This window comes from Paenibacillus sp. J22R3, from assembly GCF_056269305.1.
The window spans coordinates 2,501-117,843 of sequence record NZ_JBWDNS010000003.1 but is presented as its reverse complement, the minus strand read 5'-3'; the positions used below and the strand labels follow the sequence as shown (position 1 = coordinate 117,843).

Here is a 115,343-nt window from a genome sequence, read left to right as displayed (position 1 = left end):
CAGCGGGACTGGCGCTGTACTCGAAGGGGCTCTATGAGATGGCGATGAAAGAAGACGAGGCAAGTACAGCCGCGCTTACGTTATATCGCAGTACGGATAAGGAAGTATTAAGCGACGGCGGAGATGGCGGTCAGCTCCTGTGCGAGATGACCTTCGAATATGCCATCAGACCGTTCGAGGTACAGACAGTATCGCTGCCAATTCTATGGGCAGAACGCGAGCAGTTCGCCGCCGGCTTGCAGTCGCTAACGGTGCGAAGAGATGACATTCGTTATGAATCGCTGCAGCAGCGGGAGAGAAGCTTGCCGGCAGTCCATTCCTACGTCCAAGTGGACAATGGCTCAATCCGGATAAGTGCGCTTCAGCAGGCGGAGCGGCTGGAGAATGGCGTTAACATTCGATTATTTAATGCGTCGGAGAATGCGGAAGCAGCCGTTGTCCGGTTCGATCGTCCAATCGAATCGGCAGAAGCCGTCTCGCTCGATGAGCAGCCGATTGCAGACTTCACGGATCTGCAGCTGAAGGACGGGGCCGTCACGATTTCGCTTGGCGCCAAACGGATTCAGACGATCCGACTGACATTCGGCTCGTAGGACTGGCATATAGTTGTGATAGTACGTGCGAATATTCCATTTCTAACTTTACAGAAGGAGCGATAGCTCAATGTTAAATCCGGTAGTGTCACCAGGCGAACTAACAGAAACCGATCGTTTTATTTTTGAATCATGGGGATATTTTGTCATTCCTGATGTGCTGAACGCAGAAGAGGTGAAGCAATGCCTGGAAGCTTCGGAGCGAGTGCATAGAGCTGCGGGCACGGAAGGTTTCGGTCAGGTAGGACGGGGCTATGAGACAGAGCCGGCTCTCGAGCGGCTGATGGACCACCCTGCTGTACTTCCTAAGATCAGAGGACTGTACGGCGACCGATTCATCATGCAATCCGGCTGGAATACGAAACAGCCGGCCTTTGGCGGAATGGGCGGATGGCATCAAGACGGCTCGGGCGCTTATGATTTCAAGAAGCTGAGCTTCCCGCAAATCCCGTTGCTGCAGCTGCGGGCTTCGTATCTTCTTACCGATCAAACGCTTCCTCGGATGGGGAATATGGAGCTGATTCCGGGTAGTCACCGCAGTCTGGTTCCAATGCCTGAGGCGCTGCGCAAGGAGAAAGGCGATGTATCGATCGGCCATGTTATCTGTGCACCGGCTGGATCGGTTCTTGTATTCCATAATGCGGTATGGCATCGCACCTATGCGCATGACGGTGATTATGATCGGTACACGATGCACTACATCTATAGTCCGCCATGGTTAAGAGCGTCCGACAGGCTGCAAAACTCGAAGGCGTTCCTAGAACAAACAACTCCGCTTCGCCGCGCGTTGATGGGCGAATTTCATCGCCCTGACGCACCGTTTGGAAGCGGGTATGAGGTTCCGCCGTTCAAGGGTTAAGATGACGACATAGAGGAAGAGCCGCGTTGATCGCGCTCTTCCTCTTTGTTTTTACCTGTATTTAGCCGCCCATTGCAAGACCGATCAGGAATAGACCGATAAACCCGATTGGGAGCAATCCGTTTGTGACGATCCCAATAATAGAGAAGGCTTTGCGTTTATTCTTCGCGCAGGCGCCGACGATTCCCAGGATCAGACCTACAATGCTGGCTCCCATCGAGCCGATAATCAGCAAGCCGGCTCCGATAATCGGCGCGTACGCTTCAATATCTGCCATATTCGCCTCAATTTCCTGCTGAAGAGTGTTGCTGTCTGCAAAGTTGTGGTTCATAATAAATGATGTTGCAAGAATAATGGCGATGATAAAGCCGATAATGCTGATGAGACCAATGATAAATGAAGCTATGCCAAGCTTGGATTGCGTTTGTGGCGGCTGCTCCTCATAAGCTGCCGGTATTGGAGTAAAACCGTCTTGCGGGAACTGGTTCTCGCTGCCGTTTTCATTCATGGATTAAATCTCCTTTATCAATCATTTGCTATCGTACAGTTTAACGTATTTTACAGCCATTGGAAAGGATGGAGAATGAGATGTTTAACAAATATGGCGCTTACGGAGCGATCCACGCGTTGATTGCCGTGGTGCTTGGCGCATTCGGAGCTCATGCCTTGAAAGACCGACTTACAGATGACATGCTGAATGTGTTTGAGACCGGCGTCCGCTATCATATGTACCACGCCATCGGGCTATTCCTGCTCGCGCTGGCTGCGGAACGAATCGGACAGGGAAAGGGCATACGCTGGGCGGCTCGCTTGATGCATATCGGTATTTTCCTGTTCTCCGGCAGCTTGTATGCGCTCAGTCTGTCGGATATCAAGCTCCTGGGTATCATCACGCCGTTTGGCGGACTTGCCTTTATCGTAGCTTGGGCTGTTGCCGCTTATTCCATCTGGAAGGCAAAAAGCAACTAGATTCGGTTTGATAGGTTCTCATTCAAGGCGACTTCACGTTTGGTGCTATAACGGCATCCCGCGCTTGAGGTCGTCTTTTCTTATGTCGAATGCCGTCATGCCGGGAAAAACAGTATCCAGTCTAGAACAAAATCGTTTATAATAAACAAAATGTGACGGTTCATGCCGAATGGAAGGAAGATGAAGTGTGCTCGTAAAGGCGGAGACAACTCCGATTCGGCCCAAATCATCAAGACGACTTGAAAGCGTTCGCAATCCGTTGTGGTTGGCATGCCTATGCACGTTTGTTGGCATACTGATCGGCGGCGTGTGGCGCGATGATTGGGCGATTGGACTGCAAATTGCAGCGGCAGCGGGCGTGCTTATTATCGCGATCCGCTTTATGCAAGTGAGATTGACGCGCAAGCATGTTGTCCAAGCTGAATCGATCCATACACCCATTGTAGAATCATTGCTTGCTTATAGTCCGATTCCTCTGGCTGTCATCGACTTGCAGGGAAATGTTGTGGAAATAAATGCTGCATCAAGCAGGCTGGTTGGTTATGAAGAGCATGAGCTGCTTGGCAAATCCTTTTTCCCGCTGATTGACTCGACTAATGAGGAAGCCATCTTAGCTGCTTTTGGGCAGATGCTCGAAGGCGATCTTAAGGATATGACGATCAATATTAAGCATGCTTCCGGCTACTCATTCAAAATAAATATTATTACTGCGCCCGTAATTCGCAATGGAAGCTGTATCGGTTTGTTGATTATTAGCCAGGATGTGAGCGACAGCAACCGCGTCCAGGAACGAATCCGCTATATGGCGAACTACGACGACATGACGGGATTGCCGAACCGCCATTCTTTCATGAGACTATTGGATGACCGCTTGACGGATGCGAGGGTTCGAGGTGATGTTGGACATCTGGCTATTTTTCAGTTGGATGTCGATCGCTTCAAGCTGATCAATGCTTCCTTCGGCCGCGAGTTTGGCGACATGCTGCTGCTTCAGGTGGCCGAGCGGCTGACCCGCGGACTGTCGGAGATGGATGCGGCAGCACGCATGGAAGGCGATGAATTCGCGATTCTATACGCCTATGCCGGAGACGAGCAGGAGCTGGATCGCAAAGCAAAAGAGCTCAAGCTGCTGCTGGATGAGCCGTTCGAGCTGCAAGGGTTTCCGCTTCATATCACGGCAAGCATCGGCATTGCCGTTAACCAGGTCATAGGCGATGATGCCAGCCTGCTGGTGAAGAAGGCTGATCTGGCTCTGACCAAAGTAAAGGATAGCGGCAAGAACGATTACCTCTGTTATTCCGAGGAATGGGATGACAGCTCACGAGAGCGCTTGGCACTTGAGCATGATTTGAAGATCGCGCTTCAGAAGGAGCAGTTTGTTCTCCATTATCAGCCGCAGTACCATCTCGGTACCGGTGAAATGGTCGGGGTAGAAGCACTCGTACGATGGGAGCATCCGGAGCGCGGACTTGTACCGCCGGGACAATTTATTCCGCTGGCCGAGGAGAACGGCTTGATCGTACAGATCGGAGATTGGGTGCTGAGAGAGGCCTGTCGGCAAAATAAAACGTGGCAGGATGCCGGACTTCGCCAAATTCCCGTATCCGTCAATTTATCGATTCGCCAATTCATGCAGCAAAATCTGCATCAGAAGGTTGCGGACATTTTGCAGGAGACAGGTCTTGATGCCAGCTATCTGGATCTGGAAATTACGGAAACGATGACGATGGATGTCACGCATGCTTCATCATGCTTGCTTGAGCTCACGAAGCTTGGTGTGACGATCAGCATCGATGATTTCGGGACGGGGTACAGCTCCTTCCATTATCTCAAGAACCTGCCGATCGGAAGGCTGAAGATCGATCGGTCGTTCGTCAGGGATATCCAGCAAGATCCGAGCGATGCCGCAATCGTGGCGGCTATTATCGCCATGGCGCATAACCTGAACTTGCAAGTCATTGCCGAGGGAGTAGAGACCGAGGAGCAGAAGCGGTTTCTGCAGGAGCATAGCTGCGATGAAATGCAGGGCTTCTTATGGAGTCCGCCGGTACGCGGCGCGGCGATCATGGATCTATTGAAACTAGCTGTTTAAAGTAAAAGGAGCTCTCCGCAGAGGGCTCCTTTTTCTTATATAAACTCGTCAATTTCGTAGAGTTTAAACGAATAGACCTGCTTCTCATCGACGTGATAAACCGTCAGCATCTGGGACGATTCATCCAGGTTAATGATTCGGCAAGGGATGTTCAGCTTTACGCCAAAGCCCTTGTTCACCATTAATCGAATCAAGCGATTCTCAGCAATGCAAGCTTTAATACGATCCGTTACGAAAGTTAAATCGAGTGCTGCGGCTGGCTTCGGTGCTGCAGGAGGAATGACCGGGGCAGCTGCCGGATCTGCTTTGGCCGTGTTTCTTGGAGCCTTCGCGTCCTTGTCCTTCTGCTTGCTGGCAGGACCGGCTTCCAGAGCTTCAATGAGACGTCCCAATTCAATACCGGATTTAATTCGAAAGTCAGCGTAACCGGATTGATTGAGCGCATGAAGCAGTCTCTCCATTGCAATTGCGTTGTTATCGCCTTCTACGAGAATGTCGACATTAAACAGGTGGGAGGACTGTTTCGCTGTTAGTTTATCTGTTAGGTTCATTATGCCACTCCATGTCGTCATAAAGTACCTATAACTATATCACTAAAGTGTTCATAAATGTAGTATTTGCCGAATCGTTTTTGACCGAAAAAGGAGAATGCCCACTAGGCATTCTGATAACACTTCACACCGACTGAAAGCATATAGTGAAGAAGTAATTTGTGCTTGAGGTTGTCTGCGATCTGCGAGGGTGGAAGGAGGTGGTTCGGATGATGCGAATGGTTCCCATTACGCTCGAAGGGGGCGCAACGGCGCTTGGAGTTGAGGTGCTTCTGCCTAAAACAACACTGCTTGCTGTGACGACGGATAAAGGCTATATCATGTGTGGAGCTCTTGATGTCGGACTTCTGAACGAACGGTTAAAAGATAGAGGCATCATTGCAGGCCGTGCGGTAGGTGTGAAGACATTGGAAGAACTGATGGCTGCGCCGCTGGAGTCTATAACGGAAGGTGCGGAGGCGCTCGGGATAACGGTTGGCATGAAAGGCGCGGATGCTCTTCTCTTGATGGTATAGATGAACAAAGACGAAAGAAAGGTTGCCTCGGGCAGCGTGCTTACGCTACCTTTAGGCAACCTTTTTCGTCGTTAAAAAAGATTATTCAGCTTGAAACAGCTTCTTAAGGTTGACGTTATACGGAGGTTTAATGATGCCTTTCTCCGTAATAATCGCCGTTACATAGTCGTTTGGCGTAATGTCGAATGCCGGATTGTAGACTTTCACGCCGACCGGGGCTGTGCGCTTGCCGAAGCCTTCGGTAATCTCATTCTCATGGCGCTCTTCGATTGGAATTTCATCGCCGGATGGCGTATTCAAATCGATTGTGGACAACGGGCAAGCCACATAGAACGGAATGCCATGTGCTTTAGCGAGAACAGCAACGCTGTATGTGCCGATTTTGTTCGCGACGTCGCCGTTCGCTGCAACACGATCCGTACCGACGATGACGGCATCGATCCAGCCTTTGCTCATCACCATACCAGCCATGTTATCGCAGATAAGGGTAACGTCTACGCCTGCTTGCTGAAGCTCGAATGCGGTAAGGCGAGCGCCTTGAAGAACGGGGCGTGTCTCATCCGCGAATACACGAAGCTTGATGCCTTGCTCCAGAGCCAGGTAGAAAGGAGCTAGTGCAGTACCGTATTTGGCCGTAGCGAGTCCGCCGGCATTACAGTGCGTCAGTACGCCCATTCCATCTTGGAACAGCGTTAACGCGTGTTCGCCGATAAGGCGGTTCGTTTCTTCATCCTCGCTTTGAATCGTGATCGCTTCTTGCACCAGCGATTCCTTGCAGGAGGATAGGTCTGCGCCGCTTGCAGCAAGTGCTTCTGCACGTGCTGTCATGCGATCGAGCGCCCAGAACAAGTTCACTGCCGTTGGACGAGATGTTGCCAGATGAGCAGCGGAGGATTTCACCACTTGCAGCCATTCAGCGACTCCGTCCGTAACATCACGGCTGCCGAGGACAACACCGTATGCGGCAGCGATGCCGATTGCCGGAGCTCCGCGAACCTTAAGATGACGAATGGCTTCCCAGACATCTTCCGTTGTAACGAGCGGCAGATAGACGATTTCTTCGGGCAGCAGCCGTTGATCGAGCAGGTCAAGCTGAGTGCCGACCCAAATAACGGATTGCAATGCTTGATTGGTTGTAGATTCCATAATGATGATCGTTCCTTTCGTTATGCCTTAACAGCAGCTTTCTCTGCAGTTTGAACGGCATCTATGAGCTGATTAATAGAAGTGAAGCTGCGGTTCGACGTGATAAGCGTTTTGCCGATGCGAAGCGCCAGGCGCTGTGCACGTTCCCGAACGGCGGCATCTTGGATTTTATCGATATCCGCTACATGGGCAAGGCCCACAATACGACGGACCATTTTGCAGCCGGCGAATCCAATTGTATCTTGGAGCAAGCGCTGCATGTAGTTTTCCTTGTAGCCCGGAGCAGAGCCTGCCAGACGGTCAACGCCTTGCTCGTTCCATAAGGCCAGGAATTTCGCTTCAAATTTCTCCAAAACATCCGTAACGGTTTGCAGTAGGTAAGCCTGATATTCCTCACGCTCTGCAGTTGTCTTATCCCAACCTTCACGGGAAGCGTAATTTAGGAGCAGGTTGCCGATTACAGCGCCGATATCGAAACCCATTGGTCCGTAATAAGCGAATTCAGGGTCGATGACTTTCGTCGATTCCGGTGTAATGAAGATGCTGCCCGTGTGCAAATCGCCATGCAGCAGCGCTTGCGAATGCGTGAGAAACTTCTCGCGAAGCAGCGCTACTTCGAGGTTAAGCGCGCCATCGCTCCACAGTGACTCAGCTTCATCTCGGATAGCCGGATCGAAGTTATTCGTATCTGCGTCCGTATAAGGATGATCGAAGATGAGATCCTCTGTTATTTTGCAGAGCTCGGGATTAATAAACCTGCTGGTGCGCAGCTTCTTCTCTTGCTGATTGTGCCCAAGATCGGATGTGAAGAATAACGTTTGTGCAAGGAAAGTGGAGATATGCTCAGCGAACAAGGGATAACGACCGCTATTCATGAGCCCCTGACGCATAATAACATGATCACTTAGGTCCTCCATAATCGTAAGTGCCAGATCTTTGTCATACAGATAAACATTCGGTACCAGCCCGGGAGCGAGCTGACCTTCAAGAATGAGCGCTTCGCTCTCGATACGTGCGCGATCAAGCGTAAGCGGCCAAGATTCACCGACGACCTTAGCGTATGGCAGGGCTTGTTTCAATATGATGCTGCGACCTGCAGCGGGATCCGAGATATGAAAGACTAAGTTCAAATTGCCATCGCCGATTTCACGGCTAACCAGCTCCGCGCCCGGTTCAAACACACCTTCAATTGTTCGCGCTATTTCAATAGCTTCTGCTTCACTCAATGGATGATATGTAGACATCTATAGCCCACCTCCGGAATGTAGTTGATGTTTCCCATGGCCCAAATAAATATAGTATAGCGAAATTTTTTTCGCGTTGGAATACCTTGCTTTGCTATAATACATGTAATTGTTAAGGAACGAGGGTGATAATAATGGTGATTAAGACCGATCAATTGCAGCCGATCGCGCTCAAAGAATGGGCGGTTGCGGTAAAAGCATTGACCGAAGGCAAACAAATTATGGTGCTGCGCAAAGGCGGAATTGCGGAGGAAACGAGAGATTTTCAGCTGAAGGCGCCTCGTTTTTATTTCATGCCTGCTTTCGAGCACCAAAGACCGGAGCTCTTGAAGGAGCCTTTCCAGGACGACGTTCGCCAAATTATGGGAGAATGGAAACCCGGCGCGACCACAATCGAGATCAATGCTGTGGCAGAAGCAGTCGAAGATATTGAGATCTTCGATCAGGAAACGTTGAACAAATTAGAGGATTTCCATATTTGGACCGAAACATTTGCCGAAGATAGGTTGAAGTGGAAACGAAGCAAGCCGCTTCATCTATTGCTGCTTCGTGTAAGTAAGCTTAAGAATCCGCTTACACTGCCTATGCAGGATCAATACACGGGTTGCAAATCTTGGGTGAATCTTCCGGATGATCTGGCCGTCATCGACGCGCAGCCGGTATTGTCGGACGATGAATTTAATCAGAGAATAAGTCAAATTCATGACGCACTTGGCCAAACGAGTACAAGCTAGGCTACGTTATAGGCGCAGTAACATTGATTTACTGTGAAAACTATAATAAAATATAATTGAGAATCACTGAGAATCAATTTAGAATAATTCTAAAAGAGGAATTGTTTCAATAAGCATAAAACAGTTTAGCCGTCCTAGAGCAGAAAAACTCGTTTTGTGCAGAAACGTCCGAACCATCTGGAGGGAGCAGTTTACCATGGCAACACAATTCAAAATCGATGGTCTTAAAGCAGCCATCGAAGGCAAAGAGATATTGAAAGGCATCAACCTTGAAATAAAAGGTGGAGAAGTTCATGCCATCATGGGTCCGAACGGTACAGGTAAAAGTACGCTGGCTTCGGCACTCATGGGTCATCCTAAATATGAAGTGACAGAAGGCGCGGTCGAATTGAACGGTGAAGACCTTCTGGAGATGGGCGTAGATGAGCGCGCACGCGCAGGTCTGTTCCTTGCCATGCAATACCCAAGCGAGATCAGCGGTGTAACGAACTCCGACTTCCTGCGCAGTGCGATTAACGCGCGCCGTGAAGAAGGCAAAGAAATCTCTCTGATCAAATTCATCCGCCAAATGGAAGGCAAGATGAAAGAGCTTGAAATGAATCCGGAATTCATGCACCGTTACCTGAACGAAGGCTTCTCCGGCGGCGAGAAGAAGCGGAACGAAATTTTGCAAATGATGATGCTGGATCCGAAAATCGTCGTTCTTGACGAAATCGATTCCGGACTTGATATCGATGCTCTCAAAATCGTAGCTAACGGCGTGAACGCTATGCGTTCCGAAGAGCGCGGTTTCTTGATCATCACGCATTACCAACGTCTTCTCAACTACATTACGCCTGACTTCGTACACGTTATGATGCAAGGCCGAATCGTTAAATCCGGTGGTCCTGAGCTAGCAGAGCGTCTGGAAAACGAAGGCTATGACTGGGTTAAAGAAGAACTTGGCATCGTAGACGAAACCGTCGGACAGGTTTAATCGGAGGAGGAGCAATAGAAATGAGTACACAATTAGGGGCTCCGGTTAACCGCCAGACAGTTTCTGCTTTATCCCAGAGCAAAGGCGAGCCGGCATGGCTTGAGGAATCAAGAATTAAAGGTGTTGAACTGGCGGAAACGCTGGAATGGCCCACTCCGGAAAAAGTCCGTATCAGCCGTTGGAATCTAGCGGCAATCGGTAACCATAAATCGCAAGCTGTCATCACTTCCGTAAGCGAGCTTCCGGGCTCCATTGGAGAATTGGTCGCAGGTGCACAAGCGGGTCTGGTTGTTCAGCGCAACAGCACAAGCGTGCTTCAACAGCTGTCGGCAGAGCTTGCTGCTAAAGGCGTTATTTTCACAGATCTGGAAACAGCGGCACGTGAACATAGCAGCTTGGTTCAACAGTATTTGTACAGCGTTGTACCACAGGATGAGAATAAGCTGACGGCTCTTCAATCGGCCATTTGGAACGGCGGCGTTTTCCTATACGTTCCGAAGAATGTTGAAGTCGAGCTTCCTTTACAGGCATTGTTCTTCAGTGAAGATGCAGGGGCGACTTTTGCTCCTCGTGTCCTAGTAGTAGCTGACAGCCATAGCCGTGTAACCTATGTAGATAACGTAGTGAGTGCATACGGTGAAAGTGCTGAAGCTATTGCAAAGCAATCCATCATTGAAGTCATCGTGAAGCCCGGTGCGCATGTTCGATACGCAACGGTTCATCATATGTCCGCGAATGTAATCGACTTGACGATTCGCCGTGCTGTTGTTGAGAACGACGGCAATATCGAATGGGTCATCGGCGATCTGCATGATGGCCACACGCTTTCGGACACGCAATCGCTGCTTAAAGGCAATGGTTCGAACTCCGACGCTAAAGTAATCAGCATTGGAACAAACTCGCAACAGATGAGCCTAACAACCGGAGCGGTGCATTTCGGTCGCAATACGGAGAGTAACATGGTTACTCGCGCCGTGATGAAGGATTCAGCGACAGCCATCATCAACGGCATTACGAAGATCGAGAAGGGCGCAACAAAGTCTAACGGCGTACAGCAAGAGAAAGTACTGATGCTAAGCCCCAAAGCACGCGGCGATGCGAACCCGATTCTGCTGATTGACGAAGACGATGTTAAAGCCGGACATGCGGCTAGCGTCGGACAAGTAAATCCGGAGCAGGTGTACTACTTGATGTCCCGCGGTATTTCGAAAAAAGATGCGGAGCGTTTGATCATTCATGGTTTCTTGGCCCCTGTCGTTTCGGAAATTCCGATTGATGCGGTCAGAGAACAGCTCCAGCGTCTGCTGGAAAGGAAGCTGGAAGGATGAATATCCAAGCGATCAGAGAGCAATTTCCGATCCTTCATCAACAAATAAACGGCCATCCGCTCGTTTATTTGGACAGCGCGGCGACTTCACAGAAGCCGCGTTCTGTCATTGATGCTGTAAGCCGGTATTATGAGATGGACAACGCCAACGTACACCGCGGCGTTCATACACTCGGCTCCCGGGCTACAGACGCATACGAAGGCGCGCGCGAGAAGGTTGCGGCGTTTCTGAATGCGGCAAGTACGCAGGAAATTATTTTCACCCGCGGAACGACTACGGCATTGAATTTAGTAGCATCGAGCTATGCCAGAGCAGTTTGCGGCGAAGGCGACGAAATTGTCATTACGCAAATGGAGCATCACTCCAATCTGATTCCTTGGCAGCAGGTAGCGAAAGCAACCGGCGCGACGCTCAAATATATTCCGCTTGAGAAAGACGGATCCATCACGCTCGAGAATGCAGAAGCAACGATCACGGATCGGACCAAAATCGTCTCGATCATGTATGTGTCGAACGTACTCGGCGTCATTAATCCAATCAAAGAAATCACTGCTATCGCTCATCGTCATGGCGCTAAGATGGTCGTCGACGGCGCGCAAAGCACGCCTCATATGAAGGTGGATGTACGTGATTTGGATTGCGACTTCTACGCGTTCTCCGGTCATAAGATGTGTGCTCCGACAGGTATTGGTGCACTCTATGGCAAGAAGGCGCTGCTTGAAGAGATGGAGCCGATCGAATTCGGCGGAGAAATGATCGATCATGTGGATCTGCATGATTCCACGTGGAAGGAGCTGCCTTGGAAGTTTGAAGGCGGCACACCGATTATTGCCGGTGCGGTCGGACTTGGCGCGGCGATTGATTTCCTGACTGAAATCGGTCTGGATGAAATCGAGAAGCACGAGCATAAGCTTGCTGCTTACGCGTACGAGCGTCTTAGTACCATCGATGGCATATCGATATTCGGACCTGTCGATAATCGTGCGGGTCTAGTCACATTTAATTTAAATGATGTCCATCCTCATGACGTAGCAACTGTGCTTGATACGAAGGGGATTGCGGTTCGTGCAGGCCACCACTGTTGCCAGCCGTTGATGCGATATCTGAATGTTTCTTCTACAGCCAGAGCAAGCTTTTATTTATACAATACCGAAGAGGACGTTGACAGGCTTGTTGACGGCCTCCAACAGACAAAGGAGTTCTTCGGTTATGGAATTGGATGATTTATACCGCCGTGTCATTATGGATCATTACAAAAACCCGCGTAACCGCGGCACCTTGGACGAAGATTCGCTTACGATTAACCTGAACAATCCAACGTGCGGCGACCGCATCACTTTACAGCTTCAAGTGGAAGACGGCATTGTGAAACAAGCGAAGTTTACCGGAGAAGGCTGCTCGATCAGCATGTCCTCGGCATCGATGATGACCGAAGCTGTGACGGGCAGAACAACGGAAGAAGCACTTGCACTTGCGGAACGATTCTCCACCTTTATCAAAGGCGGAGAAGCTGAGTTTGAAGAACTGGAAGATATCGAAGCATTGTCAGGCGTCAGCAAATTCCCTGCTCGCATTAAATGCGCAACACTCTCATGGAATGCACTGCGCAAAGGAATTGAACATCAGAAACAATAAAGCGCGGTTACCGCGTATGGTAGGAGGCTATTACGATGGCTAAAGAAATGCCTGATTTAGAAGATTATAAATATGGTTTTCGCGATGAACATAAAGCGATTTTCTCATCCGGTAAAGGGCTGACTCCTGAGATCGTTCGTACGATTTCGGAGATCAAGAACGAGCCGGAATGGATGCTTGAGTTCCGTTTGAAGGCGCTGGAGCAGTTTTACAAAATGCCTATGCCTAAGTGGGGCGGCAACATGGATGATCTGGATTTCGACGATATCCAGTACTATGTTCGTCCTTCCGAGAAGCAAGGCAAAACGTGGGAAGAAGTTCCTACGGAAATTAAAGAAACCTTCGATAAGCTTGGTATTCCAGAAGCGGAGCAGAAGTTCCTTGCAGGCGTATCCGCTCAGTACGAATCCGAGGTTGTATATCACAGCATGCAAGAAGATCTGGAGAAGCAAGGTGTTATCTTCACGGATACAGACACCGCCCTTCGCGAATATCCTGAGATCTTCAAGCAATATTTCGGTACGATCATTCCTCCGGCAGATAACAAATTTGCAGCACTGAACAGTGCGGTATGGTCCGGCGGCAGCTTCATCTATGTTCCAAAAGGCGTGAAATGCGAAATTCCGCTTCAAGCATACTTCCGTATCAACTCCGAGAACATGGGTCAATTCGAGCGTACGCTGATCGTAGCGGACGAAGACAGCTTCGTACACTACGTTGAAGGCTGTACAGCACCGATCTACAGCACGAACTCGCTGCATAGCGCAGTAGTAGAAATTCTTGTTCTCAAGAATGCGCGTTGCCGTTATACAACGATTCAGAACTGGGCTCCGAATATCTACAACCTTGTTACTAAACGCGCCGTTGCCGAAGAAAATGCAACAATGGAATGGGTTGACGGTAATATCGGCTCCAAGCTGACAATGAAATACCCTGCAGTCGTTCTGAAAGGCCGTGGCGCTAAAGGCATGGTACTTTCGATCGCAGTAGCAGGTAAAGGCCAGCATCAAGATGCAGGCGCAAAAATGACTCACCTGGCACCGGATACGACTTCGACGATCGTTTCCAAGTCGATCAGTAAACACGGCGGTAAAGTCACGTATCGCGGCTTGGCTTCCTTTGGCCGTAACTCCGAAGGCTCCAAGGCTAATATCAAATGCGATACGCTTATTCTTGATAACGAGTCGACATCGGATACGATTCCGTACAACGAAATCATGAACGACAACATTACGCTTGAGCATGAAGCGACGGTATCTAAAGTTTCCGAGGATCAGCTGTTCTACCTTATGAGCCGCGGACTTACCGAAGCAGAAGCTACACAAATGATCGTTATGGGCTTCATCGAGCCGTTCACGAAAGAGCTGCCGATGGAATACGCGGTCGAGATGAACCGTCTCATCAAGTTTGAGATGGAAGGCTCGATCGGTTAATCCGATTCGATACGATACAATTGCACGCCAAACAAAAACTCCGAACCCTCTTGAAGAGGTTCGGAGTTTTTGTTGATGGTAGGAGAATTACATGAATACTTGTTTAACTTCAAGATTGCGAGTGACGGTAAGATCGACGAAGCGATCTTCAATGCGAACCAATGGGCGGAAAAATTCGGAGGGATGCGTCATAATGATGGTTCCTGTTTCGCCGGATACGAGCTCTACTTGCTTGCCGATAAAATTAGGAATCATATGTTTGATAAAGGTATGTGTTGTAAAGGCGTCCAGCTCGGTGAAGCTCATCCGATACAGCTCCTTCAGAACGAAGAGCAGATCACGCTTCTTCTGATACACACGTGAGGAAATCATCGCGCTGTACACATCAGCAACTGCCACGATTTTGGAGACGGGATGGAGATCATCGCCCTTTAAACGGTTTGGATATCCGGTACCGTCAATGCGCTCGTGATGCTGTAGGGCTACTGTTGCGGCAAGTGATTCGCCGAAGGATTCGCTAATGATCTGATGCCCGTAGATCGTATGTTTCTTAATCGATTCGAACTCGTCATCAGAGAGTTTGCCGGGCTTATTAAGAATTCCGTCCGTGATCTGGCATTTGCCGATATCATGGAGGAATCCGGCTTGTCCGATCTTAACGGCTTCCTTCTCGGAATAGCCGAGCCAAGAGGATAAGTAGTAAGAAAGCATTCCCACCTGAACGGAATGTTGATACGTGTAATCATCTTTGGTGTTAAGCAGAAGCAGCATGGAGACGACATCGCGTTCCATTCTGAAATTGTCTACAAGCGGCTGAAACGTATGTACGACGTCATCTTCGATAATTTTACCGTTCTGCATCGCTTCAAGAAACAATTGTTCGTACCCGTTCACAGCATCTTGGTAGATGGGTTGAACTGTAGGTATCCATTTGGGGTTGATTCCTGATTCTATCGTTCGAGCCGATTCCTCTTGTTTCCTTGAGATAATATCGACATATTCAATTTGATGTTGAAATAGCTTCGAAATTTCTCTGGCATATAGCTCCGTACCTTTAGAAAGTACATGTAAGCCGTAGCCGTTGAAAGTATCGTTACTTAATTTATCTCCATCTCTAAGCTCCGTCACATGGATCCGCATAATTCACCTCGAATGACTTATCAATTAGGCTAAACAGTGATAAGACCATGGTAGCAATAAAATGCAGAATTGACAATGAGAGCGTAAAAAAAACAGTACTATATACCCTATTTTGACTCGCTAAAATATGGAAAAAAGCAACAAAAAACCTTTTATAGCGGCGAAACGGGGTTCCATGGACCCAATTGATGTCCTTTCCACTCGGAACCGTCTTCCCAAATCTCTCTTTTCCATATCGGAACGATTTGTTTCAGACGTTCGATCGCGTAACGGCTTGACTCATAACAGTCACCGCGATGCGGAGCAGAGACGGCGATGACGACACTGATTTCGGCGATTTCAACAACACCGATTCGATGGGCGATAGCAACCTTGGCCCCGGGCCAGCGAGATTCGATTTCATCGCCGATTTGCTGCAGGGTCTTAACGGCCATAGGGACGTATGCTTCATACTCCAGCCGTACAGTACGCGCGCCGTGCGTCCATTCCCGGGTAGTGCCGGTGAAAGTAAGGACAGCCCCGTTGTTAGGCACAATGACCATTGCGGTAATCGCTTCTACCGAAAGTGGTTGTTCCGTCACTACAAAGAGGTCGACAGGAGCTGCTTCGGTCTTGATTACTGCTTGTCCTGCTTCTTCCCCGCCTGATACAGGTGGGAGCAGGGCAAGCTCATCACTTGCCTGCAGAAGCTGCTCATCTGAGGCATAAGTCTGGTTGCAGGCCATGAAAGATATCGAAATCAAGGAGGCATCGACAGGGTAGCGAGTGATCAGCTCCTGCTTCAGTTGATACACGGTAAGCTTGGTCTGATCCAGTTCAAGCGTGATGACAGCTCCTCCGAAACGCTCGGCAAGACCAGCAAAAAGGTGGATATTCCATTTTACAGACATGTGTTTAACCTCTCGCATTCATAATGTTAATGGTCTCCATAGCATACCATAATGTGTCCAAAAATGTTATGCTAGAGGCAGAGACTGGGGAACCGAGGAGGTGAGCGGAAAATGACCGCATTAACAGATCGATTTGGACGCGTTCATGATTATTTGCGAATTTCCGTTACGGATCGTTGCAATTTACGTTGCCTGTACTGCATGCCTGAGGAAGGTGTACAATTCGAACCTGCGGAGAATCTGCTTAGTTATGATCAAATTACCGAGGTCGTGCGCGCCGGCGCAAGCTTGGGGATTTCCAAACTGCGCATTACCGGCGGAGAGCCGCTCGTCCGACCGGGCCTGGCAGGTTTGGTCCGTCAGCTTGCCGCCATTCCGGGCATCAAAGACATTTCAATGACGACGAATGGCGTTCTCCTCGCCGATCAAGCGCAGGCGCTTCGTGAGGCTGGCGTAAACCGTGTTAATATCAGTTTGGATACGCTCGATCCCGCACGTTTTCAATTTATTGCAAGGCGCGGTGATTTGAAGCGTGTTTTGAAAGGCATAGAGGTTGCGGCTCAAGTCGGTTTTGCCCCGATCAAACTCAATTGCGTGCTGCTTAAAGGCGTCAACGAGGATGAGATCGCTGCTTTTCTGCGTATGGCTCACGATCAACCGCTGCATGTGCGTTTTATCGAATACATGCCTATCGGACATGCCGATGACAATTGGAGAAATCATTATTTGCCTCTTACGAGAGTTCTTGAAATCGCGGAGGAGAATGGCCTGAATATTAAACAGATTCACGATGTGCAGGGGAATGGGCCTTCCGATGACTACAGGATTGAAGGCGGCAAAGGCTCCTTCGGACTGATCCATCCCGTGAGTGACCATTTTTGCACAAGGTGCAATCGGCTTCGCTTGACCGCAGACGGTCATATTCATCCTTGCTTGTACTGGGTAGATGAATTGAATGTGAAGCCTGCACTTGGCGATGAGAAGAAGATGCTTGAGCTGTTTAGCAAAGCAATGGCAATTAAACCGCTTAATCATGAGATGGCGGCGAAGCTTTCCGATGAGGCGCAAAGCCATGAGCCTACCGGAAGACGGATGTCACAGATCGGCGGCTAAACCTATTTCGGTGAAAAGAGAGGGATTCGCATGACCGTTCAATCAGGGAATACTTCAATTACGATCGCATACACAGGACAAGAGCCTGTTCGAATGACAGCTGATGATATGGCCAAACTGGCAGGAGCCAGCTTTCCGTTATCGAGTCGAATCGCCGGTGTTGCCGGAGAAGCGTTCGATTTCGGCGCATGGTTCAAAGAATGGCGCGACAGGCAAGGAATCGCTGCTGATGAGCCGTTGCCTACTCATCTAAAGATAGAGGCAGTCGATACGTTCGAGGCGCTTATTCCTTGGGAGCAATTAAAGGACGCTGCTGTACAGTATGCCATCGATGGAGAGGCGCTGCCTAAAGGCGGACCGATTCGACTGTATGTGCCCCATGGTTCAAGCGAATGCTTAAATGTAAAAAGCGTTGTCGTATGCAAGTTCATCCATGACGAAGAGAAACGCGGGGAAGTATCCTACGGCTTCAAGCAAACCTTCTCAGCAGAAGAGATGCGATTAAAGAAGTAGTCCTTGCAACCGGGAGGCCAGCATGAAAGATAAGGCAGCGGATGCGCCAAATGTCGTTTTGTTACATAGCAATGACATTCACAGTCGTTTGGAGCAAGCAGCCAAAATGGCTGCATACATCGAGGAGACACGGCGTATATACGGGGCTGAGCGTGTGCTCACCCTGGATATCGGCGATCACATGGACCGCATGCGTGTAGAAACGGAAGCAAGCGACGGCCTGGCTAACATCGATATGATGAATGCGGCCGGTTATGAGGTTGTAACGATTGGTAACAATGAAGGGCTGACGTTTACACCGGATCAGCTCACGGAAGCTTACGGAACGCGAGCAGCCTTCAAGACGACCTGCGCCAATTTCTATCAGCTCGAGGATGGCAAACGTCCATCCTGGCTGCTTCCTAACACGATTATTCATAAAGGGAAACTGCGTATCGGCCTCATTGGCGTGACGGCAGCTTTTGCTGATTTCTATAAGCTTCTTGGCTGGAATGCTACAGATCCGTTGCAAGCCGTGGCTGAGCAAGTTGCCGTACTGCGATCGCAAGTGGATGTGTTAGTGGTGATGTCGCATGTCGGCATCACGCTGGATCGCAAGATGGCTGTTGAAATTCCAGGTATCGACCTCATCCTGGGCGGTCATACGCATCATTTATTCGAAGAGCCTGAAGTAATTGGGGAGACTTCTCTCTGTGCGGCAGGTAAATTCGGAGAATTTCTGGGGCATGTGGAGATTAGGATGGAGGCCGCAACGAATCGGCCTATCATCCGTGCGAAAGTCGTCTCGATGGAACCGCGGGAGCAGCAACCTCAAGCAACCGCACTCATCAGCGGATTTCAAGCGGATAGCAGCCAACGTCTAAGCCGGGTTATCACGGTGCTGGACGAACCTATGCCTGCAAGCAGCGAGCATGAAACATCGCTCGCCAATCTGCTTGCCGCAGGACTGCGGCGCAAAGCCGACGCCGAGATCGGCATCGTCAACACGGGGCAGCTGCTCAGAGGCCTCGCCGAAGGAGAGGTGACGGCAGGCGATTTGCATGCCCTCTGCCCGTCTCCGATCAATCCGTGCCGAATGAAACTGACCGGCACTGAAATCCGCTTGTCGCTTGAAGAAGCACTCCAACGCGAATATGTGGATAAACCGATCCGCGGGTTTGGTTTCCGCGGTCTTGTCCTTGGCACGCTTGCCGTAGACGGACTCGAGATTCACTATTCGCCGGAACGGACGAACTACAACCGAATCTCCTCCATTGTAGTAAATGGTCACCTTTTACAGGATGACAGGGTCTACATTGTTGGGACGATCGATATGTTTACCTTTGGTGTCGGTTATGAGAAAATCAAATACGGCACAGACGTTACTTATTATTTGCCTGAGTTTCTACGTGATGTGCTGGAGCAAGAGCTGCTCGATAAAGACGCGATCGCCGAGAGTTATCGGCATCGTTGGATTGTAGAATAATTGAATAGCAGAACGCCTTAGGAGGATCAAATGGGAGACATTATTCACGCGATTATTTTAGGTATTGTAGAAGGATTAACCGAGTTTCTGCCTGTTTCATCGTCGGGCCATATGATATTGACGAATAAGCTGCTTGGGATTGCATCGGACGATCAAGCGATTGTTACATTTGAAATCGTCATTCAGCTTGGCGCTATATTAGCGATGGCTATTGTTTACTGGGATCGCATTCTCGATTTATTTGGTTTGTCGCGCAAATCACAATCTCTCGGAACGCTTTCTTCCGGAAGACGCAAAGCACGAAAATTGAATTTGATCCATGTTGCGCTTGGTATCGTGCCTGCCATGCTGCTTGCATTCCTGCTCAAGGATATTATTAAAGGCGAAGGGTTCAATCAGACACCGGTCTTGATTTCACTTGTGGTAGGCGGGATCTACATGATCGCTGCTGAGCGGCTGCAGAAGTCTCGTCGGATCAAGGTCGTATCTGAAACGATGGACGATATTTCGTACAAACAGGCTCTCGGTATCGGCTTGCTGCAATGCTTGTCGCTTTGGCCTGGTTTCTCCCGTTCGGGTTCTACGATCGCCGGCGGTATGCTGACAGGAACAAGTTATAAAGCAGCTGCGGACTTCTCGTTTCTGATGGCCATTCCGATCATGGTGGCGGCTACCGGCTACGAAATGCTCGATAATTACAAGTTTATTGAAGGCGACAATTTGATGTTCTTTATTGTAGGGTTCCTCGTATCCTTCGTTGTTGCGTGGCTTGTCATCGTCTTGTTCCTACGCTTCATTCAGAAGGTGAGACTGACGCATTTCGCTATTTACCGTTTTGTAGTGGCGGCATTGTTTTGGCTGTTTGTGATGAGCTAATAAAAATAACGCGAATATGTCGATATTTGGCGAATCGGTTATTGCTCTTTTTTCGGAAATCCCTTACAGTAACATTACGAGGCTTTTATTGCTACTAGAAAGTATTGGATTGCTATCTATGCTTGACTGGTATCCTCAGAGGAGAAACTTACAACGCCGACACTGTACGGCATAGCATTTCTTCTTACCTAGCCTACAAATTTAGGAAAATAGATGCAAGGCAGGGGTCGATACGATGCGATTATTGCCCACACAGATGTGCCGGCCGGGCATGAGACTAGCTAAAAAGATATACTCCGAGGATGGACTGGTCTTACTCGCCGAGAATGTCGAATTAACGGCAAAACTGATAACTCGCCTTTATGAATGCGGCGTGCATTTTGTCTATATTCAAGATCCGCGAACGGCTGATCTGATTATTCCCGATATAATAAGCGAAGAAACAAGGCATAGGGCACTAAGCGAGATTCGAACGAATTTCCGAGATTTAATGGATCGTCCCAATCGGAAGAGCGGCGTTACTTATCCATATATAGCGAAATCGTTCAAACAAATAATGACGATGGTTATCGATGATTTGACGGATCAGAAGGATGCTATGATTATGCTCATGAACATGGGCATTGTGGATGATTATTTGTTCCAACATTCACTGAACGTATCGGTATATACGACTTTGCTGGGTATTGCGAACGGTTATTCTCGGGACGAGCTGATGACGCTTGGCCTTGGCGCCATGCTGCATGACATTGGCAAGACGCAAATCAGTATGAACATTCTCAAGAAGCAGGGTTCGCTGTCGAGAGATGAATACGAAGAAATGAAGCGGCACGCGGAACGAGGTTACTATCTGCTCAAGGATGAGCCGAATATTCCGTTGCTCGCTGCTCACTGTGCCTACCAGCATCATGAGCGGCTCGATGGGAGCGGTTATCCGCGCGGCATTAAAGGCAACGAGATTCACGAGTATGCGAAGTGGATTGGACTCGTCGATTCCTATGATGCAATGACGACAACCCGCATTTATCGTAATCCGCTTCTGCCCCATGAAGCGGTAGAATCCTTATATGCAGGTACGGGCACGTTATATGAGCAGCGGATGCTTCAGCTGTTCCGTGATAAAGTCGCCATTTACCCGCTCGGCATTACGGTGAAGTTTCATTCCGGAGAGAGCGGCGTCGTCGTAGATATCAACGCTTCTTGCCCGCACAGGCCTGTCGTGCGTATACTGAACGATGAGCAAGGCGAAGAGTTGAAGGTCCCTTACGAGGTTGACTTATCGAAGCAATTGACGACGATGATTGTAGGCGTAAATGAAGATCAGCCTTTTGCAGAGGCGTACTGAAGCTGAGGCGCGTAACTGCTGCAGCATCCCAATTCAATACGGTAGTCCGGGGAGCCGAGCAGGCTCCTTTTCGTTTTTTGCGCCATTGTGTTTGCAACGAGCGACTTCGGACATTACAATAAAAGAAAGTTATTATAAGAAGAACGTGCGTATATCATGACAAAGTAAGGTGCTGAAACAAATGCAGAATGCTATACCTTTTGTACAACCGGATTCAAAGCTGTTATTCACGCCCGCGAACGATCCGTGGGATCCTATTCTTTCCCTGCGCGAGCATGGTCAACATGTGCTGACAAGTGTAGAGATGACACTTTCCAATTTATGCAACATGCGCTGCGAGCATTGTGCTGTTGGTGATACTTTAGTGATGGCGGAGCCTGCGAAGCTGCCGCTTGATACGCTGCTGCGCAGATTGGACGAAGTCGAACATCTGAAGACGATCAGTATTACAGGTGGTGAACCGACGTTCTCCGCTCAGGCAGTGAAAGACTACATGATTCCGCTGCTTAAATATGCTCGCAGTCGTGGCGTATCCTCTCAAATTAACTCCAATGTTACATTGGACTATGGCAGGTATGAAGCAATCGCGCCTTATCTGGATGTAATGCACATCTCATTCAATTACACGAGCAGCGATGATTTTCACCAAATAGGCTTCGCCAAAAGCGGGCATCCTGTTTCGAAGGACACGGCTGCGCGTATGTATGATCGCATGATTGATAATGCAAGACGACTCAGTGACGGTGGACTATTCGTATCGGCAGAGTCGATGATAAATTTCCGGACTTATAATAAAATGCCAGAGATCCACAAGTTGATTCTGGAAATGGGCTGTAAGCGTCACGAAGTACATCCGATGTACCCAAGCGCATTTGCGGCGGATCTGCCTGTCATTTCGAAGCAACAGATGCGGGATGCGATTACTTCCTTGCTGGATAGCAGGGACCCATCGGTATGGATGCTCTTCGGTACGCTGCCGTTCTACCACTGCAATGAGCAGAAGGAAGATCGTGAGCTGCTGGCGAGATTGGCTGCAGCACCGCTTGTAACGGTCCGGAACGATCCGGATGGCCGCAATCGCTTGAATGTGAACTTATTTACCGGCGATGTGTTCGTCACCGATTTCTCTGACGTTCCGGCGTTCGGCAACATTGGATCAGATCGATTAGACGATCTGTTCGGTCGCTGGCTTGCACATCCGCTGGCACGCAGCGTTGATTGTCACTGCCCGGCTGCGTCCTGCTGCGGACCGAACCTGCTCGTGAAAGATATGTATTACCGGGATGTCGACTTTGGTGCTCGTCAAGCCATCCTATAATATAGATAGAGCGGCGATATGCCGATGAGAGGAGCGGACGAAGCCTTTGCATGAATTTGAAGCAGGCCGAATTCTGTTAAACTTAAGTGTAGTCCTTATTCTTGTATTGTTGAACGGTTTTTTCGTAGCGGCGGAGTTCTCCCTGGTGAAGGTTCGTTCATCAAGGTTAACTCAGCTGGCCAATGAAGGACATAAGAGGGCTAAATATGCGCTGACCGTAAACAAAAAGCTCGATGCGTACTTATCAGCCACGCAATTCGGTATTACATTAGCTTCTCTTGGTCTTGGTTGGGTAGGAGAGCCGGTGATTTCTGATCTCATCGTTGAACCCATGTTTTTCAAATTCGGTTTGACGGATGAGACGCTCGTACATACGGTTTCGATTATTATCGGATTTATCGTCATTACTTTCCTGCACATCGTACTTGGAGAGCTTGCGCCTAAATCGCTGGCTATTCAGAAATCGGAAGCGACTTCCTTATGGCTTTCGATGCCGCTGCTGTTCTTCTACAAAATGTTTCTGCCAGTCATTTGGCTGCTCAACGGATCGGCCAATCGCTTACTGCGTTTGTTTGGCGTTCAGCCTGCCAGCGAACATGATTCGGCACATACCGAGGAAGAAATTCGCATTCTGATGAATCAGAGCGCCAAGAGCGGCATCATCGACAAGGATGAGCTGCGACTGTTCGATAATATTTTCGAATTCAGTGACAGACTTGCTCGCGAAGTCATGCTGCCTAGGACCGATATGGACTGTCTCTATGCGGATCATTCTTATGAAGAGAACATGAAGATCGTTTACACCACCAAACATACCCGTTATCCCGTTTGTGTAGAGGATAAGGATCAGCTCATCGGATTTGTGCATATTACGGATTTACTCACCTCTGACCCGGATGAGGAGCAATCCATTCAGAAATATCTTCGTCCTATACTCAATGTTCCGGAGTCGATGGAAATCAGCCATGTCTTGAAGCTGATGCAGCGCAAGCATTCGCAGCTCGCTATCGTTGTAGATGAATATGGCGGAACTGCTGGTATGCTTACAACGGAGAGCATTTTGGAGGAAATCGTCGGCGAAATTCATGACGAATTTGATAATCAGCAGCCTAACATTGTCGTTAAAGGGGATGTCACCTCTGTAGACGGCAGGATGCTAATCGAAGAAATCAACGATATGTTTAACTTGGATATTGAGGACGAAGACGTCGATACGATCGGCGGCTGGCTCTTCACGCAGCTGGAAGGCAATCCGGATAAAGGCAAGAAGATCGTAGTTGAGGATTACGCTTTTGAAGTAGCGGAGAGTGAACGGCTGCGAGTATTGCGCGTGTTTATCTACCGTGTGAAGCAGCAAACGGAACAATCCGAGCTGCAGGAACAAGAAGAGAAGGAATAAAGAAGCAGAGACCGAGGCTGACGCTTTCGATCATCATGGATGATTGAAGGCGTCGGTCTTTTTTGTTATATCGGCAACTACTATTCCCCGGGAAATCAAAATCAGATATCAACAAAATCAACTGGAACATTTACTGGGCGAATGTCATATGATTAGAAATGGAATTTGGTTACTGCTTCGGTCAGATTCGTTTAATAGGAGGAGAATGCAGGTGAATGCGATGAAGCCGACACGAGATTGGTACCCCTTCGTAGGTCCGTTCGATCCTTGCCCGCCTAAATATGTGAAGTCCTATTATGTACCGCCGAATGAATTCATTCCTTATCAGCCCATGAATTTACCGCAATTTTCACTGGCAGATGCACTCAAATTGGGGACGCTTTGGCCGGCATTATACGGCCCTTATGAGGCGAAAAGCTAGGGTGAGGGGGCAACAGGATGAATAAGCAGTTGGACGAAAACTATTATAAGAAGCTGCTTGAGCTGCAACAGCTGGATTTTGCCTTAGTTGAGTTGACCCTTTACCTCGATACGCATCCTAATGATCTGCAGGCGCTTCAGCAATTCAATCAGTTGGCGCAGCAGCGTCAGCAGTGTGCACTGCAGTTCGAGATGCAATACGGGCCGCTCATGCAATTCGGTCACAGTTACTCCAAATATCCATGGCAATGGGTCGAATGCCCATGGCCTTGGCAAGTCTAGGCGCAGATTTGCAGCTTTAGGAAGGAGAGGAGGAGATTCCATGTGGATTTATGAGAAGAAGCTCCAGTACCCCGTTCGGGTCAGCAAATGTGATCCCAGGGTGGCGGGCTACTTGGTCGAGCAGTACGGTGGGGCCGACGGAGAGCTGTCAGCGGCACTGCGGTATTTAAATCAGCGGTACTCCATCCCTAACAAGGTGATTGGCCTGCTTACGGATATTGGTACGGAGGAATTCGCCCATTTGGAAATGATCGCCACCATGATCTACAAGCTTACCAAAGATGCGACGCCAAAGCAGCTTGAAGAAGCGGGACTCGCTCCGCATTATGTGAATCACGATAACGGCCTGTTCTATAACAACGCCTCAGGTGTGCCGTGGACGGCAGCCTATATTGCGACGAAGGGTGATCCACTCGCCGATTTGTATGAGGATATTGCAGCTGAGGAGAAGGCGCGTGCGACGTACCAATGGATTATCGATATGACCGACGACGTGGATTTGCAGGATGGTCTCAAATTTCTGCGTGAGCGTGAAATCGTCCATGCGATGCGTTTTAAGGAAGCGGTCGAGATGATAAAAGCCGATCAGAGCACGAAGAAAGTGTTCTAGTATCGTGTTCAATCTATGTACAAGTACGAAGCTGGCCCTCCTGAGGAGCCGGCTTTTTTTGAATTTTCTTAGGGATTTTTTGGCGAAATATAACTAGTTTTGTCAAAACCCTCATTCGACTGAAACTTTTATATTCCGCCTCGCGTTTACTAGTTACAATGTGTTTGAAGTCTGGGAAAAGCGAGGCGGAGGATGGACATACAATCGAATGTACCGACACCGAGAGAGGCAGCTATGAAACGTACTGACACTCCACTACAGCACCAAGGGACGACCAACCATGGTTTCCGAAGACGTTGGAACCGAATGATCCGTATCATGACCATCAGCGGGATGATCCTGCTGATGCTGGGCATTACCGGAATCGGTTGGCTGCTGTTGACACCGTCCGGCAGCAACTTTCGCTATCTGATGGCGGATACGCTCATTACAACGCAGCACAGGCATTGGGCGAAATATATCATCGGACAGCATGAGCTGGATGTGCGTGTACAGCAATACCAGCAGCGATTTAATGCTATGGGAGAAGAACGAGATACACACGAAATACATACACAGTCGCAACCGCAGCCGGTCGATACAGTCGTGCCGGTCAGCACACAGCCGGAAGAGAAGCCGCTCGTTGAGATCGAGGAGATTTCCGGTACAGGTTACAGCGGGTATGTTATGACGGTGAATGATCCGACGAAAATCCGCATCGGCGTTCCGGCAAAACAAGGCCGTGGTGAGCGTGTGCGCAGTATGGTAGAGCGGACCGGGGCTATAGCCGGCGTTAATGGCGGCGGCTTTGCAGATCCGAATTGGCAGGGCAATGGCTTTCAGCCAATTGGCATCGTGATGTCCGGCGGGAAGCTGTTCTATGATGATTTGGGCAAATCGAAATCAACGCAAGTCGTTGGACTTGATCGCGATGGCAAGATGGTAGCGGGCCGCTACTCGCTCTCTGAGCTGGAGCAAATGGGCGTGCAGGAAGCGGTGACGTTCCAGCCCCGCATTATTGTGAACGGTAAGGGGCTTATTAAGAATGCAGCAGACGGCTGGGGAATCGCCCCGAGGACGGCGATGGGGCAGAGGGAGGATGGCGCTATTCTCTTCGTGGTCATCGACGGCAGACAGCCTGGTCATAGTATTGGCGCGAATCTGTACGATGTGCAGCAAATTATGCTGGAGCGCGGTGCGGTCATTGCAGCCAATTTAGACGGTGGGTCGTCCACTGTGCTGGTCAACGACGGTCATGTGATCAACAAACCGTCTACCAAGAGCAGCGAGGGCAGATATTTGCCTACGGCATTCCTAGTGTTCGAGCATCCGGAGCAAGCGACGATTTCGAATGTATGGAATGGCCTTGGACCGAAAGATATCGATCCCGGCAAATGGTAAATGCAGGTTGCGCGCCGGTCTTCTTTTCCAGTATGATAAAGGGCAATAATGCGAAAAGGGGATTTCTTCTTGCAGACCAACGTTACATTGGCGCGACCAGAGGCCATTATATTTGATATGGATGGTACATTGTTTGAAACGGATACGCTGCTCATCCACGTGCATGAACGTATCTTCGAAACGCTGCGGGCAGAGGGGTTGTATATGAAGCCCACTCCGCCGGTAGAGAAGCTGCTGAGCTGTCTTGGCATGCTGCTGGAGGATATCTGGCGCAAAGTGATGCCGGACGGAACTGAGGCTGCTCAGAGACGGGCTGACGAGCTGCTGCTCCAGTATGAGCTGGACGGCTTGGAAGCCGGGGAAGGCGAGCTGTATCCGCATGTGGCGGAGACGCTGCAGTCACTTAAGGAGCAAGGGTTCAGATTGTTTGTGGCTAGCAACGGGTTGGAACGCTATGTGAAAGAGGTTGCCCGTTACAAGGGGATCGCTCCGTTGTTTGATGGTTTGTACAGTGCAGGTGAGTATGGAACAGCATCGAAGATCCATCTCGTTGCCCGGCTCATGGAGGATCACGGCGTGAAATCCGCTTGGATGGTCGGTGACCGTTCCTCCGATGTGGAAGCAGGCAAGAGCAATGGGCTAGGCGTTATTGGCTGCGCCTATGCCGTGTATGGCCGCAAGGAAGAGCTGCAGGGAGCGGATGCGCTAATCTCTGATTTCCGCGAGCTGCTTGCATTGACGCAAGTGTAGAACTAAAGGGCTGTCTCAAAAGTCGCAAGGCGACTTTTGAGACAGCCTTTTGTTTGGTTGGTGGGTGAGGTGAGCGGGGGATGTGGCGTTGGCGGGGAGGATTTCGCTACTTTGGCTTCAAAGTAGACCTCTAGGCACGCTTCATCAACGGATTTCGCTACTTTGACTCCAAAGTAGACCTCTAGGCACGCTACATCCACGGATTTCACCATTTTGGCTTCAAAGTAGACCTCTAGGCACGCTACATCCACGAATTTCGCCATTTTGGCTCCAAAGTAGCCCTCTAGGCACGCTACATCCACGGATTTCGCCACTTTGGCTCCGATGCTTGCCCTCTAGGTACACATTGTCTACATTCATTGGTACCACACATTGGCAGAAAAGCGAGGATGAAGCGCGTAGAGAGGTACTGGGTACCACACATTGGCGGAAAAGCGAGGATGAAGCGCAAAGAGAGGTACTGGGTACCGCACATTGGCGGAAAAGCGAGGATGTAGCGCGAAGAGAGATACTGGGTACCACACATTGGTGGAATATCGAGGATGTAACGCAAAGAGAGGTACTGGGTACCTCTCTTTGGTTGGTCAACGATGCGGCTAAGCGGGACTTAATCCAGCGAAGGCACTTGTTTTTCCTGCTTTTCGTTCTTTTCTTGCTTCTCCTGCTTCTCTTTGCGCCGCTTCTTCTGATCGTAAAGCCAGACGGCGTATTCGAGCGGCCGGATGATGGCTTGCTTATATGTCTCGCGTTCCCCAGCCTGCGCGAATACTTCGCGAGCCGGCTTCGGATTCACTTCGAGCAGCCAGATCTGTCCTCTCCGGTCGATGGCCAGATCAAGCGCGAGCTCGCATAAGCGCCCGTAGGATTCCTCGAGGTAGGCGGCTACTTTCACGCCGAAATCCTCGGCCTTCAGCCGAATATCGGCAGCTGTATCCTCGTTCCTAATCCAGTCGCTAAGCAGCGACTGCATCTTGATCGCCTGACCGCCCCCGTGCAGGTTGGAGGTAATGCTGCCGGAAGCGCCGATTCGTCCTGCGCAGCCGGTCACTTCCCATTCCCCTTTGCCGTTCTTCTGCACAAGCATCCGGTAATCATGCACACGGCCATTCGGTAGTTTAAGCTGAATGCCTTGCTGCACGAGATACCGGTTCCCTTTCAAATCCCAAGAAGCCAGCCGGCCTTGAATGCCGGTGAGTGAGGTACGCTGAGGACGAACGATACGCCGATCTTGATCTCTTCCCTGGATTAAATACTCGCCGCCTTGCTGCTTCTCGATGCGCAGAATACCTCTGCCCCCGGTTCCGTTGATTGGCTTGAGATAGATGAGCGGATACTTACGGATCATTTCCGTCAGATCGCTGGGAGTTTCGTATAGCCGTGTCATTGGGAGATGGGGGACAAAGTCATCTTCTTTGCGCATGGTACGATATACCGTCCACTTGTTGCGGAGCACCCGGTTTAAGAAGGTCAAGTGGCCGTATTTTTTGCGAAAATGGCTTAACTGGACGAAGCGATGGCTGCGCTGAATGCGGCAGCGATCATAGATCATATGGGGGAAGGAACGCCATCTGCGCGTCCAGCTTTGCGATGCGGTGTCATAGATATGGGCGTGAATTCGATGATCTGAATAGTTGACGTCCGCCGGTGTGAACACAAATACTTCAAGACCGAGCTTCTTGCCGGCCAACGTCATGCGTTGATAGATCGGTTTCTCCTCGAGCCATCCATTGTCATTCAAATAGAGCGTCAGGATGCCGAGAACCGGCTGAACCATAAGGACTCCTCCTAAAAGGTTTTGCGGTGAGCGCAAAAACTAGCATCGGAAGCATTGCCTAAGCTTAAGGTTTTACAAAGCGGTGAGGCATAGGCCTAACTTAACTTAACTTAACTTAACTCTCAAAACGCAGTGTCGGCTTGCCGGTCGGACCGGTATGCAGGCTCACAGCCTTCATACCAGCACGGAAACACATGGCCATGCTGGAGGGATTATCCGAGGCGACTGAGCAGGTGAGAGAGCCCATGTGCTGACTGAGTGCTTTCAGCAGTGCGCTCCCGGCGCCTTGGCCGCGGAACTCCGGGGCAACGACGACGAAGCATGCGCGTTCGCCGCCTTCGGCAGCAAATGCGCACGCAGCCAGCTTCCCGCTGCTTGAAATCGCCAGCGCAATTGCAGCAGGTGCCTCGCCGGAGCGGCTGCTGGCCAGTTGAGATGCGGGAAGCTCCCGCATTTCAACCAAGGCTGCATTCGTGATGCGATCGTCGCCATTCCGGTATATGAAGCGGGTGACCTTTTCCTTCGCAGATGCCCATTGGGTCGGTGATAGCAGCTTTACCTGCACGGCAAATCACTCCTCGCTATAGACCCTTCAGCTTGAGCAAATATTGGCTGTAGTGAAAGATGCGCTCAAGCGAACGTTTGCGAATATCCGGCTCGTCGAATTTCATCGGCTTCGCGTTGGCTTCGAAGAACCAGATACTTCCAAACTGGTCCACGCCAAGATCCATCGACATTTCGGCCAATCGGCGGCCGGAGCCGCGCTCGATTTGACGAGCGATAATTAACGCAGCGTTGCGGGCCTTTACTAGCAGTTTACGTGCCTCATCTTGACCAAATACACTGACAAGCAGCTTCTCCGGATCTTCAATGCTGCCTCCGCGAGGAACATGTGTCGTAATGCTGTACGTTCCGGCGACACGTGCGCCGACGCCGGAGATGTCCCATTGTCCGCGACGATTCTTCTGTACGAGTGCACGAAGATCGAAGGAGCGCTCATTAAAGGCAGCGAGCTGAATGCCCTGCTGGGCAATGTAACGTTCCCCGCTGCTTTCTTTGATAATGCGGGTCCAAAGCTTCCCGATCGTGCCGCAATTGTAGGTCGTGCTTCCGCGATCCCCTTGTATCTTCAAGCGATAGGGAAGCGGCTTTTCCTGCTGCAGCTGGATCGTCATGATTCCTTTGCCGGCTTTGCCGCTGACCGGTTTGAGATAGAGAAATTTATGCTTCAGCATCATTTTTCCGAGTCCGCTGATTGTTAGCAGGCGGCGTGTTGCCGGAATGAACGGCTGAGTTGTCCGCGACTGCTTTAACCATTTAAACAGGCTCCATTTATTGAAGAAAGCAGGATTGAAGATCTGAATGCGGGGATGTTTGACACATGCCGCAATTTTACGTTTCACTTCGGGCTGCAGCTCATCCTCGCGGAGTGGAATTCGGTTATAGATGAGGTCGGGCAGCGGGAACTTCTGCAGCTCCCAGCTCTCTGTTGCCGTGTTGAAGGTGAAGCCGTCAAGCAGCTTGCGCTGAAACTTCAGCTGCTTGACAGTAAGGACGTAAACCGTAAAACCGAATTCGGCTCCCATTGCAATGATGTCTGCAAAATTTCCACGATTGCCGCGAAATAGCTGTATATCATCTTCGATCGTCAAGATAGCGAGAACCGGCTGCTTACGCTGAATGGAGGCGGCTTCATCTACCGCCGCCGTATCCTCGTGAATAACGAGTGCCATTAAGCTTCGCCTCCTTGCCCCGTGAACCTGCTTAAATACATGCAATGATCCAGAATATGACTTACGGAATCACGTCCTTGCGCACGCAGCGCAGGATGGCTGAAGATCGACCGACCCGGCTTGGCATTGGCTTCAAACATCCAAACCTCGCCGTCCTTGTCAATGCCGATATCAAGACCGAGTTCTCCCAGCGTATGCGGGAAGTTGCGTTCAATCGCTTCCGACAGCCTCACCGAGACATCCTTGGCTTTCGTCAAGATTTCGTCGGAGCGATCACCGAAAGCCCGGCTGAGCGCTTGTTCCGGCGTTAGCAGTTGCCCGCCGTTCTTAATATGCGTGGTGACGCTGCCGCGACCGGCCTTCTTCGCGCCGATGCCCACCGGCACCCATTTGTTGCTGCCATTCTTGTGCATATGGAAACGAAAGTCGATCGGACATCCGTCAATTTCGATTAATCGCACACCTTGCTGGCTGACATATCGACCAAGTCCGCTTCCGTGTCTTGTCTCCAGCATGCGCATCAGACTGCTGAAGTTCGTGAAGCGAAGCAGCACATTCGTATCCCCTCTGCGATATCTGGCAAAGTATCCGCGTTTGGGATGATACGTCAGTCGATAAATCCCGATGCCGAGGCTGCCGGCAGAAGGTTTATAATAAATAAATTGATGTTTCTCCAGCATTTCTTTGATTTTGTCACCGCGTGGGTTATTGACCGATTCCGGCAGATGTTCCAGCGCTTCAACATCCTTATCGAGCAGCTTATAAACATCGGATTTATTGAAGAAGCTCCAGTTGAAGAACGGAACCCCTTTACGGATAAACTTCTCCCGCAGCGACATGATCGTAGCTGTTGTCTCGGCGATGCGGCTTGGGAGGCGGTTGTAAACGACGTCAGGGAGCGGAACGACTTTGCGGTACCAGCTTCCCGTACTGTTTAGGAAGTACCCATTAATCGTCCCTTGATTCCAATTCACGTCGCGCGGAGTAAAGGCGAAGAAATAGGCTTTGCGTTCTCCTGTTTTGAGAAGCTGCCGGATATACCCCGACCGTGCGCCAAAAGGTGAATCGGCGGAGCGGCTTCCGTCTGTCAGCACGCCGATAAGCGGTCCGAGTTGAACCTCATTATCTTCGCCTTGGACATAAGAGATGCTGCCGGCTTTCGGAACCCGGATGGATTGACGAACGCCTGCGGAGAGGTAGAGGTGATGGCCTTGCCGATCGATCGACTTTACGGCAGCAGTTATGCTTTCATGACCAAGCTTAAGCTGAATGGTTTTCTTGCCGGAGAGCTTCAGTGATTTAAGGAGTGAGCCCGACAGGTAAACGATTCGATCGCTTGATGGTGAGAAGTGTACATGACAAGATGTCAAACTCATGGATGAACCTCCTGGATGTATCTCCTTTGATTTCGTCCAAACTGATAAACCGGCTGTCTGTGTGCGGCAAGCTTCATAGCGTAACGGATCGGTCGTTCAATGGCCAGCCTCGCAGCGCTTTCGTTGCCTTCCAGCGCCTTCCGTCCGGGTTTGGCATTGGCTTCAAGCAGCCAGATTCGGCCGCCTTGCTCTATGCCATAATCGATGCCAAGTTCGGCGAGCCTGCCAAAATGATTCTCCAGCGCAGCCGCCGCCCGTTCGCTGATCCAGCGAATTCGCCCGAGCAGACGTCCGGCGGTTTCGCCGTCGAACTGTTCTGTCAATGCCTCGAGAGCGTCTCCAGCGGAGCCGCCGCCATGTAAGTTGGCGGTAACGCTCCCCAGTTGCCCGGTCCGGACAGCTGCACCTGTGAACGACCAGCTGCCCGTTTCGTCCTTCTGGATTAAGACCCGAACGTCATAGGAGCGGCCGTCTTTGCCGGTGAGGGGCAGGTAAGGCTGAATGATATACGTCGTGGAAGCGACGAAGCGATTAACCCATCGGCATACGTCCTGCCAATTGTCGTGCAACACCGCAAGTGGACGGTTCTTCCGATCACGGCCGTCAATTTGCCAGCCGTCATCCCTCCGAAGCAGGCGAATGGCACCTTTTCCATGGTTGCCGGCAGAGGGTTTGAGAAATAAACCTTCGGGATATTGCTTCATCAGCTGAGTCAGAACGGCAGCTCCTTCGTACTTGTAAGTCGAAGGCAGCCAAGGCGACAGCTGCGAATCGCGTTCGAGCTCCCGATAAACGTCTAGTTTCCCGGGAAGTGCGCCATTCAGCAGTATATACGGCTTCAGGCGTTTCAGTTCCGCTAGTGCGCAGCTTGCAAGCTTATATTGGGCATTCGTCCTTGGAAGCGAACGGTCATAGAGCACATCAGGAAGCGGGAAGCTTCCTTGCTGCCACTGGCCGTGCTTCAGTATGAAGCCTTTGATCAATCGAGACGAGCCGCCTGTGACTTGGGAAGCGCAGAATAAATAGACGAACAGGCCGATAGATTGCCCAAACCGGGATAAACGGCGGCAAAATAGATCCTCGGGCATCACCGGAGGGGGATACGGACCACCGGAGCTTGAGGAGGGGACATGAGACGGTTCGCTAATCATAATACCGAGGACGCTGCTGCACGGATTCTCAGCCATTACCGCTTCCTCCTTTTCGTTAAAATTCGGCCAAATGTCTTGAATAACGCACCATATTTCGAACGGAAGGACGGATTTTATTATCCTGAAGCGGTGTATTGTCGTTCTTGGATGGCTTGGAATTCACTTCGAGCAGCCACACCCGGCCGCTGGCATCAAGCGCTAAGTCGATCCCGAGCTCGCCGAAATGGGCGGGAATGTGAGTGTCGATCCCTTTGGCGATTTCAAGCGCTGCCCGCTGCAGCTTTCCCGGTGCTTCTTGAGCGCTTGACCCGGATAAATTGGACTTATTGACCGCTTCTTTCACTGTGCTTAGCGTACCGCCGCGTGCCAGGTTCGACACGAAATGATGGTTGCCGGCTGTTCGTGCCACAATGGAAGTCAGCGCCCATTTGCCGGTTTCATTCTTCTGTACGAGCGCTCGGAAATCGACAGGCCTTCCCATGATGTCGATCAGATGCAGCCCTTGCTGAATTTGATAGCGCACCGTTTTCATTTTGCCAGCCAGGGAAGCATAGAGCTTATCAACCCCGCCGAAATGCTGCCTGCGGGTGCCGGCAGTCGTAGCATATTGAGCCGAGTAGGAGTCGGTATCTAATCTGGAGATGCGAATGATGCCTTTGCCCAAGCTGCCGCGTACCGGCTTCAAGAAAACGGTATTGTGCTTGGAGCACATCGACTTCAGCACCTGCAAACCGCGAAGTACATGGGATTCGGGTAAATAGCGAACGAGAGCGGGATCCTTCACGAGGGCATCAAACACTTCGGCTTTATCGAGAAACTTCTCATTGAACACGACACTGTTATGACGATGCTTGGTTTCTTTGATGAAGAGCTGTACATTCGGTCGGTTTTCGAGCTTGCGCGAGGTCAGACGATTGTTAACAACATCAGGTGCAGGTACAGGTACTTTCCGCCAGCCATCGGAATAGACCCAACCTTCGAGCGTGTTGAAATTGTCTGTAATATGATCCGGTGTGAAGAAATAAACATGAGCGCCTTGCGCTTCGCAGGCGTCTACGAGTTCCTTGCAGAACATAGTGATGGTGCCAAAAGGCCGATCCCGGGCTTCGGGATCATCGCGGCTGATGAGCACGCCGATCAGCGGGCCAATCGAGAGCGTGGCATTCTCCTGCCGGTAACGGATTCGCAGTGTGGTGCTCGAGATCAGCCCCATTTTGCGGGCTAAGCTTTGCCCAATACGCATACCGTCAAACCGCTCGACCGGGACTACTTTTACATAGTGGCGGAATGCACCGAATTTCAGCATAATAGGCTGCCCTTGCGGTATTTTCCACTGTCTCAAATAAGCATCACCGAGCATAATGGCATCATCCGGCAAGATGCCTGGGCTGATCACCTGAACGGCGACTTTCGATTTCAGCATCGACGGATCTCCTTCCAAGCTGGAGGATGACGACGTGCAGCTTGCGGTCTATGGGATTTTCACACGAATTACTTTCATCATATGAGGACATCTACCCCTTGGTGATTAGCGGACATCATGAAAAGCAGGGGGGAAAGGCCCTTTTTCCGAGATACTTGACCTCTCCGCAGGTGTGCCAGCAGGAAGAGCATCTGCTAATATAGAACTAGAACAAGCCGAGCAATTGGTTGAAACAAGTAAGGGGGGCCACTGTGATAACAGGAGACAAAGGACTTGAATCGCAGACGAAACATGAGCGACTCATGCAGTATATCCAGCAGCTCGAGATTGGTACGAAACTTTCTGTACGCACGATGGCCGAGGAGCTCGGAGTCAGTGAAGGCACTGCATATAAAGCGATCAAAGAAGCGGAATCGACCGGGCTTGTCAGCACCAAAGAGCGGATAGGCACAGTCAGGATACAGCGGAAGAACCGGGAATCGCTAGATCGGTTAACGTTCGGAGAAGTACTTGATATTGTGCAAGGCGAGCTGATAGGCGGCGCGGCAGGACTCGTGAAAACACTGCATAAATTCGTCATCGGTGCGATGGAGCTCGATGCGATGGTCCGTTATATTGACGCGGGCAGTCTGCTGATTGTCGGTAACAGGCAAGGCGCACACGGCTGCGCGCTTGAGCAGGGGGCAGGCGTGTTAATCACAGGGGGATTCGGCACCAGTGAGGATATGAAAAAGCTTGCGGATGAGAAAGGATTGCCGATTATTTCCTCCAAATATGATACGTTTACCGTCGCTTCGATGATTAACCGTGCCATGTTTGACAGATTGATCCGTCAGAAGATCATGCTGGTAGAGGATATCGTCACCTACAGCCGTCCTGTTGAAACGATGAGACTCGGCGAGACGAAAGCCGATTATATTTCGCTTGCCAGCCGTGTCGGAGGGACGCGATTCCCCGTGTTGGATGATAGAGGCAGAGTCGTCGGCATCATGACCGCTAAGGATGCTGAAGGTGCACAGGATTCACAGTTTGTAGAGCGGCTCATGACGCGAAGTCCCATTACGGCTGCGCCGAACATTCCGATCGCTTCTGCGGCACATACGATGGCGGCCGAAGGAATCGACTTGCTGCCGATTGTCGATAAGAATCGTAAGCTGCTGGCGGCACTTAGCCGTAGCGAGGTGCTGGAAGCGATGCGTTATGCTGGGAAACAGAAAGAGTCAGGTGAAACCTTCGATGAGTTGATCGGAGCGGGCTTTGAGAAGAAAGAAAGCGAGCATGGAGGGGAATGGCTGTACGAGGGACGCATTACGCCGCAGATGTCCGGAACATTCGGTACGATCTCCGAAGGCGTATTGGTTACACTCATGAATCAGGCGGCACGAGGATTAATCCGGGAGTTAGGAAAGCGGGATTATGTCATTGAAAGCATGACGACGTACTTCGTAAGACCCGTCCAGCTGGAAAGTGAAGTGGTCATCATGCCGAATTTACTGGAGATGAGCCGCAAGAGCGCCAAGCTCGAAATTGAGTTGAAAGACCCCGGCGGCCTTGCTGCCAAAGCGCTGCTGACGGCGCAGCTGATCGATCCGTATTAACCTTTCATCGAGCGGTAAACGCTGCCGTTGCGAAGTCCTGCGAACAGGTTGAACAGTCCCAGAACGATAAACAGAGCGCCGATGATGACTTTTACCGTGGAGCCGCTGTAAGCAAGCATCATAAACAAAGCGATGAAGATTAGCATGACGCCCATACTTATGTTCATCCGTGCAGCGTTTATACCTCTTACACGCGTGTCGGTAGAACGGCGTGCCTGGAAGCTGAAATAAACCGAGAGCAGCGATGTGCCGCAAATGATAATAACGATCGCCCAATGTAATGCATTGACCATAGTAAAACAAGCATCTCCTTCTTAGCTGTGCAGCTTTCAATATGTGCCTTATTGTACCATGAATTGCAGCTGCAAGTGAAACGGATGGGACGAGGTAGAATCAATTAATCTGTCGCTGATTGAGCGCGGCTTTGAACCACACTTGAAGCACGTTATCGACAACGAGCATCGTACGAATTTGAACGACAAACTCCTTGCCTTCCACCGCGTAAATTTTGCGGTCAAGCAGGTCCCAGGAGAGCTCGGCGTTTGAATTGATTTTGTAAATACTGGTGCCGACGAACACGGACAAGTCTGCCTTCAGCTTTGATTTGAGCGCTTTTTTGTCTTGTTCATTCGCGATGACGGCTCCGTCGCCGTTTTTATTATCCAGCAGAATCGGCTGAACACTCTGAATGACGGTATGCTGGTCTTTAAATTTATTCAGTTTCTCGATTCGATCCTCATAGTCAATCAGCTTATCCTCAAGCGCCGTATTACTGTTGCGCAACGCGTTAAAGTTCATGAAGAAGATGGCGTGGTAGATCATCGCGCCTATTATGGACCCCAGCACAATATAAGCAGCTGCTTGCATCAGCCTCGTAAAACGTTCAAAAGGCGGTACCCTCATCGGTCAGACCGCCCCTCTGCATAACCACCGAACAAGTTCAGTTCCCATATGCGCACCGAGAAAAGCACATAGGATATACGCAATTTGCAGCACCACCGGTGAGAGATGCCCTTCGATCATATTGCTTTCAATGACACGCATCGGGTCTATCGTTCCGCCAACGGCCGCTACGAGAGCCCATATTTTCAGCCTTGACGCGGTTTCCAGCATAATGGCTGCCGGTGCTGCCAATACGAAGACAGATCCGATGCCTGCCAGCATGGAGCCGCCGAATACAACGCCGAAGGCAATGAAGAAATCTATCGTGGCTTTGGATAAGAAGGAGTCCATTTGTAACGTCCACCCTTCCTGTAGAATGAGAGGGCGTCATGCTCGTCCCCTAGTCCATTCTATGGGCGAGGAGGGCTTCAATATGATAAACTAGTATAAAATGATGCTTCGATAGAAAGAAAGAAGGAATAGCGATGAGCGGCGGACAAGACTTTGTACATTTACACGTTCATAGCGAATTCAGCCTGCTCGATGGGGCTGCAAGAATCCGGGATCTTGTGGATCAAGCGGCCGCGCTTGGCATGAAGGCGCTGGCACTTACGGACCATGGCGTCATGTACGGCGCCGTTCCGTTCTATAAAGCCTGCAAGGCACAAGGAATCAACCCTATTATCGGCTGCGAGGTTTATTTAACGACAGGCTCTCGCTTCGAGAAGGGCACTCGCAAAGATAACCCGATTTATCATCTCATCCTGCTGGCCAAGAATGAGACCGGCTATCGCAACTTGATGAAGCTGAGTTCGATCGGACATTTGGAAGGCTTCCACTACAAGCCGCGTATCGACTTTGAATCGCTCTCGCAGCACGCTGAGGGTCTTATTTGTCTTAGCTCCTGTTTGGGGAGCGAGATTGCCCAGCATTTGCTGCATGACCGAACGGAGCATGCGCTTCGATCTGCGAATAGGTACCGTGATATCTTTGGCGACGACTTCTACTTGGAGCTGCAAGATCACGGCATGCTGGAGCAGAAGAAGGTGCTGCAGGCGACGCTTGCGCTTGCGCAGGAGACGGGCATCAAGACCGTTGCGACAAACGATGTTCATTACTTGAAGTCGACGGATGCGGCGGTACAGGATGTGCTGATCTGCATTGGCACGGGCAAAACAATCGAAGATGACGATCGGCTGCAAATGCTGACCGACCAAATGTATTTGAAGAGCGCGGATGAGATGACGAAGCTGTTCCGCCAGGCGCCTGATGCGGTTGCGCGCACGGTTGAAATTGCGGAGAAATGCCATCTGGAACTGACGTTTGGCCGAGCGCTGCTTCCATCGTTCAGTCCGATTCCGACGGGGATGTCGTCTTCGGCTTATTTGGCCGCTTTATGCCATGAAGGACTGGAAGCACGCTACGCCGGAAATTCGGACTGGGCCGAAGATTCGCGTGCGATGGTGCATGCGGTGACGAGGTTGGAATATGAGCTGGGTGTCATTGATAAAATGGGCTTCAGCGACTATTTCCTCATCGTCTGGGATTTCATCCGTTTTGCCCATGAACAGGGGATTCGGACCGGTCCGGGGAGGGGGTCCTCTGCCGGCAGCTTGGTCGCCTACACATTGAATATCACCGACGTAGACCCGATTAGATATAAGCTGTTGTTCGAACGATTCCTGAACCCGGAACGGATTTCGATGCCCGATATCGATATTGATTTTAATGACGAGCGCCGCGATGAAGTGATTGGTTATGTCTCTGCCAAATACGGCGAGGAGCATGTGGCACAGATCATTACGTTCGGAACGATGGCGGCCAAAGCTGCCGTGCGAGACGTCGGCCGCGCAATGGCCGTTCCTTTCGCCGAAGTGGATCGGGCTGCGAAGCTCATCCCGAATCAGCTTGGCATCTCGCTGGAAGAAGCGCTGCGGATGAGTGCGGAGCTTCGCGAGGCGACTGAGCGCCAGCCGAAGACCGGCGATTTGCTGCGGATGGCCTTGAAGGTGGAAGGCATGCCGCGCCATGCTTCGACGCATGCCGCCGGAGTTGTCATTTCCGGCGAGCCCTTGACGCATTATGTGCCGCTTCAAGCAGGCAGCGAGCGTACGGCGTTAACCCAGTATTCGATGGAACATCTGGAATCCGTTGGATTGCTGAAGATGGACTTTCTCGGTCTGCGTACGCTGTCTATTCTTGAACGAACGCTCAATTGGGTGAAGGAGCAGCAGGGCATTACGGTCGATTTTCGATTTATTTCCGATCAGGACCCGGCAACTTACGAGATGCTCACGCGCGGTGAAACAACGGGGATTTTCCAATTGGAGTCCGCCGGTGTTCGCCGAGTGCTCAAGGAGCTGAAGCCGACGCAATTCGAAGACATCGTCTCCGTACTTGCGCTTTACCGGCCGGGCCCGATGGAGTTTATACCCAAATTCATTCAAGGCAAGCACGGACATGTGGAGGTCGAATATCCGCATCCGTCGCTTGAGCCGATTCTGGCTGATACCTATGGGATCATCGTGTATCAAGAGCAGATCATGCAGATTGCCTCGTCAATGGCGGGTTTCTCATTGGGAGAAGCGGATCTGCTCCGTCGTGCCGTATCCAAGAAGAAGCGAGAAGTGTTGGATGAACAGCGCGCTCATTTCGTGGAGGGCAGCTTAAGCCAAGGGTACGAGAAGTCGGACGCCAATGCGGTTTATGACATGATTGTCCATTTCGCCGATTATGGTTTCCCGCGTGCGCATGCCGCGGCCTATGGCGTATTGGCGTTTCAGACGGCTTGGCTGAAGGCGAATCATCCCGTTCCGTTTATGGCTTCTATGCTGGCATCCGTGACGGGAAGTCAGCGCAAGACGGCCGAATATGTGGATGAATGTCGCCGAATGGGCATTGCCGTTCTGCCGCCTGATGTAAACGAGAGCAGCGTGACGTTCACGCCGGTTAACGGGGCGGTGCGCTTTGGTTTGGCGTCGATCAAGAACGTCGGCACGCAGGCGATCGATTCATTGCTGAACGAACGTGCGGAACGTCCGTTTGACAGCTTGCTTGATCTATGCCGAAGAGTCGACCTGCGCGTCGTGAACAAACGGGTGCTGGAGTCGTTGATTCAAGCAGGCGCTTGCGATTCCTTGGCCGGTCATCGCGCACAGCTGATCGCGGTGCTGGATGAGACGGTCGATGCCGCGCTGAAGTGGCGCAAGGAACGCGAAGAATTGCAAATCGAACTGTTCGGCTTCGACGAGGTGCAGAACTGGGATATCGAAATGCCGGAAGTACGACCGTTTACGACGGGGCAACTGCTTGCACTGGAGCGGGAGCTGCTCGGCATGTATCTGTCTGGTCATCCCCTCGACGACCATAAGGAATTGCTGGAAGAATTGCCGCTCGATCGTCTTGTTGACCTAACCGAAGCGCCGGAAGGTTCCTTCGCAGTCATAGCCGCGATGGTGGTGTCGGTGAAGCCGTTTACGACGCGCAAAGGTCAACAGATGGCTTTTCTGGAAATCGAGGATCGGATTATGCGCGTGGAAGCTGTTGCTTTTCCGACGATTTGGCAGCGGCACTCGGGATTGCTCGATCCCGGCAGCTTGGTTCTCGTCCTCGCAAATGTGCAGCATCAGGACGAGGATTATAAGCTGCTGATCGAGGATGTCGCTTTGCTCGGCGGCGGCGGACCGGGGCAGGATGCCGCCTCGCAGGTGCAGCGCCTGCAGCGGCAAGCGCGCAGCAAGGCCGCGCGAACTGCCGGCGGCGGCAATTCAGGCCCGGCCGAACGCAAAGGCGGCGCGTCAGCTGGCTCTGGATCGCAGCCGGCATCGACGACGCTGCCTGCGAAGGCAACGGCATCGGCAGGTTCTGCGGCAAAGGGAGAGGAGAAGCCGGTGGCTTCTGCGAAGAACCAAGCATCGGCGGAGCATACCCCGGCCAATGTCTCATCCGCAGCGCAAGCCGGCTCAGCTAAGTCATCTGTGCCGGCGAAACGCCCGCAGCGTCTCTATATCAAGATCGTTGCCGGACGCGAGGATTCCTCAGCGCTTGAGAAGCTGAAGGCACTGCTCGGAGGCAGCGCAGGTACCTATGAGACGGTGCTGTTCTATGAGCGAGAATGCCGTACTGTCGCCCTAAGCGATGCATTCCGAATTAAGCCTTCACCGCAGCTGCTGCAGCAGATCGAGTCGATTTTTGGTAAAGGCTCAGCGGTCGTGAAATAATAATGGACAGGAATAATCGTTTCGTAAAGCCAGGCACAAGTTGCCTAACGGCTGCATACATTTAGGAGACACAGAGCGCTATTGTTGGCTCTGCATTTCGCCGCTTGTGCGGACTGACGTTTGGTCAGCTGACGATGGTTGTTGGCCGCTGGCGCTCCGCCCGATTCGTACAAGCCGATGCGGGGGGAATGAACAGTGTCGTCCGACATGGAAAAATGGCTTAACAGACGTGGTGTTACAGTCGGTGATGTTGCGGATATCGTATTTTCGCTGCAGCGTCCTTATAATCCGGATCTCACTCACCAAGAATGCGAAGAGAGTGTGCATACGGTTCTTAATAAACGAGAGGTGCAGTATGTACTGTTTACAGGCATTGCCCTCGATGAGTTAGCGGAGCGCAAACTGCTGCCAGAGCCGCTTCAGGCGATCATGGAGGCTGATGAATCCCTTTACGGCGTGGACGAAACGCTGGCTCTTGGCATCACGAACGTGTATGGGATGATCGGACTCACAAGCTTTGGCTACTTGGACAAAGTAAAGCCGGGCATCATTCGCAAATTGAACGAGAAAGGCAAGCATGTGCATGTCTTCCTAGACGATCTGGTAGCCGGGCTGGCTGCCGCGGCATCCGCACGCATTGCACATCAGGATCCGAAGGCTAATCGGTACGAAATTGACGATAGTCCTTAATCAGTAAGGGTTCTCTTAGACTCTCTTAGGGGTTCAAACTCGCTTCCAGCCTTGTGGCGTTGCGGTGAAAACTAAACATATGGTATCATTATGACATCATATGCCCAGATAACGTGTGTTTATATTGCGGCCAATGCGTTTACATGTACGCGCAGATGATCTTTTATCAATGCTCAGGAGGTTCCTTCATGTGGACGGTTATCTACATCGCGCCGACGGCAAAAATTGCGGAGAGCATTAAAAACCGGCTGACCCAAGAAGGGTTTCTCGTAAAGATCAGACCGATTAATGTTTCTAAGCAACAGTACGAAATATTGGTCCCATCTGGCGAACTGGAAGAAGTGCAGGAAGTGTTAAACAACATTCTCAACTCGCAACGTTAATTCCAATTACGGCGTACCCACTTGCGGGCCATGCAAAAAAAACTATTGCGTACCTAACGCACAGCGTGTAAATTCAGAACTGTTGTGTTTACAGAGGTACATTCTAAACTACCGCATACTCATAAGCGCAACGATTACTTTAAAACTTTGCGCCCCCAAAGAGGTGTCTTTTGTGTTCAAGGACTTATTTCATAAAAAGAAATATGCCACAATTCCTTCGGGCCAGCCGAGAACGAAGCCGGATATTCCGGAAGGCTTAATGTCCAAATGTCCGAAGTGCGGCAATATTCAATTCAGCAAAGAAGTCGAGAAAAACTTAAAAGTATGCCCGGGCTGCGGCCATCATTTCCGGCTGAACGCTTGGGAACGAATCGCCATTACGCTCGATGAAGGGCGTTTGGTTGAGTATGATGCGGATCTGGAGTCGGTTGATCCGCTTCCTTTCCCGGGTTATGCAAACAAGCTGGAAGCTCAGAAGAAGAGCTCCGGTCTTAAAGATGCAGTTGTTACAGGAGAGGGGACGATCGGCGGATTGCCGGTCGTCGCCGCTTTCATGAGCTTTGATTTCTTTGCAGGAAGCATGGGTTCTGTCGTCGGTGAGAAAATCACGCGTGCGATTGAACAAGCCCATGCCAAGAAGCTGCCGATGCTCATCTTCTCCACATCAAGCGGCGCGCGGATGCAAGAAAGTATTCTTAGTTTGATGCAAATGGCCAAAACAAGCGCGGCACTGGCAAAGTTCCAAGGCGACGGCGGTCTGTACATTTCCATTATGACCGATCCTACCACAGGCGGCGTCTCCGCAAGCTTTGCGATGCTTGGCGACTTTAATTTGGCCGAGCCCGGTGCTCTCGTCGGTTTTGCCGGTCGAGTGGTTATCGAGCAGACGATTCGTCAGAAGCTGCCGGATAATTTCCAAACCGCAGAATTCAATTTGCAGCATGGACAGCTTGATAAAGTTGTTCATCGTAAAGAAATGAAAGCAACATTAGCTAAATTGCTTGATATGCATTCGGTAAAGGGGGAAATTATCAATGGCGGGTGAGCTGCCGTTTGAGAAGCCGCTTAACGAGCTGCAGAAGAAGATCGAAGAGCTGAAGAAATTCGGGCAAGAGTCAGGCATTGATTTCAGCGATGAAATCTGCCGGCTGGAGGACCGTTGTAAACAGTTGCAGGAAGAGCTGTATGATGAATTGACGCCGGCGCAGAAGATGCACTTGGCGCGTCATCATGGCCGACCAACCTCTCTGGATTACATAGGGATGATTTTCACCGATTTCATCGAGCTTCACGGAGATCGTCTGTTTGCAGATGATCTTGCTATTGTGGGAGGACTTGCTAAGCTGAACGGCGTACCGGTTACGGTAATCGGCCATCAGCGCGGTAAAGATACGAAGGACAATATTGCCCGTTTCTTCGGCAGTCCGCATCCGGAAGGGTTCCGCAAAGCATTGAGACTCATGCAGCAGGCGAATAAATTCGGTCGTCCTATTGTAACCTTGATCGATACGAAAGGCGCATATCCCGGGAATACGGCGGAGGAGCGCGGTCAATCCGAAGCAATTGCTCGTAATCTTCGTGAAATGGCCATGTTCGGCGTGCCGATTATTTGCGTGGTTATCGGGGAAGGCGGAAGCGGCGGGGCTTTGGCACTTGGTGTCGGTAACCGCGTGCTTATGCTGGAGAATGCGATTTACTCGGTAATTTCGCCAAACGGCGCAGCATCCATCCTATGGAAAGATGCTTCGCGTGCGGATGAAGCGGCTGCAGTAATGAGAATAACAGCAGATGATCTGCTTGAGTTCGGTATCGTGGAAGAGATTATCAAGGAGCCGCAAGGTGGGGCGCATCGCGACCTGGCTGAGCAGTCCGAGACGATTAAAGAAGCGATCTGGCGCCATCTTGGCGAGCTGTCCAAGCTTTCCTCAGAGGAGCTTGTCGTAGATCGTTACAATAAATTCCGCAAAATCGGTCAATTCCATGCTCCTGAGCCGGAAGCTGACCTGATTTTGAACGAGATCGAATCAGCGCAAGTATAGAGAATAGCAACTTAAATGTGAACGTATCAGACGGAGGATGGAATTTACTTATGCGTAAAACGAAGATCGTATGTACGATTGGCCCATCCAGCGAATCGCTGGAAAACACGAAGAAACTAATCAATGCCGGCATGAATGTCGCTCGTCTTAACTTCTCGCACGGCGACTTTGAAGAGCACGGCAACCGAATCAAGAACATCCGTCAAGCATGTTCCGAGCTTGGCACAACCGTAGCAATCCTGCTGGATACGAAAGGTCCGGAAATTCGCCTCGGCAAACTGAAAGAAGAGCCGATTGAACTGAATCAAGGCGAAACGATTACACTTACTACCGAAGAAATTCTTGGTGACAAGAACCGTATTCCTGTAACGTATGCGAACCTTCCTGCAGATGTTGAAGTGGGTTCCACCATTCTAATCGATGACGGTTTGATCGGTCTTACGGTTGAAGAAGTGCAAGGCACTGAAATCCTTTGCCGTATCGTAAACAGCGGTCCGATCAAGAGCAAGAAAGGCGTTAACGTTCCGGGCGTACATATTTCCCTGCCTGGTATTACGGAGAAGGACGCTAACGATATCGTATTCGGTATCGAGCAAGGCATTGATTTCATTGCCGCATCTTTCGTTCGTAAAGCGACTGACGTTCTTGAAATTCGCGAATTGCTTGAGAAGCATGGTGCGAGTCACATCCAAATCATTTCCAAAATCGAGAACCAGCAAGGCGTGGACAACCTCGATGAAATTCTTGAAGTATCCGACGGTCTAATGGTTGCGCGTGGCGACCTTGGCGTAGAAATTCCGGCTGAAGAAGTACCTTTGGTTCAGAAGCAAATGATTCAGAAATGTAACCGCGCAGGCAAACCGGTAATCACGGCTACACAAATGCTGGATTCCATGCAGCGCAACCCGCGTCCGACTCGTGCGGAAGCGAGTGACGTAGCGAATGCGATTTTTGACGGTACGGATGCAATCATGCTTTCCGGTGAGACAGCTGCCGGTAAATATCCGGTAGAATCCGTTCAAACGATGTCCCGTATTGCCGTGCGTGCGGAATCGGCGCTTGATTACCGTGAGATCTTCACGAAACAAGCAAGAGCACAACAAACGACAGTAACAGAAGCGATCAGCCAAGCAGTTGCGAACTCGGCACTTGATTTGGACGCGAAAGCGATCATCACTTCGACTGAGAGCGGTTATACGGCGCGTATGGTCTCCAAATACCGTCCGAAATCGCCAATCGTGGCAGTTACGCCGCAAGAGCAAGTCATGCGCCGTCTGGCGCTCATCTGGGGGATTATCCCGGTTCTTGGCACACCTGCCGAAACAACAGATGAAATGTTCGATATCGCTGTACAAGGCGGAATCAACTCCGGAATCGTGAAGCTTGGTGATACGGTTATCATTACAGCTGGTGTTCCGGTTGGACGTTCCGGTTCGACGAACCTGATCAAGATTCATACAATCGGTGAAATGATTGCCAAAGGTCAAGGGATCGGCAGCCAAAGCGCTACTGGTAAAGTGGTTGTAGCACGTACTCCGCAAGAGGCGATCGCTAAGACAACTGAAGGCTCCATTCTCGTGACAGTTTCCACTGACAGAGAGTACATGCCTGCGATTCAGAAGGCCGCAGCAGTCATTACAGAGCAAGGCGGCATCACTAGCCACGCGGCGATTGTCGCGCTTAACCTTGGAATCCCTGTAATTCTGGGCGTTCAGAACGCACTTGAGCTTCTTCAAGACGGTTCCGAAGTAACGGTTTACGCTGAAGTTGGCGTTATCTACTCCGGTCAAGCTAAAGTAATGTAAGGTATGTTGTTTGAAAGAAGCGATGGTGCGCAAGCACCGTCGCTTTTTGGCTATACGGTGCCTAACGGCTTTGATAATGCACAATAATCTGACTTGCCGCTGATAGCTCTATAGATTACGGGATAAAGGATTGATCGAAGCATGACAGAAGCAGACAAAGAGAACACTCTCTGGCATTTGCATCCCCTTCGTGTTCGGTATCAGGAAACGGACCAGATGGGCGTAGTGTTCCATGGGAACTATGTGACATGGATTGAAATTGGACGTACTGAGCTTGTTCGGGCTTTGGGGATGACCTATGAAACGGTTGAGAAGCAAGGCTTACTGCTGCCGGTCGTTGACTTGGACTGCTCCTATGTATCGCCGGCTCGGTATGATAATAACGTCATCATCTGTACGCGTTTAGAACAATTTTCACCCATTCGTGTATCTTTTCGTTCGGAGATTCGCCTTGTCGAAGATACGGAACACATATCGCTAGGTTGGTTTCAAGGTGCTGAGCCGCCGGGGAAGCTGCTTGTACGAGGCGGGACTCGGCATGTGTGGGTAAACCGGGATTGGCGGCCTTCGAGGCTGGATAAGCTGCTTCCTGAGCTTTACAGCATGATGCAGGCTGTTGCAGATGGAAACATGCCGCACAAGGAAGAGGGAGGCTGCTAATATGCTGAAATGGATTATCGCCGCAATTATTATCGTTCCCGCCATCGAGATGTGGGGCATTATCAAGATGGGTCACATCATCGGAGGATGGTCAACCTTCGGCCTCATACTGATCACCGGTTTCGCAGGAGCGCAGTTAGCCAGAAGCGAAGGTCGCAAAGCATTCATGGATGTCCAAGCCCAACTCCAAAGCGGCAGACCTCCGGGCCATGCCATGCTAAACGGTATCTGTGTACTCATCGGTGGGTTGCTGCTGCTCATGCCGGGTTTCTTCACCGACATCATCGGCGTTACCTTGCTTCTCCCATTCACGCGACCCTTCTACCGTTTACTCATGCTTCGCTGGCTAGAAAAGAAGCTCCGCAACGGTTCATTAACGATTCGAAGAAGGTAAACTCCCGCTAGCCGCTTTTAGGCTTGAAAAAACAGCTTGGCCAATAGGCCAAGCTGTTTCCATTGGAGCGCCAAAGCGAGTACGGGGAGCAATGTAACTAGGGAGCTGCCAAGTAGCATCAACCGCCAACCTGTAACGGTTGTGACAGTGGTTAAATAGCCCCAAAAACGGTTTTTAATATCTAACGGTTGCAGGCGAGCTTATTTGGACATTTTCCGATAAAAATCATCAACTATGCAGTGGATAGCGATGCTCACAACCGTTAGCCCTTTAAAAGGTGTACATTTCATGAAATAGCCACTCTGACAACCGTTAGCCGCCGCTCAAGGCCGGTGTAATTGCTCACAGGCAACTCGAACAAGAAACCCGGCGTAATAAAAAACGGCGGGTTTCTCTTCAGGCATGGCCAATAGGCCATGCTTCTTTTCCGTTGGAGCACCAAAACCAAAAGCGTGTCCCGGAGGGACGAAAGCGAGTACTGGGCACGTAGCAACTAGGGAGCTGCCCAGTAACTGTCACCGCCAACCTTCCGGGTGTCCAGAGGGACGGGTCCCTCGGGGTCCCCCTTCTAGGGGGATTTAGGGGGTCTCTAAGGTAGGGGGTCTCTTCGGAATTAGCAGGTCTCTTGGAAATTTAGTATGTGAATTAGATTTTTAATGTCCAAACAGCGGGGTCCTAGGGGATGCTCCCCCTACTTCGGCTTTGGCCCACGAACCACAAACCAATACAAATCCCGAAACACATTCGCTCTATGTATAGCGGTCAAGATAACGAGTGATACCGGCCCGATAATCAGTCCGAGTACGCCGAACAGCTTGAGGCCAACGAACATCGCAATGAGTGTCGGCAATGGATCGAGACCGACGCTCGTCGCAAGCACCTTCGGCTCAATCATTTGCCTTGCAACGAGGATGACGCCGTATAGAATCGATAAACTGATTCCGAGCGATACATCTCCATAAATGAATGTATAGGCGATCCAAGGTACCATAGCGGCTCCGACACCGAGATAAGGGAGCAGGTCGACAAGCCCGATCAGCATACCGATCGTGACCGCGTAGTCGACTCCAATGATAAGCAGACCAACGGTTACTACAATGGCTGTGATGGAAATCATTATAAACTGTGCACGTACATACCCAAACAGGGCTTTTTGCAAATCGACCCATACGATGGATATGGACTTGCGGAGTTCGGCGGGAAACCAATGGGACATGCGTCTGACATGCTGGCTCCAGTCTTTGCTTATAAAGAAAGCCGCAAGCAGAACGACGACCATGATGGTGGCTACATTCGGCAACGATGTAATGATGCTAACGATCCCGTTTAAGAAATAGGTTATAATATTGGTACTCGTTTGTGCCAATAAATTAGCCGTATCGTTGATCTTTGAATTAATCGTTTCTTGATAATTTGGATTATCTTGGTAGAATGCGTTTAGCTTCTCGATCAGGTTCTGAATCTCCGGGGAAGCGACAATGATTTCGAACTGATCGCGCCACCAGTCAATGGAGCTGCTGAGCGATTTGGACAAGTGAATGATTTCCACCACGATTCGTGTCACGAGCGCGGAAACGATGGTCACCATGGCGGCAACGAAAACCAAGAGCGTGAACGTAACCCCAATCCAGCGAGGTACCTTAAGTCTCCTTTGCAGAAGATTAACAATGGGATTTATGGCGTAAGCAAGCAGCCATCCCAGCAGAAACGGATACACAAGCGGAGTTACATATACGACAGCAAGCACGAATGCTACTAATCCGGCAACGAGCAGTAAAATGCGCCAGATACGCTTCCATATGATACGGTCCATACAGCGATCACTCCTTCAGATGTGAAACAGGAAAAACGTTCCTCTACTTATTGTATAATTGTAGCATAGGCGATATTTCGATGTTTATCAAAAAAAAATTTAGTCATAAAGTCTCGTCTTTTACATGGCGTTTACAATAGTTTAATAAGGAAGAAACAAACAAACTACATAATTGGAGTAATCGACAAGCAGGAGGATCCGGAATGAATAAAACGATATCACCGTATGTAAACCGCGATTTAAGCTGGGTCGAATTTAATCGAAGAGTGCTGGAAGAAGCGCAGGACCCCGATAATCCGCTGCTCGAGCGAGCCAAATTTCTGGCAATTGTCTCAAGCAACTTGGATGAATTTATGAGCGTGCGCGTTGCAGGCATTCAAGATCAAATGAAAGCAGGCTATACGAAGCGGGATTTCACTGGCTATACACCTGCCGGCTTGTGGAAGCGATTAATGAAACGTACGAATCAAATGGTTGCGGATCAATACCGCACGTACCGTGAAGTAATGCGCGGCTTGGCTAAGGAAGGCATTTGCTTCCGTCCCATAGAAGAATTAAATGCACAGCAGCTCAAGGCTGTAGATGAATATTTTTATGATATTGTATTTCCGGTGCTGACGCCAATGGCGGTGGACCAAAGCCGTCCGTTCCCGTTGCTGCATACGAAGGAGCTCTATTTGTCCGTTATTCTGGGACGAGAGAATATGCCGGAGGAAGAAGAGCCTTTCTTTGCGATCGTTCAAGTGCCTTCGATCCTGCAGCGGTTTATTTCTGTACCGGGTCGGGTTAACAGCAAGAAGAATGAATTCGTGCTTCTTGAAGAGCTGATTGAACGACATATCAACACGCTGTTTAACGGTTATACGACGATAGCGGTTGATCCGTTTCGTTTAACGCGTAATGCCGATCTTACGCTGAACGAAGAAGGCGCCGAGGACTTGCTCGAGGAAATCGAGAAGGAGCTTCGCCGCCGAAGATGGGGACTTCCGGTTCGTTTGGAATATGGGAAGGGTATACACCCTTATGCCCTTCAAATGCTGAAGGAAGAGCTTGAGCAGGGGGAAAATGTATTTGAAATCGACGGGCCGCTCGACCTGAGTTTTCTGATGCGCTTTGCCAATTCGCTGTCGTCGAGCTATGAATCGTTGTTGTTTGAACGGATTGAGCCGGTTTACCCCCAAGAGTTTGAACATTCGGATGATATCTTCTCCGTAATCCGGCAGGAGGATGTGCTTCTGTACCATCCATATGAGTCGTTTGAGGCGGTAAGTGATTTTGTAGCGGAGGCTGCTGAGGATCCCGATGTGCTTGCTATCAAAATGACGTTGTACAGGGTCAGCGGTCAATCCGCGCTTGTTCAGGCGCTCGCTATGGCGGCTGAGTCCGGCAAGCAGGTAACGGTGGTCGTGGAGCTTAAAGCACGGTTTGACGAGGAGCGTAATATTGCATGGGCGAGGCAGCTTGAGAAAGCGGGCTGTCATGTCGTATATGGCCTAGTCGGATTGAAGACACATGCCAAGATCACGCTCGTGGTGCGCAGGGAACAAGGCATGCTTCGCCGATACGTGCACGTCGGTACGGGTAACTATAATGACAGTACGGCCAAACTGTACACAGACATCGGACTGTTTACATCTCATCCGATTATCGGTGCCGATGCATCGGCATTGTTTAACGAGGTAACAGGGTATTCGTCTCCTTACGAATGGAAAGCATTCGGCGTCGCTCCGTCTGACCTGAAGGAGAAGCTGTTCGATTTGATTGATCGCGAGATCGCCCATGCTGCTGCAGGCAAACCCGCTCATATCATTGCAAAAATGAACAGTCTATCCCATCAAGAGATGATCGATAAGCTGCATGAGGCGTCGCAGGCCGGTGTGAAAATTGAGCTGATTATTCGCGGCGTATGCTGTCTAAGACCGGGCGTACCCGGCCAAAGCAGCAATATCCGAGTAATTAGTATCGTTGACCGGTTCTTAGAGCATTCGCGGATCATTTATTTCCATAACGGGGGCGAAGAGGAGCTGTACTTGTCCAGTGCAGACTGGATGACGCGAAACTTAACCCGTCGAATCGAATTGATGTGTCCTGTATTTGATGCGAGATTGCGCAAAAATTTATTCAATGTGCTGCGTCTTAACTTGGATGACAACAAAAAGGCCCGCGAGCTCCTACCAAGTGGAAACTACGAGCCTGTTCAGAATGATCTTCCGGTTCTGCGGAGTCAATTTCAAGCGAAAAACATTCGCAAATGGAAAACTTATCGGTAATCCGGCGTATGGAGGACGGGAATTAATCCCCATACCTTCTTGAAGTCACCGGCGAGCGCGTCGACTTCTTTCCGTTCAACGGTAAGCATGCCTTCGGCGCGAACAGCGCGCAGATGAAGCTTCCCGCCGGCAATCTCAATCAGGAGCTTGCCGATGGCTTGGGTTTCACTGCGATCGAGTGCGATGGCCAGCTGCAGCAAGGTACCCAGCTGACAAATGTGGTTGATATCTTCTTCGCCAAGCATCGGTTTATAGGCTGCAGCAATTTGCTTGACTCGATTCTTTCCTTTGAAAGAAGCAATGGATGCGCATATAAGCAGCTCTAAATGCGATAGTCCGTTAATATGCGAATTGATCATCAGATAAAACGTATGCTTACGATAATCGTAGTAATCGATGCTGGCTCCGATTCGGTGAAGTATCGAAGCAACATCAATCAGCTGCCGCGCCTGGACCGGATTTCGCACCTGCGATTGCAGCGCATCCATCAAGCTAAGCACAATGCGATTGACCTGTGAGGTATGCTGCGTCGGCGCCTCGGGATGCAGGGCAGCCAGATTGTTGACGCTGTACGTAAGGACGTCATCCAGCCTTGGACGCTCTGGGAAGCGAGTAGCGTAGAAGAGACCATCGCGCAGGCCTGCCCCGCAAACGATATAATGCGAGGCGCCTATGAGCCGATAAATCGTACGCAAGATGGCAATGCCGGGGACGATGATATCGACCCTGTCCTTCGACAAGCCGGGTAATTTACTGCGCTTATCAAGAGGCTCCTTACGCAGCAGTTCAAATAAACTGTCCGTCGATTGTGCCAATAATGGGTAGTTGTTAGTACTCTCGAACGGGTACTTTGTATGGGCCTGATGTACCTTGCCGAGTGCTCGTACAGTGCCTCCGACTCCAATTAGCGGGTTTCCCGGACTCGATTTAAGCCATGTTTCACGTTCAACATATTCGGTTACATACTGCTCGAGCTCTCGTAGTTGCTGGTCGGATAACATACCTCCCTTTGCAAAGCGGCGAGTCATGCTGACGCAGCCGAAAGGGAACGAAACGGCTTGTACGAGTGTGCGATTCTTAAATAGCGATACTTCCGTGCTTCCGCCGCCGATGTCGATGAGGAAGCCGTCTTGGATGTCCATGGAATTGATCATGCCCAGAAAGCCGTACCCGGCTTCTTCTTCGCCTGACAGCAATTCTATGGGCAGCCCTGTTTTCGCTTCGATTTCGTGCAGCACTTCACTTCGGTTCGATGCGTTGCGAATAGCAGCGGTTGCTACAGCGCGAATAAGTCCTGTACGATGATGCGCACAAATTAATCGAAAGTGATTAATCATATCTACAAGCTCGTCGATCGTGCCGGAAGGCAGTGCGCCTTCATCATCCAATTGATCGCTGAGACGGGCTGCACGTTTGCTTCCGTCGATGACGCGATGAGCGCCGCCGGAAGTCCGTTCATAGATAACAAGCCGGATGGAGTTGGAGCCAATGTCGATGATGCCAATTCGCTGTTCCGTCATAAGTAAGCCCCTTTCGTGTCGATGCAAGTCCTAATTCTATTATCACATCTTACCATTTCTACAGCGGCGCAATAAAGTGCTTGTTCATGAGGGTAAAAGCATAGGAATTTGGGAAAAATCATTGCAGGAAAGGTGAAGAAAAAACCTTTATGGTGCCGATAAATCAATTTTATGTCCGATTTTGTTCACTTCGCGGTCAAAATCCGATATGATTAAAGCGACGATACGGAACTCGAATCCAATTATTGTTAATAGTTACTCCATTTTTTAAATAAAAAGAGGTCAAAGGAGAGAGAAACATGACAGCAACCAAAGGTCTAGAAGGCATTGTCGCAACGACATCCTCGATCAGCTCGATCATCGATGGCGTACTGACATATCGCGGAATCGACATCGATGATCTTGCGGAGCACGCTTCTTTTGAAGAAGTGGCTTACTTACTCTGGTACGGCAAGCTGCCAAACCAATCCGAACTGGACGAGTTGCTTGGTCAACTTAACGAGTTTGCGACTGTACCGGCAGGGGTGCTGGAACAATTGAAGCTCTACCCTAAAAATACAAATTCGATGGCAGCTCTTCGTACAGCGGTTTCAAGTCTTGCCCTGTTTGACGAATCGGCTAACGATATGTCGCAAGAGGCGAATATCAAGAAAGCCATCAAGATCCAAGCTCAAATCCCTACGCTGGTTGCGGCATTTGCACGCATTCGCCAAGGTCAAGAGCCGGTAGCACCGAAGAGCGGCGTCTCCATTGCTTTCAACTTCCTCTACATGCTAACAGGACAAGAGCCCGATCAAGTAGCTGTTAAAGCACTGGATCAAGCGCTTGTATTGCATGCAGACCACGAGCTTAACGCATCCACATTCGCAGCGCGTGTTACGGTTGCAACGCTTTCGGATATTTACTCCGGCGTAACATCCGCAATCGGCGCTTTGAAAGGTCCTCTTCACGGCGGTGCGAACGAAGCCGTTATGGTTATGCTTGAAGAGATCGGCTCTTTCGATAATGTAGAATCCTATATTAACGCGAAGCTTGCGAACAAAGAGAAGATCATGGGCTTCGGTCACCGCGTATACAAAGGCGGCGATCCGCGCGCGAAACATCTTCAGAAGATGTCCCGTGAGCTTGGCAAACTGACAGGCAACATGGAGCTTTACGAAATGTCTGTTAAGATCGAAGAGCTTGTAACCGGACAAAAGGGACTGAAGCCGAATGTTGACTTCTACTCCGCATCGGTTTACACTACGCTGGAAATTCCGCGTGACCTATTCACACCGATCTTTGCCATCAGCCGTGCATCCGGATGGACAGCGCACATTCTTGAGCAATATGAGAATAACCGCCTGATTCGCCCTCGTGCTGAGTACACAGGACCGGTAGACCAGAAGGTAACGCCTATTACACAGCGTTAAGAATAAGAAGCTGTCAAACGCCAGCAGGCACAGCCTGATGGCGCCTTGCAAGAGGGCGGGGTGCCGGTGCACAGCCACTAGGTTGTGGGGCCGGCTCCCGTCAAGTTATGTTTATCGATAGTAATCCATTAATCACGCGTGTGCTTCGAGTCATAGTCATGCACTCAAGGAACAACGCATAATCTTAGGAGGAATTCATTCATGCAACTCGAAAAGTTCGCACTGCCAACTGAAGGCGACAAAATTACAATCGATAACGGTGTACTAAACGTTCCTAACAACCCAATCATCCCTTTCATCGAAGGCGACGGCACAGGCCGTGACATCTGGAAAGCGTCCAAGCGTGTTCTGGATGCAGCTGTTGAGAAAGCATACGGCGGCGAGAAGAAAATCGCTTGGTACGAAGTATTTGCCGGCGAGAAAGCATTCAACGCTTATGGCGAATGGCTTCCGGCTGACACACTGACTGCAATCCGCGAATACATCGTAGCGATCAAAGGACCTCTGACTACGCCAATCGGCGGCGGTATCCGTTCCCTGAACGTAGCGCTTCGTCAAGAGCTTGACCTGTATGTATGCTTGCGTCCTGTTCGTTACTTCGACGGCGTACCTTCCCCGGTTAAACGTCCTGAGCTGGTAAACATGGTTATCTTCCGCGAAAACACAGAGGATATCTATGCAGGAATCGAATACCAAGAAGGCTCCGCAGAAGTGAAGAAAGTGATTTCCTTCCTGCAAAACGAAATGGGCGTTAACAAAATCCGTTTCCCTGAAACATCCGGTATCGGTATTAAGCCGGTTTCCGCTGAAGGCTCCAAACGTCTTGCACGTGCTGCGATCGAATACGCGCTGAAACACGGCCGTAAATCGCTGACACTCGTTCATAAAGGCAACATCATGAAATTTACAGAAGGCGCGTTCAAGAACTGGGGCTACGAAGTGGCTGAGCAAGAGTTCGCAGAACAAACTTTCACATGGGGTCAATACGACCGCATCAAAGAAGCAGAAGGCACTGACGCAGCTAACAAAGCACAAAAAGATGCAGAAGCAGCTGGCAAGCTGATCGTGAAAGACGCTATTGCCGACATCGCATTGCAACAAGTACTTACACGTCCTACAGACTTCGACGTGATCGCAACGCTTAACCTGAACGGTGACTACCTGTCTGATGCACTGGCTGCACAAGTTGGCGGTATCGGTATCGCTCCGGGAGCTAACATCAACTACTTGACTGGACATGCAATCTTCGAAGCAACTCACGGTACAGCTCCGAAATACGCTGACCTTGATGTTGTAAACCCAGGTTCGGTTATCTTGTCCGGCGTAATGCTTCTTGAGCACCTTGGCTGGCAAGAAGCTGCTGATTCCATCTACAAAGGTCTGGAAACAGCAATCAACAACAAAACCGTTACTTATGACTTCGCACGTCTGATGGAAGGCGCAACTGAAGTTAAATGTTCCGCATTCGCTGACGAAATCATCAAAAACCTGTAATTCACCCATACGAAGCACGTCCCCTTGGGGTCCTTCTCAACTTGAGGAGGACCCCAAGGACTTATCCTTTGGAATCCCAGCCGGCTGATGACGGATTTAGACAGGCGTAAATTACATTTGTTTAAGGGAGGCCGTTTGTAATGGCGATTAAACGTAATAAAATTACAGTTGTAGGTGCGGGTTTCACAGGTGCTACGACAGCATTGATGCTTGCGCAGAAAGAGCTTGGCGATGTTGTTTTGGTTGATATCCCGCAGCTTGAGAACCCGACTAAAGGCAAGGCGCTTGATATGTTGGAATCGACACCGGTTCTTGGTGTTGACTCCAGAATTACAGGTACTTCCGACTATGCAGATACAGCTGGTTCATCTGTAGTAATCATTACTGCCGGAATCGCTCGTAAACCGGGCATGAGCCGCGACGACTTGGTCAACACCAATGCCGGCATCGTGAAATCGGTTTGCGAAAACATTAAAACGACCAGCCCGGATGCTTACGTGATTATTCTTTCTAATCCAGTTGATGCGATGACTTACGCGGCATACAATACGCTTGGTTTTCCTAAGAACCGAGTGATTGGTCAATCCGGCGTACTCGATACAGCACGGTACTGCACGTTCATTGCACAAGAGCTGAACGTATCTACGGAAGACGTTCGCGGTTTCGTGCTTGGCGGTCATGGCGACGATATGGTTCCGCTTGTACGGTACTCCAACGTAGGCGGCATTCCTATCGAGAAACTGATTCCGGCTGATCGCATTGAAGCGATTGTGCAGCGTGCACGTGTTGGCGGCGGCGAAATCGTCAACCTGCTGGGTAACGGCTCCGCTTACTATGCTCCTGCTGCATCGCTCGTTCAGATGACAGAGGCGATTCTGAAGGACAAGAAACGCATCCTTCCGGTTATCGCGCTGCTAGAAGGGGAATACGGCTACAATAACCTATTCATGGGTGTACCGGTTATTCTGGGCGGTGACGGCATCGAGAAAGTATTCGAGCTTGAGCTTACGGAAGACGAGAAAGCGGCACTCGAGAAGTCCGCTAACTCCGTTCGCAACGTGATCGCGGTCGTTAACGGCTAATAGAGCAAGACACAGCTCATGAAGCACATGAGACCCTGACAGATTCTTCGTCAGGGTTTTGCTGTTTTTAATTTGAAGAAGGAGGTGGCTGCCCATGCATACTGAAGCACAGCAGATGCTGAAGCAAGTCTACGGCTACGACAGCTTCCGCAAAGGACAAAGCGATATCATTGAAGGCGTGCTCGCAAGTAAAGATACGCTCGCGATTCTGCCGACCGGCGGAGGAAAGTCGATCTGTTATCAGCTTCCGGCCATGCTGCTGCCAGGGACCACGATTGTGGTCTCGCCGCTTATTTCGTTAATGAAGGACCAAGTGGATGCGTTAAACCGCTTAGGAGTACCCGCAGCGTATTTAAACAGCTCTTTAGATGCAGCTGCCTACCGCGATGTAGTGAGGCAGACGGCAGAGGGAGTGTACAAGCTGCTTTATGTAGCGCCCGAGCGATTGGACAGCAATATGTTCGACTCTCTATCCAGCCAAATGCATATTCCGCTGATTGCGATCGATGAGGCGCACTGTGTGTCGCAATGGGGACATGATTTCCGTCCGAGCTACCGCCAGCTTGCGGGCTGGATCGGGAGATTGGAGAATCGGCCGCCGGTTGCGGCGTTCACGGCAACGGCGACACCGGAAGTCGCAGATGACATTGCCGCGATGCTCGGACTGCGCCAGCCGAATATTTTCATTACCGGATTTGCCCGGACGAACTTAACGCTCTCCGTAGTTACGGGAACGGATAAACGTAAATTTCTGCGCGACTTCGTTTCACAGCGGCCTGATCAATCAGGTATCGTCTACACGGCAACACGCAAGGAAGCGGATGAAGTGAGCGAGGATTTGAGCCGGCTTGGGATTACGGTTGGCAAATACCACGGCGGCTTAGGCGACGAAGAACGTGCCGATGCACAGGAGAAGTTCAGATTCGACGACTATCGGGTGATGGTTGCGACGAATGCGTTTGGTATGGGGATCGACAAGCCGAACGTTCGTTATGTCGTTCACTATCAGATGCCTGGCGATGTCGAGTCGTATTATCAAGAAGCCGGACGTGCAGGACGTGATGGTGAAGAGAGTGATTGCGTCCTCATGTTCGAACCGCAGGACGTCCAGGTGCAGCGGTTTCTGATCGACAGAAGCACTGGCGATCCGGAGCGGAAGACGATTCAGCTTAATAAGCTCTATACGATGATGCATTACAGCAGGTCGGAGAAATGTCTGCTGCAGTATATCGTGAAATATTTTGGAGAGTCGGATGTGCCGGAATGCGGAAAATGCAGCAACTGCTTGGACCAAAGCGCGCTGATTGATACGACTGAGGATGCGCGCAAGGCGTTATCTTGCGTGGGAAGGCTCAAGGGCAGATTCGGAATTTCACTTGCAGCTAAGGTGCTGAAGGGCTCAAGAGAGAAACGTATTATTGAGTTTGGGTTAGACCGTCTGTCCACGTATGGACTCATGAGGAGCTGGGTTGAGAAAGAGATCACGGATCTGCTGTACTGGCTTGTGGCAGAAGGCTATTTGCGTATCAGCGAAGGCGAGTATCCGACGGTTTCGCTCACAGCCGAAGCACTTCCTGTGCTGGAAGGGAAAGTGACGGTTCATCGCAGACAAAGTGCGGCAGCCAAAAGAAGGGCAACCGAGAGCACTTCGGTCACTTCGGCGAACACGCCGCTGTTTGAAGCACTTCGCGAATGGCGCCGGGTTACGGCGGCCAGAGAGCATGTCCCGCCGTTTATGTTGTTTTTCGACGCGGCACTTCGTGAAATTGCGGATCGACAGCCGGTGAATACAGAGCAGCTGCTCGGCGTGAAAGGAATCGGGGCCGCTAAGGCGAACAAATACGGCAGTGAAGTCATTGCAATCGTAAGATCGTTTAAAGGCGTTGCAGCGGCTGAGACAGGCGGTACGCTTTTCTCACAGTCTTCTACTCCCCACACTGATTCAGTCACATCAGTGCCGCGTGCAGAGCGTGAGAAGCCTTCTGAAGCGCTCACAGCTGCTATTCAAGCAGAGCTAGAGGGGTTATCAAGCCACATGCAGTCATTGACGCTGCTAGGCATGGGTCATTCCATCGCTGACATCGCGTCGATTCGCGGTATGGGACGAGTGACGATCGAGAACCACTTGCTGCGATGTGCACAAGAAGGCGAGGAGCTGGACTGGGATGCTTTTATTCCCCAGCAGTATGAGGCTCAGATTGTGGAAACCATCAATCAGGTTGGGGTAGACAAGCTCAAGCCGATCAAAGAAGCGCTTCCGGATGATGTCGAATATTTTGCGATCAAAGCTGTTATGGTGAAGCATCGATTGTCGCCTGCCGCTGAATAAACGGGTTTCTTTGAATTGCCGCGCCGATTTTAGTATACTTGTAAAGATCATAATACAATTTAGGAGGACGTACGGATGTTGAATTTCATGTTATTTTTGCACGTGCTCGGTGCTGCCGGAATGGGGTTTTACCTTGTTCTGCCACTGATGGTCGGACGCGCATCCAAGCTTGACGGCTCCGGACAAGCTGGCCTTGCAGAAGGTCTGGTTTCCGCTAACCGCATTGCCCAATATTTTCTCGTCCTGCAGTTGCTGACAGGCGGTTACTTGATGTCGCAAGGTGAGTATAAAGTAATTTGGATGATTATTGTTACTTTGCTGTTCCTGGCAATTGCAGCACTGGGGGGGATTGTGACGAAACCGCTGAAACGAATTGCAGCTGAGATTCAGAGCGGTCAAAGTGCAACGGCTCATATTGGCAAAGCCCGCGTACTGAGTCTAATCATTCTTGTTATCTATGTAGTAATTCTTTACTTCATGAAATATCCGATTATCAAAACGATGTAAGTCACATTGGAGGGATAACCGTTGACGAATGCAGTGCCTGATTTATTAACCTTCGGGGAAACGATGGCTTTGTTTATGCCGCAGGGAGATAAAATGATCGAGAATGCCCCTACGCTTGAAGTAAGCTTCGGAGGAGCGGAGAGCAATGTGGCTATTGGCGTTGCTCGTTTAGGCGAATCAGTCGGCTGGTTCGGCGCGCTCGGCGATGATCCGTTCGGCCGCGTGATCATGAAGCGCATTCGCGGTGAGGGAGTAGACGTGTCGCGCGCGAGCTTGGTCGAAGGAGCGCCGACAGGGATGATGTTCCGCGAAATGGTGGCAGGGAAATTAGCCGTCCACTATTTCCGTAAGCACTCCGCCGCCAGCCGGATGCAGCCGAATCAGCTTGATCTGGATTACATCCGCGGCTGCAAAATATTGCATATCTCCGGCATTACGCCGGCGCTCAGCCAAAGCTGCCGCGATACGATCTTCGCTGTTGTGGCTGCTGCAAAGGAAGCCGGCGTTCTTATTTCCTTCGATCCGAATTTGCGTCTGAAGCTGTGGACGATCGAGGAAGCGCGTGAAGCGGTAATGCCGCTTGCGGAGCAAGCTGATTATTTCCTGCCGGGCTGGGATGAGCTGCGGTTGCTTTATAACAACGATGATTTTGAAGGTGTGAAGGCGGAGCTGTCGAAGCTATCGGCAATTAGCATCATCAAGGGTGTCGGTGATACGACAGTCGTTCTGGAGAATGGCCAAGCGGTAGAAGTACCGTTCTATCCGGTTGATCGCGTAATCGATACAGTAGGGGCCGGCGATGCGTTCTGCTCCGGTTTCCTGGCGGGATTGCTCAAAGGCATGAGTGTAGTTGAGGCTGTACGCCTTGGCAGCATCAGCGGCGCATTGGTGGTCCAAATGCGCGGTGACTGGGAAGCGCTTCCTGACTGGGCGTCTGTCGAGCGCAGATTGTCGGACAAAGGCTGGGTGGAACGCTAAATGGCTGATGTGCAATCGTCGAAAGGACAGCGGCGGCGGGAGCAGATTATGAATGTGCTGAAGCGGCAAGGACGAGTTACGATCCAAGAGGTCGTAGAACGATTTGGCATTTCTGAAGCCACGGCGCGCCGCGATTTGGAGCTGATGGAGAAATCAGAGCCGGTCATTCGGACGATTGGCGGTGCGATGTATGACGGCATGAATGCGGTGAGAGAGCTTCCCTTCGCAGAGAAGGAAGGCTTATCTTTTCTCGAGAAGGAACGGATTGCGGCAGCAGCGGCGGGGCTGATCTTCGAAGGCGATGTTGTCGGTCTGTCCGGCGGCACGACCAACTATTACTTGGCCAAGCTGCTCAAAACGCGAAGAGGCATTACCGTTGTGACGAATACGGTCAACGTTGCGATGGAGCTGGCCGGCAGCGATATCAATGTCGTTGTAACAGGCGGGATGATGCGGCATAACAGCTTTGAATGTTGCGGGCCGCTTGGCGAAGGCATGATCAGTCAACTGCACATCGGCAAAATGTTCCTCGGCGTTGACGGTGTTTCCTCTACCGGAGGCATTACGACCTATTCCGAGCAAGAGGCGCAGATCGCCAAAGCGATGATACGCAGATCCCAATCCACCTATGCGATGTTCGATCATACGAAGATTGGTCGCACTTCATTGTTCTCCATTGCGCCGCTCACCGAGCTGCAAGCCTTTATAACGGACAGGCCGCTTCCACAGCAGCTGGCGTCAATCGCCCATGCACATGGCATTCAAACGGTCATAGCAAGTGAGGAGCAGGAAGCTTCGTTGTAAAAGCTGGGCCTATTATCACAGATACATATATCGCAAGGAGGAAGCAATATCGAAATGGAGAGATTCCATGTAGATATTGCTTTTTTTGTGAAAATATTACTTCCGCGATTCCGCGATTTTGGTATACTTGGGATTGTACGAAAACTTGAAAGGAGAAATGTGAACGTGTCTGAAAAATTGATTATTGGTAACGAATCTCACTCCTATGAAGTTGCAGAAGGCTGGGGTAAGCTTCCGGAAGGAATCACTTACGGCTATACTCACGGTATTGTCGTCGATGCAAATGATAACGTTTACGTACATAACACGAGCAAAGACTCCGTCGTTGTTTTTGACAAAGAGGGAAACTTCCTAACGTCGTGGGGCGCAGAATTTGAGGGAGGCGCTCACGGCTTCTACCTGCACCGTGACGACGCAGACGGCATCGAGTATTTGTACTTCGCAGATACAAACCGTGCGCTGGTAGTCAAAACAACCCTCTCCGGAGACGTATTGCTAGAAATCGGCGGACCGGAACGTCCGGATCTATATGATGCCGAGCGCCGCTATGTGCCGACGGATGTGTGCGTGGCGCCAAACGGCGACATTTACGTTTCTGACGGCTACGGTCAATTCTATATTCATCACTATGATGCCAAAGGCAATTACATCCGCTCATGGGGCGGCCGTGGTTCCGAGCCCGGCAAAGTCAAAGAACCGCATGGCATCTCCATTAACCTGCGCGGCGAAGAGCCGGAAATTTACGTCGCAGACCGCAGAAACAGCCGTATTCAAGTGTTCACGCTAGAGGGCGAGCATAAGCGTTTCGTCGATCATAATCTGGATCTGCCATGCAGCTTCTATTTCTTCGGAGACGAGGTTTATATGCCGGATCTGGACAGCCGCATAACCGTGCTGGATAAGAATGATCGCCTGATTACGCATCTCGGAGAAGACCAGCAGGCATACAAGCAGCAGGGCTGGCCGAATTTGCCGAAAGATTATTACCGTCCTGATAAATTCAGTTCCCCGCATGGCGTGTGTGTAGACTCGCAAGGTAACGTCTATGTTGCGGAATGGATCTTCGACGGCCGCATTACGAAGCTCATCAGACAGAAATAAACACGCACTCCTACTAAATCAAAAGGGTTATGCAGCAAGCCGCCGCAATCGCGGCGGCTAACGCTGCATAACCCTTTATTTGTTTTCACCTTAGCTGCTGTGCACGAGGCGGCCATTCACCCATGTATGGCTTACTTCGGTAAACGATGCATCCGCCAGTACGAGATCAGCCTGTTTCCCGACCGTAATGGAGCCCGTCACTTCAGCAAGACCCAATTGACGGGCCGGATTACCGCTTGCCATCCGGCTTACCTGAACGGGACTAAGCTCCGTATGGGTAAGCATGTAGCGGAAGGCATCGATCATAGTCAGCGTGCTTCCGGCCAAGCTGCCGCCTTCGCGGAGACGAGCTACACCTTGCTTAACATCTACGATGAGTCCGCCGAGATCATAGTCGCCATCGCCGAGACCGGCAGCCGACATCGCGTCCGTGATCAGCATGACTTTATCTAACGGCTTAGAGCCTACGAGAAGTCGGATTGCCGCTGGGTGGACATGATGTCCATCGGCGATTATTTCACCATAGATGCGCTCATCGGTCAAGACAGCGCCAACGGTTCCCGGCTCGCGATGGTGGAGGCCGCGCATCGCATTGAACGTATGCACGGCTTGCGTTAAACCAGCGTCAGCTGCAGCCGTAACCTGCGCGTAAGTAGCGTCCGTGTGCCCGCAAGCTGCAACGATACCGTGCTCTGCGAGATAGGAGACCAGCTCGCAAGCCCGTTCCTTCTCCGGCGCCAAGGTGAGCTGTTTAATAAGTCCCGGATACTGCTCGTTCCACGACTTCACCCAGTCGACACGCGGCGGTGAAATAAAAGCCGGGTTCTGAGCACCGGGCCACAGCTCGCTGATAAACGGTCCTTCCAGATGAACGCCGCCAAGCTTGGCGAATGCCATTTCACCGCTAACATAGTCATTGGAGGCTGCCAGCACGGCTTCGATCGCTTCCTTGGATGCCGTAACGGTAGTTGCCAGCATGCAAGTTGTACCTTTGGAAGCATGGTAGCTAGTAATGGTATCATAAGCATCTCGGCTGGCATCCATGAAGTCTGCGCCGAAGCCGCCATGTACATGCATGTCGATAAAACCGGGAACAAGCCAGCTTCCTTTTCCGTCGATGGTGCGGTGCTGCTCGTTCTCAGATGGAAGGAATTGACCCTCAATAATAGCTGTAATAATCCCGTTCTCTACGATTATGCCGCCTTCAATAACCGTGTCTTGCACGATTGCTTTCACATTCGTAATGAACCAATTGTTATCCTCCGCTTTCATCCTCTACAATAACCTCCCTGCCTCTCGATCGACCAACACGATCACTTTCTTATGCGTTTGCAGCAGCGATGCCGGAACTTCTGTTGTAATCGGGCCGTGCAGCGCTTGCTTGACGATATTCGCCTTGTCGGCACCTTTCACGACAAGGACGATCGAGTCTGCTTTCAGAATGGAGCCAACGCCCATCGTAATGGCTTTCGTCGGCACTTCATCCGGCGTATCGAAAAATCTTGCATTTGCTGCTCGAGTTGCTTCCTCAAGCTCCACGACATGCGTACCGCCATGCAGCTCTTGATCCGGCTCATTGAAGCCGATGTGGCCGTTATGGCCCAGGCCAAGAAGCTGTACGTCGATGGGCTGCTCGGACAGCATGCGATCATAAGACAGGCATTCCGCTTTCAAATCACTGACCATGCCGCTAGGCAAATGTGCTTGCTCCTTCGGCAAATCGATGTGGTCAAACAAGTGGTGTTTCATAAATTGGGCATAGCTTTGCTCATGGTTTGGCGAAAGTCCTACATATTCGTCCAGGTTGAACGTAGTTGCGTACTTGAAGGAAACTTCGCCGTTATTGTACATCTCTATCATTTTTCCATAAATTCCGATGGGTGTCGAGCCGGTTGCCAGCCCAAGCGTTGCGTGTGGATTATGTTTAATCGTATCTGCGAAAATTTGAGCAGCATAACGGTCAAGTTCACTAATGTTGTCGAAGCGTTTCAATTCCATAATGAGGTGCCCCCTAAGGTTCGTTATGATTTTATTATAAAGGAAATTGTCAAAACCGACAATGAAAATGATTAAAAAAATCATTATTAAGAAATTAATAATCATAAACACAGGGGTTCCCAGCAAACTTGCTCTTGAGGTCACGCATATGCCATGATGATTGCAGCAAAGCAGATGACAGGGGGATCTACGACTATGATGGACAGGCAAGCTGAGGAGCATGTCCAAACGACGAAGAGGAAGGGCGAGCATATCCGGATTGTCCTGGAGGAACAAGTACAGAGCGTCGGCACGGAGCCCGGCTTCGAACAATATCGGTTTCGCCATCAAGCGCTTCCGGAGTTCGACTTCGAGGAAATCGACATCGCTTCAACGTTTCTGGGCAAGCCGATTGCAGCACCGCTGCTCATTAGTTCGATGACCGGGGGAACAGCGGAGACTGGTGCTATTAATGAAAGGCTTGCTGATGCAGCGCAGGCAAGAGGCTGGGTGATGGCGCTTGGCTCTATGCGTGCTGCCATCGAGAAGGAATCTCTCGCCTCGACATTCCAAGTGCGCAAGCAAGCGCCAAACATACCGATCATAGCCAACCTTGGCGCTGTTCAGCTCAACTACGGGTATGGAGTCGACGAATGCAGGCTCGCCGTCGAGCTTGCCGAAGCAGATGCGCTCGTCTTGCACCTGAACAGCTTGCAAGAGGTATTCCAGCCGGAAGGGAACACGAATTTCCGCGGACTGCTGCAGCGCATTGCCGAGGTATGCCGCCAGCTGCAAGTACCGGTTGGCGTAAAGGAAGTTGGCTGGGGTATCGATGCCGAGACCGCATTAAGGCTGCACGATATAGGAGTCGCCTTCATAGATGTCGCCGGAGCGGGCGGAACCTCCTGGAGCCAGGTGGAGAAATACCGCTCTCGCGATCCGCTGCGCGCCGAGGCCGCAGCTGCCTTTGCAGGCTGGGGGACGCCGACGGCAGCATGCGTGCGCGACGTCCGTGCTGCGCTGCCGTGCACTGCCCTAATTGCAAGCGGCGGCTTGAACACAGGCGTGGATGCCGCGAAAGCGATCGCGCTAGGCGCTGATTTGGCAGGTTATGGCCGTTCACTCCTAGCCGGTGCGGCAAATCCGCAAACGATCGGCAGTGAGTCGCTTCAACGCCAAATGGAGCGCATTGAGTTCGAGCTGCGTACGGCAATGTTCGGCATTGGCGCCGCTAGCTTGCCAGAGCTGCGTCATACGAATCGCTTACTACAATTGTGAGTGATTAGCGAGTTAAACCAGAGCCCTCGATGGCAACATCCGCTTGAACCTCGAATTTCAAATGGGGATAAATAGACTCCCATTCTTTCCAAGTCCGAGGAGTTCCCGCATGAGTCGCACGATAACGAAGTCCAAAACCAAACGGATCTACGCCTGCTTTCTGTACTTTCACAAGCAGGCTCTTGGCTTCGGCGGCGACCTGCGTATTGAAGGCTTTCTCAAGCTCCTTCCAATTCTGATCGTAAATGCCGCCCGGTGCTTCCTCGAATATTCCGCCAAATTTCAGCTTCATCTTCAGTACGAAACCGTCTTGCTCTTTGACTATTTTGTAGTGGGAATCGATTTGGTCTACGGAGATGACAAGCGTGTCTCCTTTGATCTTTGCCGTAATCGTCGATTTCTTGTAGTGATTGCGGATTTGATTGTACATTTCGGTTTCGCGGGGGTTAAGCGTCAAGACAAGCTTCTTCTTATCAAGCAGCCCCAGCTTCGCAACGACGTAACCATTCTTCTCCTGCCGCATGATCGGCATGATGGGATCCATACCGCGTTCATCCACGCGTCGCATGAAATCAAACATATAGACACTGACGATGTAAGAGGACTGGGTCCCGTCTTTACCGAACAGCAGGAAGATCGTATTGCCCGGGAAACGCTCAGCAGGCGGGTTAATGTTCAGAATCGTCTTCGCGTCAGGCTTGCCGATGGCCAGATAAGCAATGTTCGACACATCGCGGCGGCGGGAAATCCACCGAAGGGAATCGGTATAATCCGATTTCACCAGCCCTTCCCCCAGCAGGTAGAGCTTGCAATGGCCAAAATCCAGTTCCTTATCTACATGAGATTTCAATAAGCGGAGAGCTTCGGCTATGGTGGAGGCGTGAATCGTTTCCACCTGTGTTTGAGCTGCTCCGGGCTCTATTTTCGGTGATGGTATGGCCAGCCGAAGTGTGATTTTGTAGCCGGTCTTGCCTTCATCTGGGGCGTCGATTCCCATGGCCAGGACGAAGAAACGTTTATCGATATCTTTGAAACCACAGCCCCCGAGCAGCACAGCGAGGGAGACGATCAGAGTTAGTTTTGTAGCGATCCGTTTAATGATCATGATGTCAACTTCTTTCGGCGTGCAATCAAACTCAGAATGAAGAAGAACAATACCGTCGCCGTTTCGGCAAATAAACGAATCAGCAGCCAGCCTCTGGTAATGATCAAGCTTTGCTTTTCATTAAAGATGTAGAACGAGATCATCGTTAAGACAGCAAAAATCGAAACGATCACATAATTCGAGGCAGCTGTGCGAACGGGGTCGATCTCCGGCTTTGCTTTGGGCAAACAGCTCTTTATCATCTGCATGGCGATATGCCAGCCCGTTGTCGTATAAAGGAGCGTAAGGTTTAGATACAATAACAGAAACAAGAAGATAACGCGCTCAATGAACCCGTATCCAAGCACCATGGAATCTGAAGTTACCGACCAAACGTATAAATACGAGCCAACGGCTTCAGTTCCATGAAAGCCGATGGGGACGAAGAAAGAGAGCAATAGAATCAGCGTACAGAGGATCGGCATCGCCCAGCGGAAGCGTAATCTGAAATTCGGCGGGTTAAGTCGATTGAAAATGGCATAGTTGGAATACCCCGTAAATACAAAGGTCGCAGCGGCAAAAGGTTCTATTTTGGGCGGGACACGCCAATATTGGGCGACGGTTCGAATGGCATCCCAGTCCAGATAAGGATTGGTTGACGCTTTAAACAGAATAAAGAAAACAATCGGGAGATTGATAAGCAAGGTCATCTCCATAATCAGAGCGATGGTTAAAGTAGAGCGTGTTGCTGTATATATGCAGGCCCCGACAAGAATGAACAGTACGAGCATGGAGCTTGTATCCGGGTTGAAAAAACGATTAATGAGCACCGCATAGGCAGTAATGGCGATTCCAGCCGCTGCGTACCACATGACAGATAACAGTATCAATATCGGAATATTGATATACTTGGGGAAATAGAGCGCCAATATTTCCGGAAGGCCCTTGCCCGGGAAGGTTTTCATGACATGGGTATAGATCAGTGCCAAGAAGCTGCCGAAGAAAGCAGCGCAAATCATAGAGGAAACAGACCCTGTATAACGGTCATTAAGGAGCATATACGGAACAAACATCATGAGATTCAGATTGCTGACGAGAATGATATTGTAAAAATAGTAACGAATCATTCTTGATTCACCTGCCCAATGTCGCCGCTTTGCGATGCTGATTTGTTATTAATGCGGAAGTACGGTTTTCCAAAGCTCCGCATGTCAGCCAAATACACCAAATAACAGAACAAGCCAATGGTTACCCCGGAGATACCAAAGAAAATCGCAGGGATAATAAGAGGATATTTCAGAAAACGGATCGACCCCGACATATTATTGACGGGAATGACAAAATTGGAAATCGCCACAACAGAGGTCACGATAATCATGATGCTGCTGACGAGTCCGGCCTGTTGCGCGGCTTGTCCCAGAATGAGACCGCCAACTGTAGTCGCAGTCGAACCGATATACTTGGGCAGCCTGACGCTGGCTTCAATGAGCGCTTCGATCATAAACAACATAATGAACACTTCGATAAAGGAAGGATAAGGCACGGCAGATCGGCTGCCAGCAATGGAGAAGGTTAATTGGACGCGAAAGAGCTCCGGATTATAGGAGACGATAGCCACATAGAGCGCTGGCAAGGCGACAGTAAGAATGACCGCCAAATACCGGAGAATCAACAGTAAGCGTGTCATCCAGAATGAGTCGTAGTGATCATCCACGGCATTCATAAAGTCGAAGAACGTTGCAGGCAAAATAAGCGCAAACATGGACCCTTGAATGAGCAGGATGATTTTGCCGTTCTGAATGCCTGTACATACTCGGTCCGGGCGTTCTGTCAGCATCATGGACGGAAACAGCCGATAGCGATCGCCGAGAGCCCGTGCTAATTCACCGGTCGCCGAAATCATCGGGATAGAAACCCGATCCAGCTTCTCCCTAACTCCGGTAAGAACGGTCGGATCAACACGTCGTTTATCAAAGATCAGCAGAACTCTTGTCTTCGACATCGTGCCGACGGTACGCTCCTCCACGGAGAGCTCCGGGTTTGGATAACGGTTGCGAATGATATTAACCGAATCTATCAAGTCTTCGCTTAACGCGATTTGCGGACCTGCGATGACGGTTTCGACCATCGTTTGCGGATTCTCGTTCCGGATAATACGTGCGGCATCAAGCTGATAGATGTTTCCGTTTAATTGCATCAGCACAAAGCCGTGGAGAATCGTATCCGCCCATTTGGCAGGGTCGTCCAGACGCTTAAAGACAGGATTGGTCATGACCAATTCTTCAAAGGGATGTTCTTGCTTCGTAAATGGGACAAGGATGAAATCGCTGACTTTGCTTTCGTCGCAAAGCGTAGCAATATAAGCGATTTCGATCTTAAGCGTATCATTCTGCAAGCGATTCATCGTCAAGTCCCGCGACTCTGCAAACAAGGTGTTGACTCGATTCAGCATGATGGCTTTCCCCTTTCCGGAACGAATGGCGTTATCGCCAGATTTTCAATAACTTTGGCATAGTATGGATGTTTGTGATGAAAATTATGCCGCTGCATGTGTGTTTTGCCAGAATAGCGAAGGGTGAAGTACAATAAGAGTCAATAAAATAGAGATGGCACTGAGAGGGGAAGCGGGTATGACGAAATGGTATGAGCGCAGTTTCGGCTCCGATTATATGATTGTGTATCGGCACCGCAATTGGGAGCAGGCGGCGCGTGAGGTTGAAACCATGGCGGGATGGCTGGAGCTTGCGCCCGGAGCCTCTGTACTCGATATCGGATGCGGAATGGGCCGGCACGCGCTAGCCTTGGCTCAGCTCGGCTACAACGTTACCGGCATCGACTTGTCGGAATCATTGCTGCAGAAAGCGCGCGAGCATAATCAGGAAGGACATATTCATGCACTCATTCAAGGGGATATGAGAGAGCTTCCTTTCGCCGACGGCAGCTTCGATGCGACCGTCAATTTGTTCACTTCCTTCGGCTATTTCGAGCTTGAATCAGACAATCACCGCGTCATCCGAGAGATTCGCAGAGTGCTCAAGCCGCAGGGGGCATTCCTAATTGATTTCATGAACCCGTCTTACGTAGCTGCTAATCTGGTGCCGCATTCGGAGCGTACGGATTCAGAGACAGGGCTGCATATTAGAGAGCAAAGAGGCACCGAAGAAGGCTGGGTGGTGAAGCAAATCCATATTACTGCTCAAGAGGGACATGAGGCATATCGCTGTTACGAGGAGCGGGTTCGGTTGTTTCCATTGTCTTGGTTTGAACAAGCACTCCGGGAAGCGGGGCTTGAGCTGGAGCACCGCTTTGGTGACTATGAAGGGCGACCCTATGAGGAGAAACATTCGCCGCGGATGATTCTGAAAGGCAGGGCTTTATCGTGAGTGAGGGGGCAAAATCGATGGTGACACAGTGGCATGGCGGAATCCTGCAGGTGAAAGTCCCGCTGCCGTTCTCGCTGAGATGGGTGAACAGTTATTTGATCCCAGACTCCGCTGGATACACGCTGATCGATCCGGGACTACATACGGATGAGGCTGTGCAGGCTTGGTCCGCGGCGCTGCTTGAGCAATCGATCGCAATCGCTTCGATTCACACCATTATTCTGACGCATCAGCATCCTGACCACTACGGAATGGCGGGATGGTTTCAAGAGAGGTCCGGAGCTCCCGTCTATATTTCCGAGCAATCTTATGCCTATACACAGCGCTTGTGGGGAGCTGACCTTGGGGCGGAATTTGCTGCTTCGCTGACGGAGCTGTATGCCGAGCAAGGAATGCCGCATTCGGTCGTCGAGGAAATCGCCCCACATCTGGTTAGCTTCGTGGAGAAAGTATCGCCGCAGCCGACCGTCACGTTTCTGGTAGCAGGCGAGACGATGGCGATTGGCGATTCCAAGTGGCATATGATCGACAGCCCGGGGCATGCAAAGGGGCAGTTATGTTTCTACGAGCCGCTTAAGAAATGGATGTTATGCGGCGATCAAGTGCTGCCGGATATTACGCCGAACATCAGCGTAGTGCCGGGTGAAAACCATGATCAGCTCCGGCAGTTTCTGGATAGCTTGGAGGAGCTGAAGGGCTACGAGGTTGAGCTTGCTTTTCCGGGGCATCGGGATCCCTTCGCGAATTTCAACGAACGGATTGTTCAGCTTGCGGCTCACCATGAACGGAGATTGCTTCAAATACGCGAGCTGATTCAAGCGGAACCGATGACGGGTTATACGTTATGCATGCGGCTCTTCGGCGAACGGATTGCCGGCAATACGCATAATTTGAGGTTTGCGATGTCAGAGACGCTTGCCCATTTATTCCATCTGGAGCGCCAAGGACTTGTTGCCGGAGCATGGCAAAATGACTACATGGTTTATTCGGTGAACTCGGATTCTTAAAAATATAAGAAGGTATAAGTTTCACCTGATACCATGCTTATATTTAACCGGAGTTGAAACGCGCTTCTCCGCCGATAGGACGGCGACGGCCGTATCACCTTGATGAAAAAGCTTCCAAAAGCGCCCGGAATATGGTGTATAATGAATGGGTCATCGTTTGAAGAAAAGGAGCTCACCTACTATGCCTGTTTCCCGCTCTGAATCTCGTCAACATCAGAAACAACAACGTGCACGCAGAATGAAACGTTTGTTTGCGATCAACCTAGTCCTGCTGTTAATCATCGGTGCACTTGCGGTCGTTTATGTCGTGCAGCGACAGGATGGCAACGAGAAGCTGAATACAGCGGCTAATGAACATAATGCACCTGCCGGAAGCGATAATGCCGGGCAAGCCGCGGATGCCGGGAACGATAATGCTGCCAGCTCCAATACATCTTCAGATACGCCTGAGACAGATGATCCATCATCGGAATCAGGTCATACAATCTTTGAGCCAATCGCAGATGATCCTGCATCTGCATCCGATAATGATGCTGCGGCTGGCGGCACAATTACGCCGGATGCCGGAGAGCAAGTGAATTTATCTTTTACAGGTGATGTTTTGCTGGCGGCTTCCGTAGAGAAGCTGATGCTTAAGAACGGTTATGAGTACCCGTACGCGAAAGTATTGAATGAGCTGAAGACGCCGGACCTGATGGCAGTCAATTTGGAGACGCCTGTTACCCTGCGCGGTACGCCGGCAGAGAATAAACAATATGTCTATAAATCATCGCCGGATGCACTACCTGCCTTGAAGGCAGCCGGCATCGATGTTGTCAATTTAGCCAATAATCATACGCTGGACCAAGGCGAAGAGGGGCTGCTGGATACGATCGGCCATCTCGATGAAGAGGGCATTCCCAATATGGGTGCCGGACGCGATGAGCTGGAAGCGTTCAAGCCCGTTCTGCTGGAGGCTAAAGGGATCAGCGTTGCGTACCTCGGATTGACAAGAGTTATCCCTGTCGGTTCCTGGAAGGCTACGAAGGATCATGCAGGCTTAGCGGAAACCTATGATTCTACTCGTGCGGTTGCCGCGATCAAGCAGGCGAAGAAGCAAGCCGATATTGTCGTAGTCATGGTGCACTGGGGAATTGAACGCGAGGATTTACCGAATAACGATCAGAAACGGTTAGCTCATGAATATATTGATGCAGGGGCAGATTTGGTAATCGGCAGTCATCCTCATGTTCTTCAAGGATTTGAGTCGTATAAAGGAAAGTGGATTGCCTACAGTCTAGGGAATTTCATATTCAGCGGCATGACGCCGGACAAAACGAAGGACACCGGCGTCCTTGATGCAGCTTGTAATGTGAAAGGCGATTGCTCGCTGAAATTTAAACCGATGCGTGCGGTGCAGTCGCAGCCGGCCCCTCTGGCAGGTGAAGAGGGAGTCGCGCTATTGAAGCGCATGTCGAGTATTTCCTTCCATGCAACCGTGGATGAAGCAGGGAACATTCAACCTAAGGAGTGAAGCTGATGTTGAATCCGTGTGTTGCCCACCGCGGAGCTTCAGGACTTGCGCCGGAGAATACGATGGCCGCTTTTCGGGAGGCGCTTAGTTTTCCGTTCGTGCAGTGGATCGAGCTTGATGTACAGCTGTCGAAGGACGGCATACCCGTTGTCATCCACGATGACTCGCTTCGGCGAACGGCAAGAGTAGCAGGTCGCGTACATGAATTCACGGCGGAGCAGCTTGGCAGGATGGACGCAGGCAGCTGGTTCGATAAGTCTTTCGCAGGCGAAGGCATTCCGTCGCTTCAGCAAGTGGTTGACGCAACAATCGGCCGCTGCCGGCTTAATGTGGAGCTCAAAACCTACGGCAACCGCTACCCCGGCATGGAGAAGAAAGTCGTCGAGCTGCTGTACAAGAACGGTCTGCAGCATGATGCCGTCATCACCTCCTTTGACCGTGAGGCGCTGCGGACCGTGCGTGAGCTGACCAAGGAGGTCCGGACCGGACTTATCCTGGATGCGTCACCTTGGACGCTGACAACGGATTTGGAGCGCTTAGGCGCTAATTTCTTATCTGTCGGCTATACGCGTGTAACGGATCAGCTGCTTGCTTCTATGCGCGCTGCACGAGTGGACGTAATGGCATGGACCGTGAATGACGCGCCTATGATGAAGCGGCTCGCCGCGCTTGACAGCGCGCTTATGATTTGTACGAATTATCCGGATCGCTTCGCACAGGCGAAGAATGAGCGTTTATAGAGCTAATTTCAAAGCGGTGGTGCAGAGCTATGTCTCTGCACCACCGCTTGCTTGTAGAGCTATGTGCTATGTCGCTTCCAACGCTAACGGTTGTGACAGTGGCTATTTAGCTTAAATTTACCCTTTTTATTTGCTAACGGTTGCCAGCGAGCCTATTTGAACGTTTTCCTCTATGAATCGCCCCATTTGCTGCAAATAACGTCTGTCATAACCGTTAGCGTTTCAAAAAGACTAATTTTCATGAAATAGACACGCTGGCAACCGTTAGAAATTTATTCTTTCCGGATTATCTCCAAGGGGCAAAAAAAAGCTGCCGCGACTTTCTCGGGCAGCCTTGCGGTGGTGCAGTGCTATGTCTCTGCACCGCCGTTTAATTTATACCAATATGCCTATACATCACGGAATCGATCTCGAATATCCAGAATCGCAGGGAGCTGCTCTATCAAGACATCAACAAGTTTCGGGTCGAAATGATGGCCGCGCTCCTCTTGGAATAATTGCAGAATTCGTTCAAGCTCCCAAGCCTTCTTGTACACGCGTTCGCTGCCGAGCGCGTCGAATACGTCCGCAATGGCTGTAATCCGACCGTAGAGATGGATGTCCTCTCCGCTTATACCTCGCGGGTATCCTTTGCCGTTCCACTTCTCGTGATGCTGATAGGCGACGATTGCTGCGGTTTTGAGCAGCTCGCGGCTGGAGGATTTGAGCAAGTTATAGCCGATATCTGTATGCAGCTTCATCTGGTCGAACTCTTCCTCGGTTAGCTTACCTGGCTTGAGCAGGACCGAGTCGGGAATGGCCACCTTGCCGATATCATGCATGGGCGAAACCATCTTGAGCAATTCAGCTTCTTCTACAGATAGTCCGTACCCGATTGCGAGTAAGTAGGAATATTCCGCTACCCGTTTGACGTGGTTGCCGGTTTCTTTGGAGCGGCTTTCGCCGATCTCCCCCATTACGGTAATGATTTCGCGCTGCGTAGCGACGATTTCCTCATGGAGAATAACTGATTCAAGCGATTTGCCGGCATAGGAGGCTGCCAGCTTCAAATGCTCGAGGTCGCGCTGCGTAAAGGCAGCTTGCGGCGTCAGCTTGTTAATGGCTTGATATGCACCGATTATGGTTCCGTCATTACCGACGAATGGCACGGTGATAACCGATTTCGTTCGATAGCCGGTACGGCGATCATTCTCGTCATTATGACGATGATCGCTGTAAGCGTCGTCGATTAATAAATAATTGCCGGTCTCGATCGAATGGCCGACAAAGCCGGTACCGAGCGGAATTCGGATTTCATTAACGCCATGGGCAATGGTTGTAAACAGTTCTTTACGGGCATGGTCGATGAGCCACACGGTACATCGATCTGCCATAATCATCTCGCGGCCCATATTGGCCATAAGCAGGAGTACGCTCTTTAAGTTTCGCTCTCCACCGATTTTGGCGGTATAATCAAATATAATACGAAGCAGCTCTTCCGGCGTCCGTTCATTTGCGGCGTCAGACAGTGGGGGAATTTCATCATGACGTTGATGACGATCATACATATGCAATCGAACGCTCCTTAAATGACAAAAAAGTATATTCTTCGACAGTATCAATTCAACAAAACTTTATTGAATCCTGCTTAAGCTTATGTAAAAAATGGGAGTATGGAGCGTGAAAGAAACGATGACCGATATTTGGAGTTCCGATATAGCGCGGCTGGCAGCGGGGATAGTAGGAAGCACCGTTATCGCGCTGGCAGCCTATCGGCTCCGCTCCTTATCGGGGAGCGGGGCTGTTTCGGCTGCCGTTATGGGGACGGGCTATGTGGCATTAGGCGGACCGCTGTGGTTCGGTGCGCTGTTGGCGTTCTTCTTATCCTCTTCGCTGTGGTCCAAATGGAAGCGAAGACATTCCGCTAAGCAGGCCGCCGAGGCGAAATATGCCAAGAGCGGCCGCCGTGATGCCGCTCAGGTGTGGGCCAATGGCGGTCTGGGGCTGCTGCTGTGCGCGGGGCATGCCATCTGGCCTGCGGCAGCATGGGTGTACGCATTCGTCGGCGTCATGGCCGCCGTGAACGCGGATACGTGGGCCACGGAGATCGGCGCGCTCAGCCGCCGCGCTCCGCGTGCCCTGCTTAGCGGGCGGCGCGTTGCGCCCGGCACGAGCGGCGGGGTCACGCCGCTTGGCAGCTTCGCCGCGCTGGCCGGCGCCGCTTTCATCGGCGCAGCCGCGGCGCTGCTGCACGCCGCGCCGCCGGCGCCCGCGGGCGTCACGCCGGGCGCGCTGCTCGCAGCCGCGGCTTGCGCCGGCACGGCCGGCGCTTTCGCCGATTCGCTGCTCGGCGCGACCGTGCAAGTGATGTACCGCTGCCGGATATGCGGCAGCGAAACAGAGCGCGCCGAGCACTGCGGCAGCAGCGACGCCGTGCAGCGGATCCGCGGCTTCGCCCGGATGACCAACGACGCGGTGAATTTCGCGTCCTCGGCGCTGGCCGGCTTGCTGGCGCTAATCATAGGCTGCGCCTTTTTCTAGAAACTCACTGCTGCGCGCTCACTGAATTAAGACTATCCCAATGGATGTCCAACGAGTTATAATCAACCTAATGTTCACGTTTTTGGATGCAATTGTGTATAATTCGAGTGGTTTCTCGGGTTGACAGCCTAGGTATCGCCTAGTATCCTAACTCTAATAGAAAATTTTTACAGATTGAAATGTAAACGAATTCATAGATTCGGGAAGGAGAATGGCCGCACGTGAAGATTCATACGGCGGAATCGCCGATTGCCAGCAATCTTCCGCTGCTCCAAGCGGATAATGTGAAACGCGTATTCGGCCGCGGTGACAATTCTGTAACCGCTGTCAAGAATATTAACCTGAGGATTAAGAAAGGCTCGATGATCGCGCTTAAAGGTCGTTCCGGCTCCGGCAAGACGACGCTGCTGAATTTACTGGCAGCGCTGGATCAGCCGACGGAAGGCGACGTTTACTTTAACGGCCAAATTATTTCCAGATTGCCCGAGAAGCAGCGCAGCACATGGCGCAGAACGAACCTTGGCCTTGTTTTCCAAGCCTTCGGCCTTATTCCTCTAATGTCCGCATACGAGAACGTGGAGTTTGGGCTGCGCATCGCAGGCAGCGATTCGAAGCTGCATAAGGAGCGCGCCGAACAAGCGCTGGAGTGGGTTGGCATGAAATCCCGCATGAAGCATCGCCCGCCCGAGCTCTCGGGGGGAGAACAGCAGCGTGTAGCGATTGCCAGAGCAATTGCGCATAGACCGGTCCTACTGCTGGCGGATGAGCCTACAGCCGAGCTGGACAGCCGGATGGGGCTGCAGGTCATTAAAGTATTCCGTGACCTTGTGGAGAACCTGGGAATGACCGTTGTCATGACGACACACGATCCCGGGATTATGGAAATCGTCGATCATGTTATTGCATTGGAGGATGGAGAGATTGTCTCAGAACCTAACGCGTAAACATCGCCGCAGATTGTTCGTCAAGGAGGCCGCCGCCGTAATGGTCGTGGCTTCGCTGCTATCCGGCTGCTCGCTTCTGCCGCAGAAGCAAGTTGTCCTGCAGCCGCCGCTTGTGCAGCCAGCTGCGGAGAAGGTAGATGCCATCGAAGTGAAGAAGGCGACAATTGAGCGGAGCTTCTCCGGTGCGGCTGTAGTCGCATCGAGCAAGAATGTGCCCCTCTTCTATAAGGAAAGCGGAAGATTGAAGGAGCTTCACGTGAAGCTTGGCGATGAAGTGAAGGCCGGACAACTGGTGGCCGAGCTGGATATGGGGGATTTGGACCTTCGCGTGAAGCTGCAGAAGCTAAGTTTGGAACGTGCTCAGATCGAGTATTTCCGTGTGAAGCAGAGCGGTGTTACCGGTAATGATCTGCGCATGAAGGAGATCGATTTGGAGCGGGAACAGCTGATGCTTGATTCGATGAATGATCAGTTTGAGTCCGCGAAATTAACGACACCAATCAGCGGGATCGTCGCTTATTTGGATACGAAGTCGCCTGGTGATGGATTGAACGGATATACGCCGCTTGTGTCTGTTGCAGACCCGACGCAGCTTTACTTGATTTACACGGCTGAGGATCCGAAGCAAATTGCCGGCGTGCAACGCGACATGGCCGTCCAGATTAAAGCGGGCGATAAGAAATTAGAAGGTAAAGTGCTGCAATCCCCTTCGGATGCGCCGATTACGTTAAACAAGGAAATCGACGATCGCAATACGAGGCTGCTCTATATTGCCATCAACAAACCGGACAAGACATTCGAGCTCGGCAAAACAGTCGACATTCATATCGTGCTTGAGAAGCGTGATGATGTCGTAGTCATACCGCGGAGCGGCCTGCGCACTTATTTGGGACGCACCTACGTACAAGCGCTGGATGGCGATCGCCGCAAAGAAATCGACGTTCAGCCGGGGATTATGACATCAACTGAAGTCGAAATCGTCAAGGGATTAGATCCGGGCATGAAAGTGATCCTGAATAACTAATTTCAGCTCATGAGAAGAGAAGAGGTGAACCGATGGCAATCTGGACGATGATTTTTCGTAAAATGGCGAAGAATCGTTGGCTGCAGCTTAATTTATGGTTTGGGCTTACGATCTGCGTAGCACTGTTCAGCTCCATGCCGCTATACTCGCATGCGATTTTGCAGCGCACGTTATTTAAAGAGCTTCAACAGCTTCAGAAGGATCAGAACGTCTACCCGGGCTCCTTAAGAGCCTCTACTTCGGTTTCCGGAACGAGAAATTTTGACGAAATCAGAAGTTTGATCGGCAAAGCGGATCGGTATATGTACAATGCGCCGCAGCGCCTTGGCTTGGAGTCGCAATCGTATATCATGTCGAGGGCAACACAGTCTTTCAAAATACTGCCTGTCGATGCCTCCGAACGTGAGAAGAAAGAAATGAGCGTGACGGGAAGCCTTCGTACCGTCTCGGATATTGAGAAGCGGGTGCATCTCATTGACGGACGGATGCCTGATGCGAATCGCAGCGACGGTGTTTACGAAGCGCTGGTTACGCAGAAGTTCATCATTGATCTTAAGCGTGATCTTGATCATGAGTTCGTTTATACGAATAAGGATACAGGTCAGCAGCTGCACATTATTCCGGTAGGAATCGTGGAGTCGAAACAGGACAATGCGTATGATCAGTTCAATGTGGAATCGTATAATACGTCCTTCTATATTCCGTTCAAGCAGTTCAACCGTGATTTCATTGAGAACCAAGGATTGTTGAAAATTTCTGTGCTTTCCTGGCAGTATTCGCTTAATTATGAACAGATGAATATCGACCGTATCGATACGTATCTGGGTCAATATACAGCCATGAACAATTATTTCAACATGCGCCTTGGCATTTCGTCAGTGGACATGCCGGCTAAGAATTCGATTGCTACCTATACGGTAAAGAAAGACAAGCTCGACATCATGCTCTGGTCCTTATATTCACCGGTCATGTTCATGCTTGCGTTCTACTTGTACATGGCAGCTAATCTGATCATTGATAGACAGAAGACGGAGATATCCGTATTGCGCAGCCGCGGTGCAAGCCGTCTGCAAATTATGCTCGTCTTTCTGGTCGAAAGCCTCTTGCTTGGTATACTGGCGCTTGCGGTTGGCCCATTCATAGGCGTCTATTTCACCAAAATTTTAGGGGCTTCAAGCGGATTCTTGGAGTTCGTGCAGCGCTCCTCGCTGGATGTTGTACTGAACAGCACCTCTTATAAAATTGCCGGTGCTGCCGTTATAGGCTCCATTCTTCTCATTCTGGTTCCGGCATTCTTGGCAACGCGCATTTCAATTGTCGGACACAAACAGCAGATGGCTCGCTCCAACAAAATGTCTTTCTGGCACAAAACAGGCATAGACATTGTTTTGCTGGGGATTGCGATCTACATGCTGTACGGCTTTAACAAACGGATGGCCGATTTGAAGGCACTCGCACTGGACCCGAACGCGATCCAAGTCGAGCCGTTGCTGTTCTTTATGCCTGCAATCTTCAGCTTGGGAACAGGTCTATTCATTCTTCGGATCTATCCGTGGCTGATTAAGTTGGTTTTCTGGATCGGTCGAAGATGGTGGACACCTGCACTATATTCCACCCTGCTGCAGATCAGCCGATCATCATCGCAGTATTTAACAATCAAAGTGTTCCTAATCATGACCGTGGCAATGGGGCTCTTCAGCGCCAATGCGGCACGTACGATCAATGGGAATATGGAAGATAAAATTCAATACACGACAGGCTCGGATATTCAATTGTCCGTTCACTGGGATAACGACAAGCCGCCTCCGGCGCCGGCAGGTATGCCCGCTATGGTTAATGCGGATGATGCATCAGCGGTTCAAGCTCCGAAGGTTGTCACGTATACAGAGCCTTCGTTCATTACGATGACAGAGCTTGCCGGCGTGGATACAGCAGCGCGCGTGTTCCGGAAGGACGATGCCAATTTCTCAGCTAATGGGCAGAATGGCGGGACATCCCTTTACGGAATCGATACGTATGAATTCGGTAAAGTAGCATGGATGCGCGGGGGACTGCTGGAGTATCCGATCAACAGCTACTTGAACCTGATTGCCAGTAACCCAAAGGCGGTGCTCATCTCCAGATCCATCGCCGACAAATTCAAGGTGAAGCCGGGCGACCCGGTCTCGGCTAAGTGGGCAGGGCTCGACAGTGCGAATTTCATCGTGTACGGGATTATCGATTATTGGCCGGGATGGAATCCGCTGCCCCAGTCAGGTAATCAGGACGATCCGAATGTGCGACTGCCGAATTTAATTGTCGGTCATCTATCGTATATTCAGAATCATCTCGCACTTGAACCCTATGAGGTATGGATTAAGCTGAAGGAAGGCGCTACGAGCTCGATTATTTACGCAGACTTAGAGAAGAAAGAAATACCGGTTGAGAAGCTGGTGGATGCTAATCAGCTGCTGATCCGCTCGAAGAACGATCCGTTCCGACTGGCGATAAACGGCGTGATGACGCTTGGCTTCGTCATTTCGATGATGATCAGCTTCTTCGGTTTTCTATTGTTCTGGGTGCTTACGTTATCGGGCAGGACGCTGCAATTCGGTATTTTACGAGCGATGGGGATTTCGTTTATGCAGATAATCGGCATGCTGCTAAGTGAACAGCTGTTAACTTCAGCAGCCGCAATCCTGTTTGGAGTACTGATCGGAAATGCGGTGAGCAGTCAGTTCGTTCCGCTGTTCCAGCTGTCCTTCAACGCTTCGGATCAAGTGCCGCCATTCGAAATTGTCCGTCAGCTAAGCGATTATGTTCAGTTATACAGCGTCGTAGGCATTATGCTGACAATTGGACTAGCCGTGCTCGGCATTCGGGTTTCGCGTATGAAAATTACGCAAGCGCTGAAGCTTGGGGAGGAATAAAACATGATTCATTGCGACGGGCTTGTCAAAATTTATAAGACGGATGACTTGGAGGTCGTTGCTCTGCAAGGGCTTGACCTTCATGTTGAAGCCGGTGAGCTGATGGCGATTATCGGCAACAGCGGCAGCGGCAAATCTACGCTGCTGAACATGCTGGGAGGGCTTGATCGCCCTTCCGCCGGTAAACTGCTAGTTGACGGTAAGGATTTGCTTAAATTTACGGAACGCGATCTGGTCAAATACAAACGGGAGACGGTAGGGTTCGTATGGCAGAGCAACGCGCGCAACCTGATTCCGTATTTGACTGCGCTGGAGAACGTGGAGCTGCCGATTCTGCTGAAAGGCCGAGGTAAACGGCTGCGCGCGCTGGAATTGCTGGAGGCGGTTGGTCTAAGCCACCGCATAAAGAACCGGCTGAGCGAGCTCTCCGGTGGAGAGCAACAGCGGGTTGCCATTGCCATTGCGCTTGCGAACGAACCGAAGCTGCTGCTTGCCGATGAACCGACTGGCTCGCTCGACACACGCATGTCCAATCAAATTCTGGACCTGTTCCGGGAACTGAACAGCAGAATGGGCATAACGATTGTTATCGTTACGCATGACCCCATGCTCGCCCGTAAAGTTGACCGGGTTGTAGCGATCCGCGACGGTAAAACATCTTCTGAGATCATCAGACGACAATCGTATGCGGAGGAACTTGCGGCGCTTGCGAACGGCAGCATTTTCGAAGCTGAAGAAAGCCATGTGGAGTATGCCGTTATCGACAAAGCTGGGCGGCTGCAAATCCCGGCTTCGTATCTGCAAGCGGATGAATTCAAAGAGAAGAATAAAGTGCGGGTAGAGATGGAAGAAGGCCGCATCATTCTGTATCCGCCTGAAGCGAAATAAAGAGTTGAGATCCGGGAAGACGGGCCTGTAACATCAAGGGCAAGTCTCCCGGATTATTTTTATACTATTCATAGTTTACATATCGGAATTGTGTTAGTATACTAATCCCATAAGATGGATTGCCAGTGCAAGCTTAATTTAGCATATAAATCGGGAGTGTGAAGAGCAATGCCGAAAGTAGTCATTATTTCAGGAAGTCCGAATCCGATTTCTCGTTTGAACGGGTTGACCGATTACGCGGAAGCCAAGCTTCAAGGGCTCGGCTGGGAAGTGAGCTCACTTCATGTAGCCTCGCTCCCGGCAGAAGATCTCATATTAGCTCGCTGGGACAGCCAAGCGATTAAAGATGCCAATAAGCAGATCACGGATGCAGATGCTGTCATTGTAGCAAGTCCGGTGTACAAAGCTTCCTTTACCGGTGTGCTTAAGACCTATCTGGATTTGCTGCCGCAGACCGGCCTGGAAGGGAAGGTTGTGCTGCCGCTGTTCATTGGCGGAACGATTGCACATTTGCTAACGATTGATTATGCGCTTAAACCGGTGCTTTCGGCGTTATATACGCGACATGTCTCTGCAGGCGTTTATGCCGTAGATTCACAAATTAAGAAAACGGAAGCCGGCGGACTGCAGCTGGATGAAGAGCTCATTCAGCGCTTGGATGGCGCTGTGGCTTCGTTCGCCGAAGCGACCGAATTGTTTGCTTCGCTGCGGACGCCGTCCCAGCCGTAATAACCGCGCAACGAGAAAGAGCAGCCGGCTCGGCTGCTCTTTCTCGTTCTCGGCTCAGGCAGCTTAAGAAGTCAGCTGCTCCATTTGCTCGATCAATTGTTCGAACACGCTCATCGCTTGCTCGATCGGTTCCGGGGTCGACATATCGACGCCGGCTTTCTTCAAGATATTGATGGAGTAGTCGCTGCCGCCGCTCTTCAAGAAGCCAAGGTAACGCTCAACTGCAGGGGCGCCTTCCTCCAGAATCTGCTTGGAGAAGCTGGTAGCTGCGGAGAAGCCCGTCGCGTATTTGTACACGTAGAAGCTGGTGTAGAAATGCGGGATACGTCCCCATTCCATCTCAATGTCTTTATCGATGACCATACCGTCGCCATAGTACAGCTTGTTCAGGTCGTAATAGATTTTACTGAACTCCTGCGGCGTCAAGGAATCGCCTTCCTCAGCGCGTTCGTGAATGATTTTCTCGAATTCAGCGAACATCGTTTGGCGGAAGACCGTTGTGCGGAACTGGTCAGCATAGTAGGTCAGCAGGTACATTTTTTCTTTCGGATCGGTCGACTTCTTCAGCATGTAATCCATGAGCAGTGCCTCATTGAGCGTCGAGGCCACTTCGGCCAAGAAGATCGTATATTGCGCGTCACGGTAATCCTGATTGTTGTCGGAATAGTAGGAATGAAGCGCGTGGCCCATCTCGTGCGTCAACGTGAACATGCTGTTTAGGTTATCCTTGTGGTTGAGCAGCACGTAAGGATGGGTGCCGAAAGCGCCCCAGCTATATGCGCCGCTGCGTTTGCCTTCATTCTCGTAGACATCGATCCAGCCTTTATCGAAACCATCCTGCAGCACCGCCAAATAATCGCTGCCGAGTGGCTTCAAGCTTTCGCTGACGGTTTTCTTCGCATCCTCGAAGGTGATGTCCATTTTGAACTCATCTACCAGAGGAGCGAACAGGTCATACATATGGAGCTCATCAACCTTTAGCAGCTTCTTGCGCAGCTCCATGTAGCGATGCATGAGCGGAAGATACTTGTGAATGGTGCCGATGAGATTCGTATACACTTCCTTCGGAATGTTGTCTCCGTAGAGCGACATTTCGAGCGTAGAAGGATACTTGCGAGCGCGTGAATAGAACAGGTTCTTCGTTACATTGGCGCTAAGCGTGGAAGCGAGTGTGTTCTTCAGCTTGCCGTACGTATCGTACATCGCCTTAAAAGCACCTTCGCGCACTTCACGGTTCTTGCTCTCAAGAAACTGTATGTAACGGCCATGGGACAATTCAACTTCTTCGCCGTTCTCGTCCTTCACTTTCGGGAATTTCAAGTCGGCGTTGTTCAGCATGCTGAAGATCGTGCCCGGAGCTTGGCTGATGTTACCGACCTGCGCGAGCAGCGCTTCTTCGGATTTGGAGAGCACATGCGCCTTCTGACGGCTCATCTCTTCTAACGTGTGGCGGTACTTCGCGAGATCTGGGTTATTGATCATGCTTTGGAGCGCTTCATCCGAGAGACTAAGCACTTCAGGCGTAATAAAAGAGAGCGCTTCGCCGGTTTCGACACTCAGCTTCTTCGACTTGTCGGAGAGAGCTTGGAAGCCCGGCTCTGCCGTATCCTCGTGATGCTTCATGTTCGCGTACACGTAGAGTCGTTCTACTTTGAGCGATAGCTCGTCCTCAAGCTCGAAGCAAGCTTTGAGCTGCGCCGGGTCCGCTAATTTACCTTGATAAGCTTCTACTTTCTTCATCTGCTCTTTCGCTTGTGCATATTCCTTGTCCCATGCGGATTGATCCGCGAAAATGTCCTCCAGCTGCCAGCGGTGCTCAGCTGCGGTTTCGGAGCGTTTTGGTACTTGGTTCATGGGAACCCTCCTCGCATGATGGTTGGTAGTTGTGGCGGAATCAGCAGAATGGGGTGCTTCACGCTGCAGGACGTTAGCTTGACTGGAGTGCAGCAGTGAGAGCGATAATAGAATCGGCAGCCATTTCACGCTAGAAGTCACGCTCCCTGAAAGGTTGTGACTCTAGTTTGACCCGGCAGGCGGTTCCTTATGTCCCCATCGTTGTCAAACTGTACACGATCAGGAAAAAGGCAAAAGCAATAAATACGATCGCTGCAATGGCAAGCCCTCTGCGCAAGCTGGGCGGAATATTATTCCGCTGCATGATGATGACGATTCCGAGTGAAAAAGCGGCAATGATGAATATAATCGTAGATGTCTTATCCACCTAAATGTAGCTCCCCTCCGCACAACCTATGCAGGTTGATACATGGTTATGTTCGATACACAGGATGAATTTTCCTCCTGCATGTAAGCTTCGAATTTAGACCGATCTGAAGGCTTCCATAATGGCGCTCAGCTCTTCTTCGCGGCCGGAGAAATCGGATGGACGGAAGCGGTTCTCTGCCCAGTGCAGCATTTCCGGGCGGCTCACGAACGTATGGCATTCTTCGCCCCATTGATCGTTGATTTCGCGCACAATGAGTGTCTTGCCTTGTACTTCAACGTTCAGCATATTGTATTTATCTGTTTTATAAATTTGAACCTTCTTAAACATAAGGACCATCCCTCTCTGTAAATAGCTTGATGCTTCATACAATGATAGCCATAAAATAGGGTAGAAATCAAATATTTCATGGTCTCATGCTGTCAGCTGAAGCGGCTTTAAGGGGAGAAAAGGATAAATGGATTTGGTTCGCGAATTACTATGAGGTCGATAGAACAGCTTGCGAATTATAGTCGAAGGAAGTGGAGAAGTGGATAGCTTGCTCAGAGAGAGAATTGTCAGAAAAGAACCGGGCATCATTACATATGGCATGACACCGCCTAAGGAGTCGCATACGCCGGATAAAATCGCTGAAATCGCTCAGAAGCAAGTTGAGCGCCTGGATGGTTTACAAATAGATGGCTTAATCTTGTACGACGTACAGGAGGAGAGCGATCGCATCGATCAAGATCGGCCGTTTCCTTTTCTGCGGACAGTCGATCCCACGAGATACAGCAATGAGTACCTGAATGAGTTATCGGTTCCCAAAATCATTTATCGCTGCGTAGGCAACTATTCCTCGAATCAGTTCTCGGAATGGCTGCAGGCAGAGACGGATCAAGACCGATTCTCCGTATATGTGGGAGCCTCTTCAAGCAAGCAGGCAACGAGCATGCGTCTTCCGGAGGCTTATGATTTGAGTAAACGCATGGACCCGAACCTGAGCTTCGGTGGTGTCGTGATACCCGAAAGACATACGATGAAGAACGATGAGCATCTTCGTGTGGTCCAGAAAATGAACAGCGGCTGCCAATTCTTTATCTCTCAGGCAACCTACAATATTGAAGCGACGAAGAATTTCCTGTCGGATTATTATTATTACTGCAGAGATCAGGAAATCGACATGGTCCCGATCTTGATCAATCTTGCGCCTTGCGGTTCGCCGAAGACGCTGGAATTTATGAAATGGCTTGGCATTAGCATCCCGAAATGGCTGGAAAATGATTTGAAGCATTCCAAAGACATTCTGGATAAATCCGTCATGCTGTCTCATCGCATGTTTGAAGAGATTTTCGATTTCGGATTGGAGAAGGGGATTCCGCTCGGGTGCAGCGTAGAGAGCGTATCGACAAGAAAAGTTGAAATTGATGCTTCAGTAGCCCTTCTGAATGAAATCAGAGCGACCATTGCGAAGAAACTGGTCAAGTAGCCCAAGATTCCATTACCACAACTCGTCCTTTTTGTCAATATTTAATTGCACAATATTGGGCATCGAGTGTATAATAAAGCAAGTCGCCCGGTTTCACGGTCGCGCTCATTTTTAGGAGGTTGTTCATTTGAAAGGAACAGTTAAATGGTTTAACGCAGAAAAAGGCTATGGCTTCATTCAAGTTGAGAATGGCGAGGACGTGTTCGTTCATTATTCCGCAATTCAAGGTGAAGGCTTCAAGTCCCTGGATGAGGGTCAGTCCGTAGAGTTCGATATTACACAAGGCAATCGCGGGCCGCAGGCGGCAAACGTTACCAAACTGTAAGCTATGCAGCTTCCGCCGGGAAGCTTCTCATACGTAAACGCTTTAGATGAACCCGACATGATGATGTCGGGTTTTTTTATTTGTTTGCGGCCTTTGACCTCAACATGGACAAGATGATAAACTGATGAATGGAAATTATTTTACCTCTGCTAAGGAGCGAATTAGAGCTTATGAAATTCAAATTGTTTAAAGACCGTAAAGGGAAGGCCGATCAGGCTAAAAATAATAAATTCGTTAAGCTGGCAAGAGAGCTATACGTTCATGCGCGCAAAGGCGGACCGAACCCGGAGTCGAACTTTGCGCTCAAGAATACGATCGCGGCAGCTCGCGCCGAGCAAATGCCGACGGACAGCATTGAACGTGCCATCAAGAAGGCTGCAGGCGCCAACGATAGTGTGGAATATGAAGAAATCATGTACGAAGGATACGGCCCAGGCGGCACGGCAATCATGGTCCGCTGTTTGACGGACAACCGGAACCGTACGGCTGCCGATGTTCGTTCGATCTTCAATAAACGCGGCGGTAATATGGGCGAGAGCGGCTGTGTTGCCTATATGTTCGATCAGAAGGGACTGCTCGTCATTGACCGCGAAGAGCTGGACACCGATGAGGATACGATGATGATGCAGGCGCTGGAAGGCGGAGCAGAGGATGTTATCGTCAATGAGGAAAGCTTTGAAGTGATTACGCATCCGCACGAGTTCGAGGCCGTAAAGACGGAACTTGAGAAGCTTGGACATAAGTTTGAATCGGCAAGTGTTCAGTGGCTGCCGCAAAACACGGTCGCAGCAGAAGGCGAGAATGCAGAGAAGCTGCAGAAGATGATGGATGCCTTCGAGGATAACGAGGATGTTCAAGACGTTTACGTCAACTTCGAGCTGTCGGACGAAGAATAGATATGAAGCAAAGCCCCATCGCAGATGAAACTGCGATGGGGCTTGTTTGTTGTGTCGGTTAAGCATCGCGATTGATGAAATGTTTCGCAAGGAAAGCGATGGATGCGACCAGTGCCAGCGTCATCGCCAGTTGGAAGAAGGCTGTTCTGCCGAACTGCTCGAAGATCGCGCCGCCGGCAGTTCCGCTGATTGCACCGGCAAAACCACTCCAGACAATCGCATAAACGGCTTGTCCGGAGGAGCGGAACTCATCGGGAATGATGGAAGATAGGTACCGCAGCGCCGTAACCATGTAGATCCCGAATGTGATGCTGTGCATCGCCTGAATCGGGATGATCCAGAGCGGATCTGTAATTTCGCTGATGAGCCAGAAGCGCAGCGCATACATCAGGCTGGCGATGGCCAGTAGAGGAAGCTCTTTGAATTTATGCCCGTACTTGCCGAGCAGGAAGAGGACAGGAATTTCGCTTATGGCGGACACCATCCAAGCAATGCCGACGAGCGAATTGTCTGCTCCCATTTCCCTCAATGTCACAGCCAGGAAGCCTTCATACATTCGGTGCGCTACGGAAACGACCAGCACGATGGCGAAGTAGCTTAGGATGCTTGGCTTACGAATGAGCTTCAGGAACCCGCCAAATTCGATTTTTCGCTTCGTTCCCTGATAATCCTTAAGAGCAAAGGAAAGCAGCAGGGCGAGACTGATTGAGCCCACAGCAAGCGGAATCGTAATCTGCGTGCCAGTCACCTTAAGCAGCTGACCGACCAGAAAAGCCGACAATGCAAAGCCAAGCGAACCGAACACTCGAATGAGCGCATAAGGCTTCGATGTAAATTGACTGGATAACAGAATCAGGCTGTCGCTCAGCGGATTGACAGGCGTCTGAAAGAAATAGAAAGCCAGCATAATGAAGCAGACCATAACGAACGCATCTGTCGTGAAGAGCAGTGAAACCATGACCAGCTGTCCGAACATGAGAAGGGTCATTATTTTCTTGATCGTACGATAGCGATCACTTGCAGTTCCGAAGATGATGTTCGCGAATATCGATATGATCGGCCCGGTTGAATAGATAATGCCAATTTGACCGGCTGTATAGCCACGGTCCATGAAGTACAACGGAAAATAAGAAACGACAAGTGCTTGTGTGGTATAGATAACGTACATAAAGAATCGAAGCATGAACACTTCTCTGGAACCCAAGATGATTTCACTCCATATCTGTTGCTTTCCTGGACATCGTTTTGTCCGCTTGTCCGACTCGCCTGATCGCAACAGCGATGAACAGACATTCTGCTGCTACTCCAATCGATTGTGCCCATGCACCGATTGCACCATTCCAGCCCGGCGTGAGCATAATACATAGAATAGAGGTTAACACCGTGAACAATAGATTCACGGATTGCGAGCCTAATATGATGCGTGTCTGTCCGCGCACCATGATGAGTCCGTTGCCGACATCCAGCCACGGCAATGCCAGAGCGAGCAGGACGAAAGGCTGCATGGCACGAAGCGTTTCCGATTTCAGCTTTCCTTCTATGCCCATGATATGGCCGACTATGAAGTCGCCTGCCGGTGTGAATGCGAGAAGAGCGACAAGCAGCGTTGGAATGAAGCCAAGCAGCAATGTGAATTTTCGGACGGCTTTAGGATCGATTTTATAGAAATTAAGTACAATTTGATGGAAATAAGTAAAGAAGCTTAAGGTGAGCTGTACCAGACTTGCTGCAAGCGCAAAGGATGCAATGGACAGCGCAGCGTCGCTCGTTTTGCCGAGCATTATATTGATGGATGGCCCGATCCATACCGCAATTAATGTGGATAGCAGCAGTGGACGATAGAAGGAGAATACTTGCCTGAAGTTCTGTACGGCATGCTGTTCTACTTTCTCGGGCATTTGCTTCACCAGCGAAGAACCTTCCAAATAACTAACCAATGCTTCAATCATCATGCCGGCTAGGAAAATGACAGCGCCAACCGTACCGCTTGTGACCCCTTTATTCATATAATAGAGGGAAATGCCGTACATCCCGACAAGACGCAGCGCCATGCCGATCGTCAACCATTTGGTGCGTAAATTATAAATGATGACGCCGTGATATAAACAGCGGATGCCTGAGAAAATACTGACGAACATGAGAATTTGATAGACATCCAGGATATGCGGTACGAGCTCATCATCTGCTCCGAATAATCCTCCGAATATCCAAGTGCCGAGCGGCGAATAGCAGATGATCATGCCGAGAACCAGTATAGCAGCAAACACGAGCTGGCCAACCCGCAGCATCGCGCGGAAGGATTGCTTGTCGCGTACCAGTGCCGAGCATGTCTGGCGCAGCAAGACGGCCGGCCGTTCCGTAATGATAAGCAGACTCATCGCGATGGCATAACTTGCGATGACGACTTTCTGATTGGCAGCATGTGCCAGTGTACTATTGATAATGACGTGTGAAATAGTTACGAGAGAAGCTGAAAGTCCGAGCGGCAAAAAAAAACGCCATAGCTGTCTCATCGACACAGAGCCTGGCTGTTTCCCCATAGTTCGTTCTCCTTGCAAGCGATATGTACCTCAGTATAGCATATGGCGAACAAGTTTTCGCGCTGGATTTGTACTCTATGAAATGGTACATTATTTGATGGAGGTTTTGAGACGTGAACCAATTTTTTAGTTGGAATGACCGGCTTGGAATCCCGCTTCCGGCCCTCCATCAGGAGTGGGACAAGTACAGTGAAAAGGATCGTACGTTCATTGTGACAGAATGGGAGATCATTCGCGGGACGATACCTGAGCGCGTTATCGCATTTGAAGCGGTAATTAACGTAAAGCAAATTCAACTGTTTGAGGAAGAGAACTTTGAGCGTTCATGTACCATTAACTCCGATATTGCCGAGCTGGCAAGCCGGATTAATGATTTACATATCTGGTACCGCATGAATCAAGAAATTGAAAATAAGCGCCATTCCTAACAAGCGGAGTGGAAGAAGGAGGGCGCATATCGATGCAACTATCAACTTTGGCCCGCCAAATGCCGCAAACGCCAATTCGATTAATGTACCGGGTTTACAAATATGTATTGCCGGAAGTTAGAGCCGAACTCGCAAGATTGCGTGTTATTGCCGAGCAAATTCCCGACGACGAACTGAGAACACAAGCGATCGCCAGTATGACGAGCAAGCAGTTTCATTGCGAAGGAGGAGGCATTTACGCCGCCGCCAACCTGCAGCGCAGGGATATACTAGTACCGCTCATCGTTGCTTTGCAGACGATAAGTGATTATTTGGACAACCTGTGTGACCGAAGCACATCGCTGGATGCGGATGATTTTCGACTGCTCCATCAATCGATGCTGGATGCCGTAGACCCGAACGCGCCGCTGCGTGATTATTATGCACTGCGGACAGAGCGTGACGACGGGGGTTATTTGCATGAGCTGGTTCGTACATGTCAAGCCTGTATAAGGAAACTGCCTTCCTATTCGGCTGTGCAGTCTTATGTAACAGAACTTGTCCGACTATATGGTGACCTGCAAGTTCACAAACATATCGTCAAAGAGAGACGCGAGCCGGCTTTGCTTGCATGGTGGGAGCAGCATCGTCACCTTGCGCCGAATTTTAAGTGGAACGAGTTTGGTGCGGCGACAGGCTCAACACTGGGCATGTTTATGCTGTTTCTTGCCGCTTCTGATGAAGGCTGCGGCAGTGAAGAAGCGCTGCAAGTTCGTAACGGCTATTTCCCCCATGTTTGCGGTCTTCATATTATGCTAGATTATTTGATCGACCAAGAAGAGGATCGGATAGGCGGAGACTTGAATTTCTGCAATTACTATTCCAATCAAAGCGAACTAGTGACACGAATCGGAGACATCGTTGAAGGTGCGCGCCGAGATGTGAGCGGGCTGCCTGCTCCGAAGTTTCACCGCATGGTAATCGAAGGCTTGCTCGCCTTATACCTGTCCGATCCCAAAGTTCGGGGTCAGAAGGATGTGCAGCTCGTTTCGAAGCGGCTCATGAAGAAGAGCCCGCTCACGCGATTGTTCTTCTGGGGCAACAGCGTTGTTATTCGATTGCGTCAATTCAAATAATGCTATGAACATGGAAAGCACAGATAAAGATGAAAGAGGAGTGGATTTGCAATGTCAGCAGTAAAATCAATTGCCGTTCTTACAAGTGGTGGAGATTCGCAAGGGATGAACGCAGCGGTACGCGCTGTCGTTCGTAGTGCTTTATATCATGGACTTGAAGTTTATGGTGTGCAACGCGGCTATCAAGGCCTGCTTAATAATGATCTTCGTCAAATGGATCTTCGCAGCGTAGGAGATATCATTCAGCGCGGGGGTACTATTCTCCAAACAGCCCGCTGTAAAGAGTTTCTGACACCGGAAGGTCAACAGAAAGGTGCAGAAGTACTGCGCGAGCGCGGAATTGACGGGCTAGTCGTCATTGGCGGAGACGGTTCCTACCAAGGTGCCAACAAGCTATGCAAGCTGGGCATCAAAACAATGGGATTGCCGGGCACGATCGACAACGATATTCCGTTTACCGACTACACCATTGGATTTGATACTTCGGTCAGCATCGTTGTTGATGCAATCAACAAGCTTCGCGATACGATGACTTCGCACGAGCGTTCTTCGATCGTAGAGGTTATGGGCCGTCATTGCGGCGACATTGCTCTGTATGCCGGTTTGGCAAGCGGTGCGGAAACCATTATCGTACCGGAAGTGCCGTTTGATCTGGATCAAGTTGCAAACCGCATGAAAGAAAACTTCAGTTCAGGCAAACGTCACAGTATCATCGTTGTTGCTGAAGGCGCGGCAAGCGGTGAAGAAATCGGTAAAGGCATCACGGAGCGTTGTGGAATGGAGCCTCGTGTTACCGTTCTTGGTCACATTCAGCGTGGCGGAACGCCAACGCACAATGACCGGATTCTTGCCAGCCAGCTGGGCGACTTCGCTGTTCGCAAGCTGATGGAAGGCGACTCAGGCAAAGGCTGCGGTATCATCCGCGGTGAGCTGGTCGTGACCGATATTGATAAAGTAGTAAACACGAAGAAACCATTCAACATGGATCTCTACAACCTGGCTCTTCGTTTATCTCAATAAATGAACTTAAAGCCTTATATGCGCGTCTGACGGGGAGAAGAATGGACCCGAATGACTGCCGTATAAGGCTTTTCTATTAATTAGGAGGCTATTAGGATGTTCTTGTACAAAATTGAAATCGAAATGGAAGATACCTCAGCGCATCTGATTCTTCTGGCGGAGACGGATGAGAAAGCATTCTCGTTCGTAGAGAGCCATGTTGCGCGTCATTATATCAAAATGCCTGTCCTGAAATCGGTTGCCATCGTGGAGAAGAAACGGACCGAGGTCGGTTCGGGTTACCTTATTCCTCAATCGTAAATTCCTTTATTGACCAAAAATACAAAACATACTATTATGTATGTAAAGTAGAAATTGGAAGGGGAATATTTATGCGCATTACGATTATCGCGGGAAGCAATCGTCCGGAATCGACCAGTACCAAATTGTCCCGATATATCGGGAAGTTTATGGAATCGGAAGGCCATGAGGTTACCGTATACGACCTGTATAAGCAGCCGTTGCCGTTCTACGGCACGCACGAGGATACGAATCCTAACCTCGCAGCATTGCGTGAATCGGTGTTCCACAGCGACGCTGTTGTACTCAGCACGCCTGAATATCATGGAAGCATCTCCGGCGTGCTGAAGAATGCGCTTGATTTCCTTGGCGGTGATCATTTTGACAGCAAAGCCGTTCTCTCTATTTGTTCTGCAGGCGGCGCAGTCGGGGTAAGCTCGCTTACTCAATTGCAGGCCATGGTTCGTAACATGCATGGAATCAACTGTCCGGAGTGGATATCCATCGGCGGCCCGGCACGTCAATTCGAAGCAGACGGGACCCCGTCATCCGTAGATGTAGTAACTCGCGTTCATCGCACCGTACCGTATTTCTTACAGCTGGCTGCGAAGCTGCGTAAGTAAGTTTAGTCAACTTTAAATGCAAAACGCTCTGCAGCCAGGCCCGGTATTGTCCGTGCGAGGCTTGCAGAGCGTTTTTTTTAATTTAGAATTTGGCGTCCGCCGTATAACGGTTGTTCGCGTTCCATAATAAATATTCATGAATGCCGGTATCCTGCAATGCTTTAATTTGTGCGTCCACTTCGGCTTTTCCGTACTTAATATAATGCCCTTTGCCAAGCCAGCTTGCGGTGAAGTCTTGAATCCATGGTCGAATTATCGGTTTGTAAGAGCCGATCGGATCTAACTTCTTATGTGTGTCTACCATGGCACCTTTGATGGTTGCATAAGGATCTTTGTCCGGATCCTTCACTTTGAACCAGCCTGTGCTGTAATGGCTTGGATAAATCATCGGTGCGATAACATCCACATATTTCGAGATTTTCACAAAATCTTGTCCGATACCTTCAGCAGCCGGTACGGAAGCGGCATATCCGAATATATCAACCGAGACTCTCACGCCGAGCGGCTCAAGCTGGGATTTCGCATATTTCACGAAAGCAGCGACTGTATCTACTCGTGTATCCTTGTTTTTATAGAACTTCAGGGAATCGGCTTTCTTCTCGAAACCTTCCGGGAAGCGGACATAGTCGAACTGGATTTCTTTGAAGCCGAGCTTCACAGCTTCCTTTGCAATCGCAACGTTATAATCCCAAACTTCCTTCATATAAGGGTTTACGAAGCTGTCACCTTTGCCATTCTCCCAAAGTGACCCGTCCTTTCGTACGTAGGAATACTCAGGATGGCTTCTGGCGAGCACCGTATCTTTAAAAACTACGATACGTCCGATTGGGTACACATCATGTTTCTTCAGACGTTCCATCGTTTGACTGATATTGCTGATAAACTTCTTTGGTTTGCCGAGCTTGAGCAGCTCCGGGTTGGTGGTGGGATAGGTGATGTAGCCGTTATCATCCTTCAAATCAATGACCATGCTGTTCAACGGGGTATCATCTAGCAGCTTCAGCAGCGATTCCATGCGAGCGCCTCCGGCACTGTGTGCCGTTACATAAATGCCCTTTACCTCAGGAGCATCCGGCTGCGGATCGTGCTTAACGAACTCGGATCCTGCGCTTGACCCCGAGCCTGCATCACCGGGTGTTGTTGCACCTGTACCCGAATTCGTTCCAGGCTGTGTCGAACCTCCGGAACCATTCGGCTGCTGCGAATTAGGAGCAGTTAGCATTGTAGCGAGCAGTTGGTGGGTAGATGCGGATTGCGCGCCTGCTTGCGCATCAGATCCGGTTAAGACATGAAACAACAATAACAATGTAGAAACAATAACATCCATTTCAATTCTCTCCCCATCTGCCAAGTCAGTAAAATTATAATTCAGTTTCGAATGAAGGCACAGAGGTATTTTGTAGGAATTTGCTAGAAATTGAAGAGGAGGGGGACTTGAATACGTTATTGAGCAAAAAAAGGACGAGAACCGATTTCTCGTTTTGTTATTGAGCAAAAAAAGGACGAGAACCGATTTCTCGTTTCTCGTCCGGGTCGTTCTCTATTGCAAAAGCACTTCTCTTTGATACTCACAAATGCTTTGCTGCACAATCTCCATCGCGTCCTCAGGTTCCAGCAATGCCAGTCCATCCCGCAGCACGATATTCAAATTCAATTCCCGCTCCGTGAGGAAAGGCACTAATTCCGGTGCTAGCTTTTCCACAATCTGTAATAGTCTGACCGTTTCCATATCCATGAAGCATCACCCTTTCATCGTAATGGAGGGTAAAACGTATGGCACGAAACAAATTCAACGGGATAGCTATATTATAACAGCAGCGAATTCAAAAACCTAGTGTTGAACAAAGAATTTCCATATTAGCCGATGCCCGATTTGCAAATTAGAGGGAAGGCTTCCGGAATTCACCCATTACGCCGACTGTTTCTACAACGTTGACGAATGCACGCGGGTCTGTATCTTGGATAATTTTGCGCAGCTGGTTCAATTCGAAGCGAGTTGTCACCGTCATCAACATGTCATTCTCCGCATTCGTGTAGGCGCCGCGTGTTTTGATGACCGTTACGCCCCGAATCAGCGGAATCATGGCTGTACGCATTTCTTCGGTTTTCGTTGTGACGATAAAGACGGTAATCTTCACATGTTTAATGTGTATGAGGTCAATGATTTTGCCGGTTGTAAAGATCGACAGCAAGGAGAACAGCGCAATATCCCAATCATTCGTAAGCATTCCGAGTGCGGCGATAACCGTCCCATTCAGGACGAAGATCAGCATGCCGATCGACAAGTCCCTTTTGCGAGTTATGATGGCCGCTATGATATCGAAGCCGCCGGAGGAGGAGCCTTCACGAAGGGCAAGTCCACTTCCGAAACCGACCACAACCCCGCCGAATACTGCGCCAAGCGTCAAATCCTCAACCATGGGGTGAACGGGAACAAGCTGCATGAAGAGCGTCGTTGCGGCAACTGAGAACGCACTCCAGCCAACAAATCGCAAGCCGAGAACACGCCATCCCCAGATTAAAATAGGCACATTTAGAATAAAATAAAGCCAGCCAATGTTTAGGCCGGTCGCATACCCAGCAATCATCGTAATGCCGGATACGCCGCCGCTGATCATTTTGTGCGGAATCAGAAGCTGGTTAAAGCCAAAAGCGATCAGTAAAGCGCTAATCAAAGTCGTTGCTGCAGTTCGTGAAGATCTCAAAACGATTCACCTCGGTGGAGTATAATTAACAGGTAGCAGTTTATCAAAAAAAGTTGGAAGTTGTCTAATGTAATAAATGATGCTAGTATATGTATTTAGTGCTTGCTGGTATTCAGAAATACAGTTGTGCTATAATAAACTGTATATTTTCTGTAGGATGCAGATAGAAGGAGATTGAAACAGTTTGAAAACATTTGCTGAATTCGGCTTGGAACCTAAGGTTCTTCAAGCTATTACTGAGCTTGGATTTGAGGAATCTACCCCAATCCAATCGAAAGCCATTCCAATTGCGCTTGCCGGCACCGACTTAATCGGGCAAGCTCAGACAGGAACGGGCAAAACGGCCGCCTTCGGGATCCCGCTTGTCAACAAGATTCCGGTTACTGAAGAGCGTATCGTCGCATTAATCATGACCCCGACCCGTGAGCTTGCGATTCAAGTTTCGGAAGAAATCGGAAAGCTTACACGTTACAAAGGTTTGCGTTCATTGCCGATTTACGGCGGTCAAGAGATCGGTCGTCAAATCCGCGCTTTGAAGAAACGTCCGCAAATCATCATCGGTACACCTGGTCGTTTGCTCGATCATATTAACCGTAAAACAATCAAACTTGATGACGTCCAAACCGTTATCTTGGATGAAGCGGATGAAATGCTGGATATGGGCTTTATGGAAGATATCACTTCCATACTTTCCTTGGTTCCGACTAATCGCCACACGATGCTGTTCTCGGCTACAATGCCTCCGAACATTCGTAAACTGGCAGATCAATTCCTACAATCGCCTGAGCATGTGTCGGTAATCCCAACACAAGTCAGCGCACCAACGATTGAACAAGCTTATATCGAAGTTCACGAGCGTCAGAAATTTGACGCGCTGAGCCGCTTGCTTGATATGGAATCACCAGACCTTGCAATCATCTTTGGACGTACAAAGCGCCGTGTAGATGAGCTGAGCGAAGCCCTTCAGAAGCGTGGTTATTCTGCAGACGGCTTGCATGGCGACTTGTCTCAGAATCAACGTGACAACGTTATGCGTAAATTCCGTGACGGCAGCATCGATGTGCTTGTAGCAACAGACGTTGCAGCACGTGGTCTTGACGTTTCCGGCGTAACGCATGTTATCAACTTCGACTTGCCGCAAGATCCGGAGAGCTATGTACACCGTATCGGCCGTACCGGCCGTGCTGGTAAAGAAGGTACAGCGTGGTCGTTCGTAACGCCGCGTGAGCTGGATCACATGCATTTCATCGAGAAAGTGACTCGCCACAAAATCGCGAAGAAGCCATTGCCAAGCATCGCTGAAGCAATCGAAGGCAAACAACGCGTAACGGCTGAGCGCATTCTTGAAGCTCTTGACGGTGAGGCAGTTAATGAATTCAAAGCCATTGCCATTCAATTGCTTGAGCAATACGACTCCGTTAACTTGCTGGCAGCAGCAATTAAATTGATCACTGGCGAGAAGAAAGATATTAATATCGAACTTACACCAGAAGATCCGATTCGCGCTAAGAAACGCAGACCGGATGTTCGTACAAGCGGACGTCGTTTCTCCGGCGGACCATTTGGCGGCGGCAATCGTTCCGGCAGCGGTCCTCGCGGACGCGGCGAAGGCAGCGGCAACCGTGGCGGTTATGGCGGCGGCAGCAGCAGCGGTGGCGGCTACGGCGGCAATCGCAGCAGCAGCAGCAGCTCAAGCAGCACTAGCAGCAGCAGCGGCTACAATCGTGATCGCGATCGTGACAACAAAGGCCGTGGAGACGGCCGCGGCGAAGCTCGCCGTTCCCGTCCATCCTCTGACGAATAAGTAAGGATAACACCGGGGCTTCTGTTTAGCCGAGCAATCGGATAAATAGAGCCCCTTTTTTATCTTGTTATCTACTGTCAGAAGAAGCCTTTCGAGATAATGATAAGAAGAATGAACAGAACAAGAATCAACGCAGCACTAGTATGAGAACCATGACCCATATTACCCATTAGCGACGTCCTCCTCAGCTTTTGTCTTGGGTACGATAACACTATATGGTATGCATCTGGGTGAATGTCGTTTAGACGCCTGCCCACATTCCCGAAAATGGGCGTTGGCTTCTTGGGCTGTCTATATTATAGTTAACGTAGTATAAAATGAAATCGCTTGCTAGGAGGACTTGGCTACAATGGAAATGAGAGGCATGATGGGCGGGTTTTATAAAATCTCGGAATGGATTATGCGCTTATCGGTAACAAACGTGCTATGGATCATTTGTTCCTTGCCGTTTATTATTTTACTGCTCCCTGTGTTATTTGCTCAGAACAGCGATCAAATGATGAGTTACTTCATCGTCTCCGGCATCGTTGCTCCGTTCACTTTGTTTCCGGCTACCGCAGCTATGTTTGCGGTTGCGCGTAAATGGGTAATGGGTGAGGTAGATGCGCCGCTCCTTCGCACGTACTTTAGAAACTATAAAGACAGCTATGTGCAAAGCATGATAGGCGGAATCTTGTATATGGTTCTGTTTACGATTCTCATTGTGGACTTCCGTGTATACTTGGTGAAATTGGAATCGTTCCAGCTGGTTTCTTATCTATTCGTTGCCCTTGTAGCTTTGCTGGCTGTATCGCTGTTCAATTTCTTCTCCATGGTTGTTCACTATCACATGAAGACAATGCAGCTGCTTAAGAACGCATTGCTGCTTACAATCGGACGACCATTCCGGTCGCTCTCGACAGTCATCATGTGCGGCTTCGTTATTTATATTAGCTTTAGCTCACCGAAACTGATGTTTCTCGTTCCGTTCTTTACGGGAAGTGTAGTGGCCATTATCGCCTTCTGGAACTTCTACGCGATTTATACGAAGCTTCAGCTGCAAGCGGAGAAAGCAGCGGAAGCAGCAGCGGAGGAAGAGCGCAAACGTCTTGAAGATGAAGCGTTCCTGCCGCATACAGAAGAAGGTCACAACACCATTAAATAGCGGTTCGTGTCACGTTTACTTTTACCCCTGTTACGTCTATAATAACAATACATCCTGCGATGTGCGTTACGGCTTATCACTTGTTTTGAACCAATGGCTGTATTACGGGAGACTCAATTGAAACGCAGCTGACAGGCCCTCGAAAAGGGATCTCAAAAACGTTTCTGCGGCCACCCACCTGCGAGAGCGGGTTCAGAAACAAGCAAGTCGGACGGCATGGCGGGTTACTTACTTCAAGCGAAAAGGGGGCAACCCCTTTTTTTTATGTTAGAAACTATGTTATGATATCTCTTAGCGTACATAGAAGTTGGAGGGGGAGATTACCTTTGTCTTTGAAGCGGTCCCTTATCGGGTTGCTGCGCAGTCATGAATTGACAGGCGATAAAGCGAAAGATCCGTTACTTAAATCCCATTATTACAAGTTGTCACGGGAGAGAGCTTGGGAAGAGGTTGTCTCTACACTAAAGAAGATGCAAGGCTACAAGGTGCTTCATGAAGTGCAGTCCGTAGGTGAGATCGTACTCGAGAAACGTACGGTAACCGGCCGTACAATGGATATTACCGTATCCGTTATCAATGTGAATCCTGTTACAGCAGCGGTGGACATTTATTCCGCGTCGCGCGGTTCGTTCGGTGATCTTGGATCCAATTACCGTATCATTATTGATCTTTATCGGACTCTCGATAAGAAGCTGGCTCAATATAAAACATCCGGCATATAATAACGAGAAAAAGCGAGGAAGGGAATCCCTGCCTCGCTTTTGTCATATGCTGATCTTTATGTAGCTTATACGAGTGCTTTAACTGCGTTGATTGCATTCTCGTAGTTCGGGTGCTCTGTCATTTCACTAAGCACTTCCACATATTGAATCGTGTCATTGCCGTCGATTACGAAGATTGCACGCATATCGAGGTGAAGATCTTTGATCAACACGCCGTAAGCTTCGCCGAAGTTGTTGTTTTTGTAGTCCGACAGCAGAACAACTTTATCGACACCTGCAGCACCGCACCAACGAGCTTGTGCGAATGGAAGGTCAACGCTCACTGTCAGTACAGCTACGTTATCACCTAGTGTTGCTGCTTCTTCATTGAAACGACGAGTTTGCGCATCGCAAACGCCTGTATCAATGGAAGGCACTACGCTGACAAGTTTCACTTTGCCTGCGAAGTCTTTCAAGGAAACAACCTCTACCAGCGATTTGTTCAATTGAAAATCAGGAGCTTGGTCACCGATTTTCAGTTCTGGGCCGATCAGTGTAAGCGGGTTGCCTTTAAGAGTAGCAACGCCTGTGCGTTCTTGTGCCATTAATAAACAGCCTCCTTAGGATGGAATGGGTTCATACCAAATTATTATAACTATAATGAAATACCATTGTCCAATAGGAGGGCGAAGGAGACTACGATGATATTCCTGCGTTATGAAAGTTTTCGCAGCTATTTGCGGCAATATCCGGTTACGGCGGCTATTATCGCGCTGAATCTGCTCATCTACATTAGCGATCGTTACATACTGGATGGTATGCTGCTGGACCGCGGTTTCTTTTACAGTGACCCAAACAACAATTATTTCTCGCTTGCAGAACCTTGGCGTTATGTGACGGCTCAATTCTTGCATTTGAGTATTTCGCATATTTTCTTCAATATGTTTGCTGTGTTAGTGTTTGCACCTCCGCTCGAACGGATGCTCGGTCATGTGAAATATCTGTTGTTTTATCTGCTGTGCGGCATCGTCGGTAATCTATTTAGTGCCATCGCTGATTCGTCTACTGCGGGAGCGGGTGCGTCGGGAGCTATCTATGGTGTATATGGTGCGTACCTCTATTTGGCACTAATGAAACGCTCGCTCGACCCGGATTCGCGCAAAACAGTGTATACGATACTGATATTCGGTATTCTGTATTCGATATTTGCACCGGGTATTGGGCTGTGGGCTCATTTTGGCGGATTGTTTGCAGGGTTCGCGCTTGCTTATGCATACGACTGGTATTTAATCGCGAAGAAGAATCGCCGATATAATCGGTAATGGCAGCTGTTATAGAGAAGAAGAGGGGACCTAATGGAGCTTCGTCAATTGTATTATTTCGTAAAAGTGGCTAAGAAGGAGCATGTTACGAAAGCAGCAGAGGAGCTGCATGTGGCACAATCTGCTGTCAGCCGACAAATTCATCAACTGGAAGAGGAGCTTGGCGCCAAGCTCTTCCTGCAGAAGGGACGCAACCTGCAGCTTACACCTGTTGGGGCATTGTTTCTGAAGCGGGCAGAAGTGATACTGGCCGATTTGGAACGCTCCGTTGTGGAAATTCAAGAATTTCTCGATCCGGAGAAAGGGGAGATTCGGCTTGGATTTCCGCACAGCTTGGGCATTTCACTCATACCCGAGGTTGTGGCGGCGTTTCGGAAGCTGAACCCTAATGTGAAGTTTCGATTTAAACAAGGGATGTTCCCGTCTCTGATTCAAGATGTGATGAAAGGTGAAGTGGATTTGGCTTTCGTATCGCCATGTCCGGAGAAGCATCCTCATGTCACCGGTCAGATCGTCTTAACGGAAGAGTTGTTTGCAATTCTGCCGCCGAATCATCCGCTTGCGAGTGAAGAGTCCATTGAACTGGCTCAATTAAAGGACGAAATGTTCGTGCTGTTCAGTGATGGGTACTCGCTTCGTCCAATCGTATGGGAAGCATGTCTGGCGGCAGGATTTACACCGCAGATCGGATTTGAAGGGGAAGAGACGGATACCATTCGCGGTTTGGTTGCGGCGGGCATGGGAGTCAGCTTGCTCCCCGAAATGGCGCTCTACGCATCCGGCCCCCTTAAGCCGGCTAAGGTGCGCGTGAGTTCGCCGCAAGTGACAAGGACAATCGGACTTATTTATCGATCCAATGAGAAGCTCCCGCTTGTAGCCAAATCTTTTCAGAGCTTCCTGCTCGATTTCTTTGCTTGCAGCCGGTTTCAGAAGCAATAAACGTTACGCCTGAATCTCAGTTGAGGTCAATCAGAGTCATTCTGATTGGCCTCTTTTTAATAAGGGGATACTTGTAATAAAATCCCTTTCGGCAGTCGGAGGAATAGACGTCATGAGCAGAGAACGGCGAAGAAGCAGACAACAGCGAATTTTTATCCTCCTCATTATGCTGAGCGCGATGGTACTGTTATTTGTTTTGCGTATCGGATGGCTGCAGCTGCTGCCGTCTGCACCCGTAACAGCCAGAAGCTCAGATTGGAAGGAAGAGTCTGTCGCGCAGCGAGAACGAACATTGGTGCTGGATACAGGCAGGGGGGATTTCTATGATCGTTCCGGTAGACCGCTTACGGGGGAGACTTACGAGGCACTGGCTGTATTTCCGCTGCAAATGAAATCTCGTACCGATAATCCAAAGGAAATCGGTGCATTGGCCAAGGCGCTTGGCATGCAGTCTTCTACGCTGAGACAATGGATGGATAAATTAACCGAACCCGTCTTCTGGCAGCGGGAGGGAGAGGGATTGCCGCATCGCTTATCTGCAAAGCAGCTCGCAGCGATAGATGCCTTGCACATTAACGGCGTACGCGTGCTGCCCTATCATAACCGCTATCCGTCTGCCTTCAGCGTCAAGCACGCAGTTGGCTACATCAGCCAACATCCGGAACTGCTTCGAGCCGATTACAGCAAGCGGCTGAAGGCACATACAATGCGCTTGAGCGATAAGACCGGAGGCGCTGGCTTGGAGCGGTCCCTGGATCCGCTGCTGCAAGGTACGGGACCGACCGCAGTGTCTTATTTTACCGATGGAACGGACAAGCCTATGCACGGATTAAACTTACGTCTCATTAGCCCGAATAATCCATACTACCCGATCAAAGTGATGACGACGATGGATCTGGCCTTGCAGAATCAATTGGAGAACTATGTGGATCATAAAGGGCTCAAAGAAGGAGCGGTCGTTGTCCTTGATACGGCCAACGGTGATATTATAACGATGATTTCAAGGCCTCAGCTCACAATAAGCTCGATTGATGCGACGGGCATGAATGCAGCCAATCATGCGATCAGAGCGGCAACACCGGGGTCGATATTCAAAATCGTGACGGAAGCGGCTGCGCTTGAGTCCCGCGTTACCGCCGAAGGGGAGCAGTTCTATTGCAATGGGAATTATGGCCGCTATGGCCTCCATTGCTGGAAGGACGGGGGACATGGGCATGTCACGCTGCAAGATGCTTTCGCGGGCTCGTGCAATGTCGTATTCGCGGAACTTGCGGAGAGACTGAGTGCGCGGCAGTTTCTGGTGACGGCAGATCAGCTTGGTATTGCCAGGCAGATCGGATGGAGCAGCATAGGAGCGTTTGCGCCGCTTGGTAGACCGCTCCGGCAATTCCAAGAGGAAGAAGCGGGAAATGTATTCGCTCAGCCGCAGGGGGCCAGAGATGGCGGTCAGCTGGCGCAAACGGGCATCGGCCAAAGAGATGTTAAGCTCTCACCGCTCCAAGCGGCTAACCTTATGGTCACGCTGCTGCATGAAGGTCGTGTACAAGAGCCTAGATTCGTTATTGAAATTCGGTATGGGAATGGACAGCTGCTGGCTAAGCTTGCCAAACAGTCTTCGATGTCTCAATACGGTCAAATTCATGCACGTACAGCTCGGACTTTACTAAGAAGCATGGAAGCGGTAGTCCTTAACGGAACGGGGAAAGGGATCCGAAATGGAATTTGGGCGGTTGCCGGTAAATCCGGCACCGCCCAAATTAGAAGAGGAAATCAGGAAAGATTGAATCAATGGTTTGTCGGCTACGGGCCAGCTGAGCAGCCTCGCTATGCTGTTGCCGTGCTAGCCGAGAACCGTACACCGGGAACATCCAATCAAGCGACAGTTATCTTCCGCGGAGTAATGGATATTCTTGCTAAGCAGCAGAAGCACTGAACCATGTTACAGCTAGTCCACAATTTCCGTATCATCCGCTGGATTCGTTTGATGCTCGAACTCACCTTTAGGTGAATGAATCCAGCGGTGGAAGTATCGTTGATCATACAATGCCTTCAATAGAATCATCAGAATCGGAGACAGGATCACGCCTGCAATCCCGAATATTGAAAGTGAGATAATCATGAATGCGAGCATCGTAAAGGCAGAAACGCCGAGCGTGTCGCCGGTGATCTTAGGCTCGAGAAATTGACGTGTCAAGACGACCGCAAGGAATAGGCAGCTGAGCCAAATCGCGAGTGTCGAGTTACCGACAATGAACAAGTAAATGATCCACGGGATGAAGACGGTTCCGACACCGAGCAAGGGCAGGATATCGAAGAATGCGGATAGCAGCGCGATGGAGAAGGCATTGGGCACTCCGAGCAGCAGCAAGGCAACGAATATAACGATAAACGTAATGCTTATTAGCTTGCCTTGGGCTTTCAAATAACCGGCAATGCCGGAGAATACGTTCTCGCGTAAGAACAGGAAAGCTTTCTTGAACGTATTAGGCGTCTTCTCTTGAGCCAGCTTCTTCCACTCTTTAATTTCCAAACTAAGGAAATAAGCGAGTATGATTCCGATGGTGAAGTTAATCATAAAGGTGGAGAAGGATTTCAGGTACCCGCCAAGCGAGAGCAGGAACGAAACCGCCAAATTAGATCCCCATCTTGTGATATAACCGAAGATCTCATTGGCCTTCTCCACGACGTTATCCGGCAGCGGAAGTGAATCGACTTTATCTTCGAGCAAAGCGGCATTCTTCTGAAACTGGTCGACAAGTAAATCCTGGTACTTGCCAAGGTTTGAAGCGAGTCCGGTAACCTGCGTCGTGACGACGAAACCGGCACCGACAAATGCGCCGACAATGACGAGTGTGAAAATAAGAACGGATATGCCTGAAGCGATGGATTTCTTCATCCCGAGTCGCTGCATCCATCGTGCAGGAGGCTCAATAAACATGAAAATTAAGAAAGAAAGGAATATTGGAGTGGCAATCCGGTATACATAACTGAATACAAGCATGATGAGATACACGGTCAGAACAATTAAAGCAATATCGAATGCGGTACGCCAATATTTACGGTAGAAGGAAAGCATCGATTGACTCCTTTTTAAATAGCTGAAATGCGGTTATGTATCACGATTGTACTATAAAATAACAGAGTTTCCCAACTTAACTTTATGTTAGCCTAATTTTCCGATTTATGCTGTATTTCTTCGTTGTAACTTCCGTAGCCGTTATTGTACGTGCTATGTTACAATGAATGAAGGTATCAGGCATCTAGGGCACTCCCTCTTCCAATGGACAAGGATTAAGGATCGAAACTAGGGTGGTGGGAACACGTAATATGGAAAACTTCCTGCTGTGGGGATTTTATTTTTTAACGTTTTATGCTTTTTTACCCGGAATTATAAGTCGTACATTTGGTTTTCGCGTATTTAAACGGGGTCGTGCAGAACGGGAAATTGCTCTTACTTTCGACGATGGGCCGGATCCTGTTTATACACCGCTGCTGCTTGATCTACTAAAGAAATATGATGCTAAAGCGACATTCTTTGTTGTCGGCATCCACGCAGAACGGCACCCGGAGTTATTGCAGCGAATGCATGCTGAAGGGCATGTGATCGGCATTCATAATTACGTACACAAGTCCAATTGGCTTATGCGTCCAAGAACGGTTAAGAAACAAATTCATCGCACATCAGAGATTATTCGCCGGGCAACCGGCGTTCGTTCGGCGTACTACAGACCTCCGTGGGGGATCGTCAATCTGTTTGATTTTTCCAATTTAGGGTATCTTCAAATTATTCTATGGTCTGCGCTGTTCGGCGATTGGCGCAAACATGTAGGGGCTGAACGTCTTAAGACCCGCATGATGAAGAAGCTTCGGCCGGGAGAAGTGCTGCTTCTTCATGACTGCGGCGCTACTTTCGGTGCGGATCAAGATGCGCCGGCTAACATGCTCATTGCATTAGAGTCGTTCTTAGAGGCAGGTCGTGAACGCGGATATCAGTTTATCCATATTACGGACATGATCGCACTTACGGACAGGGATCGCAGTAAGTCGAGAGAATCCAAGCCTGCGACACATGGTCTCTTCAAACGAGCGTTGATCGCATGTTGGATGGGATGGGAGCGGGTATTTCACGTCCTATTCCGCGTGAAGTCAGGCGGAGAGGGCTCTATCTTTCACATTCGGCTTGTCCCGTATCCGGGACAAACGTTGGAGCTGTCGGACGGCAGACGAATCGAGCACAAGGATCCTGTAATCGAACTTCACTTTGATAATCATAAGCTGCTGAAAATGATGACTGAATCACGTTCGATGATGCATGTTGCGATTATGCTCATTCGAGAAGTGCAGAAGGGGATGCCTAAGCTTGCCCAGCAGCTTGTGGGAAACAAAGAGTACGAACATGCAAAAGGATTATACGGCGTCAGCATGATTAATCGCGGCGCAGAGCAATTCGGATTCAGCGTGCTGCCGATTCCGAAAGGACTTTTTGATTATTCTACACGGCTATATTTGAAGCTGCTGCTTCGTGTGCTTCATCCTTCGGGCAAGAAACGTCTGACAGAGCAGGGCTCTCGGCTTGATCCGCGAATTATTGCGATGTCGATGGATCAATTCTGGGGTCGTTACGGTGCTGAAGCAAACGTGAAACCCAACTGGAAGAAGACGCAAGTGTATGAGCCTAAGCTTCATCAAGGAGCGCGTCCGGGGCTTACGCCTGCAGCTTATGATAATGCGAATGCAGCGGGAGCCGGGGAGTACACGCCATAAACGAAACCCAATAATTGATAAGGAAGGCGCCTCGGAACTCGGGGCGCCTTTCTTGTGTTGTCATGTCGCGATTCCGATCATAAAACTTATTGGTTGATATAACGCTCGAATACAGCAGCGAAGTCTTTGGATTTGTATTGCTTTTGCGTTTCGGCAAGCCAATTGAAAGCAAGCTGGTTAATCGATTTGAACTGCTCGGCGAGATCAATTTCGGCTTTATAGATCTGGCTTACAGTCGAGGAGGCCAGGTCCAAACTCTGCCTTGCAAAGCCAAGCGAGATTTCATTCTCGTGCGTGAGCTCGGCGATTTTGATCAGTGCTTTGTAGAGATCCTTGACTTCTTCTATATGTTTCTTATGAATGTCTATGGTGAATGGCGTACCGCCAAGATTGAATTTAATTTCAACATCCAAATCGACGGTTCCTGCCGTTTCTAAGTATACGCCGGAAATCTTATGTGCACTGTAGGAGTAGCGGTGGAGCGTTCTTTTCTTACTGACTGCACTCGTGCCGTCGAGATGGATGAGAGCTTGATTCGTGAAGCAGTATTCATCGGATTTGGACTTGATAAGAAAATAAATTTTCTCGTTATCCTCGTGCAGGACGTAGTCGTCGGAATCGACCTTATCATAGTTCTCCGGTTTGATGACAGATCCTAAATCACTTAAACCAAGCAAATCGGCAGCTACTTTCCCGAACATGAGAATCCCTCCATAATCTAAAATAAAATCGCCCTGCGTATAAGTTGACTAACAACTAGTCATACGCAGGGCGATTCTATTATGTTTCAGTTTTGGCGGGAATTAATTAAATCTTAGTACGCCGCCTGTGCTTGCATTCGTAACAAGGTGGGAGTAACGAGCTAGATAACCTTTTTTGATTTTCGGTTCAAAGCCTTTCCAATTCGCACGACGAGCTTCGAACTCTTCATCACTGATCAGAAGGTTCATTTCGTTGTTGATCAAATCAAGCTCGATAAGGTCGCCGTCATTTACGAAAGCGATAGGACCGCCTTCGGCAGCTTCCGGAGAAACGTGTCCGATACTGATGCCGCGGGATGCGCCTGAGAAACGGCCGTCTGTTACGAGACCGACCTTAGCTCCAAGACCCATGCCGACGATTTGGGACGTTGGCGCAAGCATCTCTGGCATACCAGGTCCGCCTTTAGGGCCTTCGTAACGAATGACGACAACATGTCCTTCTTTAACTTTACCATTCGCAATTCCATGCAATGCCTCATCTTGTGAATCGAAGCAGATTGCAGGACCTTTATGGTAGCCGCCAACCGATTTATCAACAGCGCCGACTTTAATGATCGCACCGCGCGGTGCAAGGTTTCCGAATAGGACAGCCAGTCCGCCGCGCTCGCTATGCGGGTTGTCCAGCGTATGAAGAACATCCGTATCCTGGATATCATGTCCGGCTACATTCTCGCGAAGTGTCTTACCTGTTACAGTAAGCACGTCACCGTGAAGGGCGCCTTCTTTCTTGAACAGCTCATTGATAATTGCGCTTACGCCGCCGGCATTGTGCACATCTTCGATGTGGTAATCAGAAGCCGGAGCAATCTTCGCTAGATGCGGAACGCGTGCTGCAATTTCATTAATGCGCTCGATTGGGTATTCGATACCAGCTTCATGTGCGATTGCAAGCGTATGGAGAACAGTGTTTGTGGAACCGCCCATTGCCATATCAAGTGCAAATGCATTGTCGATGGAATCTTTGGTCACGATATCGCGTGGTTTCAGATCCATCTCGATCAAGTTCATCAGCTGACGAGCAGCTTGTTTAACGAATTCTTTACGTTCAGGCGATACAGCCAGGATTGTGCCGTTACCCGGAAGTGCAAGGCCAAGACCTTCTGCCAAACAGTTCATGGAGTTAGCTGTGAACATACCGGAGCAAGATCCGCAAGTCGGACAACCGAATTGCTCAAGCTCTGTAAGACTGGCTTCGTCGATTTTACCTGCTTGGAATGCACCGACACCTTCAAATACGCTGGATAGCGAAATCGAGCGGCCATCGGAGGTTTTGCCTGCTTTCATTGGTCCGCCGCTGACAAGCATGGTCGGGATGTTTACGCGAAGCGCGCCCATGATCATGCCCGGTGTAATTTTGTCACAGTTCGGAATACAAACCATGCCGTCAAACCAGTGAGCATTAACAACGGTTTCTACCGAATCCGCAATAATTTCACGGCTCGCCAGGGAATAACGCATACCGATATGTCCCATTGCAATGCCGTCGTCGACGCCTATCGTATTGAATTCGAAAGGCACGCCGCCTGCTTCCCAGATCGCTTCTTTAACGAGCTTTCCGAATTCCTGCAAGTGAACGTGGCCTGGAATGATGTCAATATACGAGTTGCAAACCGCGATAAACGGTTTACCGAAGTCTTCCTCTTTTACCCCGGCAGCACGCAGCAAGCTGCGGTGCGGAGCGCGGTCAAATCCTTTTTTAATTGTGTCTGAACGCATCTTTTTTGCCGCCATTTCTGTCCCTCCCAAAGTAAGTTCAATAAATTTTAGTCTATCACATCAGGCATCGAATGGCTAGCACGTTCACCTAGTGGCGGAGTGGCAAGGAAGCTAAGAAAATCACGTAATAGATGAAGGGATTTATCCCTCATTTCGACAAAACCTGACATCGTTACCCAAATTATAGCAATACTAATCTGTAATCTATCGCCTTATGTCATTAAACATAACACAAGAGATTTACTTGGCCCTATTCAACCGTTATAATAATAGAAAACGTTGGAAGAGGTGCCTGTATGCAGTTAACGGAAAGGGAAAAAGAAAAGCTTCTAATTACGATTGCTGCCGATTTGGCACGTAGACGACTTAACCGGGGCGTGAAATTGAATTACCCCGAGAGTATAGCGCTTATTACTTCTGAGATCTTAGAAGGTGCCCGCGATGGTTTGACAGTGGCGAAATTGATGGAGCACGGTACAACGATTCTAAGCCGAGATCAAGTGATGTCTGGCGTGGCGGATATGATCCATGAAGTGCAAGTGGAAGCAACTTTTCCGGATGGAACGAAGCTCGTGACCATTCATCATCCCATACTTTAATGCGCTAAGAGAGGGGGATTGCCTTGATACCAGGAGAATACCGTACGATGGCAGGAAATATCGAGCTGAATGCCGGTCGAGAAACGGTGGAGATTGTTGTTGTCAATACGGGAGATCGTCCTGTGCAAGTGGGATCGCATTTTCATTTCTTTGAAGTAAATCGTGCACTCGCATTTGAACGTGAAGCGGCATTCGGCATGCGACTTCACATTCCTGCCGGTACGGCAGTTAGGTTTGAGCCTGGTGAGGAGAAACCGGTTCAGCTTGTTGAGCTCGGTGGAAGCAAACGCTCCTTTGGACTAAATGCACTGACTAGCGGCTCAGCGATTCGCGGCAGTATGTCTGATGAAGTGCGGAGCAGGCTTAAAGCATGGGAGGGCCTTCGTCATGAGTAAGATGAGTCGCAGCAGTTACGCAGCCATGTTCGGTCCGACAACAGGCGATGCCGTTCGGTTGGCGGATACGGAGTTATGGGCTCAAATAGAGAAGGACTACACTGTTTATGGTGACGAGTGCAAGTTCGGCGGTGGAAAAGTAATTCGAGATGGTATGGGGCAATCGAGCGGGGCGCTCCGTAGTGAAGGCGTTCTCGATACGCTGATCACCAATGCGATTGTCATTGACCACTGGGGAATTGTGAAAGCCGATATCGGGATTCGAGACGGTGTAATTGTTGGCATCGGTAAAGCAGGCAACCCGGATATTATGGATGGCGTTATGCCGAACATGGTCGTCGGCGCGAGCACAGAGGTTATTGCCGGTGAAGGGAAGATTGTAACCGCTGGCGGGATCGACAGCCATATTCATTTTATATGCCCGCAGCAGATCGAGACGGCTCTTTCTTCAGGTGTAACTACCATGATAGGCGGCGGAACGGGGCCGGCGACTGGAACGAACGCAACGACCTGTACGCCTGGAGCATGGCATATGCGCAGAATGCTGGAAGCTGCTGAAGCGTTTCCGATGAACCTTGGTTTTACCGGCAAAGGCAATTCATCCTTTACCGAACCGCTCATCGAACAAATTGAAGCGGGAGCTATTGGGCTGAAGCTGCATGAAGACTGGGGAACGACGCCGGCTTCTATTGATGTTTGCCTTACGGCGGCGGATTTGTACGATGTTCAGGTCGCGATTCATACCGATACGCTGAATGAAGCGGGATTTCTGGAGGATACACTGGCGGCATTTAAAGGTCGCACGATCCATACGTATCATACGGAAGGAGCCGGCGGCGGGCATGCGCCGGATATTATCCGTGCAGCCGGCGAACTGAATGTGCTGCCTTCATCCACGAACCCGACTCGCCCGTTTACGATTAATACCATCGAAGAACATCTGGATATGCTTATGGTCTGCCATCATTTGGACAGCAGCATTCCGGAGGATGTTGCGTTTGCTGACTCGCGGATTCGTCCGGAGACGATTGCGGCCGAAGATATTTTGCATGATATGGGCGTATTCAGCATGATCAGCTCCGATTCTCAGGCAATGGGTCGTGTCGGGGAAGTCATCATCCGAACCTGGCAAACGGCTGACAAGATGAAGAAACAGCGTGGCCCCCTGGCGCCAGATACTAACGCTGAAGCTGATAATTTCCGCATCAAGCGCTATATCGCGAAGTACACGATAAATCCCGCTATCACACATGGCATCTCGCATCTGGTTGGTTCCATTGAACCCGGCAAATTTGCGGATTTGGTCGTGTGGAGTCCGATGTTTTTTGGCGTAAAGCCGGATCTGGTGCTCAAAGGCGGAAGTATTGCATTCGCACAGATGGGTGATCCCAATGCATCGATTCCGACGCCGCAGCCGGTATTTGGCCGTCCGATGTTTGCCGCATTTGGCAAAGCCAAGCACAGCAGCTCGATTACATTCGTGTCTCAGGCTGCTTATGATCGCGGCATCGCCGAAGAACTCGGCTTAGCGAAACGGATCGAACCGGTGCGTGGCTGCAGAACGGTGACGAAGAAAGATATGATTCACAATGATGCGACACCGGTCATTACCGTTAATCCCGAAACCTATGAAGTAAAAGTGGATGGTGTTGTGGCGACTTGTGAACCGGCTGACGTTCTGCCGATGGCGCAGCGTTACTTTTTGTTCTAGGTACATAAATGCAGGTTTGCTGCTTCCGGTTCGGAAGGGAGGTGGTTTGAGCTTGGCCGACAATTCAGAAGAAAGTCCTCGCCCTGTAGTACTGCCTTGGCTTGCCCTTCAACAGCTGCTTGACTCGGCATTGCCTATTGGCGGGTTCGCGCATTCCTTCGGGCTCGAGACGCTGGTCCAGGAAGAAGCGCTGCTAACAAGCAAGCAGCTGGAAGATTATACGGTATCGATGCTGATGCAAAGCTGGTCAACAGCAGACGTGATGGTCATCAAATCCGTATATCGGGACATGCCGATTCACGACTATGCTTCCATGTTTGGTGTAGAAAGGCTCGTACATGTTCAGCGAACGGCAATTGAAACACGAAATGGGATCGAGAAGATGGGGCGCCGTCTATTGCAGCTGTTAGGCGCATTATATCCGAGTTATGACTGGGCACCTCTGCAGGATGGACTTAAGTCCAAAAACTGCTTAGCCACTCATCCGCTGGTGTTCGGTTTTGCCTGCTATCGTCTGGGAGTTTCGCTTGAACAAGCAGCTCAGGGTTATATGTATGCAGGCATCGTCAACTGCATCAACAGTGCTCTTCGTCTCATGTCTATTGGCCAAACCGAAGGGCAAACCATCATCGCCAGGTTGACGCCGAAGACGATGGACGCTTGGGAGGAAGTGTCTGAGATGACGCCTGAGGACGCCTACAGCTACATGCCTATGAGCGAAATTGCCATGATGCGCCACGAGAATCTGTACTCTCGTCTCTTCATGTCTTAATCGTAGAAGGCTGATAATGGAACAACATATCCCGATTGGAGGAATGTACAATGTGTCAAGGACAAGGTCATCATCACCAGGAGTGGGAGCAGCCGGCAATCGATCGCGCAGGTTCAAGACCGGTTCGAATTGGTATAGGCGGCCCGGTAGGTTCGGGTAAGACGGCATTGGTTGAACGGCTTGCAGGTGCTCTGAAGGACAAATATAGTGTGGCGGTCATCACGAACGACATTTATACCAAAGAAGATGCTCGGATTTTGGCCGCTACCGGTGTGCTGCCGGAAGAGCGTATTATCGGAGTGGAGACTGGCGGATGCCCGCATACCGCGATACGCGAGGATGCTTCGATGAACTTTGAGGCGGTGGATGAGCTGACGAGCCGGTTTGACAATCTCGATCTAATCTTTATTGAAAGCGGCGGCGATAATTTGGCGGCTGCCTTCAGTCCGGAACTGGTGGATCGGTTTATCTATATTATTGACGTGGCACAAGGTGAGAAAATCCCGCGTAAAGGCGGTCCTGGCATCATGCGCTCGGATTTGTTGATTATCAACAAAATCGATCTCGCCCCTCATGTCGGTGCCAGCCTTGAAGTGATGGAGTCTGATACGAAACGAATGCGCGGAGAGCGGCCCTATGTATTCTCGAACCTCTTCGGAGGCGTGAATGTGGATCGAATTGTTGCTTGGCTGGAGCATGAGCTCGCCCACGCTCATGGACATGAGCATCATCATGAGCACGAGCATAAGCATGAGAGTGGACATGAGCATGCAGCACATCACCACCACTTCTAAACAGGAGGGGCAACGTGTATCGCAGCTTCGGGCGGTATTTGAGAAGCGGGTGCGCGGAACGGTTCTCACCTCGAAATATCATACTGCACCTATTAAGATCGCAAAAGCTTTTCCGCTTGACGGGCCGCTCGGTGTCATCGTGATGGATGTGTCTCCGGGGCTGCTGGCCGGTGATCGTTATGAATTTGATTGGCGTTTAGAGCCGGGCGCGCATGCCTACGTTACGAATCAATCGTTTACGAAGGTGCATCCATCGAATGCGCTGCTTGGCGGATCTTCAATCAGGCAGCGCTTCGAGCTCGCAAGAGGCGCGGTATTGGAGTCCATGCCAGAGCCGATCATGCTTTACCTTGATGCTGCATTGGATTCCGAGACGATTGTGCACTTGGGCCAAGGTGCGGTGTGGATGGGAGCTGAAGTGCTCTGCCCTGGCAGATCGCTGCGAGGTGAATTGTTCGACTATCTCCATCTGAAGAACAGGGTACGAGTTTATTATGAGGATGAGCTTATCTATGCCCAACAGCAAAATATCATTCCGGCATCGCAACAATTAACGTCTCCCGGTTGCCTGGGGCAGATGACGCATACCGGCGTATTCTATGCGTTCGCAGATCGAATTCAAACGAAGCATGCTGAGGCGGTTCGGGTTGCTTTGGAATCGATGCCGAGTCGTGAAGGACGGACGCTGCAGTGGGGCGTATCGTTAACCTATAAGCATGGTATAGCGGTTATGGCAGCAGGGACAACTGCCTGGCATGTCCAAGAACTGTTTGCGTTCGTATGGGCAGTATTGAGGAAGGAACTGCTGGGACTATCACCTTTCGCGATAAGCTAATTGAGAAGGATGGCGAATTACTCGCCATCCTTTTTGCTGGAGAAGTATGCTGTTCTGGTAATCCCATAGTAATCGAGATCTTCGAATTGGTCCCATTTGCGAATATGTTGTTTAAAGGTCCCTTCGTGTTTCAAACCCGCTTTGGTTAGAACTGAGGATGATGCCGGGTTACGTGTCATAGCCGCGCCAATAATGCGGTTCAGGTTAAGTGCTTCGAAGCCATAACGTATGATTCGTTCAGCGGCCTCCGTAGCATAACCTTGACCCCAGAATTCCTCGCCTAACCAGTAGCCGATTTCGGCCCGACTATGCTCTGCTGTTAGATTTAAGCTGATGCAGCCCATTAACTGCTGTTGTTTCTCTTCTATAATAGCAAACGTATAACCGTGCCCGTGTTTGGCTGCGTCCTTGCGAAACGCGATCCAAGTATCCGCTGCTCCATCGGGGTAGGGATGT

General features: G+C 50.2%; 110 protein-coding genes and 1 other RNA gene (2 of these 111 running past the window's edge). 74 read left to right on the top strand and 37 right to left on the bottom strand.

Annotated elements, in window-relative coordinates; genetic code table 11:
- Together AC0YN4_RS15340 and AC0YN4_RS15335 are read left to right on the top strand one after the other, a co-directional pair.
- Positions 1 to 593: the 3' portion of an alpha-mannosidase gene (locus AC0YN4_RS15340; protein WP_475836141.1), read on the top strand. Its footprint begins 2,173 nt before the window's first position; 593 of the gene's 2,766 nt are visible here — the last part of the coding sequence; the start codon falls outside the window, past its left edge; its stop codon occupies positions 591 to 593.
- Positions 594 to 663: 70 nt separating this feature from the next.
- Positions 664 to 1,452 (top strand): phytanoyl-CoA dioxygenase family protein, encoded by a 789-nt coding sequence (locus AC0YN4_RS15335; RefSeq protein ID WP_475836140.1) that lies wholly within the window; start codon positions 664 to 666, stop codon positions 1,450 to 1,452.
- Between the two features lie 61 nt (positions 1,453 to 1,513).
- On the opposite strand, the gene AC0YN4_RS15330 is transcribed toward AC0YN4_RS15335, so the two are convergent.
- Positions 1,514 to 1,960, bottom strand: coding sequence for a hypothetical protein (locus AC0YN4_RS15330; RefSeq protein WP_475781986.1), 447 nt, complete (start codon positions 1,958 to 1,960; stop codon positions 1,514 to 1,516).
- Positions 1,961 to 2,040: 80 nt separating this feature from the next.
- On the opposite strand from AC0YN4_RS15330, the gene AC0YN4_RS15325 reads away from it, so the two are divergent.
- On the top strand, positions 2,041 to 2,421 hold the full coding sequence (locus AC0YN4_RS15325; protein ID WP_475781985.1) for a DUF423 domain-containing protein: 381 nt from the start codon (positions 2,041 to 2,043) through the stop codon (positions 2,419 to 2,421).
- A gap of 187 nt (positions 2,422 to 2,608) precedes the next feature.
- Positions 2,609 to 4,513 (top strand): putative bifunctional diguanylate cyclase/phosphodiesterase, encoded by a 1,905-nt coding sequence (locus tag AC0YN4_RS15320; RefSeq protein ID WP_475836139.1) that lies wholly within the window; start codon positions 2,609 to 2,611, stop codon positions 4,511 to 4,513.
- Between the two features lie 35 nt (positions 4,514 to 4,548).
- Here AC0YN4_RS15320 and AC0YN4_RS15315 read toward each other — a convergent pair whose 3' ends face one another.
- Positions 4,549 to 5,064, bottom strand: coding sequence for a hypothetical protein (locus AC0YN4_RS15315; RefSeq protein ID WP_475781983.1), 516 nt, complete (start codon positions 5,062 to 5,064; stop codon positions 4,549 to 4,551).
- A 209-nt stretch (positions 5,065 to 5,273) separates the two neighbouring features.
- Here AC0YN4_RS15315 and AC0YN4_RS15310 point away from each other — a divergent pair, with 209 nt between their 5' ends.
- A complete protein-coding gene (locus tag AC0YN4_RS15310) occupies positions 5,274 to 5,579 on the top strand; it encodes a YunC family protein (protein WP_475781982.1) in 306 nt (101 codons plus the stop codon).
- An 81-nt stretch (positions 5,580 to 5,660) separates the two neighbouring features.
- On the opposite strand, the gene mtnA is transcribed toward AC0YN4_RS15310, so the two are convergent.
- Both mtnA and mtnK read right to left on the bottom strand, forming a co-directional pair.
- Entirely contained in the window at positions 5,661 to 6,725 is a 1,065-nt protein-coding gene (gene mtnA / locus AC0YN4_RS15305; protein WP_475781981.1) for an S-methyl-5-thioribose-1-phosphate isomerase, read from the bottom strand.
- A gap of 20 nt (positions 6,726 to 6,745) precedes the next feature.
- Positions 6,746 to 7,969 (bottom strand): S-methyl-5-thioribose kinase, encoded by a 1,224-nt coding sequence (gene mtnK, locus AC0YN4_RS15300; protein WP_475781980.1) that lies wholly within the window; start codon positions 7,967 to 7,969, stop codon positions 6,746 to 6,748.
- Positions 7,970 to 8,103: 134 nt separating this feature from the next.
- On the opposite strand from mtnK, the gene AC0YN4_RS15295 reads away from it, so the two are divergent.
- The 6 genes from AC0YN4_RS15295 to sufB all read left to right on the top strand — a co-directional run bounded on the left by AC0YN4_RS15295 (position 8,104) and on the right by sufB (position 14,075).
- On the top strand, positions 8,104 to 8,703 hold the full coding sequence (locus tag AC0YN4_RS15295; protein WP_475781979.1) for a DUF1802 family protein: 600 nt from the start codon (positions 8,104 to 8,106) through the stop codon (positions 8,701 to 8,703).
- A gap of 196 nt (positions 8,704 to 8,899) precedes the next feature.
- Positions 8,900 to 9,679, top strand: coding sequence for a Fe-S cluster assembly ATPase SufC (sufC, locus tag AC0YN4_RS15290; RefSeq protein WP_475781978.1), 780 nt, complete (start codon positions 8,900 to 8,902; stop codon positions 9,677 to 9,679).
- A 20-nt stretch (positions 9,680 to 9,699) separates the two neighbouring features.
- Positions 9,700 to 11,007: a Fe-S cluster assembly protein SufD gene (gene sufD / locus AC0YN4_RS15285; protein ID WP_475836138.1), complete on the top strand. Its 1,308-nt coding sequence runs from the start codon at positions 9,700 to 9,702 to the stop codon at positions 11,005 to 11,007.
- On the top strand, positions 11,004 to 12,230 hold the full coding sequence (locus AC0YN4_RS15280; RefSeq protein ID WP_475781976.1) for a cysteine desulfurase: 1,227 nt from the start codon (positions 11,004 to 11,006) through the stop codon (positions 12,228 to 12,230). The genes sufD and AC0YN4_RS15280 overlap by 4 nt, the downstream gene beginning before the upstream one ends.
- Positions 12,217 to 12,642 carry a Fe-S cluster assembly sulfur transfer protein SufU gene (gene sufU, locus AC0YN4_RS15275; protein WP_475781975.1) on the top strand — a complete coding sequence of 142 codons (426 nt, stop codon included), beginning with the start codon at positions 12,217 to 12,219 and terminating at the stop codon, positions 12,640 to 12,642. The genes AC0YN4_RS15280 and sufU overlap by 14 nt, the downstream gene beginning before the upstream one ends.
- 35 nt (positions 12,643 to 12,677) lie before the next feature.
- The gene (sufB, locus tag AC0YN4_RS15270) at positions 12,678 to 14,075 is read left to right on the top strand and encodes a Fe-S cluster assembly protein SufB (RefSeq protein ID WP_475781974.1); all 1,398 of its coding nucleotides are present in this window, start codon (positions 12,678 to 12,680) and stop codon (positions 14,073 to 14,075) included.
- 87 nt (positions 14,076 to 14,162) lie between these two features.
- Here sufB and AC0YN4_RS15265 read toward each other — a convergent pair whose 3' ends face one another.
- The gene (locus AC0YN4_RS15265) at positions 14,163 to 15,215 is read right to left on the bottom strand and encodes an HD-GYP domain-containing protein (RefSeq protein WP_475781973.1); all 1,053 of its coding nucleotides are present in this window, start codon (positions 15,213 to 15,215) and stop codon (positions 14,163 to 14,165) included.
- Positions 15,216 to 15,367: 152 nt separating this feature from the next.
- A complete protein-coding gene (locus tag AC0YN4_RS15260; protein ID WP_475836137.1) occupies positions 15,368 to 16,105 on the bottom strand; it encodes a molybdenum cofactor biosynthesis protein in 738 nt (245 codons plus the stop codon).
- Positions 16,106 to 16,216: 111 nt separating this feature from the next.
- On the opposite strand from AC0YN4_RS15260, the gene moaA reads away from it, so the two are divergent.
- From moaA to AC0YN4_RS15200, 12 genes are all read left to right on the top strand, one after another.
- The gene (gene moaA / locus AC0YN4_RS15255) at positions 16,217 to 17,218 is read left to right on the top strand and encodes a GTP 3',8-cyclase MoaA (protein ID WP_090981827.1); all 1,002 of its coding nucleotides are present in this window, start codon (positions 16,217 to 16,219) and stop codon (positions 17,216 to 17,218) included.
- 30 nt (positions 17,219 to 17,248) lie between these two features.
- Positions 17,249 to 17,731, top strand: coding sequence for a hypothetical protein (locus AC0YN4_RS15250; protein WP_475836136.1), 483 nt, complete (start codon positions 17,249 to 17,251; stop codon positions 17,729 to 17,731).
- 22 nt (positions 17,732 to 17,753) lie between these two features.
- Entirely contained in the window at positions 17,754 to 19,196 is a 1,443-nt protein-coding gene (locus AC0YN4_RS15245; protein ID WP_475836135.1) for a bifunctional metallophosphatase/5'-nucleotidase, read from the top strand.
- 30 nt (positions 19,197 to 19,226) lie between these two features.
- The gene (locus AC0YN4_RS15240) at positions 19,227 to 20,072 is read left to right on the top strand and encodes an undecaprenyl-diphosphate phosphatase (RefSeq protein WP_475781969.1); all 846 of its coding nucleotides are present in this window, start codon (positions 19,227 to 19,229) and stop codon (positions 20,070 to 20,072) included.
- A gap of 235 nt (positions 20,073 to 20,307) precedes the next feature.
- The gene (locus AC0YN4_RS15235; RefSeq protein ID WP_475781968.1) at positions 20,308 to 21,417 is read left to right on the top strand and encodes an HD-GYP domain-containing protein; all 1,110 of its coding nucleotides are present in this window, start codon (positions 20,308 to 20,310) and stop codon (positions 21,415 to 21,417) included.
- A 181-nt stretch (positions 21,418 to 21,598) separates the two neighbouring features.
- Entirely contained in the window at positions 21,599 to 22,735 is a 1,137-nt protein-coding gene (yfkAB, locus tag AC0YN4_RS15230) for a radical SAM/CxCxxxxC motif protein YfkAB (protein WP_475781967.1), read from the top strand.
- A 46-nt stretch (positions 22,736 to 22,781) separates the two neighbouring features.
- A complete protein-coding gene (locus AC0YN4_RS15225; RefSeq protein WP_475781966.1) occupies positions 22,782 to 24,134 on the top strand; it encodes a hemolysin family protein in 1,353 nt (450 codons plus the stop codon).
- A 220-nt stretch (positions 24,135 to 24,354) separates the two neighbouring features.
- Entirely contained in the window at positions 24,355 to 24,555 is a 201-nt protein-coding gene (locus tag AC0YN4_RS15220; protein WP_475782456.1) for a spore coat associated protein CotJA, read from the top strand.
- Between the two features lie 17 nt (positions 24,556 to 24,572).
- Positions 24,573 to 24,836 carry a spore coat protein CotJB gene (locus AC0YN4_RS15215; protein ID WP_090981814.1) on the top strand — a complete coding sequence of 88 codons (264 nt, stop codon included), beginning with the start codon at positions 24,573 to 24,575 and terminating at the stop codon, positions 24,834 to 24,836.
- A 40-nt stretch (positions 24,837 to 24,876) separates the two neighbouring features.
- The gene (locus tag AC0YN4_RS15210) at positions 24,877 to 25,446 is read left to right on the top strand and encodes a manganese catalase family protein (protein ID WP_475781965.1); all 570 of its coding nucleotides are present in this window, start codon (positions 24,877 to 24,879) and stop codon (positions 25,444 to 25,446) included.
- A 318-nt stretch (positions 25,447 to 25,764) separates the two neighbouring features.
- On the top strand, positions 25,765 to 26,826 hold the full coding sequence (locus tag AC0YN4_RS15205; RefSeq protein WP_475836472.1) for a phosphodiester glycosidase family protein: 1,062 nt from the start codon (positions 25,765 to 25,767) through the stop codon (positions 26,824 to 26,826).
- A gap of 48 nt (positions 26,827 to 26,874) precedes the next feature.
- Positions 26,875 to 27,576, top strand: a complete 702-nt coding sequence (locus AC0YN4_RS15200; protein ID WP_475836134.1) for an HAD family hydrolase — start codon at positions 26,875 to 26,877, stop codon at positions 27,574 to 27,576.
- A gap of 607 nt (positions 27,577 to 28,183) precedes the next feature.
- Here AC0YN4_RS15200 and AC0YN4_RS15195 read toward each other — a convergent pair.
- From AC0YN4_RS15195 to AC0YN4_RS15170, 6 genes are all read right to left on the bottom strand, one after another.
- Positions 28,184 to 29,350 (bottom strand): YheC/YheD family endospore coat-associated protein, encoded by a 1,167-nt coding sequence (locus AC0YN4_RS15195; protein ID WP_475781963.1) that lies wholly within the window; start codon positions 29,348 to 29,350, stop codon positions 28,184 to 28,186.
- 115 nt (positions 29,351 to 29,465) lie between these two features.
- The gene (locus tag AC0YN4_RS15190) at positions 29,466 to 29,915 is read right to left on the bottom strand and encodes a GNAT family N-acetyltransferase (RefSeq protein ID WP_475781962.1); all 450 of its coding nucleotides are present in this window, start codon (positions 29,913 to 29,915) and stop codon (positions 29,466 to 29,468) included.
- 16 nt (positions 29,916 to 29,931) lie between these two features.
- Positions 29,932 to 31,083: a YheC/YheD family endospore coat-associated protein gene (locus AC0YN4_RS15185; protein ID WP_475781961.1), complete on the bottom strand. Its 1,152-nt coding sequence runs from the start codon at positions 31,081 to 31,083 to the stop codon at positions 29,932 to 29,934.
- On the bottom strand, positions 31,083 to 32,459 hold the full coding sequence (locus AC0YN4_RS15180) for a YheC/YheD family endospore coat-associated protein (RefSeq protein WP_475836133.1): 1,377 nt from the start codon (positions 32,457 to 32,459) through the stop codon (positions 31,083 to 31,085). The genes AC0YN4_RS15185 and AC0YN4_RS15180 overlap by 1 nt, the downstream gene beginning before the upstream one ends.
- The gene (locus AC0YN4_RS15175) at positions 32,456 to 33,646 is read right to left on the bottom strand and encodes a YheC/YheD family endospore coat-associated protein (RefSeq protein ID WP_475836132.1); all 1,191 of its coding nucleotides are present in this window, start codon (positions 33,644 to 33,646) and stop codon (positions 32,456 to 32,458) included. The genes AC0YN4_RS15180 and AC0YN4_RS15175 overlap by 4 nt, the downstream gene beginning before the upstream one ends.
- A 19-nt stretch (positions 33,647 to 33,665) precedes the next feature.
- On the bottom strand, positions 33,666 to 35,033 hold the full coding sequence (locus tag AC0YN4_RS15170) for a YheC/YheD family endospore coat-associated protein (RefSeq protein ID WP_475781958.1): 1,368 nt from the start codon (positions 35,031 to 35,033) through the stop codon (positions 33,666 to 33,668).
- Between the two features lie 254 nt (positions 35,034 to 35,287).
- Between AC0YN4_RS15170 and AC0YN4_RS15165 the strand changes: the two genes are divergently transcribed.
- Positions 35,288 to 36,631 (top strand): DRTGG domain-containing protein, encoded by a 1,344-nt coding sequence (locus AC0YN4_RS15165; protein WP_475782454.1) that lies wholly within the window; start codon positions 35,288 to 35,290, stop codon positions 36,629 to 36,631.
- Here the strand turns inward: AC0YN4_RS15165 and AC0YN4_RS15160 are convergent.
- The 3 genes from AC0YN4_RS15160 to AC0YN4_RS15150 form a co-directional block, all read right to left on the bottom strand.
- The gene (locus AC0YN4_RS15160) at positions 36,628 to 36,924 is read right to left on the bottom strand and encodes a YtpI family protein (protein WP_475781957.1); all 297 of its coding nucleotides are present in this window, start codon (positions 36,922 to 36,924) and stop codon (positions 36,628 to 36,630) included. The two genes, AC0YN4_RS15165 and AC0YN4_RS15160, sit on opposite strands and share 4 nt — an antisense overlap.
- 100 nt (positions 36,925 to 37,024) lie before the next feature.
- Positions 37,025 to 37,534 (bottom strand): sporulation membrane protein YtrI, encoded by a 510-nt coding sequence (locus AC0YN4_RS15155; protein WP_475781956.1) that lies wholly within the window; start codon positions 37,532 to 37,534, stop codon positions 37,025 to 37,027.
- A 3-nt stretch (positions 37,535 to 37,537) separates the two neighbouring features.
- Entirely contained in the window at positions 37,538 to 37,864 is a 327-nt protein-coding gene (locus AC0YN4_RS15150) for a YtrH family sporulation protein (protein WP_090981793.1), read from the bottom strand.
- 134 nt (positions 37,865 to 37,998) lie between these two features.
- Here AC0YN4_RS15150 and AC0YN4_RS15145 point away from each other — a divergent pair, with 134 nt between their 5' ends.
- From AC0YN4_RS15145 to AC0YN4_RS15110, 8 genes are all read left to right on the top strand, one after another.
- Positions 37,999 to 41,733, top strand: coding sequence for a DNA polymerase III subunit alpha (locus AC0YN4_RS15145; RefSeq protein WP_475836131.1), 3,735 nt, complete (start codon positions 37,999 to 38,001; stop codon positions 41,731 to 41,733).
- A gap of 207 nt (positions 41,734 to 41,940) precedes the next feature.
- Positions 41,941 to 42,423 carry a phosphatidylglycerophosphatase A family protein gene (locus AC0YN4_RS15140; protein ID WP_475782453.1) on the top strand — a complete coding sequence of 161 codons (483 nt, stop codon included), beginning with the start codon at positions 41,941 to 41,943 and terminating at the stop codon, positions 42,421 to 42,423.
- Positions 42,424 to 42,611: 188 nt separating this feature from the next.
- Positions 42,612 to 42,806, top strand: coding sequence for a glutamate decarboxylase (locus AC0YN4_RS15135; protein WP_090981787.1), 195 nt, complete (start codon positions 42,612 to 42,614; stop codon positions 42,804 to 42,806).
- Between the two features lie 172 nt (positions 42,807 to 42,978).
- Positions 42,979 to 43,851 (top strand): acetyl-CoA carboxylase, carboxyltransferase subunit beta, encoded by an 873-nt coding sequence (gene accD, locus AC0YN4_RS15130; RefSeq protein WP_475781954.1) that lies wholly within the window; start codon positions 42,979 to 42,981, stop codon positions 43,849 to 43,851.
- A complete protein-coding gene (locus tag AC0YN4_RS15125) occupies positions 43,841 to 44,845 on the top strand; it encodes an acetyl-CoA carboxylase carboxyltransferase subunit alpha (RefSeq protein ID WP_475781953.1) in 1,005 nt (334 codons plus the stop codon). Before accD ends, AC0YN4_RS15125 begins: the two co-directional genes overlap by 11 nt.
- A gap of 50 nt (positions 44,846 to 44,895) precedes the next feature.
- Positions 44,896 to 46,650 (top strand): pyruvate kinase, encoded by a 1,755-nt coding sequence (gene pyk / locus AC0YN4_RS15120; protein WP_475781952.1) that lies wholly within the window; start codon positions 44,896 to 44,898, stop codon positions 46,648 to 46,650.
- A gap of 141 nt (positions 46,651 to 46,791) precedes the next feature.
- A complete protein-coding gene (locus tag AC0YN4_RS15115; RefSeq protein WP_475836130.1) occupies positions 46,792 to 47,310 on the top strand; it encodes an acyl-CoA thioesterase in 519 nt (172 codons plus the stop codon).
- Position 47,311: 1 nt separating this feature from the next.
- Complete coding sequence (locus AC0YN4_RS15110) at positions 47,312 to 47,704, top strand: FxsA family protein (protein WP_475836129.1); 393 nt, start codon at positions 47,312 to 47,314, stop codon at positions 47,702 to 47,704.
- Positions 47,705 to 48,395: 691 nt separating this feature from the next.
- On the opposite strand, the gene ytvI is transcribed toward AC0YN4_RS15110, so the two are convergent.
- Positions 48,396 to 49,517: a sporulation integral membrane protein YtvI gene (ytvI, locus tag AC0YN4_RS15105; RefSeq protein WP_475781949.1), complete on the bottom strand. Its 1,122-nt coding sequence runs from the start codon at positions 49,515 to 49,517 to the stop codon at positions 48,396 to 48,398.
- Positions 49,518 to 49,720: 203 nt separating this feature from the next.
- On the opposite strand from ytvI, the gene ppk1 reads away from it, so the two are divergent.
- Entirely contained in the window at positions 49,721 to 51,787 is a 2,067-nt protein-coding gene (ppk1, locus tag AC0YN4_RS15100) for a polyphosphate kinase 1 (protein WP_475836128.1), read from the top strand.
- Here ppk1 and AC0YN4_RS15095 read toward each other — a convergent pair.
- Positions 51,778 to 53,307 (bottom strand): Ppx/GppA phosphatase family protein, encoded by a 1,530-nt coding sequence (locus AC0YN4_RS15095; RefSeq protein WP_475836127.1) that lies wholly within the window; start codon positions 53,305 to 53,307, stop codon positions 51,778 to 51,780. The genes ppk1 and AC0YN4_RS15095 overlap by 10 nt on opposite strands.
- Positions 53,308 to 53,606: 299 nt before the next feature.
- Between AC0YN4_RS15095 and citZ the strand changes: the two genes are divergently transcribed.
- The 8 genes from citZ to AC0YN4_RS15055 all read left to right on the top strand — a co-directional run bounded on the left by citZ (position 53,607) and on the right by AC0YN4_RS15055 (position 63,014).
- The gene (gene citZ, locus AC0YN4_RS15090; protein WP_090981768.1) at positions 53,607 to 54,719 is read left to right on the top strand and encodes a citrate synthase; all 1,113 of its coding nucleotides are present in this window, start codon (positions 53,607 to 53,609) and stop codon (positions 54,717 to 54,719) included.
- A 201-nt stretch (positions 54,720 to 54,920) separates the two neighbouring features.
- Complete coding sequence (gene icd / locus AC0YN4_RS15085) at positions 54,921 to 56,213, top strand: NADP-dependent isocitrate dehydrogenase (RefSeq protein ID WP_475836126.1); 1,293 nt, start codon at positions 54,921 to 54,923, stop codon at positions 56,211 to 56,213.
- A 140-nt stretch (positions 56,214 to 56,353) separates the two neighbouring features.
- Positions 56,354 to 57,295: a malate dehydrogenase gene (gene mdh / locus AC0YN4_RS15080; RefSeq protein WP_475781945.1), complete on the top strand. Its 942-nt coding sequence runs from the start codon at positions 56,354 to 56,356 to the stop codon at positions 57,293 to 57,295.
- Between the two features lie 94 nt (positions 57,296 to 57,389).
- Positions 57,390 to 59,624: a DNA helicase RecQ gene (recQ, locus tag AC0YN4_RS15075; RefSeq protein WP_475836125.1), complete on the top strand. Its 2,235-nt coding sequence runs from the start codon at positions 57,390 to 57,392 to the stop codon at positions 59,622 to 59,624.
- A gap of 75 nt (positions 59,625 to 59,699) precedes the next feature.
- Positions 59,700 to 60,131, top strand: coding sequence for a hypothetical protein (locus AC0YN4_RS15070; RefSeq protein ID WP_475781943.1), 432 nt, complete (start codon positions 59,700 to 59,702; stop codon positions 60,129 to 60,131).
- 21 nt (positions 60,132 to 60,152) lie between these two features.
- On the top strand, positions 60,153 to 61,109 hold the full coding sequence (locus AC0YN4_RS15065) for a sugar kinase (protein WP_475836124.1): 957 nt from the start codon (positions 60,153 to 60,155) through the stop codon (positions 61,107 to 61,109).
- Positions 61,110 to 61,913 carry a DeoR/GlpR family DNA-binding transcription regulator gene (locus tag AC0YN4_RS15060; protein WP_475781941.1) on the top strand — a complete coding sequence of 268 codons (804 nt, stop codon included), beginning with the start codon at positions 61,110 to 61,112 and terminating at the stop codon, positions 61,911 to 61,913.
- A gap of 165 nt (positions 61,914 to 62,078) precedes the next feature.
- A complete protein-coding gene (locus AC0YN4_RS15055; protein ID WP_475781940.1) occupies positions 62,079 to 63,014 on the top strand; it encodes an NHL repeat-containing protein in 936 nt (311 codons plus the stop codon).
- A 90-nt stretch (positions 63,015 to 63,104) separates the two neighbouring features.
- Here AC0YN4_RS15055 and nagA read toward each other — a convergent pair whose 3' ends face one another.
- Together nagA and nagB are read right to left on the bottom strand one after the other, a co-directional pair.
- Entirely contained in the window at positions 63,105 to 64,286 is a 1,182-nt protein-coding gene (gene nagA / locus AC0YN4_RS15050; protein WP_475836123.1) for an N-acetylglucosamine-6-phosphate deacetylase, read from the bottom strand.
- Positions 64,287 to 64,289: 3 nt separating this feature from the next.
- Entirely contained in the window at positions 64,290 to 65,012 is a 723-nt protein-coding gene (gene nagB / locus AC0YN4_RS15045; RefSeq protein WP_475781938.1) for a glucosamine-6-phosphate deaminase, read from the bottom strand.
- Positions 65,013 to 65,207: 195 nt separating this feature from the next.
- Here nagB and fni point away from each other — a divergent pair, with 195 nt between their 5' ends.
- Positions 65,208 to 66,269 carry a type 2 isopentenyl-diphosphate Delta-isomerase gene (gene fni, locus AC0YN4_RS15040; protein ID WP_475836122.1) on the top strand — a complete coding sequence of 354 codons (1,062 nt, stop codon included), beginning with the start codon at positions 65,208 to 65,210 and terminating at the stop codon, positions 66,267 to 66,269.
- A gap of 4 nt (positions 66,270 to 66,273) precedes the next feature.
- Here the strand turns inward: fni and AC0YN4_RS15035 are convergent, their stop codons facing one another.
- Genes AC0YN4_RS15035 through AC0YN4_RS15025 form a run of 3 tightly spaced genes read right to left on the bottom strand, consistent with a single transcriptional unit; the run spans position 66,274 to position 69,805 of the window.
- On the bottom strand, positions 66,274 to 67,374 hold the full coding sequence (locus tag AC0YN4_RS15035; protein ID WP_475836121.1) for a Ger(x)C family spore germination protein: 1,101 nt from the start codon (positions 67,372 to 67,374) through the stop codon (positions 66,274 to 66,276).
- Positions 67,371 to 68,480 carry a GerAB/ArcD/ProY family transporter gene (locus AC0YN4_RS15030; RefSeq protein WP_475781935.1) on the bottom strand — a complete coding sequence of 370 codons (1,110 nt, stop codon included), beginning with the start codon at positions 68,478 to 68,480 and terminating at the stop codon, positions 67,371 to 67,373. The genes AC0YN4_RS15035 and AC0YN4_RS15030 overlap by 4 nt, the downstream gene beginning before the upstream one ends.
- Positions 68,477 to 69,805 carry a spore germination protein gene (locus tag AC0YN4_RS15025; protein WP_475781934.1) on the bottom strand — a complete coding sequence of 443 codons (1,329 nt, stop codon included), beginning with the start codon at positions 69,803 to 69,805 and terminating at the stop codon, positions 68,477 to 68,479. The genes AC0YN4_RS15030 and AC0YN4_RS15025 overlap by 4 nt, the downstream gene beginning before the upstream one ends.
- Before the next feature lie 178 nt (positions 69,806 to 69,983).
- On the opposite strand from AC0YN4_RS15025, the gene AC0YN4_RS15020 reads away from it, so the two are divergent.
- The 4 genes from AC0YN4_RS15020 to AC0YN4_RS15005 all read left to right on the top strand — a co-directional run bounded on the left by AC0YN4_RS15020 (position 69,984) and on the right by AC0YN4_RS15005 (position 73,996).
- The gene (locus AC0YN4_RS15020) at positions 69,984 to 70,736 is read left to right on the top strand and encodes a class I SAM-dependent methyltransferase (protein ID WP_475781933.1); all 753 of its coding nucleotides are present in this window, start codon (positions 69,984 to 69,986) and stop codon (positions 70,734 to 70,736) included.
- 17 nt (positions 70,737 to 70,753) lie between these two features.
- On the top strand, positions 70,754 to 71,743 hold the full coding sequence (locus AC0YN4_RS15015; protein ID WP_475836120.1) for an MBL fold metallo-hydrolase: 990 nt from the start codon (positions 70,754 to 70,756) through the stop codon (positions 71,741 to 71,743).
- Positions 71,744 to 71,924: 181 nt separating this feature from the next.
- Positions 71,925 to 73,256 (top strand): CapA family protein, encoded by a 1,332-nt coding sequence (locus AC0YN4_RS15010; protein WP_475836119.1) that lies wholly within the window; start codon positions 71,925 to 71,927, stop codon positions 73,254 to 73,256.
- Positions 73,257 to 73,261: 5 nt separating this feature from the next.
- On the top strand, positions 73,262 to 73,996 hold the full coding sequence (locus tag AC0YN4_RS15005) for a glycerophosphodiester phosphodiesterase (RefSeq protein WP_475781930.1): 735 nt from the start codon (positions 73,262 to 73,264) through the stop codon (positions 73,994 to 73,996).
- Between the two features lie 389 nt (positions 73,997 to 74,385).
- Here AC0YN4_RS15005 and AC0YN4_RS15000 read toward each other — a convergent pair whose 3' ends face one another.
- Positions 74,386 to 75,543, bottom strand: a complete 1,158-nt coding sequence (locus tag AC0YN4_RS15000; RefSeq protein WP_475836118.1) for an HD domain-containing phosphohydrolase — start codon at positions 75,541 to 75,543, stop codon at positions 74,386 to 74,388.
- A gap of 124 nt (positions 75,544 to 75,667) precedes the next feature.
- Here AC0YN4_RS15000 and AC0YN4_RS14995 point away from each other — a divergent pair, with 124 nt between their 5' ends.
- The 6 genes from AC0YN4_RS14995 (at position 75,668) to ssuE (ending at position 83,010) form a co-directional block, all read left to right on the top strand.
- On the top strand, positions 75,668 to 76,516 hold the full coding sequence (locus AC0YN4_RS14995) for a DUF92 domain-containing protein (RefSeq protein WP_475836471.1): 849 nt from the start codon (positions 75,668 to 75,670) through the stop codon (positions 76,514 to 76,516).
- A gap of 221 nt (positions 76,517 to 76,737) precedes the next feature.
- Complete coding sequence (locus AC0YN4_RS14990) at positions 76,738 to 77,460, top strand: ABC transporter ATP-binding protein (RefSeq protein WP_475781928.1); 723 nt, start codon at positions 76,738 to 76,740, stop codon at positions 77,458 to 77,460.
- A complete protein-coding gene (locus tag AC0YN4_RS14985) occupies positions 77,438 to 78,484 on the top strand; it encodes an efflux RND transporter periplasmic adaptor subunit (RefSeq protein ID WP_475836117.1) in 1,047 nt (348 codons plus the stop codon). The genes AC0YN4_RS14990 and AC0YN4_RS14985 overlap by 23 nt, the downstream gene beginning before the upstream one ends.
- A 32-nt stretch (positions 78,485 to 78,516) precedes the next feature.
- On the top strand, positions 78,517 to 81,393 hold the full coding sequence (locus AC0YN4_RS14980) for an ABC transporter permease (RefSeq protein WP_475781926.1): 2,877 nt from the start codon (positions 78,517 to 78,519) through the stop codon (positions 81,391 to 81,393).
- 3 nt (positions 81,394 to 81,396) lie between these two features.
- Entirely contained in the window at positions 81,397 to 82,281 is an 885-nt protein-coding gene (locus tag AC0YN4_RS14975) for an ABC transporter ATP-binding protein (protein WP_475781925.1), read from the top strand.
- 168 nt (positions 82,282 to 82,449) lie between these two features.
- On the top strand, positions 82,450 to 83,010 hold the full coding sequence (gene ssuE, locus AC0YN4_RS14970) for an NADPH-dependent FMN reductase (protein ID WP_475836116.1): 561 nt from the start codon (positions 82,450 to 82,452) through the stop codon (positions 83,008 to 83,010).
- Between the two features lie 63 nt (positions 83,011 to 83,073).
- Here the strand turns inward: ssuE and pepF are convergent, their stop codons facing one another.
- The 3 genes from pepF to AC0YN4_RS14955 form a co-directional block, all read right to left on the bottom strand.
- Complete coding sequence (pepF, locus tag AC0YN4_RS14965; RefSeq protein WP_475781923.1) at positions 83,074 to 84,864, bottom strand: oligoendopeptidase F; 1,791 nt, start codon at positions 84,862 to 84,864, stop codon at positions 83,074 to 83,076.
- Between the two features lie 187 nt (positions 84,865 to 85,051).
- The gene (locus AC0YN4_RS14960; protein ID WP_090981722.1) at positions 85,052 to 85,231 is read right to left on the bottom strand and encodes a hypothetical protein; all 180 of its coding nucleotides are present in this window, start codon (positions 85,229 to 85,231) and stop codon (positions 85,052 to 85,054) included.
- 96 nt (positions 85,232 to 85,327) lie between these two features.
- Positions 85,328 to 85,561, bottom strand: a complete 234-nt coding sequence (locus tag AC0YN4_RS14955) for a hypothetical protein (protein WP_475781922.1) — start codon at positions 85,559 to 85,561, stop codon at positions 85,328 to 85,330.
- Between the two features lie 199 nt (positions 85,562 to 85,760).
- Between AC0YN4_RS14955 and AC0YN4_RS14950 the strand changes: the two genes are divergently transcribed.
- The 3 genes from AC0YN4_RS14950 to AC0YN4_RS14940 all read left to right on the top strand — a co-directional run bounded on the left by AC0YN4_RS14950 (position 85,761) and on the right by AC0YN4_RS14940 (position 87,920).
- Positions 85,761 to 86,699 (top strand): methylenetetrahydrofolate reductase, encoded by a 939-nt coding sequence (locus AC0YN4_RS14950; RefSeq protein ID WP_475781921.1) that lies wholly within the window; start codon positions 85,761 to 85,763, stop codon positions 86,697 to 86,699.
- Between the two features lie 127 nt (positions 86,700 to 86,826).
- The gene (locus AC0YN4_RS14945) at positions 86,827 to 87,024 is read left to right on the top strand and encodes a cold shock domain-containing protein (RefSeq protein WP_090981718.1); all 198 of its coding nucleotides are present in this window, start codon (positions 86,827 to 86,829) and stop codon (positions 87,022 to 87,024) included.
- Between the two features lie 170 nt (positions 87,025 to 87,194).
- Positions 87,195 to 87,920, top strand: coding sequence for a YebC/PmpR family DNA-binding transcriptional regulator (locus tag AC0YN4_RS14940; protein ID WP_090981716.1), 726 nt, complete (start codon positions 87,195 to 87,197; stop codon positions 87,918 to 87,920).
- A gap of 58 nt (positions 87,921 to 87,978) precedes the next feature.
- On the opposite strand, the gene AC0YN4_RS14935 is transcribed toward AC0YN4_RS14940, so the two are convergent.
- Positions 87,979 to 89,124: an MFS transporter gene (locus AC0YN4_RS14935; RefSeq protein WP_475781920.1), complete on the bottom strand. Its 1,146-nt coding sequence runs from the start codon at positions 89,122 to 89,124 to the stop codon at positions 87,979 to 87,981.
- A gap of 7 nt (positions 89,125 to 89,131) precedes the next feature.
- Positions 89,132 to 90,460 carry a multi antimicrobial extrusion protein MatE gene (locus tag AC0YN4_RS14930; protein ID WP_475836115.1) on the bottom strand — a complete coding sequence of 443 codons (1,329 nt, stop codon included), beginning with the start codon at positions 90,458 to 90,460 and terminating at the stop codon, positions 89,132 to 89,134.
- A 113-nt stretch (positions 90,461 to 90,573) separates the two neighbouring features.
- Between AC0YN4_RS14930 and AC0YN4_RS14925 the strand changes: the two genes are divergently transcribed.
- From AC0YN4_RS14925 to AC0YN4_RS14905, 5 genes are all read left to right on the top strand, one after another.
- Complete coding sequence (locus AC0YN4_RS14925; RefSeq protein ID WP_475781918.1) at positions 90,574 to 90,888, top strand: hypothetical protein; 315 nt, start codon at positions 90,574 to 90,576, stop codon at positions 90,886 to 90,888.
- Between the two features lie 32 nt (positions 90,889 to 90,920).
- Positions 90,921 to 92,003 carry a tetraprenyl-beta-curcumene synthase family protein gene (locus AC0YN4_RS14920; protein ID WP_475781917.1) on the top strand — a complete coding sequence of 361 codons (1,083 nt, stop codon included), beginning with the start codon at positions 90,921 to 90,923 and terminating at the stop codon, positions 92,001 to 92,003.
- Between the two features lie 51 nt (positions 92,004 to 92,054).
- Positions 92,055 to 93,023 carry a 6-phosphofructokinase gene (gene pfkA / locus AC0YN4_RS14915; RefSeq protein WP_475781916.1) on the top strand — a complete coding sequence of 323 codons (969 nt, stop codon included), beginning with the start codon at positions 92,055 to 92,057 and terminating at the stop codon, positions 93,021 to 93,023.
- A gap of 96 nt (positions 93,024 to 93,119) precedes the next feature.
- Positions 93,120 to 93,323, top strand: a complete 204-nt coding sequence (locus tag AC0YN4_RS14910) for a DUF3906 family protein (protein ID WP_091220668.1) — start codon at positions 93,120 to 93,122, stop codon at positions 93,321 to 93,323.
- Positions 93,324 to 93,394: 71 nt separating this feature from the next.
- Complete coding sequence (locus AC0YN4_RS14905; RefSeq protein ID WP_475781915.1) at positions 93,395 to 93,925, top strand: NADPH-dependent FMN reductase; 531 nt, start codon at positions 93,395 to 93,397, stop codon at positions 93,923 to 93,925.
- 82 nt (positions 93,926 to 94,007) lie between these two features.
- On the opposite strand, the gene AC0YN4_RS14900 is transcribed toward AC0YN4_RS14905, so the two are convergent.
- The 3 genes from AC0YN4_RS14900 to AC0YN4_RS14890 all read right to left on the bottom strand — a co-directional run bounded on the left by AC0YN4_RS14900 (position 94,008) and on the right by AC0YN4_RS14890 (position 96,630).
- The gene (locus tag AC0YN4_RS14900) at positions 94,008 to 95,252 is read right to left on the bottom strand and encodes a putative glycoside hydrolase (RefSeq protein ID WP_475781914.1); all 1,245 of its coding nucleotides are present in this window, start codon (positions 95,250 to 95,252) and stop codon (positions 94,008 to 94,010) included.
- A gap of 213 nt (positions 95,253 to 95,465) precedes the next feature.
- The gene (locus AC0YN4_RS14895) at positions 95,466 to 95,660 is read right to left on the bottom strand and encodes a hypothetical protein (protein WP_090981698.1); all 195 of its coding nucleotides are present in this window, start codon (positions 95,658 to 95,660) and stop codon (positions 95,466 to 95,468) included.
- 145 nt (positions 95,661 to 95,805) lie between these two features.
- Complete coding sequence (locus tag AC0YN4_RS14890; protein WP_475836114.1) at positions 95,806 to 96,630, bottom strand: YitT family protein; 825 nt, start codon at positions 96,628 to 96,630, stop codon at positions 95,806 to 95,808.
- A gap of 184 nt (positions 96,631 to 96,814) precedes the next feature.
- Between AC0YN4_RS14890 and cshA the strand changes: the two genes are divergently transcribed.
- Positions 96,815 to 98,434: a degradosome RNA helicase CshA gene (cshA, locus tag AC0YN4_RS14885; protein ID WP_475836113.1), complete on the top strand. Its 1,620-nt coding sequence runs from the start codon at positions 96,815 to 96,817 to the stop codon at positions 98,432 to 98,434.
- A gap of 77 nt (positions 98,435 to 98,511) precedes the next feature.
- Here the strand turns inward: cshA and AC0YN4_RS14880 are convergent, their stop codons facing one another.
- Entirely contained in the window at positions 98,512 to 98,604 is a 93-nt protein-coding gene (locus AC0YN4_RS14880; RefSeq protein WP_090981693.1) for a YjcZ family sporulation protein, read from the bottom strand.
- A gap of 179 nt (positions 98,605 to 98,783) precedes the next feature.
- Between AC0YN4_RS14880 and AC0YN4_RS14875 the strand changes: the two genes are divergently transcribed.
- The 3 genes from AC0YN4_RS14875 to AC0YN4_RS14865 all read left to right on the top strand — a co-directional run bounded on the left by AC0YN4_RS14875 (position 98,784) and on the right by AC0YN4_RS14865 (position 100,300).
- Complete coding sequence (locus AC0YN4_RS14875) at positions 98,784 to 99,578, top strand: YesL family protein (protein WP_475781911.1); 795 nt, start codon at positions 98,784 to 98,786, stop codon at positions 99,576 to 99,578.
- A 48-nt stretch (positions 99,579 to 99,626) separates the two neighbouring features.
- Positions 99,627 to 99,808: non-coding RNA, 6S RNA (gene ssrS, locus AC0YN4_RS14870), on the top strand.
- Between the two features lie 96 nt (positions 99,809 to 99,904).
- Complete coding sequence (locus AC0YN4_RS14865) at positions 99,905 to 100,300, top strand: DUF1499 domain-containing protein (RefSeq protein ID WP_475781910.1); 396 nt, start codon at positions 99,905 to 99,907, stop codon at positions 100,298 to 100,300.
- A 65-nt stretch (positions 100,301 to 100,365) separates the two neighbouring features.
- On the opposite strand, the gene tpx is transcribed toward AC0YN4_RS14865, so the two are convergent.
- Complete coding sequence (gene tpx, locus AC0YN4_RS14860) at positions 100,366 to 100,884, bottom strand: thiol peroxidase (protein ID WP_210664216.1); 519 nt, start codon at positions 100,882 to 100,884, stop codon at positions 100,366 to 100,368.
- A gap of 96 nt (positions 100,885 to 100,980) precedes the next feature.
- Between tpx and AC0YN4_RS14855 the strand changes: the two genes are divergently transcribed.
- The 3 genes from AC0YN4_RS14855 (at position 100,981) to AC0YN4_RS14845 (ending at position 104,473) form a co-directional block, all read left to right on the top strand.
- Entirely contained in the window at positions 100,981 to 101,601 is a 621-nt protein-coding gene (locus AC0YN4_RS14855; RefSeq protein WP_475781909.1) for a rhomboid family intramembrane serine protease, read from the top strand.
- Positions 101,602 to 101,634: 33 nt separating this feature from the next.
- Entirely contained in the window at positions 101,635 to 102,540 is a 906-nt protein-coding gene (gene gltC, locus AC0YN4_RS14850; protein ID WP_475781908.1) for a glutamate biosynthesis transcriptional regulator GltC, read from the top strand.
- A 112-nt stretch (positions 102,541 to 102,652) separates the two neighbouring features.
- Positions 102,653 to 104,473, top strand: coding sequence for a peptidoglycan D,D-transpeptidase FtsI family protein (locus AC0YN4_RS14845; protein WP_475836112.1), 1,821 nt, complete (start codon positions 102,653 to 102,655; stop codon positions 104,471 to 104,473).
- A 12-nt stretch (positions 104,474 to 104,485) separates the two neighbouring features.
- On the opposite strand, the gene AC0YN4_RS14840 is transcribed toward AC0YN4_RS14845, so the two are convergent.
- Positions 104,486 to 105,616 (bottom strand): AI-2E family transporter, encoded by a 1,131-nt coding sequence (locus tag AC0YN4_RS14840; protein ID WP_475781906.1) that lies wholly within the window; start codon positions 105,614 to 105,616, stop codon positions 104,486 to 104,488.
- A 236-nt stretch (positions 105,617 to 105,852) separates the two neighbouring features.
- On the opposite strand from AC0YN4_RS14840, the gene AC0YN4_RS14835 reads away from it, so the two are divergent.
- A complete protein-coding gene (locus AC0YN4_RS14835) occupies positions 105,853 to 107,304 on the top strand; it encodes a polysaccharide deacetylase family protein (RefSeq protein ID WP_475836111.1) in 1,452 nt (483 codons plus the stop codon).
- Between the two features lie 86 nt (positions 107,305 to 107,390).
- On the opposite strand, the gene AC0YN4_RS14830 is transcribed toward AC0YN4_RS14835, so the two are convergent.
- Together AC0YN4_RS14830 and ilvD are read right to left on the bottom strand one after the other, a co-directional pair.
- A complete protein-coding gene (locus AC0YN4_RS14830) occupies positions 107,391 to 108,005 on the bottom strand; it encodes a PH domain-containing protein (protein ID WP_475836110.1) in 615 nt (204 codons plus the stop codon).
- Between the two features lie 102 nt (positions 108,006 to 108,107).
- Positions 108,108 to 109,796, bottom strand: a complete 1,689-nt coding sequence (gene ilvD / locus AC0YN4_RS14825; protein ID WP_475781903.1) for a dihydroxy-acid dehydratase — start codon at positions 109,794 to 109,796, stop codon at positions 108,108 to 108,110.
- Between the two features lie 281 nt (positions 109,797 to 110,077).
- On the opposite strand from ilvD, the gene AC0YN4_RS14820 reads away from it, so the two are divergent.
- The 6 genes from AC0YN4_RS14820 to AC0YN4_RS14795 are packed head-to-tail and all read left to right on the top strand — an operon-like array spanning position 110,078 to position 114,887.
- Positions 110,078 to 110,380 (top strand): urease subunit gamma, encoded by a 303-nt coding sequence (locus tag AC0YN4_RS14820; RefSeq protein ID WP_475781902.1) that lies wholly within the window; start codon positions 110,078 to 110,080, stop codon positions 110,378 to 110,380.
- A gap of 23 nt (positions 110,381 to 110,403) precedes the next feature.
- On the top strand, positions 110,404 to 110,775 hold the full coding sequence (gene ureB / locus AC0YN4_RS14815; protein ID WP_475781901.1) for an urease subunit beta: 372 nt from the start codon (positions 110,404 to 110,406) through the stop codon (positions 110,773 to 110,775).
- Positions 110,768 to 112,486, top strand: coding sequence for an urease subunit alpha (gene ureC / locus AC0YN4_RS14810; RefSeq protein WP_475836109.1), 1,719 nt, complete (start codon positions 110,768 to 110,770; stop codon positions 112,484 to 112,486). Before ureB ends, ureC begins: the two co-directional genes overlap by 8 nt.
- A gap of 52 nt (positions 112,487 to 112,538) precedes the next feature.
- A complete protein-coding gene (locus AC0YN4_RS14805) occupies positions 112,539 to 113,258 on the top strand; it encodes an urease accessory protein UreF (RefSeq protein ID WP_475836108.1) in 720 nt (239 codons plus the stop codon).
- Between the two features lie 50 nt (positions 113,259 to 113,308).
- Positions 113,309 to 114,052, top strand: a complete 744-nt coding sequence (gene ureG / locus AC0YN4_RS14800; RefSeq protein WP_475836107.1) for an urease accessory protein UreG — start codon at positions 113,309 to 113,311, stop codon at positions 114,050 to 114,052.
- Complete coding sequence (locus AC0YN4_RS14795; protein ID WP_475836106.1) at positions 114,009 to 114,887, top strand: urease accessory protein UreD; 879 nt, start codon at positions 114,009 to 114,011, stop codon at positions 114,885 to 114,887. The genes ureG and AC0YN4_RS14795 overlap by 44 nt, the downstream gene beginning before the upstream one ends.
- 17 nt (positions 114,888 to 114,904) lie before the next feature.
- Here the strand turns inward: AC0YN4_RS14795 and AC0YN4_RS14790 are convergent, their stop codons facing one another.
- On the bottom strand, positions 114,905 to 115,343 hold the 3' portion of the coding sequence (locus AC0YN4_RS14790; RefSeq protein ID WP_475836105.1) for a GNAT family N-acetyltransferase. Its footprint extends 119 nt past the window's final position; 439 of the gene's 558 nt are visible here — the last part of the coding sequence; its start codon lies off the right edge, out of view; its stop codon occupies positions 114,905 to 114,907.

Coding starts and splice junctions, on each gene's coding strand:
- AC0YN4_RS15240 (WP_475781969.1), top strand. CDS start 19,227: ATGGGAGACATTATTCACGCGATTATTTTAGGTATTGTAGAAGGATTA.
- AC0YN4_RS14910 (WP_091220668.1), top strand. CDS start 93,120: ATGTTCTTGTACAAAATTGAAATCGAAATGGAAGATACCTCAGCGCAT.
- ureC (WP_475836109.1), top strand. CDS start 110,768: ATGAGTAAGATGAGTCGCAGCAGTTACGCAGCCATGTTCGGTCCGACA.
- AC0YN4_RS15115 (WP_475836130.1), top strand. CDS start 46,792: ATGACAGAAGCAGACAAAGAGAACACTCTCTGGCATTTGCATCCCCTT.
- AC0YN4_RS14795 (WP_475836106.1), top strand. CDS start 114,009: ATGAGAGTGGACATGAGCATGCAGCACATCACCACCACTTCTAAACAG.
- citZ (WP_090981768.1), top strand. CDS start 53,607: ATGACAGCAACCAAAGGTCTAGAAGGCATTGTCGCAACGACATCCTCG.
- AC0YN4_RS15280 (WP_475781976.1), top strand. CDS start 11,004: ATGAATATCCAAGCGATCAGAGAGCAATTTCCGATCCTTCATCAACAA.
- gltC (WP_475781908.1), top strand. CDS start 101,635: ATGGAGCTTCGTCAATTGTATTATTTCGTAAAAGTGGCTAAGAAGGAG.
- AC0YN4_RS15135 (WP_090981787.1), top strand. CDS start 42,612: ATGTGGACGGTTATCTACATCGCGCCGACGGCAAAAATTGCGGAGAGC.
- AC0YN4_RS15335 (WP_475836140.1), top strand. CDS start 664: ATGTTAAATCCGGTAGTGTCACCAGGCGAACTAACAGAAACCGATCGT.
- fni (WP_475836122.1), top strand. CDS start 65,208: ATGATGGACAGGCAAGCTGAGGAGCATGTCCAAACGACGAAGAGGAAG.
- ppk1 (WP_475836128.1), top strand. CDS start 49,721: ATGAATAAAACGATATCACCGTATGTAAACCGCGATTTAAGCTGGGTC.
- AC0YN4_RS15025 (WP_475781934.1), bottom strand. CDS start 69,805: ATGCTGAATCGAGTCAACACCTTGTTTGCAGAGTCGCGGGACTTGACG.
- AC0YN4_RS14995 (WP_475836471.1), top strand. CDS start 75,668: ATGACCGATATTTGGAGTTCCGATATAGCGCGGCTGGCAGCGGGGATA.
- mdh (WP_475781945.1), top strand. CDS start 56,354: ATGGCGATTAAACGTAATAAAATTACAGTTGTAGGTGCGGGTTTCACA.
- AC0YN4_RS15260 (WP_475836137.1), bottom strand. CDS start 16,105: ATGTCTGTAAAATGGAATATCCACCTTTTTGCTGGTCTTGCCGAGCGT.
- ytvI (WP_475781949.1), bottom strand. CDS start 49,517: ATGGACCGTATCATATGGAAGCGTATCTGGCGCATTTTACTGCTCGTT.
- AC0YN4_RS15215 (WP_090981814.1), top strand. CDS start 24,573: ATGAATAAGCAGTTGGACGAAAACTATTATAAGAAGCTGCTTGAGCTG.
- AC0YN4_RS15160 (WP_475781957.1), bottom strand. CDS start 36,924: ATGGTCAATGCATTACATTGGGCGATCGTTATTATCATTTGCGGCACA.
- AC0YN4_RS14930 (WP_475836115.1), bottom strand. CDS start 90,460: ATGGGGAAACAGCCAGGCTCTGTGTCGATGAGACAGCTATGGCGTTTT.
- ureG (WP_475836107.1), top strand. CDS start 113,309: ATGTGTCAAGGACAAGGTCATCATCACCAGGAGTGGGAGCAGCCGGCA.
- pepF (WP_475781923.1), bottom strand. CDS start 84,864: ATGAACCAAGTACCAAAACGCTCCGAAACCGCAGCTGAGCACCGCTGG.
- AC0YN4_RS15220 (WP_475782456.1), top strand. CDS start 24,355: ATGAAGCCGACACGAGATTGGTACCCCTTCGTAGGTCCGTTCGATCCT.
- AC0YN4_RS14875 (WP_475781911.1), top strand. CDS start 98,784: ATGGAAATGAGAGGCATGATGGGCGGGTTTTATAAAATCTCGGAATGG.
- AC0YN4_RS15210 (WP_475781965.1), top strand. CDS start 24,877: ATGTGGATTTATGAGAAGAAGCTCCAGTACCCCGTTCGGGTCAGCAAA.
- AC0YN4_RS15175 (WP_475836132.1), bottom strand. CDS start 33,646: ATGGCTGAGAATCCGTGCAGCAGCGTCCTCGGTATTATGATTAGCGAA.
- AC0YN4_RS14975 (WP_475781925.1), top strand. CDS start 81,397: ATGATTCATTGCGACGGGCTTGTCAAAATTTATAAGACGGATGACTTG.
- AC0YN4_RS15030 (WP_475781935.1), bottom strand. CDS start 68,480: ATGATTCGTTACTATTTTTACAATATCATTCTCGTCAGCAATCTGAAT.
- sufC (WP_475781978.1), top strand. CDS start 8,900: ATGGCAACACAATTCAAAATCGATGGTCTTAAAGCAGCCATCGAAGGC.
- AC0YN4_RS15195 (WP_475781963.1), bottom strand. CDS start 29,350: ATGGTTCAGCCGGTTCTCGGCATCCTGACGCTCTATTTGAATGACAAT.
- AC0YN4_RS15315 (WP_475781983.1), bottom strand. CDS start 5,064: ATGAACCTAACAGATAAACTAACAGCGAAACAGTCCTCCCACCTGTTT.
- ssuE (WP_475836116.1), top strand. CDS start 82,450: ATGCCGAAAGTAGTCATTATTTCAGGAAGTCCGAATCCGATTTCTCGT.
- moaA (WP_090981827.1), top strand. CDS start 16,217: ATGACCGCATTAACAGATCGATTTGGACGCGTTCATGATTATTTGCGA.
- recQ (WP_475836125.1), top strand. CDS start 57,390: ATGCATACTGAAGCACAGCAGATGCTGAAGCAAGTCTACGGCTACGAC.
- AC0YN4_RS15250 (WP_475836136.1), top strand. CDS start 17,249: ATGACCGTTCAATCAGGGAATACTTCAATTACGATCGCATACACAGGA.
- AC0YN4_RS15145 (WP_475836131.1), top strand. CDS start 37,999: ATGAGCGGCGGACAAGACTTTGTACATTTACACGTTCATAGCGAATTC.
- AC0YN4_RS15155 (WP_475781956.1), bottom strand. CDS start 37,534: ATGAGGGTACCGCCTTTTGAACGTTTTACGAGGCTGATGCAAGCAGCT.
- AC0YN4_RS14880 (WP_090981693.1), bottom strand. CDS start 98,604: ATGGGTAATATGGGTCATGGTTCTCATACTAGTGCTGCGTTGATTCTT.
- AC0YN4_RS14940 (WP_090981716.1), top strand. CDS start 87,195: ATGAAATTCAAATTGTTTAAAGACCGTAAAGGGAAGGCCGATCAGGCT.
- AC0YN4_RS15235 (WP_475781968.1), top strand. CDS start 20,308: ATGCGATTATTGCCCACACAGATGTGCCGGCCGGGCATGAGACTAGCT.
- AC0YN4_RS15005 (WP_475781930.1), top strand. CDS start 73,262: ATGTTGAATCCGTGTGTTGCCCACCGCGGAGCTTCAGGACTTGCGCCG.
- AC0YN4_RS14955 (WP_475781922.1), bottom strand. CDS start 85,561: ATGTTTAAGAAGGTTCAAATTTATAAAACAGATAAATACAATATGCTG.
- AC0YN4_RS14905 (WP_475781915.1), top strand. CDS start 93,395: ATGCGCATTACGATTATCGCGGGAAGCAATCGTCCGGAATCGACCAGT.
- pfkA (WP_475781916.1), top strand. CDS start 92,055: ATGTCAGCAGTAAAATCAATTGCCGTTCTTACAAGTGGTGGAGATTCG.
- AC0YN4_RS15110 (WP_475836129.1), top strand. CDS start 47,312: ATGCTGAAATGGATTATCGCCGCAATTATTATCGTTCCCGCCATCGAG.
- AC0YN4_RS14855 (WP_475781909.1), top strand. CDS start 100,981: ATGATATTCCTGCGTTATGAAAGTTTTCGCAGCTATTTGCGGCAATAT.
- pyk (WP_475781952.1), top strand. CDS start 44,896: ATGCGTAAAACGAAGATCGTATGTACGATTGGCCCATCCAGCGAATCG.
- AC0YN4_RS15200 (WP_475836134.1), top strand. CDS start 26,875: ATGCGAAAAGGGGATTTCTTCTTGCAGACCAACGTTACATTGGCGCGA.
- AC0YN4_RS15010 (WP_475836119.1), top strand. CDS start 71,925: ATGCCTGTTTCCCGCTCTGAATCTCGTCAACATCAGAAACAACAACGT.
- ilvD (WP_475781903.1), bottom strand. CDS start 109,796: ATGGCGGCAAAAAAGATGCGTTCAGACACAATTAAAAAAGGATTTGAC.
- sufD (WP_475836138.1), top strand. CDS start 9,700: ATGAGTACACAATTAGGGGCTCCGGTTAACCGCCAGACAGTTTCTGCT.
- AC0YN4_RS15310 (WP_475781982.1), top strand. CDS start 5,274: ATGATGCGAATGGTTCCCATTACGCTCGAAGGGGGCGCAACGGCGCTT.
- AC0YN4_RS15060 (WP_475781941.1), top strand. CDS start 61,110: ATGGCTGATGTGCAATCGTCGAAAGGACAGCGGCGGCGGGAGCAGATT.
- tpx (WP_210664216.1), bottom strand. CDS start 100,884: ATGGCACAAGAACGCACAGGCGTTGCTACTCTTAAAGGCAACCCGCTT.
- AC0YN4_RS14845 (WP_475836112.1), top strand. CDS start 102,653: ATGAGCAGAGAACGGCGAAGAAGCAGACAACAGCGAATTTTTATCCTC.
- AC0YN4_RS15185 (WP_475781961.1), bottom strand. CDS start 31,083: ATGGCACTCGTTATTCACGAGGATACGGCGGCGGTAGATGAAGCCGCC.
- AC0YN4_RS14830 (WP_475836110.1), bottom strand. CDS start 108,005: ATGTTCGGGAAAGTAGCTGCCGATTTGCTTGGTTTAAGTGATTTAGGA.
- AC0YN4_RS15095 (WP_475836127.1), bottom strand. CDS start 53,307: ATGACGGAACAGCGAATTGGCATCATCGACATTGGCTCCAACTCCATC.
- AC0YN4_RS15150 (WP_090981793.1), bottom strand. CDS start 37,864: ATGGACTCCTTCTTATCCAAAGCCACGATAGATTTCTTCATTGCCTTC.
- AC0YN4_RS15245 (WP_475836135.1), top strand. CDS start 17,754: ATGAAAGATAAGGCAGCGGATGCGCCAAATGTCGTTTTGTTACATAGC.
- AC0YN4_RS14840 (WP_475781906.1), bottom strand. CDS start 105,616: ATGCTTTCCTTCTACCGTAAATATTGGCGTACCGCATTCGATATTGCT.
- AC0YN4_RS15125 (WP_475781953.1), top strand. CDS start 43,841: ATGGCGGGTGAGCTGCCGTTTGAGAAGCCGCTTAACGAGCTGCAGAAG.
- icd (WP_475836126.1), top strand. CDS start 54,921: ATGCAACTCGAAAAGTTCGCACTGCCAACTGAAGGCGACAAAATTACA.
- AC0YN4_RS15035 (WP_475836121.1), bottom strand. CDS start 67,374: ATGATCATTAAACGGATCGCTACAAAACTAACTCTGATCGTCTCCCTC.
- AC0YN4_RS15180 (WP_475836133.1), bottom strand. CDS start 32,459: ATGAGTTTGACATCTTGTCATGTACACTTCTCACCATCAAGCGATCGA.
- AC0YN4_RS15000 (WP_475836118.1), bottom strand. CDS start 75,543: ATGTATGATCGTCATCAACGTCATGATGAAATTCCCCCACTGTCTGAC.
- AC0YN4_RS15205 (WP_475836472.1), top strand. CDS start 25,765: ATGACCATCAGCGGGATGATCCTGCTGATGCTGGGCATTACCGGAATC.
- AC0YN4_RS15015 (WP_475836120.1), top strand. CDS start 70,754: ATGGTGACACAGTGGCATGGCGGAATCCTGCAGGTGAAAGTCCCGCTG.
- AC0YN4_RS15265 (WP_475781973.1), bottom strand. CDS start 15,215: ATGCGGATCCATGTGACGGAGCTTAGAGATGGAGATAAATTAAGTAAC.
- sufU (WP_475781975.1), top strand. CDS start 12,217: ATGGAATTGGATGATTTATACCGCCGTGTCATTATGGATCATTACAAA.
- AC0YN4_RS15325 (WP_475781985.1), top strand. CDS start 2,041: ATGTTTAACAAATATGGCGCTTACGGAGCGATCCACGCGTTGATTGCC.
- yfkAB (WP_475781967.1), top strand. CDS start 21,599: ATGCAGAATGCTATACCTTTTGTACAACCGGATTCAAAGCTGTTATTC.
- AC0YN4_RS15170 (WP_475781958.1), bottom strand. CDS start 35,033: ATGCTGAAATCGAAAGTCGCCGTTCAGGTGATCAGCCCAGGCATCTTG.
- AC0YN4_RS15020 (WP_475781933.1), top strand. CDS start 69,984: ATGACGAAATGGTATGAGCGCAGTTTCGGCTCCGATTATATGATTGTG.
- AC0YN4_RS15330 (WP_475781986.1), bottom strand. CDS start 1,960: ATGAATGAAAACGGCAGCGAGAACCAGTTCCCGCAAGACGGTTTTACT.
- AC0YN4_RS15070 (WP_475781943.1), top strand. CDS start 59,700: ATGTTGAATTTCATGTTATTTTTGCACGTGCTCGGTGCTGCCGGAATG.
- AC0YN4_RS14820 (WP_475781902.1), top strand. CDS start 110,078: ATGCAGTTAACGGAAAGGGAAAAAGAAAAGCTTCTAATTACGATTGCT.
- AC0YN4_RS15295 (WP_475781979.1), top strand. CDS start 8,104: ATGGTGATTAAGACCGATCAATTGCAGCCGATCGCGCTCAAAGAATGG.
- AC0YN4_RS14900 (WP_475781914.1), bottom strand. CDS start 95,252: ATGGATGTTATTGTTTCTACATTGTTATTGTTGTTTCATGTCTTAACC.
- mtnK (WP_475781980.1), bottom strand. CDS start 7,969: ATGTCTACATATCATCCATTGAGTGAAGCAGAAGCTATTGAAATAGCG.
- sufB (WP_475781974.1), top strand. CDS start 12,678: ATGGCTAAAGAAATGCCTGATTTAGAAGATTATAAATATGGTTTTCGC.
- AC0YN4_RS15140 (WP_475782453.1), top strand. CDS start 41,941: ATGGAAAAATGGCTTAACAGACGTGGTGTTACAGTCGGTGATGTTGCG.
- AC0YN4_RS14980 (WP_475781926.1), top strand. CDS start 78,517: ATGGCAATCTGGACGATGATTTTTCGTAAAATGGCGAAGAATCGTTGG.
- AC0YN4_RS14920 (WP_475781917.1), top strand. CDS start 90,921: ATGCAACTATCAACTTTGGCCCGCCAAATGCCGCAAACGCCAATTCGA.
- AC0YN4_RS14895 (WP_090981698.1), bottom strand. CDS start 95,660: ATGGATATGGAAACGGTCAGACTATTACAGATTGTGGAAAAGCTAGCA.
- nagA (WP_475836123.1), bottom strand. CDS start 64,286: ATGAAAGCGGAGGATAACAATTGGTTCATTACGAATGTGAAAGCAATC.
- nagB (WP_475781938.1), bottom strand. CDS start 65,012: ATGGAATTGAAACGCTTCGACAACATTAGTGAACTTGACCGTTATGCT.
- mtnA (WP_475781981.1), bottom strand. CDS start 6,725: ATGGAATCTACAACCAATCAAGCATTGCAATCCGTTATTTGGGTCGGC.